At 49.9% G+C, this 115,343-nt stretch carries 84 protein-coding genes, 3 tRNA genes and 1 pseudogene (2 of these 88 cut by a window edge); 33 read left to right on the top strand and 55 right to left on the bottom strand.

Features of this window, described 5'->3' with window-relative positions; genetic code table 11:
• Together RDO88_RS06165 and RDO88_RS06170 are read left to right on the top strand one after the other, a co-directional pair.
• Positions 1 to 816: the 3' portion of an SDR family oxidoreductase gene (locus RDO88_RS06165; RefSeq protein ID WP_307758545.1), read on the top strand. Its footprint begins 42 nt before the window's first position; 816 of the gene's 858 nt are visible here — the last part of the coding sequence; its start codon lies off the left edge, out of view; its stop codon occupies positions 814 to 816.
• 107 nt (positions 817 to 923) lie between these two features.
• Entirely contained in the window at positions 924 to 1,628 is a 705-nt protein-coding gene (locus RDO88_RS06170; protein WP_307758546.1) for an SAM-dependent methyltransferase, read from the top strand.
• Here the strand turns inward: RDO88_RS06170 and RDO88_RS06175 are convergent.
• The 3 genes from RDO88_RS06175 to RDO88_RS06185 form a co-directional block, all read right to left on the bottom strand.
• The gene (locus RDO88_RS06175; protein WP_307758547.1) at positions 1,622 to 2,734 is read right to left on the bottom strand and encodes a hypothetical protein; all 1,113 of its coding nucleotides are present in this window, start codon (positions 2,732 to 2,734) and stop codon (positions 1,622 to 1,624) included. The genes RDO88_RS06170 and RDO88_RS06175 overlap by 7 nt on opposite strands.
• A gap of 60 nt (positions 2,735 to 2,794) precedes the next feature.
• Positions 2,795 to 3,652: a lipoyl synthase gene (lipA, locus tag RDO88_RS06180; RefSeq protein WP_307758548.1), complete on the bottom strand. Its 858-nt coding sequence runs from the start codon at positions 3,650 to 3,652 to the stop codon at positions 2,795 to 2,797.
• Between the two features lie 129 nt (positions 3,653 to 3,781).
• On the bottom strand, positions 3,782 to 5,992 hold the full coding sequence (locus RDO88_RS06185; RefSeq protein WP_307758549.1) for a DPP IV N-terminal domain-containing protein: 2,211 nt from the start codon (positions 5,990 to 5,992) through the stop codon (positions 3,782 to 3,784).
• A 339-nt stretch (positions 5,993 to 6,331) separates the two neighbouring features.
• Here RDO88_RS06185 and hisS point away from each other — a divergent pair, with 339 nt between their 5' ends.
• From hisS to RDO88_RS06210, 5 genes are all read left to right on the top strand, one after another.
• Positions 6,332 to 7,696, top strand: a complete 1,365-nt coding sequence (hisS, locus tag RDO88_RS06190; RefSeq protein WP_307758550.1) for a histidine--tRNA ligase — start codon at positions 6,332 to 6,334, stop codon at positions 7,694 to 7,696.
• Between the two features lie 466 nt (positions 7,697 to 8,162).
• Positions 8,163 to 8,435: a co-chaperone GroES gene (locus tag RDO88_RS06195; protein ID WP_021847043.1), complete on the top strand. Its 273-nt coding sequence runs from the start codon at positions 8,163 to 8,165 to the stop codon at positions 8,433 to 8,435.
• A gap of 44 nt (positions 8,436 to 8,479) precedes the next feature.
• Entirely contained in the window at positions 8,480 to 10,114 is a 1,635-nt protein-coding gene (groL, locus tag RDO88_RS06200) for a chaperonin GroEL (protein ID WP_307758551.1), read from the top strand.
• Positions 10,115 to 10,229: 115 nt separating this feature from the next.
• Positions 10,230 to 11,171, top strand: coding sequence for a DnaJ C-terminal domain-containing protein (locus RDO88_RS06205; RefSeq protein WP_307758552.1), 942 nt, complete (start codon positions 10,230 to 10,232; stop codon positions 11,169 to 11,171).
• 18 nt (positions 11,172 to 11,189) lie between these two features.
• Entirely contained in the window at positions 11,190 to 11,477 is a 288-nt protein-coding gene (locus tag RDO88_RS06210) for a chaperone modulator CbpM (RefSeq protein ID WP_072546014.1), read from the top strand.
• 22 nt (positions 11,478 to 11,499) lie between these two features.
• On the opposite strand, the gene RDO88_RS06215 is transcribed toward RDO88_RS06210, so the two are convergent.
• The gene (locus tag RDO88_RS06215; RefSeq protein WP_072546013.1) at positions 11,500 to 11,802 is read right to left on the bottom strand and encodes a GNAT family N-acetyltransferase; all 303 of its coding nucleotides are present in this window, start codon (positions 11,800 to 11,802) and stop codon (positions 11,500 to 11,502) included.
• 327 nt (positions 11,803 to 12,129) lie between these two features.
• On the opposite strand from RDO88_RS06215, the gene RDO88_RS06220 reads away from it, so the two are divergent.
• Entirely contained in the window at positions 12,130 to 14,283 is a 2,154-nt protein-coding gene (locus RDO88_RS06220; RefSeq protein WP_307758553.1) for an amylo-alpha-1,6-glucosidase, read from the top strand.
• Between the two features lie 842 nt (positions 14,284 to 15,125).
• Here RDO88_RS06220 and RDO88_RS06225 read toward each other — a convergent pair.
• The 7 genes from RDO88_RS06225 to RDO88_RS06255 form a co-directional block, all read right to left on the bottom strand.
• Positions 15,126 to 17,561, bottom strand: a complete 2,436-nt coding sequence (locus tag RDO88_RS06225) for a hypothetical protein (protein WP_307758554.1) — start codon at positions 17,559 to 17,561, stop codon at positions 15,126 to 15,128.
• A gap of 647 nt (positions 17,562 to 18,208) precedes the next feature.
• On the bottom strand, positions 18,209 to 19,222 hold the full coding sequence (locus tag RDO88_RS06230; RefSeq protein ID WP_307758555.1) for a nucleotidyl transferase AbiEii/AbiGii toxin family protein: 1,014 nt from the start codon (positions 19,220 to 19,222) through the stop codon (positions 18,209 to 18,211).
• Positions 19,219 to 19,803 (bottom strand): DUF6088 family protein, encoded by a 585-nt coding sequence (locus RDO88_RS06235; RefSeq protein WP_022019864.1) that lies wholly within the window; start codon positions 19,801 to 19,803, stop codon positions 19,219 to 19,221. The genes RDO88_RS06230 and RDO88_RS06235 overlap by 4 nt, the downstream gene beginning before the upstream one ends.
• A 243-nt stretch (positions 19,804 to 20,046) precedes the next feature.
• Positions 20,047 to 21,753 (bottom strand): Acyl-CoA dehydrogenase C-terminal domain-containing protein, encoded by a 1,707-nt coding sequence (locus RDO88_RS06240; protein ID WP_307758556.1) that lies wholly within the window; start codon positions 21,751 to 21,753, stop codon positions 20,047 to 20,049.
• An 85-nt stretch (positions 21,754 to 21,838) separates the two neighbouring features.
• Complete coding sequence (locus RDO88_RS06245; RefSeq protein WP_307758557.1) at positions 21,839 to 22,225, bottom strand: four helix bundle protein; 387 nt, start codon at positions 22,223 to 22,225, stop codon at positions 21,839 to 21,841.
• 61 nt (positions 22,226 to 22,286) lie between these two features.
• A complete protein-coding gene (locus RDO88_RS06250) occupies positions 22,287 to 23,306 on the bottom strand; it encodes an FAD-binding protein (protein ID WP_307758558.1) in 1,020 nt (339 codons plus the stop codon).
• A gap of 183 nt (positions 23,307 to 23,489) precedes the next feature.
• Positions 23,490 to 24,392, bottom strand: coding sequence for an electron transfer flavoprotein subunit beta/FixA family protein (locus RDO88_RS06255; protein WP_289593370.1), 903 nt, complete (start codon positions 24,390 to 24,392; stop codon positions 23,490 to 23,492).
• 45 nt (positions 24,393 to 24,437) lie between these two features.
• On the opposite strand from RDO88_RS06255, the gene RDO88_RS06260 reads away from it, so the two are divergent.
• Positions 24,438 to 24,857 (top strand): hypothetical protein, encoded by a 420-nt coding sequence (locus tag RDO88_RS06260; protein ID WP_307758559.1) that lies wholly within the window; start codon positions 24,438 to 24,440, stop codon positions 24,855 to 24,857.
• Positions 24,858 to 24,882: 25 nt separating this feature from the next.
• On the opposite strand, the gene RDO88_RS06265 is transcribed toward RDO88_RS06260, so the two are convergent.
• The 3 genes from RDO88_RS06265 to RDO88_RS06275 are packed head-to-tail and all read right to left on the bottom strand — an operon-like array spanning position 24,883 to position 26,767.
• Entirely contained in the window at positions 24,883 to 25,527 is a 645-nt protein-coding gene (locus tag RDO88_RS06265) for an outer membrane beta-barrel protein (protein ID WP_307758560.1), read from the bottom strand.
• 16 nt (positions 25,528 to 25,543) lie between these two features.
• Positions 25,544 to 26,164, bottom strand: coding sequence for a DUF4136 domain-containing protein (locus RDO88_RS06270; protein ID WP_307758561.1), 621 nt, complete (start codon positions 26,162 to 26,164; stop codon positions 25,544 to 25,546).
• A 48-nt stretch (positions 26,165 to 26,212) separates the two neighbouring features.
• The gene (locus tag RDO88_RS06275; protein ID WP_307758562.1) at positions 26,213 to 26,767 is read right to left on the bottom strand and encodes a DUF4251 domain-containing protein; all 555 of its coding nucleotides are present in this window, start codon (positions 26,765 to 26,767) and stop codon (positions 26,213 to 26,215) included.
• Between the two features lie 401 nt (positions 26,768 to 27,168).
• On the opposite strand from RDO88_RS06275, the gene RDO88_RS06280 reads away from it, so the two are divergent.
• Complete coding sequence (locus RDO88_RS06280; protein WP_307758563.1) at positions 27,169 to 28,683, top strand: alpha-L-fucosidase; 1,515 nt, start codon at positions 27,169 to 27,171, stop codon at positions 28,681 to 28,683.
• 147 nt (positions 28,684 to 28,830) lie between these two features.
• On the opposite strand, the gene RDO88_RS06285 is transcribed toward RDO88_RS06280, so the two are convergent.
• From RDO88_RS06285 to RDO88_RS06340, 12 genes are all read right to left on the bottom strand, one after another.
• A complete protein-coding gene (locus tag RDO88_RS06285) occupies positions 28,831 to 31,293 on the bottom strand; it encodes a glycoside hydrolase family 3 N-terminal domain-containing protein (protein ID WP_307758564.1) in 2,463 nt (820 codons plus the stop codon).
• A 29-nt stretch (positions 31,294 to 31,322) separates the two neighbouring features.
• On the bottom strand, positions 31,323 to 33,914 hold the full coding sequence (locus RDO88_RS06290; RefSeq protein ID WP_307758621.1) for a glycoside hydrolase family 3 C-terminal domain-containing protein: 2,592 nt from the start codon (positions 33,912 to 33,914) through the stop codon (positions 31,323 to 31,325).
• 57 nt (positions 33,915 to 33,971) lie between these two features.
• Positions 33,972 to 35,924 (bottom strand): family 20 glycosylhydrolase, encoded by a 1,953-nt coding sequence (locus RDO88_RS06295; RefSeq protein WP_307758565.1) that lies wholly within the window; start codon positions 35,922 to 35,924, stop codon positions 33,972 to 33,974.
• 44 nt (positions 35,925 to 35,968) lie between these two features.
• Positions 35,969 to 37,153, bottom strand: a complete 1,185-nt coding sequence (locus RDO88_RS06300; protein ID WP_307758566.1) for a lipocalin family protein — start codon at positions 37,151 to 37,153, stop codon at positions 35,969 to 35,971.
• 84 nt (positions 37,154 to 37,237) lie between these two features.
• Entirely contained in the window at positions 37,238 to 39,049 is a 1,812-nt protein-coding gene (locus tag RDO88_RS06305; RefSeq protein ID WP_307758567.1) for a beta-N-acetylglucosaminidase domain-containing protein, read from the bottom strand.
• A 285-nt stretch (positions 39,050 to 39,334) separates the two neighbouring features.
• Positions 39,335 to 40,129: a DUF4469 domain-containing protein gene (locus RDO88_RS06310; protein WP_307758568.1), complete on the bottom strand. Its 795-nt coding sequence runs from the start codon at positions 40,127 to 40,129 to the stop codon at positions 39,335 to 39,337.
• Between the two features lie 213 nt (positions 40,130 to 40,342).
• Positions 40,343 to 40,705 (bottom strand): hypothetical protein, encoded by a 363-nt coding sequence (locus tag RDO88_RS06315; protein WP_307758569.1) that lies wholly within the window; start codon positions 40,703 to 40,705, stop codon positions 40,343 to 40,345.
• 36 nt (positions 40,706 to 40,741) lie between these two features.
• Positions 40,742 to 42,367 carry a RagB/SusD family nutrient uptake outer membrane protein gene (locus RDO88_RS06320; protein ID WP_307758570.1) on the bottom strand — a complete coding sequence of 542 codons (1,626 nt, stop codon included), beginning with the start codon at positions 42,365 to 42,367 and terminating at the stop codon, positions 40,742 to 40,744.
• A 23-nt stretch (positions 42,368 to 42,390) separates the two neighbouring features.
• Positions 42,391 to 45,675 carry a SusC/RagA family TonB-linked outer membrane protein gene (locus tag RDO88_RS06325; RefSeq protein WP_307758571.1) on the bottom strand — a complete coding sequence of 1,095 codons (3,285 nt, stop codon included), beginning with the start codon at positions 45,673 to 45,675 and terminating at the stop codon, positions 42,391 to 42,393.
• A gap of 236 nt (positions 45,676 to 45,911) precedes the next feature.
• On the bottom strand, positions 45,912 to 46,925 hold the full coding sequence (locus RDO88_RS06330) for a FecR domain-containing protein (RefSeq protein WP_307758572.1): 1,014 nt from the start codon (positions 46,923 to 46,925) through the stop codon (positions 45,912 to 45,914).
• Positions 46,926 to 46,997: 72 nt separating this feature from the next.
• The gene (locus RDO88_RS06335) at positions 46,998 to 47,594 is read right to left on the bottom strand and encodes an RNA polymerase sigma-70 factor (protein ID WP_307758573.1); all 597 of its coding nucleotides are present in this window, start codon (positions 47,592 to 47,594) and stop codon (positions 46,998 to 47,000) included.
• Positions 47,595 to 47,699: 105 nt separating this feature from the next.
• Positions 47,700 to 48,890, bottom strand: coding sequence for an aminopeptidase C (locus RDO88_RS06340; RefSeq protein WP_276825830.1), 1,191 nt, complete (start codon positions 48,888 to 48,890; stop codon positions 47,700 to 47,702).
• Positions 48,891 to 49,028: 138 nt separating this feature from the next.
• Between RDO88_RS06340 and RDO88_RS06345 the strand changes: the two genes are divergently transcribed.
• A complete protein-coding gene (locus tag RDO88_RS06345) occupies positions 49,029 to 49,877 on the top strand; it encodes a patatin-like phospholipase family protein (RefSeq protein WP_307758574.1) in 849 nt (282 codons plus the stop codon).
• Between the two features lie 519 nt (positions 49,878 to 50,396).
• Here the strand turns inward: RDO88_RS06345 and RDO88_RS06350 are convergent.
• From RDO88_RS06350 to RDO88_RS06370, 5 genes are all read right to left on the bottom strand, one after another.
• Complete coding sequence (locus RDO88_RS06350) at positions 50,397 to 53,366, bottom strand: AsmA family protein (RefSeq protein ID WP_307758575.1); 2,970 nt, start codon at positions 53,364 to 53,366, stop codon at positions 50,397 to 50,399.
• 82 nt (positions 53,367 to 53,448) lie between these two features.
• Positions 53,449 to 55,053, bottom strand: coding sequence for an MFS transporter (locus RDO88_RS06355; RefSeq protein ID WP_307758576.1), 1,605 nt, complete (start codon positions 55,051 to 55,053; stop codon positions 53,449 to 53,451).
• A complete protein-coding gene (locus tag RDO88_RS06360; protein WP_307758577.1) occupies positions 55,050 to 56,120 on the bottom strand; it encodes an efflux RND transporter periplasmic adaptor subunit in 1,071 nt (356 codons plus the stop codon). Before RDO88_RS06360 ends, RDO88_RS06355 begins: the two co-directional genes overlap by 4 nt.
• 39 nt (positions 56,121 to 56,159) lie before the next feature.
• Positions 56,160 to 57,485 (bottom strand): TolC family protein, encoded by a 1,326-nt coding sequence (locus RDO88_RS06365; protein WP_307758578.1) that lies wholly within the window; start codon positions 57,483 to 57,485, stop codon positions 56,160 to 56,162.
• The gene (locus RDO88_RS06370) at positions 57,466 to 57,894 is read right to left on the bottom strand and encodes a MarR family transcriptional regulator (protein ID WP_307758579.1); all 429 of its coding nucleotides are present in this window, start codon (positions 57,892 to 57,894) and stop codon (positions 57,466 to 57,468) included. The genes RDO88_RS06365 and RDO88_RS06370 overlap by 20 nt, the downstream gene beginning before the upstream one ends.
• A gap of 188 nt (positions 57,895 to 58,082) precedes the next feature.
• On the opposite strand from RDO88_RS06370, the gene RDO88_RS06375 reads away from it, so the two are divergent.
• Positions 58,083 to 58,457, top strand: a complete 375-nt coding sequence (locus RDO88_RS06375; RefSeq protein ID WP_307758580.1) for a YccF domain-containing protein — start codon at positions 58,083 to 58,085, stop codon at positions 58,455 to 58,457.
• A 95-nt stretch (positions 58,458 to 58,552) separates the two neighbouring features.
• Here RDO88_RS06375 and RDO88_RS06380 read toward each other — a convergent pair whose 3' ends face one another.
• The gene (locus tag RDO88_RS06380; RefSeq protein ID WP_307758581.1) at positions 58,553 to 58,681 is read right to left on the bottom strand and encodes a hypothetical protein; all 129 of its coding nucleotides are present in this window, start codon (positions 58,679 to 58,681) and stop codon (positions 58,553 to 58,555) included.
• A gap of 226 nt (positions 58,682 to 58,907) precedes the next feature.
• Between RDO88_RS06380 and RDO88_RS06385 the strand changes: the two genes are divergently transcribed.
• From RDO88_RS06385 to RDO88_RS06400, 4 genes are all read left to right on the top strand, one after another.
• A complete protein-coding gene (locus RDO88_RS06385) occupies positions 58,908 to 59,810 on the top strand; it encodes a LytTR family transcriptional regulator DNA-binding domain-containing protein (RefSeq protein ID WP_307758582.1) in 903 nt (300 codons plus the stop codon).
• Between the two features lie 144 nt (positions 59,811 to 59,954).
• A complete protein-coding gene (locus RDO88_RS06390; RefSeq protein WP_307758583.1) occupies positions 59,955 to 61,892 on the top strand; it encodes a TonB-dependent receptor plug domain-containing protein in 1,938 nt (645 codons plus the stop codon).
• Between the two features lie 187 nt (positions 61,893 to 62,079).
• Positions 62,080 to 62,487, top strand: coding sequence for a DUF2141 domain-containing protein (locus tag RDO88_RS06395; protein ID WP_374043908.1), 408 nt, complete (start codon positions 62,080 to 62,082; stop codon positions 62,485 to 62,487).
• 121 nt (positions 62,488 to 62,608) lie between these two features.
• On the top strand, positions 62,609 to 65,305 hold the full coding sequence (locus tag RDO88_RS06400) for a transglutaminase domain-containing protein (RefSeq protein WP_307758585.1): 2,697 nt from the start codon (positions 62,609 to 62,611) through the stop codon (positions 65,303 to 65,305).
• A 255-nt stretch (positions 65,306 to 65,560) separates the two neighbouring features.
• Here RDO88_RS06400 and RDO88_RS06405 read toward each other — a convergent pair whose 3' ends face one another.
• Entirely contained in the window at positions 65,561 to 65,764 is a 204-nt protein-coding gene (locus RDO88_RS06405) for a hypothetical protein (protein WP_021847091.1), read from the bottom strand.
• Between the two features lie 211 nt (positions 65,765 to 65,975).
• On the opposite strand from RDO88_RS06405, the gene mtaB reads away from it, so the two are divergent.
• Genes mtaB through RDO88_RS06420 form a run of 3 tightly spaced genes read left to right on the top strand, consistent with a single transcriptional unit; the run spans position 65,976 to position 69,200 of the window.
• Entirely contained in the window at positions 65,976 to 67,292 is a 1,317-nt protein-coding gene (gene mtaB, locus RDO88_RS06410) for a tRNA (N(6)-L-threonylcarbamoyladenosine(37)-C(2))-methylthiotransferase MtaB (protein ID WP_307758586.1), read from the top strand.
• A complete protein-coding gene (locus tag RDO88_RS06415; RefSeq protein ID WP_307758587.1) occupies positions 67,289 to 68,191 on the top strand; it encodes a lysophospholipid acyltransferase family protein in 903 nt (300 codons plus the stop codon). Before mtaB ends, RDO88_RS06415 begins: the two co-directional genes overlap by 4 nt.
• Positions 68,184 to 69,200 carry a glycosyltransferase gene (locus tag RDO88_RS06420; RefSeq protein WP_307758588.1) on the top strand — a complete coding sequence of 339 codons (1,017 nt, stop codon included), beginning with the start codon at positions 68,184 to 68,186 and terminating at the stop codon, positions 69,198 to 69,200. Before RDO88_RS06415 ends, RDO88_RS06420 begins: the two co-directional genes overlap by 8 nt.
• Positions 69,201 to 69,207: 7 nt before the next feature.
• Here RDO88_RS06420 and folB read toward each other — a convergent pair whose 3' ends face one another.
• From folB to RDO88_RS06440, 4 genes are all read right to left on the bottom strand, one after another.
• Positions 69,208 to 69,567 carry a dihydroneopterin aldolase gene (gene folB / locus RDO88_RS06425; RefSeq protein WP_307758589.1) on the bottom strand — a complete coding sequence of 120 codons (360 nt, stop codon included), beginning with the start codon at positions 69,565 to 69,567 and terminating at the stop codon, positions 69,208 to 69,210.
• A 21-nt stretch (positions 69,568 to 69,588) separates the two neighbouring features.
• Positions 69,589 to 70,251: a uracil-DNA glycosylase gene (ung, locus tag RDO88_RS06430; protein WP_307758590.1), complete on the bottom strand. Its 663-nt coding sequence runs from the start codon at positions 70,249 to 70,251 to the stop codon at positions 69,589 to 69,591.
• 114 nt (positions 70,252 to 70,365) lie between these two features.
• The gene (gene asnA, locus RDO88_RS06435) at positions 70,366 to 71,403 is read right to left on the bottom strand and encodes an aspartate--ammonia ligase (protein ID WP_307758591.1); all 1,038 of its coding nucleotides are present in this window, start codon (positions 71,401 to 71,403) and stop codon (positions 70,366 to 70,368) included.
• Positions 71,372 to 71,524: a hypothetical protein gene (locus RDO88_RS06440; RefSeq protein ID WP_307758592.1), complete on the bottom strand. Its 153-nt coding sequence runs from the start codon at positions 71,522 to 71,524 to the stop codon at positions 71,372 to 71,374. The genes asnA and RDO88_RS06440 overlap by 32 nt, the downstream gene beginning before the upstream one ends.
• A gap of 105 nt (positions 71,525 to 71,629) precedes the next feature.
• Between RDO88_RS06440 and RDO88_RS06445 the strand changes: the two genes are divergently transcribed.
• Positions 71,630 to 71,702, top strand: a tRNA-Arg gene (locus RDO88_RS06445).
• 56 nt (positions 71,703 to 71,758) lie between these two features.
• Here the strand turns inward: RDO88_RS06445 and RDO88_RS06450 are convergent.
• Positions 71,759 to 74,158, bottom strand: coding sequence for a glycoside hydrolase N-terminal domain-containing protein (locus RDO88_RS06450; protein ID WP_307758593.1), 2,400 nt, complete (start codon positions 74,156 to 74,158; stop codon positions 71,759 to 71,761).
• A 510-nt stretch (positions 74,159 to 74,668) separates the two neighbouring features.
• On the opposite strand from RDO88_RS06450, the gene RDO88_RS06455 reads away from it, so the two are divergent.
• The 10 genes and pseudogenes from RDO88_RS06455 to RDO88_RS13540 all read left to right on the top strand — a co-directional run bounded on the left by RDO88_RS06455 (position 74,669) and on the right by RDO88_RS13540 (position 99,077).
• The gene (locus RDO88_RS06455; RefSeq protein WP_307758594.1) at positions 74,669 to 78,679 is read left to right on the top strand and encodes a two-component regulator propeller domain-containing protein; all 4,011 of its coding nucleotides are present in this window, start codon (positions 74,669 to 74,671) and stop codon (positions 78,677 to 78,679) included.
• Positions 78,680 to 78,985: 306 nt separating this feature from the next.
• Positions 78,986 to 82,378 carry a SusC/RagA family TonB-linked outer membrane protein gene (locus RDO88_RS06460; RefSeq protein ID WP_307758595.1) on the top strand — a complete coding sequence of 1,131 codons (3,393 nt, stop codon included), beginning with the start codon at positions 78,986 to 78,988 and terminating at the stop codon, positions 82,376 to 82,378.
• A gap of 21 nt (positions 82,379 to 82,399) precedes the next feature.
• Positions 82,400 to 84,310 carry a RagB/SusD family nutrient uptake outer membrane protein gene (locus tag RDO88_RS06465; protein WP_307758596.1) on the top strand — a complete coding sequence of 637 codons (1,911 nt, stop codon included), beginning with the start codon at positions 82,400 to 82,402 and terminating at the stop codon, positions 84,308 to 84,310.
• A gap of 261 nt (positions 84,311 to 84,571) precedes the next feature.
• Positions 84,572 to 85,753, top strand: coding sequence for a glycoside hydrolase family 88 protein (locus RDO88_RS06470; RefSeq protein ID WP_374043909.1), 1,182 nt, complete (start codon positions 84,572 to 84,574; stop codon positions 85,751 to 85,753).
• 261 nt (positions 85,754 to 86,014) lie between these two features.
• Positions 86,015 to 88,285 (top strand): alpha-N-acetylglucosaminidase TIM-barrel domain-containing protein, encoded by a 2,271-nt coding sequence (locus tag RDO88_RS06475; RefSeq protein WP_307758598.1) that lies wholly within the window; start codon positions 86,015 to 86,017, stop codon positions 88,283 to 88,285.
• A 55-nt stretch (positions 88,286 to 88,340) separates the two neighbouring features.
• Entirely contained in the window at positions 88,341 to 89,825 is a 1,485-nt protein-coding gene (locus RDO88_RS06480; protein ID WP_307758622.1) for a sulfatase-like hydrolase/transferase, read from the top strand.
• Between the two features lie 22 nt (positions 89,826 to 89,847).
• Entirely contained in the window at positions 89,848 to 92,502 is a 2,655-nt protein-coding gene (locus tag RDO88_RS06485) for a sugar-binding domain-containing protein (RefSeq protein ID WP_307758599.1), read from the top strand.
• A 38-nt stretch (positions 92,503 to 92,540) separates the two neighbouring features.
• Positions 92,541 to 95,909, top strand: coding sequence for a glycoside hydrolase family 2 TIM barrel-domain containing protein (locus RDO88_RS06490; protein ID WP_307758600.1), 3,369 nt, complete (start codon positions 92,541 to 92,543; stop codon positions 95,907 to 95,909).
• A 135-nt stretch (positions 95,910 to 96,044) separates the two neighbouring features.
• Positions 96,045 to 96,662 (top strand): annotated as a pseudogene (locus RDO88_RS06495) (DUF6250 domain-containing protein); the annotation flags it as partial.
• A 174-nt stretch (positions 96,663 to 96,836) separates the two neighbouring features.
• Positions 96,837 to 99,077: a polysaccharide lyase family 8 super-sandwich domain-containing protein gene (locus RDO88_RS13540; RefSeq protein WP_374043910.1), complete on the top strand. Its 2,241-nt coding sequence runs from the start codon at positions 96,837 to 96,839 to the stop codon at positions 99,075 to 99,077.
• A gap of 213 nt (positions 99,078 to 99,290) precedes the next feature.
• On the opposite strand, the gene RDO88_RS06505 is transcribed toward RDO88_RS13540, so the two are convergent.
• From RDO88_RS06505 to RDO88_RS06530, 6 genes are all read right to left on the bottom strand, one after another.
• Positions 99,291 to 99,722, bottom strand: coding sequence for a DUF6078 family protein (locus RDO88_RS06505; protein WP_307758601.1), 432 nt, complete (start codon positions 99,720 to 99,722; stop codon positions 99,291 to 99,293).
• A gap of 128 nt (positions 99,723 to 99,850) precedes the next feature.
• Positions 99,851 to 100,438, bottom strand: coding sequence for a metallophosphoesterase (locus tag RDO88_RS06510; RefSeq protein ID WP_307758602.1), 588 nt, complete (start codon positions 100,436 to 100,438; stop codon positions 99,851 to 99,853).
• A 30-nt stretch (positions 100,439 to 100,468) separates the two neighbouring features.
• Positions 100,469 to 101,728 (bottom strand): MBL fold metallo-hydrolase RNA specificity domain-containing protein, encoded by a 1,260-nt coding sequence (locus tag RDO88_RS06515; RefSeq protein ID WP_307758603.1) that lies wholly within the window; start codon positions 101,726 to 101,728, stop codon positions 100,469 to 100,471.
• Positions 101,729 to 101,730: 2 nt separating this feature from the next.
• Positions 101,731 to 102,678 carry a hypothetical protein gene (locus tag RDO88_RS06520; RefSeq protein WP_307758604.1) on the bottom strand — a complete coding sequence of 316 codons (948 nt, stop codon included), beginning with the start codon at positions 102,676 to 102,678 and terminating at the stop codon, positions 101,731 to 101,733.
• Between the two features lie 59 nt (positions 102,679 to 102,737).
• Positions 102,738 to 103,421 carry a hypothetical protein gene (locus RDO88_RS06525; protein ID WP_307758605.1) on the bottom strand — a complete coding sequence of 228 codons (684 nt, stop codon included), beginning with the start codon at positions 103,419 to 103,421 and terminating at the stop codon, positions 102,738 to 102,740.
• A complete protein-coding gene (locus RDO88_RS06530) occupies positions 103,414 to 104,319 on the bottom strand; it encodes a WYL domain-containing protein (protein ID WP_307758606.1) in 906 nt (301 codons plus the stop codon). Before RDO88_RS06530 ends, RDO88_RS06525 begins: the two co-directional genes overlap by 8 nt.
• Positions 104,320 to 104,537: 218 nt before the next feature.
• On the opposite strand from RDO88_RS06530, the gene RDO88_RS06535 reads away from it, so the two are divergent.
• Positions 104,538 to 105,053: a hypothetical protein gene (locus RDO88_RS06535; RefSeq protein ID WP_307758607.1), complete on the top strand. Its 516-nt coding sequence runs from the start codon at positions 104,538 to 104,540 to the stop codon at positions 105,051 to 105,053.
• 230 nt (positions 105,054 to 105,283) lie between these two features.
• On the opposite strand, the gene RDO88_RS06540 is transcribed toward RDO88_RS06535, so the two are convergent.
• From RDO88_RS06540 to RDO88_RS06555, 4 genes are all read right to left on the bottom strand, one after another.
• A tRNA-Gly gene (locus tag RDO88_RS06540) sits at positions 105,284 to 105,356 on the bottom strand.
• A gap of 8 nt (positions 105,357 to 105,364) precedes the next feature.
• Positions 105,365 to 105,447: transfer RNA gene (locus RDO88_RS06545), tRNA-Tyr, on the bottom strand.
• 61 nt (positions 105,448 to 105,508) lie between these two features.
• A complete protein-coding gene (gene ribH / locus RDO88_RS06550; protein WP_307758608.1) occupies positions 105,509 to 106,003 on the bottom strand; it encodes a 6,7-dimethyl-8-ribityllumazine synthase in 495 nt (164 codons plus the stop codon).
• Positions 106,004 to 106,147: 144 nt separating this feature from the next.
• On the bottom strand, positions 106,148 to 106,831 hold the full coding sequence (locus RDO88_RS06555) for a tetratricopeptide repeat protein (protein ID WP_307758609.1): 684 nt from the start codon (positions 106,829 to 106,831) through the stop codon (positions 106,148 to 106,150).
• A 161-nt stretch (positions 106,832 to 106,992) separates the two neighbouring features.
• Between RDO88_RS06555 and recF the strand changes: the two genes are divergently transcribed.
• The gene (gene recF, locus RDO88_RS06560; RefSeq protein ID WP_307758610.1) at positions 106,993 to 108,105 is read left to right on the top strand and encodes a DNA replication/repair protein RecF; all 1,113 of its coding nucleotides are present in this window, start codon (positions 106,993 to 106,995) and stop codon (positions 108,103 to 108,105) included.
• Positions 108,102 to 108,392: a DciA family protein gene (locus RDO88_RS06565; protein WP_307758611.1), complete on the top strand. Its 291-nt coding sequence runs from the start codon at positions 108,102 to 108,104 to the stop codon at positions 108,390 to 108,392. Before recF ends, RDO88_RS06565 begins: the two co-directional genes overlap by 4 nt.
• Before the next feature lie 32 nt (positions 108,393 to 108,424).
• Here the strand turns inward: RDO88_RS06565 and RDO88_RS06570 are convergent, their stop codons facing one another.
• From RDO88_RS06570 to RDO88_RS06600, 7 genes are all read right to left on the bottom strand, one after another.
• Positions 108,425 to 108,955, bottom strand: coding sequence for a 5-formyltetrahydrofolate cyclo-ligase (locus tag RDO88_RS06570; protein ID WP_307758612.1), 531 nt, complete (start codon positions 108,953 to 108,955; stop codon positions 108,425 to 108,427).
• A complete protein-coding gene (locus RDO88_RS06575; RefSeq protein WP_307758613.1) occupies positions 108,870 to 110,606 on the bottom strand; it encodes a S41 family peptidase in 1,737 nt (578 codons plus the stop codon). The genes RDO88_RS06570 and RDO88_RS06575 overlap by 86 nt, the downstream gene beginning before the upstream one ends.
• A gap of 9 nt (positions 110,607 to 110,615) precedes the next feature.
• Positions 110,616 to 111,071 (bottom strand): deaminase, encoded by a 456-nt coding sequence (locus RDO88_RS06580; RefSeq protein WP_307758614.1) that lies wholly within the window; start codon positions 111,069 to 111,071, stop codon positions 110,616 to 110,618.
• A 15-nt stretch (positions 111,072 to 111,086) separates the two neighbouring features.
• The gene (locus RDO88_RS06585) at positions 111,087 to 111,581 is read right to left on the bottom strand and encodes a DUF4847 family protein (RefSeq protein ID WP_307758615.1); all 495 of its coding nucleotides are present in this window, start codon (positions 111,579 to 111,581) and stop codon (positions 111,087 to 111,089) included.
• On the bottom strand, positions 111,578 to 113,629 hold the full coding sequence (locus tag RDO88_RS06590) for a M3 family metallopeptidase (RefSeq protein ID WP_307758616.1): 2,052 nt from the start codon (positions 113,627 to 113,629) through the stop codon (positions 111,578 to 111,580). Before RDO88_RS06590 ends, RDO88_RS06585 begins: the two co-directional genes overlap by 4 nt.
• A 289-nt stretch (positions 113,630 to 113,918) precedes the next feature.
• Positions 113,919 to 115,121, bottom strand: coding sequence for a 6-bladed beta-propeller (locus RDO88_RS06595; protein WP_307758617.1), 1,203 nt, complete (start codon positions 115,119 to 115,121; stop codon positions 113,919 to 113,921).
• A gap of 7 nt (positions 115,122 to 115,128) precedes the next feature.
• On the bottom strand, positions 115,129 to 115,343 hold the 3' portion of the coding sequence (locus tag RDO88_RS06600) for a 6-bladed beta-propeller (protein WP_307758618.1). Its footprint extends 1,039 nt past the window's final position; the window shows 215 of its 1,254 coding nt (coding positions 1,040–1,254); its start codon lies beyond the right edge, outside the window — the gene reads right to left on this strand; the stop codon is at positions 115,129 to 115,131.

Here is a 115,343-nt window from a genome sequence, read left to right on the forward strand (position 1 = left end):
GGCGCTCTGAACGAGCAGTCCATTGCCTGGAAGGTTGCAGAGAAAGCTGTTGAAGAGGGTGCAACCATTACACTGTCTAACACTCCTGTAGCTGTCCGCATGGGCGAAGTGTCTGCCCTGGCCGAGAAGTTGCATTGCGAAGTAATCCCCGCCGACGCCACCAGCGTAGAAGATCTGGAGAACGTGTTCAAGCGCTCCATGGAAGTGCTGGGCGGACCGGTAGACTTTGTGCTCCACTCCATCGGAATGTCTCCCAACGTGCGCAAGAAACGTACATACGACGACTTGGATTATGATATGCTGAGCAAGACACTGGACATCTCCGCCGTGTCTTTCCACAAGATGATACAGGCTGCCAAGAAGCTGAACGCCATTGCCGACTACGGCTCTATCCTGGCGCTGAGCTACGTAGCTGCCCAACGTACATTCTACGGCTACAACGACATGGCTGATGCCAAGGCTCTGCTCGAGTCCATCGCACGCAGCTTCGGATACATTTACGGACGCGAACACCACGTGCGTGTCAACACCATCTCCCAGTCGCCCACAATGACTACGGCCGGCTCGGGCGTGAAGGGCATGGACAAGCTGTTCGACTTTGCCAACCGCATGTCGCCGCTGGGTAACGCCTCGGCCGACGAGTGTGCCGACTATTGTATCGTGATGTTCTCCGACCTCACCCGCAAGGTCACCATGCAAAACCTCTACCACGACGGAGGTTTCTCCAGCGTGGGTATGAGCCTCCGTGCCATGGCTACTTACGAGAAGGGTCTCGACGAATACAAGGATGCCAACGGAAACATCATCTACGGATAAACTTTTTTAATTGAGAATTGATAATTGAAAATGGAGAATGGAGCTTCACTCCTATAACTTTCCATGCTCAATTATCAATTTTCATTTTTTAATTCTCTATTCAACCGATGGAAACTGCACTCTATCTGCTGCCCGTTACCTTGGGTGACACTCCTTGGGAGAAAGTCTTGCCTGGATATAACAAGGAAATCATTGTCGGTATCCGCCACTTCATTGTGGAGGATGTCCGTTCGGCCCGTCGCTTTCTGAAGAAGGTGGACAAGGATATTGACATCGATGCCCAGACCTTCTATCCGCTCAACAAGCATACGTCGCCCGAAGCCATCTCAGGTTACTTGAAGCCGCTCGAGGCAGGCCTTTCGATGGGAGTCATTTCCGAAGCGGGTTGTCCTGCCGTGGCCGATCCGGGTGCCGATGTGGTGGCCATTGCCCAACGCAAGGGCTTGAAGGTGGTACCGCTTGTAGGACCTTCGTCCATCATCCTTTCGGTCATGGGTTCGGGCTTCAACGGACAGAGCTTTGCCTTCAACGGCTACCTGCCCATCGAGCCGGCCGAACGCGCCAAAAAGCTGAAGCAGCTCGAACAACGCGTCTATGCCGAACACCAGACGCAGCTCTTCATCGAAACACCCTACCGCAACAACAAGATGCTGGAAGACATTCTCCAGAACTGCCGTCCACAAACGAAACTTTGCATTGCGGCTAACATCACGTGCGAAGGAGAATTCATCCGCACACGCACGGTCAAGGAATGGAAGGGTCACACACCCGACCTGACCAAAATACCCTGCATCTTCCTGCTCTATCAGTGAGCCTCGGAGAGAGAAGCTTTCCTACCCCTGCACGCGTCTATCATCGAAAACACCCGATTGTATTCGTCCTCGAAGCAATGGCAGAAGTAATTCTGACCGATGTTCTGCTCAATCTGCTGGATGGTCCACAGCTTGCCGTGCTTCCCTTTGTGGCGGCCCAACTGGCTTTCGTGGTCAAGGGTCAGCGTAAATACATACACCAGGCGGTTGGTCGCTTCGTTGTTCAGAACATATTTGAAGTTGAACTTGAGATCGTGCATGGATATGTCGGGCAGTACCTGCCTCACCAGCCGTTGGATGCCTTGTTTCAGCGTTTCGCCATAGAGCAGGAAGCCTTCGACGGGCAAGTCTGTTCTGCCCTGCTCGAAACCAGCACTGTGGGGGCGCGGACAGAGGTAGAGCATGCCGTTCAGCGTAACGGCCACACGTACAAAGGGTATCATGTATTTCTGCTTCTTGCTCAAGGCATCGGAAGCCAGCGCCTTGCCTGTCACATGGCCTTCGGCATTGACGACTGGGACAAAGACCGTCCGCTTCATCAGGCGGTTGAAGTAGCTGATACCCATCTGGTTGAACAGTATGCTGAGGATGAACACTGCCGGCGGCGCCACGTGATGAAGCATGAAACTCGCCTCGCCCTGAAAGAAGGAAGCGCGGGCCAGCAGCAGGGCCAGCAGATGGACAGCACCGAAAAGCAACACGACACGGGCCGAAACGATGGTGGCCTCGATACTTTTAGCCGACGACCGGCGTTTCGAGTTGTAACAGGCCGTCAGCGGTTTGCGATACAGATAGAAGAGCAGAATCAGCAGGAGGGTACCCACCTCGAGCGTGAAGGGATACCATTGCGGCTGGCAGCTTGCGGCGTAGAAGTAATAGGTGACGGCCAGTATCACCAGCATAACGGTAATGCCATAGAGCAGAATCTGCGGCAGGTGGTTTTCTTTCCGCAGAAAAGTATAGACAGAGAGGACAATGCCCAGCAGAGCGCCCGCATAGATGGCCGTGCCCAGCGGAGCAAACTCGGACAGTATCATGGACAGCAGAACAGGGATGAAACCCCATGCCATGTTGTGTTTGAAGGATAATATACTTTGTCGGCTCATGGTTCTATCGCTTTTTCCCTTTTAAACAAAAAAGAGGCTGAGTTGTTCAGCCTCTTTTTTCTATTTCTTCAGGTAGCGGAGCGACTTTTCCGCATGGTAGGACGAACGCACCAGCGGCCCGCTTTCCACCTGCGTGAAGCCTTTCGCCAGGCCCGTTTCTTCGTAGCGCTTGAACTGCTCGGGAGTAACGTATTCGGCCACAGGGTAATGACGGTGTGAGGGTTGCAGATACTGACCGATGGTCATGATCTGGCAGCCGGCGGCACGAAGGTCGTCCATCAGTTCTTCTACCTCGGCAGGCGTTTCGCCCAGCCCCACCATGATACCCGACTTGGCCGTGATGCCACTGGCAGCAATCTGACGTATCACCTCGAGGCTCGTGTCGTAGCGGGCTGCGCTGCGCACCAAGGGACTGAGGCGACGTACGGTCTCCATGTTGTGGCTGATGATGTCGGGCCTCGCTTCGATGACCTGCTCCACCAGCTCCCTGCGCCCCTGGAAGTCGGGTATCAGCACCTCAAGCGTGGTTTCGGGGTTCAGGCGACGTATCTCAGCAATGGTCTGTGCCCAGTGGGCGGCGCCCAGGTCGGGCAGGTCGTCGCGGTCGACGGAGGTCACCACGGCGTGCGAGAGCTTCATCAGCCGCACCGACTCGGCCACGTGCGTGGGTTCCTGCGGGTCGAGGGGTAGGGGGCGTCCTGTCTGCGTGTTGCAGAACTTACAGCTGCGGGTACAGATGTTGCCGCCTATCATGAAGGTAGCCGTGCCCCGCCCCCAGCATTCGCCCATGTTGGGACATCGGCCGCTGCTGCAGATGGTGTGCAGACAATGTGACTCGACGATGCGTTTCGTCTCAGTATAGCGTTCGTTGGCGCCGATGCTTATCTTGAGCCATTCAGGCTTACGTACTCGTTCCATAAACGTGTGGATAGTGTGTGAGGATGGCACGCAGATGACACAGATGAAGCAGATGACCGCAGATTTTTAATTAATTATCTGCGTAAATCCGTTTTAATCTGTGTCATCTGCGTGCCATTTATCCGGTTGTTACAAATTGTTTTTGAAGAACTCTGTCAGCCGCGTGTACAGGTGCATGCGCGTGTTGCCGCCGAAGATGCTGTGGTTGCGGTTGGTATAGACCTGCATGTCGAACTGCTTGCCCAGCTGAACCAGGTGTTCGGCATACTCGGCGCAGTTCTGGTAGTGCACGTTGTCGTCGGCCATGCCGTGTACCAGCAGGAGGCGTCCGTGCAGTTTGTCGGCGCGGGTGAAGGCCGACGATGCCTTGTAGCCCTCGGCATTCTCCTGCGGCGTGCGCATGAAGCGTTCGCCATAGACGGTGTCGTAGTAGTTCCAGTCGGTCACGGCTGCCACGGCTACACCTGCCTTAAACACGGGGGTACCCTCGCTCATACTCATGATAGTCATGTAGCCGCCGAAGCTCCAGCCCCAGATACCGATGCGGCTCTTGTCCACGTAGGGCAGGCTACCCAGGTAGAGGGCTGTCTCCACCTGGTCGCGGGCTTCCTTGACGCCCAGGTTCAGGTACGTGCACTTCTCGAAGTCGGCGCCGCGTCCGCCCGTGCCTCGTCCGTCCACGCAAACCACGATGTAGCCCTGAGAGGCCATGAACGTCTCCCAGCTGATACCGAAGGCGTCGAGCACCTGTTGCGAGCCGGGGCCGCTATACTGATATTGTAGAGCGGGATATTTCTTGGAAGCCGAGAAGTCGGTGGGTTTCATCATCCAGCCGTTCAGCTGAGTACCGTCGGTAGTGGTGAAGCTGAAGAATTCCTTCTTCGGCAGGTTATATTCGGCCAGCTGGGCACGGAGCTTCTGGTTGTCCACCAGGGTGGTGAGCACCTGTCCGCGGTTGTTGTTCAGCGTGATGACCATCGGTGTGTCGAGGCTGGTGTAGCGGTTCAAGTAGTACTTCATGTCCGTGCTGAACTGGGCCGAGTTGGTGCCCTGTTGCGTGGACAGCTTCAGTTTCTTGCCCTTGCGGTCGGTCTTATAGACGGCGGTACGCATGGGGCTCTCCTCGTTGCTGGTGTAGTAGAAGGAGCCTTCCTGCGGGTCGTAACCCAAGAAATCTTTTACTTCGAAGTTGCCCGAAGTGACCTGCTTCACCAGGCTTCCCGACAGGCTGTACCAGTAGAGGTGATTGTAGCCGCTGCGCTCGCTGACGAAGCTGAAGTGGTCGTCGTAGAAGCGTATCTGGTCGAAGACGTTCTCCTTGATGTACTTGTCGCTCTCGTCGCGGAGCACCAGCTTGCAGACGGTGCTGCGCGGATTGGCCATGTACAGGTCGAGGCGGTTCTGATGGCGGTTCAGCGTCATGATGGCCAGCTTCTCGGGGTCGCGGGTGAAGCGGATGCGGGGGATGTATCCGTCTTCATCCAAGGGTACGTCAATCTGGCGGATAACGCGGCTCTTGATGTCGAACGTATGGACGCTGACCTTCGAGTTGGCTTCGCCCGTCTTGGGGTACTTGTATTCATAGGCGCCGGGGTACTTTTCGTAGGCCTTGATGTGGGGCTTGTCGCCGGCAAAGACGGGGAAGGAGTAAGATTTTACTTCGCTCTCGTCCCAGCGCACGAAAGCCAGCATCTTGCTGTCGGCGCTGAACTCCAGGGCACGGTTGTAGGAGAACTCCTCTTCGTACACCCAGTCGGGCGTGCCGTAGATAATCTTGTTGCGTTCGCCGTCCTTGGTCACCTGGCTCTCGCTGTTGCCGAAGTAGCGCTTCACGAGGAAGATGTTGTTGTCGCGTACGAAGGCCACCATCGAGCCGTCCGGCGAAAATACAGGCACCTGCTGCGGTCCGCCGTCGGAAAGTTTCTCCACCACGTTGTTGATTTTCCCCTCAAGGTTGCGCTTCAGGCTGTACAGGTAGTGTACGGCCGTGTACGAGCGGCGATAAATGGGTGTCGTCTCGGTGGCGATGAGCAGCATCGTACCGTCCGGCGAGAAGCTGTAGCTGTCGAAGCGCTTGAAGGGGCACTCGCGGGCAGTGGCGGCGTCGAACAGCACTTCCACCTGCTTGCCGGTCTTGAAGGAATATTTGATGATCTGCGTACCCTCGGCGTTCATCTGCGAGTAGTGCTCGCCGTCGCCGGGGATGGGGATGACTCCGTAGATGTTCTCCACGCGGAACGTGCCCGTCACGACGTCCTTGAGCGTGAGCGGTTTTCCGCCTTGAGCATAGGCTGCCAGCGTCAGGAGGCAGCAGAACAGGGTAATAAGGATTTGCTTCATGTTTTCTTTTTGTTTTTTTTGCAAAGATAAGCCACATTCGGTCGAATGCCAAAAAAGTGTCTCTGTTAAGACTTAAAATTCTGTTAACAAAACACGGATTTCGTGTTAATAAAACTAATGCACTGGTTTGCGGGTGGTAAAACGGTACTTTCGTACAGGCAAAGCGGTGCTTTCTGATTGGTGATGCGGTGCTTGTTTTCTGTAGATTGAGAAGATAAATCGATTTAAAGACAGATGGAAAATGACGTTTCCGATACGATTTTGCTTCCGATTTGCTGGAAACTTCTGATAAAATACCGTAACTTTGTGGCTCGATTTTGAAATGTAACTGATACGAATATGGCAGCAAAACCTTGTATTCCGAAAGGAACCCGCGACTTTTCGCCCGTAGAAATGGCGAAGCGCAACTATATATTCAACACCATCCGCGATGTGTACCACCTCTACGGCTTCCAACAGATAGAGACGCCCGCCATGGAAATGCTTTCTACCCTGATGGGCAAGTATGGCGAAGAGGGCGACAAGCTCCTGTTCAAGATACAGAACTCGGGCGACTACTTCTCCGGCCTGACCGACGAAGAGCTGCTGAGCCGCAACGCTTCCAAGCTGGCCTGCAAGTTCTGCGAAAAGGGCTTGCGTTACGACTTGACCGTGCCCTTTGCGCGCTACGTGGTGATGCATCGCGACGAGCTGACGTTCCCCTTCAAGCGCTACCAGATACAGCCCGTGTGGCGGGCCGACCGTCCGCAGAAGGGACGCTATCGCGAGTTCTACCAGTGCGACGCCGACGTGGTGGGCAGTGATTCGTTGCTCAACGAGGTGGAGCTGATGCAGATTGTGGACACTGTCTTCAGTCGTTTCGGCATCCGCGTGTGTATCAAGATCAATAACCGCAAGATATTGACGGGTATTGCCGAGATTATCGGGGAGGCCGACAAGATAGTGGACATCACCGTAGCCATCGACAAGTTGGACAAGATAGGCCTGGACAACGTGAATGCCGAACTGCGCGAAAAGGGCATCGGCGATGAGGCCATCGCCAAGTTGCAACCCATCATCCTGCTCAGCGGTACAAACGAAGAGAAGCTGGCTACGTTGAAAGAAGTGCTGGCCGCCAGCGAAACGGGTTTGAAGGGTGTAGCCGAGAGCGAATTCATCCTATCCACTCTGAAGGCATTGGGCCTGAAAAACGAAATCGAACTGGACCTGACGTTGGCGCGAGGACTGAACTACTACACGGGCGCCATCTTCGAAGTGAAGGCGCTTGACGTACAGATAGGAAGCATCACCGGCGGTGGGCGTTATGACAACTTGACAGGCGTCTTTGGTATGGCAGGCGTGAGTGGTGTGGGTATCTCGTTCGGTGCCGATCGCATCTTCGATGTGCTGAACCAGCTCGACCTTTATCCGAAGGAAGCCGTGAACGGCACGCAGCTGCTCTTCATCAATTTTGGTGAAAGAGAGGCCGCCTTCTCCATGCAAGTACTGGCACAAGTCCGCGCAGCAGGCATACGGGCCGAAATCTTCCCCGATGCCAGCAAGATGAAGAAACAGATGGGCTATGCCAATGCCAAGGGTATTCCTTTCGTGGCACTGGTGGGTGAGAATGAAATGAACGAGGGCAAGGTGACGCTGAAGAATATGGAAAGCGGCGAACAATGCCTGCTCACGCCAGCCGAACTGGTGGCGGCTGTACGCAAATGAGCGGTAAAAAATCAAAATACAATTAAAAAGGAGCGGATTCCGCTCCTTTTTTCGTATATTTGTATCGGGCGTGAAACAAAAATGTAACGTCGTGACGCTACCTTTGTACCGTTACATTACAAAAAGAAGAAGGAGGTAAATATGGTTTCCATCCAGTTGAACGAAAACAGACACAATTTGCTGATAGGCGTAGTAATGGTCATTCTGGCAGTTCTGTTCCTTTTATATATGGGCAGTTCGATGGTCAGGTCCACCAAAGCCTTTTGGCAAGAAAGTAGCATAGAACGTCTGCTCGAGTGAGGGCAGGCGTTTTTTGTTTTCGGACAATATGGATTGGCCTTGCGACATTTTGGCAGTCCTCTTCTGCCAAAACAGGTTTGGCACACTTTTCGTATATTCTTTTTCGCTTGCGTCAAGCAGGCAGAAACAAGAAAAATAAAGTATAACATATAAAACGAAAGTGACTATGAACATCAAACCATTGGCAGACAGAGTTCTGATACTCCCTGCACCCGCAGAAGAAAAGACAATCGGCGGTATCATCATTCCTGATACAGCGAAGGAAAAACCTCTGAAAGGTGAAGTGATTGCAGCCGGAAACGGTACGAAGGACGAGGAAATGGTGCTGAAAGCAGGCGACCACGTACTTTATGGCAAGTATGCCGGCACGGAAATCGAACTCGACGGTACCAAATATCTGATTATGCGTCAGAGTGACGTACTCGCCGTACTGGGATAAATTTTCAATATTCAATTCTCAACTATCAATTAAATTAAAGAATCATGGCTAAAGAAATTTTGTTCAATATAGATGCCCGCGACCAACTGAAGAAGGGTATCGACACACTGGCTAACGCCGTAAAAGTAACTCTGGGCCCGAAAGGCCGTAACGTTATCATTGAGAAGAAGTTCGGTGCTCCCCACATCACCAAGGACGGTGTGACTGTTGCCAAGGAAGTGGAGCTGGCCGACGCTTATCAGAATACTGGTGCACAGCTGGTTAAGGAAGTCGCTTCGAAGACTGGCGACGATGCAGGTGACGGTACGACAACTGCTACCGTACTGGCTCAGGCCATCGTAGCCGAAGGCTTGAAGAACGTAACGGCTGGTGCCAGCCCTATGGACATCAAGCGCGGTATCGACAAGGCTGTTGCCAAGGTGGTTGAATCCATCAAGTCTCAGTCAGAAATGGTAGGCGACAACTACGACAAGATCGAGCAGGTAGGTACTGTATCGGCCAACAACGACCCGGTTATCGGTAAGCTCATTGCCGACGCTATGCGTAAGGTTTCCAAGGACGGTGTCATCACCATCGAGGAAGCCAAGGGTACAGATACTACCATTGGTGTAGTAGAAGGTATGCAGTTCGACCGCGGTTATCTGTCAGCTTACTTCGTAACCAATACCGAGAAGATGGAATGTGAGATGGAGAAACCTTATATCCTGATCTACGACAAGAAGATTTCTAACCTGAAAGATTTCCTGCCTATCCTCGAACCCGCCGTACAGACAGGCCGTCCTCTGCTGGTCATTGCAGAAGATGTGGATAGCGAAGCGTTGACTACCTTGGTAGTGAACCGTCTGCGCAGCCAGCTGAAGATCTGTGCTGTGAAGGCTCCGGGCTTTGGCGACCGTCGTAAGGAAATGCTGGAAGATATCGCCGTACTGACCGGTGGTGTAGTCATCAGCGAAGAGAAGGGCTTGAAACTGGAACAGGCTACCATCGAAATGCTGGGTAGCGCCGAGAAGGTAACCATCACGAAGGACAACACGACCATCGTGAACGGTGCCGGTGCCAAGGAGAACATCAAGGAGCGTTGCGAGCAGATCAAGGCTCAGATTGCCGCCACGAAGAGCGACTACGACCGCGAGAAGCTCCAGGAACGTCTGGCCAAGTTGTCGGGCGGTGTGGCAGTGCTCTATGTAGGTGCCGCATCCGAGGTTGAAATGAAGGAAAAGAAAGACCGTGTAGACGATGCCCTGCGTGCCACACGTGCCGCCATCGAAGAAGGTATCGTGCCGGGCGGTGGTGTAGCCTACATCCGTGCCCTCGACTCCCTCGAAGGCCTGGAAGGCGACAACGCCGACGAGACGACCGGTATCCACATCATCAAGCGTGCCATCGAAGAGCCGCTCCGCCAGATCTGTGCCAACGCAGGCAAGGAAGGCGCCGTGGTTGTTCAGAAGGTTCGCGAAGGCAAGGGTGACTTTGGCTACAACGCACGTACCGACGTGTACGAGAACCTGCATGCCGCAGGCGTGGTAGACCCCGCCAAGGTGACTCGTGTAGCCCTGGAGAACGCCGCTTCTATTGCAGGTATGTTCCTCACAACGGAGTGTGTCATCGTCGAGAAGAAGGAAGACAAGCCCGAAATGCCGATGAACCCCGGTATGGGTGGCATGGGCGGCATGATGTAATCGGCCGATTTCCCCTGATACATTAAACATATAAGCAGCCGCGGTGTCTTGTCAGAGAGATGCCGCGGCTTTTATTATATGAACCATTAACCATTTTAACCATCAATCATTAACTATGGCTTTTATCGATTATTACCAAGTATTGGGCGTGGACAAAAGCGCCTCGCAGGATGACATCAAGAAGGCGTACCGCAAGCTGGCGCGCAAGTTTCATCCTGACCTGAACCCGAACGACCCCACGGCCAAGGAAAAGTTTCAGGCCATCAACGAGGCAAACGAGGTGCTGAGCGACCCCGAGAAGCGTAAGAAGTACGACGAGTACGGCGAGCACTGGAAGCATGCCGACGAGTTCGAGGCGCAGAAGCAGGCCCGCCAGCAGGCAGGCGGCTTCGGCGGCGGACAGGGCTTCCACACCGACGGCAACGGCACCTATTGGTATTCGTCCGACGGGCAGGAGTTCACGGGCAGCCATGCCGGCGGATTCTCCGACTTCTTCGAGGAGCTCTTCGGACATCGCGGAAGGAGCGGAAGGAGCGCGCAGGGAGGCTTCCGCGGTCAGGATTACCAGGCCGAACTCGACCTCTCGCTCCGCGACGCCGCGCAGACCCACAAGCAGGTGCTCACCGTAGGCGACAAGCAGGTGCGCATCACCATCCCCGCCGGCGTGGCCAACGGGCAGGTCATCAAGCTCAAGGGCTATGGTGCCCCCGGCATGAACGGAGGACCTGCGGGCGACCTCTACATCACCTTTGTCATCCCCGACGACCCCGTGTTCAAGCGGCTGGGCGACGACCTCTATGTCGACGTCAACACCGACCTCTATACGGCCCTGCTGGGCGGCGACCTGCTGGTCAATACCCTGGACGGGCAAGTCAAACTGAAGGTAAAGCCGGGTACGCAGAGCGGCACCAAGGTACGCCTCAAGGGCAAAGGATTCCCTGTCTACAAGAAGGAAGGCGAGTTCGGCGACTTGATAGTGACCTACCACGTCCAGCTGCCTACCAACCTGACAGAGGAGCAGAAGGAAATGTTCCGTAAAATTCAGCGTATGAACTAATTAAAAAACACTACCGTTATGCAGAATGAATTGATAGTTGTCAGCGATTATTGTGACAAGTGCCACATAGAGCCGTCGTTCATCGACCTCCTGCAGGAAAACGGGCTCATCGACCTCCTGTTCGACGAGGGCCGTCCCTGCCTCACTTTCTCCCAGCTGCCTGACGTAGAGCGCTACAGCCGCATGTACTACGACCTCTCCATCAACATGGAGGGTATCGATGCCATCCATCACTTGCTGGAGCGCATGGAGGACATGCAGCGCGAGATACGCGACCTGCGCACCCGTCTGCGGATGTTCGAGTAAGGCAGAGAGGCGGGGGCACGCGTCAGAGTGCGCATGCGTTGCCTCCGCAATACTCCTGGCTGGGCTTTCCGTTGTATTCGGGGTGGCGCTCTAGCCAGCGCACGGCATACGAGCATGTAGCTACGCAGGCATATCCCTGCTGGCGGGCATAGTCGTAGGCAGCCTTGACGAGCGCCGAGGCGATGCCCCGCCCTTCGAGCGGTTTGGGGACGATGGTGTGGCGGATGTCGAGCGCGCCGTTTTCGATGCGGTAGGCCACATGGGCCGTTTCGCCCTCCTGTGTCAGGGTGAAGCGATGCTGCTGGGGTTGGTGCTGGATGTCCATGATGCTTTGATTTTTATTGGATATATATAGATGCAGGCAAAGATAAGGTTTCTTCCCGGAAAAGCGAGGCGGAAGCCTGAAAAAAGAAAGTGCCTGGATGGTAAAGTGGAAGAGAACAGAAGTCACGCGAAGGTGGCTTGTGTTCTCTTTTTTTTGTTGTCCGGACACTTCTTTTCTTGCCCCATGTTGAAGCCATTTCTTTCCTTGTATGAATTCGAAAACGTTTGCTGATGTGCATCGGGACAGTTTGGCAGGGTGGATAATGGTTGTTTGGAAGATTTTGACTATCATTGCAAAAGGAAAAATAAGTACAAACTATCATAGGCTATGAAACATCGTTATCTTACCCTCTTGGCCGTTCCCGTGCTGATGTCGTGCGGGGCGGCAGACAAGACAACTTCCATCCCGGCACTGACGGTTGACGAGCTGGGTGTGGAGGTCGCTCCCGAAGCAAACCGTGAATATTCCTACACCGACAAGAAGGCGGGCTACTGGTACGGACGCACGCATCAGGACGAGCCCACGGACTGGTATGCCGGCTGGAACCAGGCCAAGCGTCGCATCCTGTCGGACTATGCGCTGACGGTGGACGGCACGCCCCTGTTGCGCCGCGATGCGCAGGTCTGCGTCTATCCCGACCGCTTGGAGCGCCGCTGGGCGAATGCCGTCGAGACGCTGGCGATGGTGGACGACCGCGCCATTCTGAGCATCGCCGTAGATTCTGTGCAGGGCGACAGCATCGGCATCGCCCTGAACGAAACGTTGCTGAAGGACGCCGAGCGTCGGGCCGATGCCCTCTGCTACACGCCGCAGGAAGCGGAGAACAACCGCCTGAAGGTCGTTCCTTTGAAGCCCGTGGCCATCCGTTTCAAGGACAATCGCATGCAGGCACCCGCTTCGGCCGGAGGTTTCCTCATCGCCTACGGTACGGAGGCACATTGCGACTCGCTCATCGCCGGCTATCGGAAGGAGGGGACGGACTGGCTGGCCCAGCGAAAGGCACGCATGAACCGCCTGGTGACCGAGAACAACCCGCTACACTCCAACCTGCCCGAGCTGGACAAGGCGTTGGCCTGGATTACCCTGACCATGGACGAGCTCATCACCGAGCAGCAGGGTAAGGGCATCTATGCCGGCCTGCCGTGGTTCAACGAATATTGGGGCCGCGACATGTTCATCGCCATGCCGGGCGCCACGCTCGTCACGGGTCAGTTTGAAGTGACCAAGGACATCCTGAAGGACTTCGCCAAGTTGCAGGACCGCGACACGACTTCCGTCACCTGTGGCCGCATCCCCAACCGTGCCAACCTGGAGGGCATCCTCTACAACACCGCCGACGGCACGCCGCGCTACGTCATCGAGGCCGAGGAGTTGCTTCGCTACTCGGGCGACCGAAGCTTCCTGCGCGACATCTATCCCTCCGTCGTCCTCAGCATCGACCAGAGCCTACGCCACCACACCGACGAGAAGGGTTACCTGCTGCACGCTGATGCCGACACGTGGATGGACGTGAAGCGCAATGGCATTCCCGGCTCGCCCCGCGGCAACCGTGCCAACGACATCCAGTATCTGTGGTACAAGCAGCTGGAAGCGGGCGCTCACCTGGCCCGTCTGATGGACGACGCGCCCCACGCCGAAGTCTGGCACGAGGCCGCCGTACGCCTGGCCCGCAACTTCGAGGCTGACTATTGCAACAAGGACAGTCTTCTCATCTACGACCACCTGAATGCCGACGGCACCCCCGACCTCCAGTACCGCCCCAACCAGTTCTATTGCTTCGAGCTGATAGCCGACGATGATTTCAAGCAGCGCGTCACCTGCCGCGTGTGGGAGGAGCTGGTCTATCCGTGGGGTGTCGCCTCATTGGCGCAATGGGACCTCCAGTTCCATCCGCAGCACGAGAACTGGCACTACTATCATAAGGACGACGCCTATCACAACGGTACCGTCTGGTTGTGGAACAACGGCATCGCCATGCAGCGCATGATTGAGTACGGCCAGCAGGAGACGGCGTGGAAGCTCTTCCAGAACATGAACCACCAGGCCCTGCACGAAGGCGCCGTGGGTAGCCTCAGCGAGAATGCCGATGCCCATCCGCGCGAAGGGAAAACGTGGGCAGGCCGTTCGGGCACGTTCCTGCAAGCGTGGAGCAACTCCGAGCAGCTGCGCGTGTGGTACCAGTATTTCCTCGGCATCCGCCCCGACCTGATGAGCGGCACGGTGACCGTCGAACCCAAGCTGCCCGCCGAGATTACCGAACTTCAGACTTCAGTCAAGATAGGTTGCGGCACACTCTACTATACGTATAAGGATGGTAAGTTCGACGTCCGCCTCGAAGGCGAGGATGCCAAGGTCAATCTCATCCTGCCTCAGGCCGCCGCGCCCAATCCGATATTCCAGGGCGTGGACTTCTGCCAGCCCCGCCCGTTGGAGCACTACCCGTGCTTCGACACGTACCACGAGGAGGCGTTGACGTACTGATGACATTGATCCCTTTCCCAGCTTAAACGTTTCTTTTGCCCAGCCTAAAGCAATCGTTTAAGCTGGGGAAAGGAGGAACTTCTCCAGACCTAACTACCTACTTGAGTGACGTAACTATGGACTTGACGGAGCTAACTATCTACTTTCTTTAATGATATATTTCAGTTTCGCCTGGTTGTAATTTGTAGTGGTTAATTATGTTTACATTCAAGGCGGTGCTTTTTATATCCTCTCAAAACTGCTTCGAATCTCGGTTTCAATCCTAACCCGCCTATGTTTCAAACATAAGGGTCGAATGTTTGAAACATAGACCCCTTAGGTTTGAAACATTCCATAGTTGAGTTATAGGAGCTTTTAGATTGAGGTTAGATAAAGTAAATTCGTTTTTGGTTAGATTATTTTACATTTTGAGGCGAAGTAGTGATTTTGTGCTCTTCTTCTGCTAACATCAGTAGGATAATTATCTGTTTCAACAGGCAATTGTCATTAAAGTGATGGGAAAGGAGCGGGGCACTTGGTTGTAGGCAAAGCTGGTGGAGGGGTTCTTCCTCTTTATACGAAAAGGTTTATCAATCTTCTTCTGAATCTTTTTCATGTTACAAATGTTCTCTTAAAAAATACGAAACTCTTGTGGAATTCCGTATTTTTTAAGAGTATTACGAGCTACGATGGAAGAATAATAGGCTAACTTTCAAAGTAGATACTTCAATTTTTAAATGACTGTAATTGTACAGCCTGTTTCTGCATAATTTCAGTTGCTTTGTTGCACTGGTAGGCTTGTTTTGCAGAACTTGGCAATAGTGTGTGCGCCATCGAAAAAAATGATGACGTTGGAGAGTTTATTATTTCAAAAGGAACCCATACTCGTAGACCTTTGGCTCTATTTTCCCAGCTAGTTCCTTGAGTCGTTGACGCAAAGTGATGATGAGGCTGTTGTAATACTTATCGGTACTGGTAACATTCATTTTGCCCTTGTCATTTGTTCCTTGAAAGTAGAGGCGGATATCGTAGAGCGCGGCATTGGGATTGGAACCGGACTGGGTGTGGTAGTAACACCATAGTTTCCGTCCGGCATTGAGTACAGCTTGTGCTTCGGGTGAAAAAAGAATTGGTTGAGGTTGCGTGTCTTTGTCCCATAGTCTACCTTGTACAGTTGTTTGTGTTGGCCATTTTCCGGCAATATAATTGCTCATAAAGTGGCTTTCAAACTTTTCTTTTGCATCCACTTCCTGTTCGGTGAAAGGAATCCAGTGATTAACTCCATATTGGCTTTGTATGTTGTTGTTGAATAGGGTATATGCTAGGCAATCAGACTGAAATTCTTCGTCTACCTGCCAGCCATCGTTAGGATAGAGAAATTGATCGCGGTCGTTGAGCCAAGTTGGTTCAATACAATGTCTTACAGCAAAGTATATAGAAATTTCTTTGATGTTTTTGTCTGTGATCCATGTACCACGGGGGTGTGGCAATTGTTTTTTTTCATTAATAATGAAGTTATAATTGGTATTTTGAAAGTCATTACCTTTAGCAGACATGTAACCTATTCTTTTTTCTCCATCTCTATTTCGGGTTTCTATAATCCAATCGTTGATGGATTTTGATGTGTTCTCTACTGAAATGGTTTTTGTACCTAAAAATACGCCATCATCTTCGTATACGTTTGATACTGTTTTTTGGAAATCTTCTTTTTGGTTAAGATGCCAGATGAAAAAACCGATGGGAAATTTTCCTTTCACATTGTCAAACGTATCGGCTGGAACACAAAAATTTCGACCGAGCTTCGCTCGGAATGTTGCTCGGAAATCGCGAAAGTTCGGTGCTTGCAGAATTTTCAACTTTGAAAATTCTGCAAGCACCGAAGAAGGGATTTCATAATAAATTCTAATAAAGAATTGTGCAAATAATTCGCGTCCTGCAATGCCAATTTTTGAAGAGTATTGTTCATACATCAGGTTTTTAACAGCTACGTTTGTTTTATTCTCTCCGTTTCCTGTAACAGTACGCTTATTGGCAGCTTCCGCATATGGTGGATTAATATATATTACTAACTTCTTACGTTTTTCCTCATTGTTGATGATATCTTGTAAGGGTTGCGGCAATTTATTGAATGGGTCATTCAGAAAATCGAATTGGAATACATGGCTGTCCAGTAGGTTAGCACCATTAACAATACGGTCGTGCATCACATCTACGTCGGCTTGGTCAAGTGTGGAAGCCCAGATATTATATTTGTTGGTTAATCCGTTCAGCAAATTGCCCGTTCCGGCAGCACAATCCCAAACGGTATATTCATCTTGCCAGTTCTCACCTAATTCAGCGGCAAGATATTGTTGGGAAAGTTCTACCCATTTTTGTGGTGTAAAGTATGACCCTTTCCGTTCTCGCACGTCTTGAGGTACCAACATGTCTCTACGTTCTATCATAAAGTTCCAATATTCACGCTTGGGTGGGCGGCTATATCGGTTCCAGAATTGTGCATGAGCTATTCCATTGTCTTGAAATTCTGCAATTTTGTTTTCTTTTAATCCCGTGTCATTTATCCTACGATCCAGTATATAGTGGTCGTTCTTCAATAACACGAACAACTTGTCTTTTAAAGTTAGATTATCTTTTGATAGTAAATCTGCAAAATAAAAATCTACATCAAGAATTCCCGCAGATTGGGCAACATCCCAATCTATATTGATTTTTGCTTTTACTTCTTTCACCCATTTCTGATAGACGTGGGTGAAGTTGTTCTTATTAATACGTATTTTTGACAAACGTGATTTACCAACGATAAAATTACTGCGGATGAATTTATGGAGTTCCTTGTCGTCTGTGTCAAAACGATAAAGTAGCACATCTCGTTCAATACTGCTTTTAACCTGCTCGTACAGTTGCTTGAACTCTTTGGTCTCGTGGTCGCTGGGTGTGACATTCCAGTTGAAATCGTTCTGATAAAACACGTCAATGATGTTTGTATACGATAAGAATGCTATTTTTTCGGCATCAAATGCTCCTAGAAAGGTAGGAGGTAGATGCTGGTCGAATGTACGCGCCTTTCCGATGGTCAGGATTAATTGTACGAACGACTCATAAATGTCTTTCTTTGTCCCAGCCTTGGCTTCTGCCCATAATAAAGATTCTGTCTCAAATAGTTCTGCCCCATCTTGTGGAACGGCGATACAGAAATCTATTTTTCCGATAATTGGGGTACTATCGTAGTTGGCGAAATAATCATGAGCCACTTTGTTTTTTAGTTCCTCTTCCTGTATATTTCCATATTTTGCGGGCATAGTTTTTCTATTTTATAAGTATTGCTTGCAAATATACGATTTTCATGCTAACCTATAGAAGAGAAAAATAAAAAAAGCATCTTGATTGTGGAACTGGGATACCTTAAGAAAAAGGAATTGGCTGTATGTTATTATTTGTGATAACTTTCCAGTTCTTTAGCTTTGAATTTGAATGTGAAGATGAAATCGAAATGCTTCTCCCATTTTGATTCTGGCGTAGATGGCGTACACTTGTGCCTACTGGGCAAAGAGTTTGGCAATTGTTATAACGCGTTGAATGATGAACTTTGGCATCACGCAGTCGATTACTATTTTTATTCCAATATACATTAGAAGTTGTTAGATAATTAGATAACCTTTCATCCATTCTTTATCTAAAAGATGTTCATCGTTGGTGTTGGGAATATAAAATATGTACTCTTCGTTACTTTTGCAGTGGTAAGTGAAGAACTCTATATGATTGGACAATATGTCTTGTTTTAGTATTTCAGGTATTTGTACATGATTCTTCATTAAACAAGAAGAGGCGGCTCAACTCTAATCAGTGAACCGCCTCTTTCATTCCTGTTGTATGGCCTTTGAGTACTTCAGGATAAAGATTGAATATCTCCGTTTCGTTTATATCAACATTTATGTCTACCATGTCGTCAACGATAATTTTTCCATACCAATGCCCTAAATCTGTTTTGCAACTCACTCAATCGCTCCATAATCTCATCGAAAGAAGGTGCATCGGTATAGATGAAGCCGATTTGCATCTGCTTATAGTCGTCACGCAAAACATCTTCGATGCTTTCAGGAGGTAGAAACGATATTGTGTGTGGAAGATGACTCGTATAGTCCAATCCACTCCATGCCGTGAACTTTTTACGATGAGTCACAATGTCCTCGTATAATTGTACATCCTGCATTGCTTCCATCGCAAACGATTTATCCATCATCTTTACAATGTCATACATGTGTCGTGTGATACGTTCGATATGCGTACAGCCATTGGGACGGTTAAACTCTTCATGCAAAAGAAAAACCTTTTCCAAGAATGTTCGTCCTGGCACTACGGTAGGAACAGTGAATATAGGTAATGAGAACTCTTCACCTGGATAAGCCTCTTCTACCATAGAACGCATTTTCACATCTTCTGACGGTTCCATGAGTGAACGACAACTTATCTCAACTTTGACTCGCTCGGGTATATATTGCATTTTCGTTTGCAGCACTGAATTATATTCGACAAACAGGACTACAGGGTCAAGGTCACTGACAGATGTCTCCAGAACTATGACCTTACAGCTCTCTGATAGCCCAAACTCTTTTAATCTGTTCTCAACATCGAGCGCAAAAATGCCATCTATGAATTTCTTGGAGTCTTTCCGTAACTTAGTCCGTTGACTTTTAGTCTCAATATTTGTGAAGCCGAGATATTGGGGATCTATTGCAAGGTCAATATCTTCTGAAAACCGTTCTATTAATCCCCAACCTTTGCTAAGGCTTGTTCCTCCCTTGAAAACAAAAGCTGCTGCATACGGCAAAGAAAATATGGCACGTAACACCATACTGACCCAATAGTCCTTTTCTACGGCATTGTCCACAATCCCTTTATCTTCGGCTACATTAGCCAAAATGGTAAGTTGTTCTTCTTTTGTAAGCTTAGTAAAATTCATAATGCAAGCCTTTGTTTAATCCATTGCGGGGCAATGCTGTAATCGTATTTGATCTCATCAGGACTACCATATTTTTCAATGGCTTGTTTTATGATGGCAACCTGTTCATCTGTTACGTTATCTTTCCCTAATTCTTTCATGGCAGCGACTATAAGTGGGAACAAGTCTGTCTTGTAGGCAAAATTGCGAGGTGCGCTGCGCTTGAATATGATTTTACGGTTTCCGATAGTAAGTTCCCTTGCTGTGGCATCTGTCAAATAGACTGCATTCATCGTGACCTGTGTGGAAAGTCCCAATTTGTTCAATGCTGTCAATCCACTAGGTATAATACGAGCCTTATCCTTTTCCGCTATGGCGTATGCGATATCTTCTATAGAGGGACGAAGTACACCGAACTTATTCCGTAATGGATATAAATATAGACCTTGAGAAAGACGAATGAGCACACTCTCTTTCTCTAATCGGGAAAGCGCACGAGTGACTAGCCCATCATTATTCAGATGGGCAAAATCACTCACCATATAAAGTCTGTTCGGTCCGTTTCGGTCTATGATGTTTCGTATTTCCTTTGTCAGTATCATCTTTATATCCACAATGATTCTAGTTGCAAAGATACGATATAGCTCTTGATGTAGCAATAAAATGTCCGAAATTCTTGAAGAATATCGGACATTGTAGAGCGCTTTGCGGCTTGATATCTCAATTTGTGCAGATGTTATCTGCACAAATTCTGCATCCAGATGTAGGTGTTTAAAATCAAACAAGAAGAGGCGGTTCAACTCTAATCAGTGAACCGCCTCTTTCCATTATTTACGTAAAGTCAATTATTTGCGATAGCTTTCCAGCTCTTCTGCCTTGAACTTGCGGATGAAGTTGAAGTGCTTCTCCACTTCGGCTTCAGCGTAGTTGACATAAACTTGTGCTGACTGGGCGAAGAGTTCGGGAGCCTTGGTAGCGTCCTGGATGATGAGCTGTGACATCACGCAGTCGGCAGCCATCTCGTAGAGGCGGCGTGCGGTGAAGTCGAGCAGTTCCTGGTTCTGGGCTTCCTTCACGGCGTTGGTGCAGGCTTCCAGCTTGTTGGTCATCTCCTTTACGCGGTCCATCAGCGGCTGCATGGCTTCGCTGCACGGGATTTGTTCGTACTCGCGCAGGATAGAAGCGTACGTGCCATTCGTCACGTAGCGGATGGCAGCCACCGTCTGCAACTGGGTAGTACCTTCGTAGATGCTCGTGATGCGGGCGTCGCGGTAGATGCGCTGGCAGGCATACTCCATCATGAAGCCCGAACCGCCGTGAATCTGGATACAGTCGTAGGCGTTCTGGTTGGCATATTCGGAGTTCATACCCTTGGCCAGCGGTGTGAAGGCATCGGCCATCTTGGCAAAGCGTTTCTGCTCCTGACGTTCTTCAGGCGTCAGCTTGCGTTCGCGGGCGATGTCGTCCAGTGCCTTGTAGATGTCGACGTAGCGCGAAGTCTGGTAGAGCAGCGAGCGGCCGGTGTCGAGCTTGGCCTTCATCGTAGCCAGCATGTCGTAAACGGCGGGGAACTCGATGATGGCCTTGCCGAACTGCTTGCGGTCCTTGGCATAGGCCAGACCTTCGTTGTAGGCTGCCTGGCTGAGGCCGACAGACTGGGCGGCGATGCCTAGACGTGCACCGTTCATCAGCGCCATCACATATTTGATCAGACCCAGCTTGCGGTCGCCGCAAAGTTCGGCCTTGGCATTCTTGTAAACCAGTTCGCAAGTGGGTGAACCATGGATACCGAGCTTATTCTCGATGCGGCGTACATCTACACCGCCGTCGCGCTTGTCATAGATGAACATGGAGAGGCCGCGGCCGTCGTGTGTACCTTCTTCGGAGCGGGCCAGTACGAGGTGCAGGTCGGCGTCGCCGTTGGTGATGAATCGCTTCACACCGTTCAGGCGCCAGCACTGGTTGGCTTCGTCGTAGGTAGCTTTCAGCATGACGCTCTGCAGGTCGGAACCGGCATCGGGCTCGGTCAGGTCCATAGACATGGTTTCGCCGGAGCAGATGCGGGGGATGAAACGGCTGTGCTGGTCTTCGTTGCCGAATTCATACAGCGTTTCGATACAGTCCTGCAATGACCAGATGTTGCCGAAGCCGGCATCGGCCTGGGCAACGATCTCCGCACACATGGTGTAGGGAGTGATGGGGAAGTTGAGGCCACCGTAGCGGCGCGGCATGGTCATGCCGTTCAGACCGGCCTTCACCATGGCGTCGAGGTTCTGTTTCGTGCCGCTGGCATATTCCACACGGCCGTTGGCGCAGTGGGGACCTTCCTGGTCCACACCTTCTGCGTTGGCAGCAATCACTTCGCCGGTAATCTCGCCGGTGATTTCCAATACTTTGTCGTATGAGTCCATCGCGTCGGCATAGTCCTGCGGCGCGTAGTCGTACTCATCCTTGTCTTTATATCCGCGTTCCTTGAGTTCGCAGATGCGTTCCATCAGCGGGTTGTTCAGATGGAAGCGCAATTCCGGGTGTTCAGTATAAAAATTGGGCATAACTTTTTATTTTTAGGAAGTTAGAGAAGTTAAAGAAGTTATCCATTCACTTCGTTCATGTAGAAGTTAAAGCCAAATGATTTGCTTATGAATCTTCTATTATATCGGCAAACTTACTGCCTTGAACAGCCTTACAATAGGCATTCAGTAAGCGGCTGACATTCTCTATTCTTTCTGTTAATATTGAACTAATTTCTTCAGTAATGTATTTCAGGTCTTTAGAAAGAAGTATATAGTATCTGCACTCTTCCAAACTGCCTTGTGCAACATTCATTAATCGAAGTTTGTCTGATTTTCCAGTCTTTTTATATCCTTCGGCAATGTTTGCGGCAATGGAAACCGCAGCACGTTGAAATTGTGACATCAATCCAAAGCGCTCATGGCTGGGGAAAGTATTGGTGAACTTGTATACTAATAGTACAAATTCATGTGCCTTCTGCCAAGCAATCAGATCTTTGAAACTCTGTGTCATAACATAACTATCGGCTTTAACTTCTATAACTTCATTAACTTCTATAACTTCTGAATAAAAACTACTTACTGTTCTTTTTGTAGTACTTAATCATTTTAGGAATTACCTCTTCCACCGTTCCATTGATGACATAGTCGGCAATGGCGTTGATGGGGGCATTCTCGTCGTTGTTGATGGAGATGATGATACCCGCATCCTGCATGCCGGCGATGTGCTGGATCTGGCCGGAGATACCGCAGGCGATGTACAGTTTGGGATGAACCGTAACACCTGTCTGGCCAATCTGACGGTCGTGGTCGGCAAAACCGGCATCGACGGCGGCACGGCTGGCACCTACCTCGGCGTGGAGTTCCTTGGCCAGTTCGAACAGCATGTCGAAGCCTTCCTTCGAGCCCATACCGTAACCTCCGGCCACTACGATGGGAGCACCCTTCAGGTTGTGTTTGGCCTTCTCCACGTGGCGGTCGATGACCTTCACTACATAGTCCGTTTCGGGCACATACTTGGCCACGTCGTGACGGATTACTTCGCCCTGATAGTCGGGGTCGAGGATTTCTTTCTTCATTACACCCTCGCGGACGGTAGCCATCTGCGGACGATGTTCGGGATTGACGATGGTGGCTACGATGTTACCGCCGAAAGCGGGACGGATCTGATAGAGAAGCTTGTCGTAAGTCTTGCCGAGCTTCTTGTCTTCGTGGCTGCCGATTTCCAGTTGGGTACAGTCGGCGGTCAGTCCGCTGGTCAGGGCCGAAGATACACGCGGGCCGAGGTCGCGGCCGATGACGGTGGCACCCATCAGGCAGATCTGAGGCTTCTCTTCCTTGAACAGGTTGACAAGGATGGAAGTGTGGGGCAGGGAAGTATAGGGGAAGAGGCCCGGGGCGTCGAACACGTGTACGCGGTCTACGCCGAAAGGCAACACTTGTTTTTCTACACCTTCGAGGCCGGTGCCGGCGCAGATGGCTTCCAGCTGGCAGCCCAGTTCATTGGCTAACTTACGGCCTTTGGTCAAAAGTTCGAGACTGACGTCGGCAACATGGCAGCCGTCCATCTCACAATATACAAATACGTTGTTCATAGTCTTTTATTCTGCTTTAAAGGTAATAAAGGAGGTAAAGTATTATCAGCCAGCAAGCTGGCTTAGTAGGTAAAGTTCAATAGCCTTTCTTGTCAAGTCTGCTTCATTTGAGCTTTACCTTCTAAAGTTCATCGTGGATGAACTGATACCTTCTCTATTACTTTATTACTTAAATATTGAAGATTACCCAATCGTATGATTTGCAATCAGTTCTACAATCAGGTTTTCTACATCCGCATCGCTGCCTGTCAATGTTTTGCTCTCCTTGGCCTGGAAGACGATGTTTTCAATCTTCTTCACTTTGGTAGGTGAACCGCTGAGACCGCATTGTTTGGTATCTCCGTTTACGTCGGCCACACTCCATTCCGTGATGTTCAGGTAGGGACGTTGTTCGTACAGATATGCATAAGGAATCTCAGCCAGTGCGTTGGGATTGCAATGAGCAGTAAGCGCAGCTTTTTCCTGTCCACCCATGGCACGTTTGTATTTCTGTACCAGTTTGGCGTTGCGCGGACGGCAGGGAGCAGCACTACCGTTGACGGTGAGCACAATGGGCAGCGGTCCTTCTACGGTTTCCACACCGCCGTCAATGTGACGTTTCACCCGGATATGTCCGTCTTTTACTTCTTCAATTTCCTCTACGTATGTCACCTGTGGCAAGCCCAGCTTTTCGGCAACTTGGGGGCCTACCTGTGCCGTATCACCGTCGATGGCCTGACGACCGCCAATGATGATGTCATACTCGCCAATCTTGCGGATGGCTGTTGCCAGGGCGTATGAGGTAGCCAAGGTGTCGGCACCGGCAAAGGCGCGGTCAGTCAGCAGATAGCCGTTATCGGCACCGCGATAAAGTCCTTCACGAATGATTTCGGCTGCACGTCCCGGTCCCATGGTGAGCATGGTAACGGTCGAACCCGGATGTGCGTCTTTCAGGCGGAGCGCTTGCTCCAGCGCATTGAGATCTTCCGGGTTGAAAATGGCCGGAAGAGCCGCACGGTTGATGGTACCGTCGGCGTTCATGGCATCCTTGCCCACACAGCGGGTGTCGGGCACTTGTTTTGCCAATACTACGATTTTCAAACTCATGATATTAAAAATTAGTATAAGTGTTTCTCTTGTCTTTATTTATTGATGCTTCCCGTTATTATTCGGTTGGCTATCAGGCTGCAAATTTACGGAAAGTGTCGGGTTTGGCAAGAAATAGGGGCAGAAAATGCACGGTCGGGATGGAAATGTGCAACGGAAGGCTTGTCTGCGTCCTGTTTTTCATGGGGGTATCTGCCGGAAAGGGCAGGCTTTTCTCTATGGAAAAGTTATATCTCGGCCGTTCAGATGTACATCTTGGCTGCTCAGATGTGCATCTTAGCCGCTCAGATGTATATCTTAGCGCGCAAGATGAAGTTTTCGGGCGGAGAAAGGGAAGCCTTTGTCGTGGAGGAGGCGGTTCTTGCGCCGTATGAAGGCAAAGGTTCTGTAGGGATGATAGGAAAAATGCCCGCAAGGCTTGCCGGTTGTGGCGGCCTGCGGGCATTCCAGTTTGTCGTATATTGAGGAATGGACTGTCGGATGTCGAGGGTCAGAAGAGGATACCGAGGCGGAATCCGGCATTGCTTTGTCCGTCGATGTTGCCGGTCAGGGTTTCCGTGCGGTTGGTGGCATAGCTGTAGAAGCCGGCAATGTGGAAGCCCCAGTTCTTCTGCGTATTGGGATAAATCTTGAGACCGATTTCGGGTGAGGCATAGAAGCCCCAGCCAGTATCATAGAGTCCGCCTGTGCCGAAGTAGGTGGTGTTGCGGGCAAACATGGCTCCCAACTTGGCTCCTACGTAGGGACGTACGTGCGAGTCCGTGCAGAAGGTGTAGGCCGCCGTGGCTCCGAAAGGCAGCTGGAAGGCCGAACGCTGCTGGTCGGTGGTCAGGCTTTCGGTGGGCGAGAGGCTGATGGTCTGGCGGTCTATGTAGCGGTGGTTGGTGTGGAACGACAGGAAGGCGCCGGCCGAGAAGTGGGATGTCACGTCGTAGGCTCCTTCAAAGTTCATGCCCCAGCCGCTGATTTTGTCGGCAAAGCCGGTGGACAGAGGGGCGTTCATCTGCCAGTCTACGGCAAAGTGTACTTTCCGTTGCGAGGCCTGTTGTGCCTGTACTTGCGGAAGGGCGGCCACCAGCATGCAGGCGGCCAGTGTCAGGGTCTTCAGTATGGTTGGAATCTGTATTGTTTTCATTGTGAACCTCCGTTTCTTATTTGTTGGACTGAATGTAGGGTGACTGTTCGAATGCCTGTCCGATGGCTTCGGTCATCAGCTTGATGTTGTAGCTGGAGTTGTATTGGTAGCCCGATGCGTCGGCATACCAGACGACGGGCAGTTGTTTCTTTTCTTCTCCGTTGTCCGAGAGGTCTACCATTTCCATGACCAGCGTGTTGGTGTCGTAGCTGTAGTTGACCGTGTAGGGGTAGTACCATCCTCCCCACCAGGGGCCCCAGTAGCCGTAGTCCCACCATCCTCCCCACCATCCGCTGCTGATGTTGACGCGCTGGGCGATGTAGGAGAGCTGTACGCCGAGGTCGGCTTCCGTCTTCTGTTCAGGGTCGGTGATGCGCTGGTAGCCGCGGCTGTCCATCTCGGCTGCTACGGCGTCGATGAGTTTCTGGGAGTTTTCGTCCTTCCAGTATGTGGCGTGGTGGCTTCCTGCCTCCAGAATGCTGTCGGGCAGGAAGTAGGTCTGGAATTTGCCGAAGTCTGTACTGCTGTCATGATCGGTGTAGACCACCAGGTCCGAGTCCAGCTGCCCCAGGTCGGGGTCTTTTTCGCATGCCGCAATGGCCAGTGCCATGCAGGCCAATAATAAAACCTTTCTCATAATCTTCTATGCTTGGATTTGTTGTACATGAAATTTCTTTGAACCGTTTCAGAGGGAACGCCCCTTGAACACACTGCTCTTCTCGATCGGCACGATGACTCCGTTGAGCGTCATGCGGTTGGAGTTGAAGTTGGGAGTGATGCTTACGGTGGCTTTGTTGCTTCCCTTATAGAGTGTGATGTCGACTCGGGCCGAGATGCCGGTACCCATCACGTTGAGGGCAAGCGAGATGTTCCCCTTCTTGTCCTTTTTCAGTTCATAGTCCGAGAAAGTACCTTCCACGGTTACACCTCCCAGACCGTTGGGGCCGCTGACGGGAATATTGAAGGCTGTCTGTACGACGGCTCTGTCGTCTTTCACCGAAACGAAGTTGGTGTTCGACGTCACGTGTGCCGTCTGTCCATACTTGAATATCACCTGGTCGGCTTCCAGTGTGAAGGCACGTTTGTTGAGGGCTTCTTCTGCTTCGTCGTGCAGAAAATTGTCGATACGTTCCTGCAAGGCTTTCTTTTCGTCCTTTGTCAGTTCTCTTTCTTCTTGTGCTGCGGCGTTTCCTGCCAGCATGAGCAGGAACATCGCCATCATAAATGTAAATTTTTTCATTGTTCAGGTCTTTATTCAGCCGGGCTCCATTGCCCGAGCTTCACTATTAAAACAAAAATAGTGCTGTTTTACGGCTTCTGTTTTGATTAATAATGCTTAAGGACTTCAAACATTATTCTTTTTTAATCATCGGCAAGACTGTTTGCATTGCCCGAAGACAAAAGTAAGGAAAGCCTGTATTGTGTGAACGAAAAGGATACTGAAGTGTGGAAAACGGATACTGAGACCCCACGTTTGGGGAGTTAAGATATTTGCTGGATAAGATTCTGCAACGATAAGTGTGTTTTGTATAATTGCTGAACGTTTTTTCGTGTTATCTTTGCATACGAATGCTTCTGCTATGATGAGGCGGATTTTCTGTTTGTTATAAAGATAGGTAATAAAATTAAAACGATTGGGTCATGAAGTTTTGGACATCTTTTCTTTGGAGTGTATTGTCGGCAGGCTGTGCTTTTGCGCAGACGGGCAGCTATGTGGGTTCTGTCGTATTCCCTGCGGATGCTTCGCTGGCGGAGAAGGTCCGTCTGGCGGCACACGTGGTGCCTTCCGAGCGGCAGATAGCCTGGCAGCAGATGGAGACTACTTGTTTTATCTGTTTTGGTATCAATACGTTCACGGATAGAGAGTGGGGAACAGGTAAGGAAGACCTCTCCCTGTTCAACCCGTCGCAACTGGATGCCAGACAATGGGTACGTACAGCCAAGGAGGCTGGGATGAAATTGGTACTTTTGACCTGCAAGCATCACGACGGTTTCTGTCTGTGGCCCTCTAAATATACCGACTTCTCGGTGGCATCTACCCCCTGGAAGAATGGAAAGGGAGATGTTGTGAGGGAGGTGGCGGATGCCTGTAGGGCAGAAGGACTTAAATTGGGAGTCTATCTGTCTCCGTGGGATATGAACCATCCCGACTATGGGACGGAAAAGTATAACGATTACTTCGTCAACCAATTGACGGAGCTGCTGACGGAATATGGGACAATCCATGAAGTCTGGTTTGACGGGGCCTGTGGTGAGGGAGCGAATGGCAGAAAACAGGAATACGATTTCCAACGTTATTATTCGACGGTCAGGACCTTACAGCCTCAGGCCGTCATTGCGGTTATGGGACCCGATGTGCGCTGGGTAGGAACCGAAAGCGGTTATGGAAGAGACACGGAATGGAGTGTCATTCCAGCTTCAGACAATATGCTGGCCAGTATTGCCGCTTCTTCACAGCAGGAGGCCGGCAATGGTACCTATATTCCCGAAGGAGATGGAGTGAAAAAGGATTTGGGAAGCCGTCTGATGCTGGAAAAGGCCGGTGGTGCGGTGTGGTATCCTTCCGAGGTGGATGTGTCCATCCGTCCGGGATGGTATTATCATGCAGCCCAGGATTCGCTGGTCAAGTCTCCACAGAAGCTGATTGATATTTATTATAGTTCCGTAGGAAAGAACTCATTGCTGTTGTTGAATCTGCCTCCAGACAAGCGGGGGCTGATACATGAAAACGACAGACAGAGCCTTATGGCGATGAAGCGTATATTGGACGACACATTTTCAGACAATCTGCTTGAAAAGGCGGTTTCTCCTGAAGACAGGCTGGAGGCATTGACGGATAAAAGACTGGATACCGGCTGGCGAGGATTGGAAGAAAGCCTGCAGATCCGTTTTCAGACTCCTGTTACTTTTGACCGTATCCTGTTGCAGGAGAACATTCGGGAAGGGCAGCGTATAGAGGAGTTTTGCATTGAGTATAAAGAAAATGACGCCTGGCACGTGCTGGCAACAGGTACCACTGTGGGGTATAAACGTCTGTTACGGACGGATAAGGTTACTTGTCGGGAATTGAAGATTTCTGTTCGGAAATGCAGGGATGTTCCGATGCTTTCCGAGTTGGGGCTCTTTTTGGCATCGCCCGAAGAAGTTGTTCCTTAGAAAAGAGAGAGGGTACATAATTCACCACAGATTACTCGGATTGATTTAGATTGAAAATCTGAAGTATTAAGAAATAATCTGTGTCAATCCGAGTAATCTGTGGTGAAAAAATATTCAGGATAGTGTTTCTGAAGCAGTCTGTGTCTTTTATTCTTTTTCCTCCTTGAAATTCGATTCGTCAATCATCTTGCCTTTTTCGGCAGATTGAACATTGCTGTCGGTTGCGTCAGACTGATAGAAGAAACTGTCTGTCAGTCGGATATCCTCGTATGAGCTGCCTACCATCACTTTGAATTCACCGGGTTCCACAACCCGTTCTTTCTTTTCGTTGATGAGAATCAGGTCGTCGGGGACGATGCTGAAGCAGACTTCCTTACTTTCGCCCGGTTGCAGGTGGATGCGCTCGAACCCCCTGAGATTCTTTTCGTAAGTGGTGGTAGAACTTACTACATCATTAACATATAATTGTACGACTTCGTCTCCGGCCACACGTCCCGTATTGGTTACCCGGCACGTTACCTTGACATGAGCGGTCTGGGTGTGAACGCTGTCGATCTTCAGATTGTCATAACGGAAAGTGGTGTAGGACAATCCGTGTCCGAAGCAATACAGTAGTCCTTTGTTGGCAACCGAATGATATTTCATAGGTTCCCAGTTGGCATTGGGTTTGGTCGGTATATTCATCGGAAGTTGGCCGACCGTTTTAGGCCAGGTACCGGTGAGTTTACCTCCAGGATTATAGTCGCCTTTCAATGCTTCTGCAATGGCCAGGCCGCCTTGTGCACCCGGATATCCGGCTGCCAAAATGCCTTTGCAATAACGGTCTGCAAAATTGATAGTTGCGGGACGTCCCCAGATGAGTACCAGTACGACAGGTTTGCCGGTCTTGACCACTGCCTCCAATAACTGTTCCTGATGGCCGGGCAGATCAAGACTGCTACGTGTACGGCTCTCACCGGAGGTGCGTTGGTCATCTCCCAATACCAGCACGGCCACATCGCTACGGCGTGCCAGTTCTACGGCTTCCTGTATGGATTGTTGTTCGCCAGCAGTCAGCGTGTCGCACATCAGTTCGTTTTCGGGCCATCCGGGATTAACAATGTCGATACCTTTGACGTAATTGATTTCTACATCATCGTGCTGATAAACGCTTTTGAGCCCGTCGACTACACTATAGAAGCGTTGGAAGCCCATCGGACCATAGTGTGCTGGAATGTAGTTTTTCGAATTGGCGTTGGGACCGATGACGGCGATTTTGCGGTACTTGGTCTGGAGGGGAAGCATGTTGTCGGCATTCTTTAGCAGTACGAGACATTCACGTGAAGCCCGCAAGGCTGTGTTCAAATGCTCTTCGCATGAAACAATGTCGGAAGCCTCCTTGGTAGAACCGGTATAGGGATTGTCGAACAAGCCCAACCAGAACTTGACATACAGCACGTCTCTTACCAATTCATCGACTCTCTTCATGGACAGTCTGCCTTCCTTTACCAATTCCCGGATATTTGTAATGTATTCAGTAGGATCATTGAACTCTGTACGTACGTTTAGACCAGCTTCTATGGCTCTGCGTCCGGATTCCTTGAAATTGGGAGTTACTTTGTGCACGGCATTCAGACGGCCGATGGCATAACTGTCTGATACGACATACCCTTTGAAGCCCATTTCCTTTCGCAGTACCTCTGTCAGATAATGGTAATTGCCGGCCATGGGCACACCGTCGTAGTCATTGTAGGCACACATCACACCCAAAGCGCCTGCTTCCTGAAAGACTTTCCGGAAGGGATATTCGTGGATATAGTACATTTCCGAAGGAGTGATATGCGGGTCGGTACGTGCGTCCCACTGACGGGCAGCCTTACAGTCACCGTAACCGACATAGTGTTTGGGAGTGGAGACAACCCGCTGGCTCTGTATACCTTTGCTCATGGCCACTCCGATACGTGCCACTAGATAGGGGTCTTCGCCGATAGAACCTTCCCACCGACCCCAGCGTTGGTCTCTTGCCACGTCCAGGATGGGGGCATAGATATTGGTGTAGCCCATGGCACGGGCTTCCCGACCTTCGATGACACCTTGCAGGTAGGCCAGTTCCTTGTCCCAAGTACATCCCAGTCCGTTCATCGACGGGAAGCTGGTGGCGCTTCGTGCATTCAGTCCTCTGATGCCTTCGTTGGTGAAATCGGCAGGAATACCCAGTCGGGTGTATTCTACAAAGAAGCGTTGGGTTTCGGCCAGTGCCGTGGCCAATGTGTTCGGATCTCCGATTTCCTTGTTCAGGTGTTCGTCTACGTTGGCTATTCCGTCCTTCAGGATGTTCGTTTTCCAGGCGGCGGTAGGCACACTGTCTTCCAAAGCTTTCTTGTAACCGTAGTAGGTAGCCAGTTGGCATGTCTTTTCATCCAGGTTCATTTGTGAAAGCAGGTCGTCGATTCGTTTCTCGATATCCTGTGTCGGGTCTTCATAGATGTCTTTCTTTCCGTTTTTGTTGAAGTCGATCCAGCCCTTTTTATAGATTTCCTTTTTGTGGGGAAACGGATGTTGAGGGCGTGCATAGCTTGCCGATGCCGATAGCAGCAGGGCGCAAGCCGAGGTTAGAAACATTTTTTTCATGGGTAACAATATAAATTTATTATGTTAGGTTATAATCTGATTTTCTGTTCAGCCTTGATGTCTTGTGAAGAAGCACCGGCTTTGATGATAAATTCTCCTTTTTCGAAAATCCAGCGTTGCTGCTTTTCACTGTAATATTGGAAGTCGTCTTTCTTGAATCTTACGGTGACAGTCCGGCTTTCTCCCGGATTCAACCATATCTTCTCGAAACCTTTCAGTTCTTTGACCGGCCTTTCCACTTTGGCTTTTACATCTGTGATGTAGAATTGTACAATTTCACCTCCGGCTCTGTTGCCTGTATTGGTGATATGGATGCTTGCTTCGACGATACCTTCTTTTTTGTTGATGATGTCTACGGACAGACTGTCATAAGCATAGGTGGTGTACGACAGACCATAACCGAAGGGGAAAAGAGGAGTGATATTCCGTTTTTCATATCCTCTGTATCCGGTAAAGATTCCTTCGCGATAGTATATTTTCTGTTCCTTTCGCGTTTCGTCATAATTGCCGCATGCCGGTGAGTCTTCCCATCTTTTTTCGATGGTGAAAGGCAGTTTGGCCGAAGGATTGACTTTGCCTGACAAGATGTGTGCCAAGGCGTTTCCGCCTTCCTGTCCCGGATAGAAGGCATGTAGCACAGCCGGCACTTTGTCAATCCATGGGCTCATATTGACTCCTCCTCCGGCATGAAGTACTACGATGGTATGGGGATTGATGCTGCTGATTTCCCGGATGAGCAGATCTTGTCCATAAGGAAGTTCAAAAGGACGGTCGCGACCTTCCAGTTCGATACTTCCGTCGAGTCCGGCACACAGGATAACGACATCCGCTTGGGCTGCAATTCTTTTAGCTTCCGCAAAGTCTATATCCCGGTCGTAGCAGTACCCCATACGTATTTCTGCCGGAGTACTTCCCTGGCTTTTGAATTTCAGCCGGATGTGTTTGGATGTTCCTTTGGTTGCGAAAACGGCTTTATTGCTTACATGGAAGGATTGTGAATGGGAGGCATCTACAGCTATCTCTCCGTCTATCCACAACTGATAGGCTCCCTGGGCATCGACAAAGAAGCGCAGGCTGTCGGTATGTTCTACGTCAACGTATCCTTCCCATTCAGCTTCATAGTCAGTTCCGAGGGCCGTGTTTCCATGTGGATTTCTCCACCATTCAAAGTTGACATTGTTGTCTGTTCTTTCTATCGTTGTTTGAGAATTGTTGTCTGCAACCATGCCTTGTTTCCATTCTTTTCCGGCTGCTTTAGCCTGTTCCTGCAGCAATTGTTCCGATTCTGTGGACGAACCTTGTTCTGGACGGCAGGCTGTATAGCGTGCATGCAGTCCGGGTTGTCCTTCTTTTGTCCGGAAACGGCTTTTCTTGAACAGCTGACGTTTGAATTGGTTGGAGATTCCTTCCGCATACAATATGCGGGCATCCGGGAATTCGTTCTTGATTCCTTGCAGGTCGTTGACAACGTACCAGGGGTGTACACGTGAACTGCCTCCGCCGCCATATACGATGCCGTTGGTAGAGAAGACACGGTCATTGATAAGTGGCGGATTGGCTGTCGGTCCGATGACGGCAATGGTTTTCGGGGCATTCAGCGGCAGGCAGTTTTCTTTGTTCTTCAGGAGAATGATACCTTCTTCCGCCGATTTCAGTGCCATGCTGTTGGCTTGCGGATTGTAGGTAGGGATGCTGTCTGTCTGTTGGGGTCTGTCGAAAAAGCCCATCTCGATGCATGTGCCGTAAATGCGCCGCACTTTGTCGTCGATGGTCGCTTCACTGACAATGCCCTGGCGGATGAGCGGGATGAGCTTTTCTCTGTTGAACCAGCTTTTACTGCCCATTTCCAGGTCGAGTCCATGGTTGGCTGCCTTGTCGGCCGAATAGGTGCAGGCCCAGTCGGACATGAGCATGCCTCTGAAGCCCCAGTCCTTTTTCAGTATGTCGATGATGGTCTTGTTTTCGGTGCAATAGACTCCTCTGAGCGGATTGTATCCGGTCATGACGGCCTTTACGCCTGCCTCCTGCACGGCAGCCTTGAAGGGGGGAAGGTAGATTTCATGCAGGGCGCGGTCGGAAAGTTCGGTGCTGACGTGATATCTGTCAAACTCCTGGTCATTGCCTACAAAATGTTTGACGGTAGCTATGACACCGCCTTTCTGTACGGCCTGTATGAAGGGGACAATCATACGGGAAGTCAGGTAAGGGTCTTCGCCGTAATATTCGAAGTTGCGTGCTCCCTTCGAAGCCCTGTAGATGTTGACACCCGGTGCCAGCATGAAGTGGATGCCTCTGGCTCTCCATTCCTGGGCATAGATTTCTCCCGTCTGCCGGGCCAGTTCCTTGTTCCAGGAAGAAGCGACAGACAGGGCGGAGGGGAATGCCGTGGCTCTTCCCCATAGTCCCCACGACGATAGGCCGAGAGGGCCGTCGGCCATCTTGAAGGCCGGTATTCCCAGTCTTTCGCACGGATGCAGGTAGAAGTCGTTGTAACCGGCCAGCAGGTCTATTTTTTCTTCCAGCGTCATTCTGCCGACGAGGTCGTCGATGCGCTCTTCCACCGTCAGGCTTTTGTCGTTGAACGGATAGTCTTTACCTTTTTCCTGTCCGTAGGAAACCATACAGGACAACAGGGCAAGGCTTGTGCAGAGGATGGTTCTTTTCATGATAGGTAACAGTTATTGTTGAAAGATTCGTAAATTGGTAATCCGGCTTTTAAAGTTTCCCGATTTTTCCAATGGAAACACCAGTGTACGTACATATTTCATGGAGTCTTTTCCTCCATTGAAGTATTGGCGTCCTATTTGCATGTCTTCTATCAGCTTGTCGTTGATATAGAGACGTGTTGAACGGTTGTCGCCTTCCACGCGGACTTTTACCTGTTCGTCTTTTACCCGATAGGGGAAGGTGTTCAGATAACCGTCGCGGGCAAATCCCATCATACCTTTGATGGGGTCGGACAGATAGAACACGGCTGTAGGCGAGCGGAACAGTTCTGTACCGTAGGTTTCCGGTTGTCCTTGCAGGTCGAATTCGATTCGATAGCCATATCCGGCTTCCCGATGAGGCAGCGTCGAATTGGGTTGTATCTGGGATTGTTCATAAACCAGTCCCTGGCCTTTTCCAATCTTTCCGCTCTGATTAACTCCAGGCGCTTCGCTCAGCAGTCTGCGCTCCTGGTCGAAGGTTTCAAAGGAGAGGGTAGGGTGTGCTCCGGTCCACATCTTTACAGCCAATGTCTGTACGGCAGGGAATACACGGTCGTGAATGTCTTTGGTTGAAATGCCATTGCCGGCATGATCGTTCCAGACGGCAAACATGCCTCCCAGAATGGAGGGATGTTTTTCTTCGAAAACAGCCTTCCCGATACGGGCAGGTGTCCATTCTTTGTAAAGCCGTTCGGTGTTCAGATAGTCATAATAATATCCGGCTGCGGGTACGATGTATAACCATCCGTCGGGGATACTTATCAGCTTGTAGCCTTGTCTGATCATTTCTGCCGGGTCGGCATATCCGTTGTACCAGGCGTTCATAATAACATTTTCCGACTTGACCGGTGTTTTTCCGGCGGCATGCGTCAGTGCGCCCCAAATACATGCCTGTTTGCCGAACTTCTCAACATATTTGATGTAGTGGTCGGTGAAGTACCTGAACTTTTCGACTACAGCCGTGTCCTTGTTGGAGTATTCGTCCGTACCGATGTGTACCTGTTTCCCTCTGAAAACTGGATTCTCCCCTTCCAGATATTCCTTGAAGAGATTGTCTACAAACTTATAGGTCTCCGGATTGAACAGGTCCAGATGGTCCATACCGTATTTCTGACTGCCGATTTCTGGTTTGTATTGGGTAAAGGCCAGTGAATGGGCGGGAACATCGATTTCGGGGATGATGTTGACGAACTTACTTTCGGCCAATATCTGCAGGTCGATGAACTCTTGTTTCGTATAGGAGCCGTCTTGTGCCGTCAATCCCGGATAGGTGTCACACTCCAGTCGGAAGGCAGAGTAAGTCTTCATCAGATCCCAGTGATAAAACCGTGGAAAGGCATTGTCATTCAGGTGTATCTGGAAAGTGTTCATCTTGTAGTAGGACATGATCCGGACGTAATCCTGAAGAAATTCCAGGGGGATGAACTTTCGACCGCAGTCCAGCATGAAGCCGCGCACAGCATAGTCGGGCCAGTCGGTAATGGTACCGCAGGGCAGTGCGTGTGCATCATTCTGTTCCATGATTTGCAGCAGTGAACGTGTGCCCCAATAGATGCCGACGGTTTGCGGAGCGGTTATGCGGACTTTCTTGCCGATACTGATTTCGTATTCTTCCGGTGAGTGCTTGGGGCGTTTGGTGTGGAGTGTCAGTTCGATGTCACCCGGACGGGCTTTGTCGGTACTGACGGTCCACGTACTGCCGAACATGAGACGGAGGTCTTCGGCGAAGGTGGTTGCAGTTGCTTTCAGTTCCGGCTGGCGGGCATTGTAGACGATACGTCCTCCGTCGGTAGGCGTGAATATACCTTTGTCACCTTTCCATTCTTTCAGTTCGGGGATGACGAAAGGTTTTGGAGTTTGTGCATAGGTATTGGAGAGTATGCACATGAATAGTATTGCGATGCACAAGTTTACTGTTTTCATTGGAGTACTTTTTGATAAATCTGTTTCTGGATAGCTTGAGTTTTTTATTTGGACAGATTGATTATTTCACGTATAATGAATGTTCCCGGATATTCACTTGCAAAACCATCTGTCCATTTGCCATTGTATTCAATTTTTAGTGTGGCATGAACAGGTTTCCCGTTTTTCTGTCCGTTGGTTATTCTGTCATATTGTTGGTACAGCGTTCCGGTTTTGTCTATTATCCAGTAAGTGTCTTTGCTGTCATTCGGTTGGAATGTTCTGATTTCGTGTCCTATTGTCAGCGTTCCGTTCAGCGTATATAAAATATCCTGCGACCATTTAGCTTCCTTGGAGTTGGTGAAACAGATACTTTGTTCGTCAAACAAGGGAGCATCCTGACCTATTTCGATGAATAGAGCTTTGTCGGGCTGACTGTCGTATATCTCAAAATATCTCATGCCGCTGTTGCCTACTCCCCAACCGTTACATGTAGCGGGTACCGGCTCTTTTTTCATTTGTTCATTAACTTTTCGGGCATAATCTCCTTCGGGTTTTAGGACGTAACGCCGTACACCGTTGCGTTTGTTTTTCACTTCTTGAAATTGACAGGTCTGTTTTTCATTCCATCCTTTTTGCTGACGTAATATCTCTAAGACATCGTTGATATCATTGTTCTTTAAATTGAACACTTGAATGACCGGATGTGTCTGGGGATCATTGTTCCGGACTATAGAGAAGCCCGGAACAGACGGGTCGGCCATGATTCTGATATCCTCGTTTTGCTGGGCTAGTAAAGTGATTCCCATGCCTGTCACTTTTTTCCATTCAAATCCTTCATAGGCTGCTCTGGATGGATTGATTGCCTGGCTGGAGTCTGTCGTGACCGCTTGGGCGGACTTGCGCACATAGGTCGTCAGCCGTTGGCCTTTTTGCAGGACGAGTGTGTCTTTTTCATGTTTGATGATGTGCAGGGTATCGGCAAATAATACAGTCTGCCCGTTTCCTATGCTTTTTCCTTTCAGAATCAGTTCGCCGGCTGCCTTCTCCCAAGATTCGTATTGCAGTGTCTGCATGCCGATGGATTCTGCTTTCCCCTCCTTTTTTAAGTTGAATCCCTGTACAAAAGATTGTTTGGGCGATAGCTCTTCAATCCACTGTCCCGTCAGTTCATCCGGATTTTGGGTTGTGGATGAACAGGCGCTGATGATGGTGAAAGGAACGATGAGTGCAAGATAAGTTGTTTTCATGATGACAAGTGTTTAGTTCGGACAAACACAAAGTTAGGAAGAAACTCCTAACTTTGTGCAATGGATGTTGGAATATGTCTGGATTTAAAATACTGAATTCAGGTTTGTCTGGTTCTGCCCGTTGAACCGCTGGACGGCATTTTCGGAAATGGTGCGGACAAAGGGCTGGATGATGGCGGTGCCGATACTGGCCGGTCGTGTCTCTTGATTGTTCTTTTCGAGGAGCCGTTTCAGCAGACCGATGCGCTTCAGTGCATAGTCAAAGGCTTTTGGGTCGTTCTCTGTTGCCGCTTCTGCCAGCGCCAGCGCTTCCTGTCCCATCTGTGCCCAGAGTCCGAAGGCGGTAATCCAGGGAGCTATTTCGCGGGTAAGGGGCAGGTTGCTTTCTGCCAGCTTCAGTTCGTCGGCAGCCAATGCCATCCGGTCGAATTCGTCTTTCAGTGCCTGCATGTCTTCAGTCTGCCAGTTGCCTGACTGGGTATATTGTTTCACAAAGCGGTCGGCTGCCGGGCGGATACATTCGGATTCGGCTTTGGGGTAATGCGCCTCACCGGTGGCCGAGGAGTGGCGGCAGAAGCAGGCGAAGGCCTCGGCCGCGTCGGGCAGCAGGCTGCGGATGCCTTCGTACCAGGATGCTTCTGCATCATAGGCGCCGGTGTTCCACGTATAGTCGGCCACGCTGTAGAGGGCCAGCTTGGAGGCTTCGGCATATTCCATCGGGTTGGAGACAAAGGCTGATACGTCGGTACGGATGGCGGGGGTGATGCCGCTGACTTCGCCCATCAGGATGCGGTCGTTTGAGAAGTCGGTTACGGGGAAGTTCCACCAGATGTAGGGACGGCGCTTGAGTATGGTCTGTACCCACGTCAGGTTGTCGGCTGTGATGTCCGACAGGGCCCGGTCTCCGGTCCACATGATGTGGACGTCGGCGTCGAGCTTCTCTCCCAAGGTTTCGAGGTAGGCGGTTTCGGGGTGCCAGCGGCTGCGGTTGTAGTCCGAGGGACACATGATGAGCGGCTCTACGTCGCCTTTGGCTTGGATGAAGTTCCGGTTGATGTAGTTCAGCAGGTCGGCCTGCTCTGCGGCGTTTTTCCCCTTGCCGATGTCGTCGAAGAAGACGGCAAAGGCACGGACGCCCAGCCGGTACATGCTTTCGAGCTTGTCCATCAGCTTTCCGCGGTCTTCTTCGTTCCACTTGATGTCCAGTCCCGGATGGACGGCCCATACGAAGTCCACTTCCCGTTCGCGGGCATGGGCCACGAGGCTCTGCAGCTGGCGTGCTTCGGCTTCGGGGTAGGGCTGGCGCCAGCGTGCGCGGTGGTAGCGGTCGTTCTTGGGGCCGTAGATGTAGGTGTTCAGCTTGTGGTCGCTGCAGAAGTCGATGATGCTCATGCGTGCTTCGTGGCTCCAGGGTGTGCCGTAGAAGCCTTCGACGACGCCGCGCCGGGCTACGTCGGGCCAGTCGGTGATTTCCACTTCGGGCAGCGAGTCGCTTGCAGCGGCCTGGGCGATGAGCTGTTCCAGCGTGCGGATGCCGTAGTACAGTCCCCGCCGGTCGTTCCCGGCCACGACGATTTCGCGGCCGCTGACGCTGAGGTAGTATCCTTCGCGTCTCTGGGGTATCTGTTTCTTGTATTTACGGACACTCTCGTCGCCGCGGATGCCGACGCGCAGGGGGAGGCCTTCGCGTCCGAAGCGGTCGGCCGTGCAGCGCAGCAGGGCTCTCAGGGTGTGGGGGCTGAGCCCGTCGGTGCCGATGGGGCTGAAGGTGGCAGGCAGGTGAATCTTTTTTCCACTCTCCACCAGCTGTTGGGGCTGGGGGTGGAGGGTGGTTGCAGCGGCTGCATTCAGCATGCCGAGGCAGATGGTGAGGATGAGGAATGTCAGTCTGTTCATGGAGGATGTCCGTTTTTTTGTCCTTTTTATAGTTAACTTTTAATGTTGTCCTGAAAAACAATCTTTACCTTATGTGGGCTAAACCTTCTTGAAGTTACGTTCTGTTGTCTTATTGTACGTTTCTTTCTTGAGAGATTGGGATTGTCGGGCTGTGCCTTGTCAGATAAAGCGGCTGTCTGCCGCTGGATAGAGTGCTTCTCCACCGTTGGATAAGAAGCTTCTCCACCTCTGGATAAGGAGCCTCTCCACCGGTGGATAAGGGGCTTATCCAGAGCTGGAGAAGGTTTACAGCGGGCTCTCGTCTTGTCCGCCGTCTCCTCCTTCGCCACCCGGCTCGGTACCTCCGGAGGGGGCTTCGCCGATGTAGAGGGTCTTGCTGACGCTGCGGGGTGTCTTCAACAGTTCACGGCTGCTGTACTGTGTGGTGACGGTCAGCGTGTAGGCACCGTCGGCCAGTCCGGCAGGGATGAGGAAGATGAGACGCGAAGGTTCGTTCAGGGCTATCATGTCGTCGGTGATGCGGGTCACTTTTCCCTCGGCGTCGGTCAGCGTGATGCCTACGGCGGGGTCTGTTCCGGCAATCTTGATGCGCTGTCCCGTCAGGGTGTAGTTGCGTCCGGCCGTGGCGGTGAAGCCCGGCGCGCGGGTGGCGGTATCGGTGCCTCCGGCCACGTACATGGTGCTGCCCTTTTCGCCCACGATGTTCACCGTGGTGGCCTGTATGGCCTCGCGCAGCTCCTTGCCCTGCGTCAGCGAGATGTAGACCGAGTTCCGTTCGGGGTCGAAGACGTTGTTCTCCACCGTTCCGGTGAACTGGGCCACGGCGCTGAAGAGTCCGGTGTTCACGCGATAGCCCGTCAGGAGCAGCTTCTTCAGGACGCGCTGTTCCAGGTTGATGACGGCCTCGACGGTCTCGCGTTCCAGTCCGGGATTGATTTCCATGATTTCGCTGATGAGGCGCTGCTTGTCCGCCGTACCGGCGCTGACGAGGGTCAGTATCTTGTCGTCCTTGTTGTCTGCGGTCACGGTGTTGTCAGCCAACTGGGCGTTCAGTGTGTATTTGATGTCGGTTGTTGCCATGATACAATATTTTTAATGGTCGTTAATAGATAAATTGGGTTGTTTTAATAAAAATCAACATCACTATCCTTCAAAATACGCGTCCGCTCTTTCGAAGGGATAGAAGAGAAAACATTTTGAATATACACCAGTCAGGATAGAGAGATTTAATATCCTGACTGGTATCATATGTTTTATTTTAATACTTTATAAATATTTTTACTTTAAAACTATTTAATTCTTTGCTATATTCTCAATAGTGGTTTGATTATTTATCAAAATTAGTGTACGTCCATCTTCTTTCAAGAAGAATTTTTCTTGCACCCTCAACGTATCGTCAATTATAATTTCCAACTGCGTGGACTGAGGACGAGGTGCCAATGATTTGACGTTCCCTGTGCGAAACATAAGTATATGCTCCGTAATAGAATCGTTCGCATTGTTGTATTCAATCATTTTCAGCGAACTAACAGAATTCAAATCAAATACTCCTCGCTCATAATCAACGGTATATAATCTTTCTTCATCATCTTGACAAGCTGTATTTACGAACAGGCAGGCTACAAAAAGCAGCACAAAGTTGAATATCTTTTTCATTGTTACAAAACTTTTTAGTAATGAAAATACGTTTACTTATTGTTCCCAGCCCGGATTCTGCGGAAATTCGGCTCCTGTATTGGAGTCAATCACACTCTGCGGAATGGGCCACAGGAGGAACTTGTCGTCCCAACGAGGAGTAACCCGGTCATTGTACTTCACGGAACGTTCTTTCAGTATACCCAGACGGCAGAGGGTGAAGCGGCGCAGTTCCTCGCCGGCCAGTTCACGGATACGCTCGTCTGCCAGGAAGTCCTTTGTTACGTCGTCAGCCGAAATTTCGGAAGCATGGGCACGGCGGCGTACTTCGTTGATGGCTTCGGCAGCTCCCTTTGCGTTTCCTTGGTTCATCCGGGCTTCGGCCAACAGCAGATAGGTCTCGGCCAGGCGGAACTTCATGCGGTCTTTGGTATTGCCACCGTAACCTTCGTCGCCACCACGTCCGATGACGCCATAGAAGAATTTCGTAATGGCCGGACAAAGCTTGCCGGCTTGCCAAAGGTCATCGGTCATTTCACAAGGCTTGCCATAAGTTTCCGGTACATCAGGGTTATTGTAATACCAATGGCGTTTGATGTTATATTCAGAGTTACGGATATCTGTATCCTCAAAGAAGTGGCTGTCGTTGCCAATCCACCAAGGCAGCCCCATGAGCTGGGCCAATCCGCGTCCGCCTAAAGAATCGGCAATCTGGAAACCGGGAATATCCCAGTATTTGGGTACCCAGGCGCGTTTCGTCCAGTCTTCCGACTCATCGCCACCGCCGATGACGTTATATTCCAACTGCATCACCCAGATAGACTCTTTGTTGTCCGATGTACGATTCTGATTATTTTCCTTAAAAAGATCAGAGAACACATCGCCTGGTTCTTTGGTTTGTGTACCGAAACGCTCCTTCATCAGGTGGAAGTAGCCGGAATTGATGACCTGTTCGGCTGCATCTTCAGCTTCGGCGTTCATGCCGGCCATCAGATAGACTTCGCTCAACAGATGCAGGGCAGCCCATTTGGTCAGACGGCCCGGTAGTACGGCATCCGGATCTTTAGGAAGGTTTTCTGCGGCAAATTTCAAGTCATCAATCATGTGACCCAATACCTCATCCTTTGGTGTACGAGTGAAGTCGATACGGAAATCACGTTCCACCTTGTCCACATACGGCACGTCGCCATACAGATAAACCAAGTAACGGTAGGCGTATGCGCGGAAGAAACGGGCTTCGGCCTGGAAACCTATTTTGTCTGTTGGTTTGTCCCATGCCACATCAGGATGTTCTGAATATTCCAATATAAGGTTGGCATTGGAGGCCAATCCGTAGCCAAACTCCCACCATGACTTGATAAAAGAAGTCTGTGGTGTATACGACAGATTATCGAACACTTGCAACGTACCGTCATTGTGCCCGGTGTTGGCCAGGTCGGTACCTATCTGGAGTACTTCGTAAGGCGTGGCACCTCCGTGGCTGTAAGAATTACCTTCACCGCCCCAGCAATTCCATTCCGAACGGCAATATTCATACAGGCCGGTGATACCCACTTCAAAACCATGAGTACTAGTATACGTGTTGCTTGGAGCGAGCGAACCTTTCAGGTTTTCGTCTAGAAAATCTGAACAACTACTCAATGCGAGTAGGGAAGCAATGGCTATATATCCTATCTTTTTCATTTTCATATCTTGTTAAGTTTTATTTAGAATGTTACGTTAAGTCCGAACATGTAGGAGCGATTGGTGGGGTAGCCGTAGTACATGTTGTCGGCATCAAGGTTGGTCGTATTATCCATATTGCTGAACGAACAAAGGTTGTTGACACTCACGTTGATGTTCACTCCTTGGATACCCATGGCCTTCACCCATTTCTTCTCCAGATCATAACCGAAGGTGATGTTCTTCACCGTCACATAGCTCACTTTGGAGTAGAATGAATGTTTATCATACGGAGTATAGATCAGCGAAGTCACCTTGTTGCTGTGGTTTTCCGGTGTCCAGTATTCCATGCCGCTGATATAGTTGAAACGCATATCCCAACGTTCCAGATTCAAGTCATGACGTTCTTTCCATTGACCGAATACACCGTTCAACAAGAACGACAGGGAAAAATTTTTGTACTTGAATTGGTTACTCATAGACATCAAGAAACTCGGTGTCTTGGAACCGATGATTTTCTTGTCAGCAGCTGTAATACGGCCGTCTCCGTTCACATCCTCCAGCTTGGCCGAACCTGGCTTCGCACCGGCTTGTATCTCTTTACCTTCCTCATTGTAGAAACCTTCTTTAATGGTCACCTTACCATCACTTCCTACAATTTTCTCCGCTTTATATCCGGAATCATCATATTGCCAAACTCCCACTACATTATAGTCATAGAAAACTCTTAGCGGTTTACCGATGAACCATTTGTTGTCGATGTCATCCTTACCGTCTCCACGTAAATCAACAATTTTATCTCGATTCAAGAAAAAGTTCAAGTTAGTATTCCAAGTAAAATCTGGAGTCTGGATATTTACGGAGTTCAAGTTGATTTCTACACCTTTGTTACGGGTTTGGCCGATGTTGTCCATGATACTGCTGAAACCATTCATCACCGGTACCTTACGGCTCATCAATAGATCTTTGGTATTGGCTACGTAAGTTTCGATGCTACCACTCAGGCGTTCACCAAAGAAACTGAAATCGATACCGAGATTAAAACTATGGGTAGTTTCCCATTTCAAATTGGGGTTACCCACGCTTCCAAATCCCATATAACTGCCATTTACACCGGTAGTCCCGTCACCCCAAATATATTTGGAAGTACTCAAGCGGTCCAGCGTTTGGTAAGCACTGATGGCTTGGTTACCATTACTACCGTATGATAAACGTAACTTCAACATGTCTACTCCTTTATCGCGTGCTTTTTCCATAAAGTCTTCTGAACTGATGTTCCAAGCTACGGCAGCCGAGGGGAAGAAGGCATACTTGTTATTGGCACCGAAAGCCGAGTAACCGTCTGCACGTCCCGTCAAGGTTAACATGTAGCGGTTGTCGAAGTTATAGTTGGCACGAAGCATGTAAGACAAAGTGGAGGTTTCCGTCAGGCCTGAAGTTATTTTGATATTTTTCTCACCGGCATTCATGTTGTGATATTCAGAATCATCGTTCACGAAACAGTCGGCACTCTGCTTGGCGTTCTGATCTGAGGTTTGTTGCATACTGAATAGTCCTGTTAAATCTATTTTATGCTTACCAAACTGGTTGTTATAATTCACCAAGTTTTCCCAAGTATAGTCGGAATATTGTCTGTTGTAGATAGAAGCACTACCTTCGGAATTCTTTCCACTCAATGTGTTGCGGCCGTAATAAGAACCTTCGAAGGAATTACGATAGTTATAACCGAAATTTGTACGATAACTTAGTCCTTTAACCGGCAACTTGATTTCTGCAAACGCTGACAGAAACAGATTACGATAGCGATTATCAGTTGTTGCATTAATGTTAGCCATCGGATTAGAAAATAATGTTTCTTGCATCGGATAGTCAACATAGTTGCCAGACTCATCCAAGAACTTTCCATAAGGACTCATTTTCAGAGCTGCTTCCAGACTGGGTTGGTTCTTGTCTACGTCTTTGTCGACAAATTGCGTACCGATACCTATTTTTAACCAAGCATTGAAATCCTGTACCACATTCAACGACAGATTGGTACGACGAATACCTGTGTTTTTCATTACACCCTCTTGCTTCAGATTGGAAATGGTGGCTGAATATTGAGTAGCCTCCGTTCCACCAGTGACACTTACTGTGTGACGATTGGTCAAAGCGTTGCGGAACACTAAGTCCTGCCAGTCTGTGCTAATACCTGCGTTGTAAGCTTCGAGTTCTATAGGGTGCAAAATGTTTTCAGGAGCCAGTTGATCACCTTCCCATCCCAATTTCTCGCGATTGTATTCTTGTCGCATTTGAAGATATTCGGGTCCATCCATTAAGTTCAATCGACTTTGAGTCTGCTCCAGACCTATCTGTCCTTTATACGTTACTTGCGGCTTGCCTTGTTTTCCTTTTTTCGTCTGAATCAGGATGACACCGTTCGAACCGCGAGAACCATAGATGGCGGCTGAAGAAGCGTCCTTCAGTACAGAAAGGCTTTCAATGGTTTCAGGGTCTATATCACCCAGCGAACCGTTGTAAGGAATACCGTCCAATACGATAAGAGGCGTATTGCTGGCAGTCAATGAGTTTATACCGCGTACACGAAGCGATTGTTCTTCACCCGGACGGGCATTGGAAGTCGTGATGCTTAATCCCGGTACTTGTCCGGCCAGTTTGTCCAACAGGTTATTGCTGGTCACCATCTCCAACTGCTCAGCATTGACAGAGGTGATACCACCTGTCAGGTCGGATTTACGTTGGGAACCATAGCCAACTACTACCACTTCGTCCAGCATTTCTGCATCTTCCACCATCGTGATGTTCATCGGTTTTTGAGAGGCCTTTACTTCGAGCGTCTTGTAACCAATGTAAGAGATTTCAAGAGTAGCATTGTCGCCTACTTCCAAAGCAAAATTACCATCTATGTCCGATACAACTCCATTGCTGGTTCCTTTTTCTTTGACAGCAGCACCTATGACAGGCATGCCGGTAGCATCAACAATTGTACCTTTTACTTTACCTGCTTGGGCTGGAGCTGCATTTTGCACCGCTTTGCGTACAATGATTTTCTTGTCGCGTATTTCATACGTCAGATTGTCCTGTCCTTGCAGAATCTGGTTGACAACTTCTTCGATGGAAGCCTTTTCGGCAGACAGGGAAATTTTCTTTCCTGTGTTCACATCTTTTGATGAGAATACGAAGGAATAACCAGAGGCTTTTTTCAGTTCTTCCATTGCCTCCTTAACGGTTATATTTCTGTTTTTCAATGTGATGTCTTGGGCGTATGCCGTCAGGTTGAGGCAAAATGCCGCCCCGGCTATTAAAATAGCCTTTTGGATGCAATTCATAAAATTCTCTTTGATTTAATGATTATTACTAGATTCAGGTCACCCGATTTGGGGAGTTTTGTGTATTTTTGCATGCTTCTCCAAATGCAAGTGAGGTTTCGCTGTGGCTTGGGGAATTTTCAAGGGGGGATGTGGCCGCATCCTCCTTTTTTATGCAAGCCTTTCTGTTGCTCGGATTCTATCCGGAAAGGGATTGTGTCATGGCGTTTTCTTTTTTTCTAAGGTTTTACATCGGGTTAGTATAGAATATATATTCCTTTTTCTTTTTTATATCTCATCCGGTCGGTAGAGGCGATGGTTTCCAAAACCTCTTCAATGGTATTTCCTGTTATTTTGAAGCTGCCATAGAATCGGCGGTTACGTAGTGAATCGGCTACCTGTATCTTTACGTCGAAGTTACGCATCAGTTTTTTGGCAATGTCTGCCAGTAACTCTTCGTCGAAGAAGAGTTCGTCCTGAGTCCATATCTTGGAGTTCTGCACTTGCGTATGTGTAGTCGTCATTTCGCCGGTCAGTTTGTTCAATGTCATTTTCTCATTGGGCTGTAGGTATAACGTTTCTTCCTGCCTGAGGTGATTGCTCAGTTTTACCTTGCCTTCGAGGAGTGATACACTGGCTTCGGAGTCGTCCGTGTAGTTCTTGAAGTTGAACTGGGTACCCAGTACTGTCACATCGACTTCCTGTGTGTGGATGGTGAAAGGTAACTCTTCGTTGTGTGATACTTCAAAGTAGCCTTCTCCTTCCAATTTCAGATGGCGGTTGTTGATGCCGAAACCTTGGGAATAGGTCAGGCGGGAGCAGGCATTGAGCCACACCTGCGTACCGTCGGGTAAATACATGCAGGTACGTGCGCCAACGGGAGCTTCGATGACAATGTCGGCGAATGCGTTTTGCATGTTCTGTTTTCCGCCCCAATAGCCGGCCAGCGGCAGAACCAGAATCAGGATGGCGGCTGCAATGCGCCAGAAGTATGGAATGAGCGGTTTCTGTTTTTGCGGGTGGTTTTCTGACGTCTGTTCCTTGATTCGTTTTTTGAATCGGAGGAATGCCAGTTCGGCATCGGGTTGTTTGGGGCCGTATAAGGTACCTGAGGCGTACCACAATTCAATCCGGTTGCGTATATAGATGCGGTATGTGTCCGATTCGAGGCTCCATCGCTTCAATTGTTCGATGCAGTCTTTGTCGGCTTGGCCTGAAATGTATTGGTCTATCAGGCGGTCTATCTCTATATGTGATTCTTTGTTTGGCATCCGTTTTTCAAGTGTTTCTATAGTGAAGACAAATATTTGAGTGTCGAGGGTAGTGACATCTGCGTTTTTTTTTCAGATTTTGGTGAAAAAATAGAGCAGGAGAACTTCCAGATAGGGAGCCATTCGCTTTTGCAAATAGTCTAAAGCGTTCTTAATGTGATACTTGACGGTGTTTACCGAAATGTTGAGTTCAGAAGCTATTTCTTCGTACTTTTTTTCTTCGAACCTGCTTTTCTTGAAAACCGTCCGGCAGGCATCCGGCAATTCTTCGATGCTTTGCCGCAATTGAGCTTCCAGTTCTTGGGTAAGCAGATGTTCCAGAGGGTACTCGTCGGAAGGGAACAGGTTTTCGATGAGTTGCATGTTTTCGGGGAGCAGATAGGACGAACAGTTTTGTTCCATCCGATGGGCCAGCGAGTTCAGTTCATTCAGGCAACGGTTGCGGACAGCACGCAACAGATAATTGCGCAATGGCCCTGTTATTTCGATCTCGGCGTGGTGTTCCCACAAGTAGAAGATGACATCGTCCACCATTTCTTCGGCAAGGGAAGCATCGTTGGTCAGTTGGGTGGCGAAGCGGCATAGCAGTGCATAATGCTGCTCGTAAAGGTGTCTGAAAGCCTTTTCGTCCCCCTTCTTCAGCTGTCTTTTGATGAATGTCTCTTCCATAGATGCATTTTTACGAAAGGCAAATGTAGTGAAAAAACGTTGTAATAAAAGTAAAGGGCATCAAATCTTTTTTGATGCCCTTTATCCTGCGGATGGTGTTTGTCCTTATTTGATGCCCAGCTTGGCCTTGATTTCAGCAGGCACGGCATCCTTGTGTACCAGGATGTTCATCGTCTTGTAAGCAACGAAAGCTTTCGATGCATACCAGATGCCTTTGTACTTGCCGCTCAGGCCCCAGGAGTTCTTCACCATGAAGTATTCCTTGCCCGTCTGGTCTTTGGCGATACCGTAGATCACCATGCCGTGGTCGTCGGTCGTCTCCCAGTTGTCGAAAGCCGTCTGGCGCATTTCCTGCGTCACTTCCACTTCGGGCAAGGGGCGTGAAGTCAGTTCCTTGCGTTTGTCCGTAGCGGTCATGCCTGTCCAGCGGGCCATGTCGCTGCCTGTCAGTTCGGCACCGCGGGCTGCGTCGGGCATCACGGCAATACCGTCGCGTGTAAAGCCCTGCTCGCTCACGTCACTGCCCCATGCGAAGGTGTAGCCGGTGCGGATGGCGTTGTCCATCACGGCCATCAGCTCGTCGATGGGCAGGTTGTAGGACAGACCGTTACGCCAGTTGTCCTGAATCTCGATGGAGAACTGGGTGTAGAACGGATGGTGCGTGTACGAAGTCAGTGAAACATAGTCGTCGGGGTTGATGCCCAGACTGGCTGCAAAGCTCTTCGGAGTGTACTCTGTACCCTCGTAAGTGAACTTCTCGGGACATTTGCCCAGATAGGTGTCATAGATGGCGCTGATGCCGTTCTTCCATACGGGAGTCAGCTTGCTGAATCCGCCCTTGCCGATGGCTCTTACATAGGCGCCGGCCACGGCATCCAGTTCGTTGTGTACAGGCAGCGTGTCGCCGTACATGATGCCCGGCATGGCTTCCTGCGGTACGAGACCGTAGTGCTTCATGCAGTACATGATGTCGTAGAAGCTTCCGCCCGGCGAGAAGGAAGCGTCGCCATGGTAGCGCACGTAGTTGACGGCACGGTCTACCATCGTGTGGTGTACGACGAACATCTCGGACAGGTCGTAAGTGCCTTTGCCCAGACGCAGCAGTTCGCTTTCGAGGAAGCCGAGGCTGGAGAAGCTCCAGCACGTGCTCGAGCGGTTCTGGTTCTTGATACTGGTGATGGGGTTCTCCTTAACGGTAGTAAACACGAAACCCTCTTCCTTGGGTTCGGTCTTCTTCTTGGCCGACATGTCGAAGGCCAGCAGGGCCAATGCGGCGATGAGGATAGTTTTTTTCATCATGATTAAATTATTAAGAATATTCTATTGCTGGTGGCAAAGATAGTGTTTTTCTTCCGAACCGCATCCTGTCTGCTGAAAAGATAGTGGGAATATGGGGAAGAAAAGCTATCTTTGGGCATCAAATCGAGGTGGAATATGGAGAAAAAGATACAGATAGATCCTCAGACGTCCCTCGTGCTCGAGGGAGGTGGCATGCGGGGCGTGTTCACCTGCGGCGTGCTGGACTGCTTTATGGACCGCGGCATCCGCTTCCCTTACGTCATCGGGGTGAGTGCCGGAGCCTGCAACGGCCTGTCCTACATGTCGGGACAGCGCGGGAGGGCCAAGTTCAGCAACATCGACCTGCTGCAGAAATATCATTATATAGGCCTGAAGTATTTGTGGAAGAAGCGCAACATCATGGATTTCGACCTGCTCTTCCATGATTTCCCCGAACAGATTCTGCCTTACGACTACGAGGCCTATTTCAACAACCCGGCCCGCTACGTCATGGTGACGACCAACTGCCTGACGGGCGAGGCCAACTACCTGGAGGAGAAGCGGCGGAAGGAGCGGGTGATAGACATCGTCCGTGCATCAAGCAGCCTGCCTTTTGTGTGCCCCATTGTGCGGGTGGACGGTATACCGATGCTCGACGGCGGCATAGTGGACAGCATTCCGCTGGCCCATGCGCTGGCCGACGGCTGCACGAAGGCCGTCGTGGTGCTGACCCGCAACGCGGGATATCGCAAGAAGATTCAGGGTACGCGCGTCCCTTCCTTTATATATAAGAAATACCCGCTCCTCCAGCAGGCCATCAACCGCCGTAGTGTGGTCTACAACGAGCAGTTGGACCTGGTGGAGCGGCTCGAAACGGCGGGGCAGGCGGTCGTCATCCGTCCCCAACAGCCCGTGCAGGTGGACCGCATCGAGCGCGATGTGCGCAAGCTGACGGCGCTCTACGACGAAGGTTACCGTTGCGGCATGGAGTTGGAGTGTATCTGAGCACTCCATGGCGCGTTTGTCATTTTGACACTTTGTATTTTCTGTTGCCCGAGAATCGCTTCTTTCGGGCCGGAGGCAGGTATGGTTGGAAAGAACGGAACGATTTTCTGCAATCCGCTCATAGATAGATTGATAGCGAAATCCTTACATTTGAAACAGAAGAAAACGGGGAGGAAAAACACACTCTTCGGATGCTTTTCGGGTAAAATACGGAGGCGAATCGGCAGAAAATGCACTTTCTGTCGGTAGAATTCCCAGTTTTTGGCGGTAAGATGCCTACTTTTTGTCCGTCACATTCCTACTTTTTGATGCAAGAAAGCAATGTTTTGGGGTGGAAAAAGCAATGTTTTCTTCCACAAGATGGGATGTTGCGGCGGGTAATCGGCGCTGTTTGGCGGTTTTTGATGGAGGGAGGTGTAAGTGGAAACGGTTGCTTTCAGTGCGTTTGGTAAGCGGAACAGGGAGAATACTGTCATTCTGTCCGTACAGAAACAGCCTTCTCCCTGCCCAGCCGGAGGATTACTTTCGTTGCATCACCCGCCGGAAGTCCTTGACTATCTGCTCGCCCATGTTGACGATGGTGCTGTCTACCTTGCGTATCTCGACCGGCGTGACGGCGTCCTTGTACTTTGCTTTGCCCATGCCGAACTTCATCTTGTCCAGATTACCCCGTATGTTCAGCCCCAGTTTGAAGGGGATGGGCGACTTCAGGATGGAGATGTGGTAGTCGAAGTTCATGTCGAGGTCCTGTGTGCCGCCCACAGCCGCACGATAACGATCCATCTCGATGACGAAAGGATAGACGGTGACGTTGCCGTCCTTCACGCTGATGTTCACCGAGATGCTGTCTATCATGTTCTTCTCCTTGTTCTTGAAGAGGAATTTCTTGGAGATTTCGGCAAAAGTTTCGCCGTCCATCAGTACGAGGCTGTCGCCTTTGATGTGGATGGCCGACCGTAACGACGGTATTTTGATGTTGAGGCAGGAGTCGAGACGCGTTTCTGCCGCCACGTCGAAGTCTACCGTCCCCTGGAAAGAGCGGAGCATGGGCACGATGCTGTCCAGCGAGGGGGCAAAGTCTACCAGCTTGGAGATGTCGATGTTGTGCAGGCGGAAGTCGAAGCCGGCATATCCGCGCTTGCGCTGGCGAGCCTGATAGATGAGGGTGGTGCGCATTTCAGCATCCATTCCCCGCATGGACAGCTCCTTGAGGTGCACGGCCTGGTTGCGTACGTCTATGTCGCCGCGCACGTCCTCGAATACCATCTTGCCGTAGCGCACGCGGCGCAGGCGGGTGGTCAGCTCGAAGTCCACGTTCTTGGGCACGACGAACAGCTCGAGGTTGGTGGCGGTTGTGTCTGCCTCGGCCTGCAAGGTGTCGGTGGGGAAGGAAAGCGAACGGATCAGCTGGTTGCAGTTCAGATTGTTCGACGTCAGCTCCAACTTGGCTCGCAGGGGCTTGTGGTGGTGCATGGCGCCGTAGAGGTCGTAGACGGCTCCCGTAGCTGTCAGGTCCGAACGGCCGATGCGCATGGTGGCGTTGCGCAGGCTGATGGTGCGGTTACCCACAGTGAGCGAAGTTTTCAGCAGGCGGATGGGCAGGGCACACATTGGTGTGGATACTTTCATGCGGTTGAAGCCTACGATACCTTTGGGTACCCAGAAGGAGTCGCGCACCTGTTCGGCCGTAACGCCGATACCTGCCTTGTCCATTCCCAGCTTGGTGTCGCCCATGCGGCAGAACAGGGTGTCGGCCTGCAGGGCCAGTCCTACCTTGGGACGGGCCGGATTACGTTCGCCCGGCTGTAGCTTGACCGTACCGGTAGAGCGTCCGCAGAAGACGCCCAGCGAGTCGGCCAACCGTGCTTTCAGCCGGTTCATCTCCAGCTTGCACTCCACGTTGGCTATGCGGGTGGTGTCCTGTGGGTTGGTACTGGTCACGGTAGCGGTCAGGTTGTCGAGGGCCGACTCCAGGCCGGGGGCGCGCAGGTTCATGTCTTTTATCTGGATACGTGCTCCCAGCTTGTCGTTTCCCATAAAGGCCAGCGAGGCGTTGCTGGTAAACTCGAAGTTGCGGAGGCTGTCTTTCAGTATCAGTCCGTCGGTCGATAGCTTTCCGCCTATCTTGATGCGTCCCAAATCTTTGTTCTTCAGCGATGACAGGCGGCAGCGCAAGCGTACGTCGGCATCCATCTTGCCCTGTATGCTGATGCCTTTCTGCAAGGGGAAGGCTTGTGCCAGTGCAGTCAGGTCGACGGTAGAGCGGGTATGGAAGCTGATGTCGGGGTCGCCCAGGAGGTCGTCCACGCGGGCATCAGCCAAGATATCTGTATGGGCACCCTTGAAGTGGAAAATCTTCAGGTCGGCATACGAGGATTGCCGTTTCGTCAGATCCACTTGTCCGAAGAAGTCGGCGGTTATCTCGTCGATACCGTAGGGCATTCCTTCGTAGTGGGCCGAAGCCTGGTTGATATTCACCGTCAGTGTGGCCAGCGGCATGTGTCCCTTTCCGTAAAGTCCCTTCAGCGTGCCGTTAACGATGACTTCTCCTTTGGCGTCGAGGGTCTCTTTCTTGAGTATACTTTGAGGAATAAGGCCGATGACCGTTTCCAGTGAAGGGGCATGCAGGCTGTACTGCATGTCTACGTCGGCAGCCCGCTCCACCGTGTCGCGGCGCAGGGTCCCTTTCAGGTCAAGTTCCAGCCCGTTGACGTCCAGCAGGGCGTTGTTCAGGCTTAGGGTGCGTTGTTGGCGGTTCAGCTCCAGGTCGGCCTGCAGGCGGGTTGATACGCGGTTCACGAGCAGTTCTCCTTCCTGCCAGAAGAGGACGTTGCGGTTGCTGAAGTCCACTTTCAGCATGGAGTGTCCCCGTTGCAGGCGGGCTTGCAGGGCGAGGTTGGCATCCCAAAGGTTGGCGAATACACGTGCCTGACGGTCGTCAAAGGTCACGGTGGCATGGCGTAAGGCCACACGCCTGATGTCTATTCCGCCGGGGGCCAGCCGTGTAGTGTCGGTTGTAGCCGTGTCGGCCGTTTCGGTCGTGGTGCTGTCGGGCATAATGTCCCAGTTGGCACGGCCTTCCTTGTCGATGTGGGCGTATACCCGTGCGCTGTCCACCGTCAGGCGATAGACGGTTATTTTCTTTTGTGTCAGATAGTCGATGGGGTTGACTACCAATACAGCCTTTTTGAAAGACATCAGCGTGTCGCGGCGTTGCCACAAGGTGTCGCGCAACGCTTTCGAAACCAGTGTCCCGTCTTCCATCCTCAGTCCGAAACGCGGGAAGGTGGAGAAGAATGTCAGGTCTACACTACCCAGATTTACGCGGGCATTCAGACTGCTGTTGGCCGTCTGCACGACGACGGGTGTCAGCTTTTCGGGTGTAAATACGAAATGGATGGCCAGCGTGATGGCAACCGTCACTATGAGGAGAAGGCTGCCGAGGCTGATGCCTGTTATCTTCAATACTTTCTTGGCTTTCTTGTTCATATTATTGTCAGCTTTGTAATGGAATGTAAAGGTAACAATAATATTTTACCTGTGGTTTGGAGCAGGCCCTTTTTTTGTCTGGTTATACCATGTCCTCACCCATACGGATGACAGGTACACGTACGGTCTTATGGAACGGAATGAAGCGCGAAACGATGGCAATGACCAGTGTCACCAGGAAAAGCCACCCCAGGATGTGCTTCAGGGCCAGTAGCGTGCTTTGTTGTTGCAGTACGTTGTAGAGCGTGTTGGTGGCCAGTTGCGTGGCTTCGTCCATACCGTGCCCTTGGGCCAGACTGCTGCTCAGGGTCGACTGCCAGCGTGCGGCGGCCAGCGGGTCGGTGGCTGTCAGGGTTTCGGATAGTTCCACCATATATTTCTGCTGCAGGCGGTAGAGTGCGTTGCTGTAGAAGGCCGAGGCAATGACAGGTGTCAGCACCGAACGGAAGGTAATGAGGAAGAAAGCATTGGAAAGCAGGTACTTGGGTGGCAGGTCTTCGACGGCAAAGAGGGCGAAGGCGATAATCAGCGTCAGCATACCCAGCCCGCGGAGGAACATGGGCAAGTAGAGCATTTCGTACGTGCTGTCCGGCGAAATGCCGAAGTAGAGCATGCCGAAGAACAGGACGAAACACATCATCCCTCCGGCTATAAGGAAACGGAAGCGCCACCGTTGCCAGCGGAACCACCAGAAGCAGATGAAGGCTCCCAGCAGATAGCCCGGCAGCAGCCAGACGTAGAGTGTGTAGGTGTGCATGTTGTCCACGCGCAGGATGGTAGTAAGGTAGCTGGTGAGCAGGCTGGTGGATGTGCTGAAAAACATCACCATCATCATATAGAAGTAGCCCACGATGGCTTTCCATTGGAAAAGCGGCTTCAGGCTGACGTAGGGGCGCGGGGAATGGAACTGCTCCCACAGGAAGATGGCTACCAGCAGCGGGGCAACGACGATATAGAGGCGGATGCGTGTGGAGGCCATCCAGTCGAGGGTCTTGCCGTAAGTGATGACATAGATGAGCATCAGCACGCCGGTAGCGATGATGAGCATTTCGCGTGCGTGCAGCTCTTTCCAGGGAATGGGCCGTGAGGGGCGGTCGTGACGGAAAAAGACGATGACGCCCAGTATGGCAGCCAGCAGGAGCAGCATCATGAAGTAGTACATATACTTCCAGTCGTAATGGTCGGCCAGCAGGGCGGTGATGACCATCGAGAGCTGTCCGCCTCCGAATACCAGCGGATAGAAGTAGGCATAAAACTCGCTGCGGATGTCCTTGGGACTGAAAATGAACTTGATGCGGCGGATGATCCACAGCATGAGGAAACCTTTCAGGAAACCGATGATGAAACTGGCAGCGATGACCAGCTCGATATCCGACTGGCGGGCACAGAACCAGCTGAGGAAGAATTGCAGTGTAAGGTCAGTGAGCAGCAGCGATTTGCCCGAAAGAGCTCCCAGTATCTTGGGTACGATGGGATAGGATACGGCCATACCTGCTGCGGCGGCATAGTAGCCGATGGTGATGTCCTCGGTATAGACGCCCAGTGTGTTCGATACTTCCACCATGCTGCCCGTATACGTACCGTTCAGCATGGCAATGGGCAGCATGATGAGGAAGACGGTAGCAATGGCCACGCGGTCGGGAACCCACGGCCGGGCTGGAATTTCGAGTTCGCGGGCTGTTTTCATTTCTTCTTCAGCGCTTCGGTTTCTACCATCATGCCTGCACGCAGCAGCCCCATACTTGCCTCGTCCACGTCGTCCAGGTCGATACGGACGGGGATGCGTTGCTGTACCTTCACGAAATTGCCGGCAGAGTTGTCGGTAGGCACGAGCGAATACTTGGAACCGGTTGCTTCGGAAATGGCTGTTACATGTCCGTGGAGCACACGCCCCGGCAGGCCGTCAACTTTGATCCGTACGGGCTGGCCGATGTAGATGTTGGCAATCTGTGTCTCGCGGTAGTTGGCTGTAATCCATTTGCCCGACTGGCGTACTATGTACGACAGAGTCTGCCCGGCACCGACGTATTGTCCTGCTTCCAGGGTACGCCGGCCCATGTATCCGCTGTAGGGAGCGGTTACTACGGTGTACGACAGGTTCAGGTCGGCCAGGTCGAGGGCAGCCTCGGCGCGCAGGATACTTGCTTCTGCGTTCACTTGCTTCTTGTTGGCTTCGTCGTATTGCGAGTGGGCGGCTTCCTTCTGGCGGAGCAAGGCCTCATAGCGGGCGCGGGCTGCTTCATAGTTGGCCTTGGCCTGGTCGAACTGCTGTTCGGGGACGGATTCTTCCTTCAGCAACCGTTCGTAGCGATGGAAATCTTGTTCCGCTTGCCACAGTTTGACTTTAGCTTCGGCCAGGTTGGCATCTTGTTCGGCGATGCGGGTGTGCGAAGTACGTATGCCCGAAGTCAGTACGTCGCGTGAGCCCCGGGCATCGAGCAGTGCGGCTTGGGCTTCCTTTTGTCGGATGAGGTATTCGCGGTTGTCAAGTACAACGAGTGTGTCGCCGGCATTGACATACTGATGTTCCTTGAAACGTACTTCCTGAATGTAGCCGGCTACCCGAACGTTGACCGGAGCGATATATTGGTCGACGAAGGCATCGTTGGTGATTTCGTAGCTGATGTATCGCCAGAAGTAATGCGCAGTCCAGGTGAGTCCCGATCCGGCAATCAGGATGCACACGATGTTGAGGAATATGTTGCGGCGTTTCTGACGTTTCAGCCGACGGTATTTCAAGTGTAATGCGGACATTGAAGGTAAGGTTTTAATGGTTAATGGTCAATATGTGGGTTACAATGCGCCCGAAGCCCGTTGTAGTTCATAATAGGTATATATTACTTGGGTACGGGCTGTGGTCAGTTGCAGTTCGGCATTGAGGCGCAGGTTGTCGGCGTCGAGCAGGTCGGTGAGAATGGCCAGCTGGTTCATGTATCGGTTTCGCATGATGCGGTAATTTTCTTCAGCTTGTTTCACCGACAGCTTCAGGGCTTCCACCCGATCGCAGGCTTCCTGATGTTTGAGCAGGGCGCTCTGTATGTTCATACGGATATGCTGTTGCTTCTGTTCCTCGGCATTGCGGGTCAGTAGTACGTTCTGTCGGGCCTCTTTCAGCCGGTGTCGGTTGGAGTAGAGCGACGACAGCGAATAGGTGAAGGACAGTCCGATATTCCAGCTGTTGTTGTACATGTCGGCCAGCGTGCGTGATACGGGGCGTGCCAGTGTGTTCGATGCAGTGAGTGACAACTGGGGCAGTTGTCCAGCACGGGTAAGGCGTACATTGTTTTCAGCCAGTTCCGTCTGTTTACGTAACAGAAGTACTGAAGGGTCGGAAATCAGGGCACGGTCTACATAGTCGGTGTAGGATGCCGTTACATAGTCTTGTGTGAGCATCGTAGTGTCGGGCATCAGTAACAAGTGCTCGTCTAATCCCAGCAGGATGTCCAGCTGTTGCGACACAATGCGGATATTGTTTTCGGTTTCTGTTACGGCCAGCCTGTCCTCGGTCAGTTGCATTTCGCTGCGCAGTACGTCGTTGTTGGTGATGATGCCTTCCGACTTCATGCGTCGGATGTCCTTCAGCCGGCGTTCCGATTCTTCGATATTGCGGTTCAATACCAGTCGCTGTTTGTAAAGACTGAACAGGTTGAGATATTGTGTCAGCAGGGTCATTTTGATGTCGGCCTCGTCTGCGGAGGTTTGCAGACGTGCCAGTTCCTGTTGCAAATCGGCCTGACGGATGGCATATCGGATTCTGCCCCCCTGATAAAGCGGTTGGCTGAAGTCGATGGCATAGTTCTGTTGCCAGTCGGGCGACTCAGGATGGGTAGGATTGCTCAGTCCCGTTTGCCAGACAATGGGTTGTCCCAGAAAGCCTCCACGTAGCCCTACGTTAATGTCAGGCAAGCGCGAGGTACGTGCGGTTCGGGTACGTTCGTCGGCCATCTGTTCTTTCAGGCGGTCGGCTGCCAGTTGTAGATGCTGTTGCGAGGCCTGGCTGAACAGTTGTTCTACGCTTAGGTACAGCGTATCGGTTTCCGCAGGTGTGGCATACAGGCCTGAAGAGTGGATGAGGCAGATAAAAAATATGATAATCAGGTTAATATGTCTCGATAGCATGTTGCAGATCTTTTAGCAATTTTTCGGTTTGCAGGAGTTGTTCTTTCCCCAGTATATTTTCCAACCGCTCGTAATAAGCGGCCAGTGTGGGTGCAATCCATTGGTGGAAGGCTTCTCCTTCTTCGGTCAGATACACCAGTTTGTTACGTCGGTCATTCGGATCTTCGCGTCGGCATACATATCCTTTCCGTTCCAGATTTCCCATCAGGCTTGTCAGACAGGCCTTGTCTTTGGAAGTCCGTTCAGCCAGGGTTTGCTGGCTGATGCCCTGTTCGCTCCAAAGGCAGCTCATCACTTGGAGCATTTCGAAGGTTATACCGGCTCCGCTGTTTTTCAGCAGGCGTTGCATGGCTTGTCGTGAAGCCATTCGGGTACGTATCAGTTGCAGGATGCAGTCTCTTGATGTCATAAACTCGCTTGTTTTTTCGGGCTGCAAAGGTAATGTTTTTTTCTTAATTAGTCAAATGTTTGACTAATTATCAGAATTTTGAGATGGAATTAATTCGGCTGTTCCTTTTTCTTTTTAGGTTGTAAGTCTTATCTTTGTACCATCTGCGTGCGAATGAAAATACAGTTATAACAATAATAATGAAGAATATGGGTTGTCTGATGAATCTTTTGTGGTTGCTGTTTGGAGGAATTCTGACGGCAGTGGAATATGTGTTGGCCAGCTTGTTACTGATGCTGACTGTGGTTGGTATCCCTTTTGGTATGCAGACACTGAAACTGGCTTCATTGGCTTTATGGCCTTTCGGTAAGGAAGTTCGCAGCGGTAGCCGTTCGGATGGTTGCTTGTATGTACTGATGAATGTCTTGTGGATTTTGCTTGGAGGAATTTGGATTTGTCTCTCTCATTTGCTTTTCGGAGCGTTTCTCTGTATTACCATTATCGGTATTCCCTTCGGTTTGCAGCACTTCAAGCTGGCTTCGGTAGCGTTGATGCCCTTTGGCAAGAATATAGTGGCTGCCTGAAGGTTTATAAGGTGTTTGAAAAACAAAAGAGAGTGCCTCTCTTGCGAGCATGCACTCTCTTTTTCTCATATTGTTTAAAGGGGTTGTTTACTAAGTTAAGCTTGCTTTGCAAGCAGTTTCTGAAGTTTGCCGTTCAAGGTTTGGCACATTGTACCGTTTCCCATTGTCTGATAACGTTTGATACGGTACTGCAACATCATAATTTCATTTACGTTTTTTTTCATAATCGTCTTGGTTTTGTGCTTCCCGCGTTTCGGAAAGCGGTTGTACATCTTTTCTTGTTTTCTCTCTTAATAACGCTGCAAAGATACGAATTGTTCTCGAAAAATATGTTCTATAACATAAAAATATTGTATTTCTTGCCTACTTTTACCTCGAAACACCTCTTTTTGTCACTTGCATGTTACAAAAAGATGACTACCTTTGTACGGTAATCCTAGGGGGAATGATATGAAAGCTCTATTCAATAAACTGGTAGTGTTGCTACGTAGTCCTTATCCCGAACTGAGGGCGCGATGGAAAACGGTAGTGATACCTTCACTGCTGGTATTCTTTATTCTTTATTTCCTTCAGCCTTTCGGTATTTCACGGATGGAAGGGAATAAATTTGTTGTGTTGGCGGGATATGCGGTGGTGTCATCGGTTATGCTGGCGGTATCGGTTTATGTGCTTCCGGCCTTGTTTCCTGCATGGTATCGGGAGGAACGGTGGACAGTGGGTAAGGAAATGCTCTCTACACTTTTGTTGTGCATGCTCATAACGTTGGGAAACTGGTGTTATACGGCAGGGGTATTCGGGATGGAGCTGAACTTGCGTTTGCTGGCCGTCTGTCTGTTCTGGATGGTGGTTATCGGGCCTTTCCCCATCGTGTTGTTCGTCATGTGGAACCGTAATCTGCAATTGCGGCATAACTTGCAGGAGGCTATCGGGATGAATGCCCGTCTGGCAGAAAGAATCTCTGCAGAAGTTCTGTCCGCATGTGAGGCGATGCGGGCAGGAGAAGAAATCCGTTTGGAGGGTGGAACGCGGGAATGCCTGACGATTGATGCCGGGCGCTTGCTCTATGCCGAGTCAGAGGGTAACTATGTACGGTTACACTACCTGACTTCGGAAGGAGGTCGGCCGGAGTCGAAGCTGCTTCGCCTCACACTGAAACAGACCGAAGAATCGTTTTCCAATTATGCCTATATAATAAGGTGTCACCGTGCCTATCTCGTCAATCTGCGACACGTGGCGAAAGTCACCGGCAATGCGCAGGGCTATCGGCTTCATCTGGAAGGATGCGGGAAGGAAGTGCCCGTTTCGCGAAGCTATGCCGCAACGGTAAAAAGGCTTTTAGGGAAGAACAGTTAGGCTTTGCTGTTCGTCCCAATTTCTTGCCGTTCATCCCACGGGGATGCGGTTGGTCACATATCCGGGTCGTCTGTCCCGGATATTTTTTTGCCTGTTCGTCTGTTCGTATTTTCGCTTCCGTCAAACGAAAGAAAAGCAGAAGTGATGAAACGAATTTACCTTATTCTGATGACCTGTTGTATCTTCATGCCGGTAGTGGCTGGCGCGCAGACAACGGTAACCGATACCATCTGCCTGACATTGGGCGAAAGATTGGTGACAGACAGTGTGCGGCTGGATGAAGTGCTGGTGAAACGCCGGCGTACACCGATGGCCAACAGCCGGTGGAGTGACCTGTCGCCTGTGGAGCTGGTCACGGTGGGTGGGGCGAACGGTGATCTTTATCGTGCGCTCCAGACCTTACCCGGCACCCAGATACAGGGTGAAACGGGCCGGTTGCTGGTGCGTGGAGGAGACGACAGCGAGACACAGACCTATATCGACGGTATGCATGTGCTGATGCCTTATACTTCGGTGGGTATCGGCGCCTCGGCCCGCAGCCGTTATTCCACCTTTATGTTCAGTGGCATCAATTTGGCTTCGGGCGGAGCTCCGCTGGAGTATGGCGGCGCGCTCTCGGCTGTCCTGCCGTTGGAAACGAAGGATTACAGCACCATCGACAAATTGGGGCTGAATGCATCCGTCGTAGGTATGGGCGGAGGAGGTACGCGTACGTTCGGCAAAGGATCGGTTTCGGTGGACCTGAATTATCAGAACATGGCTTTGCACAACCTGATTTATCCCGGTCGGAAGGATTTCGGCAGTCCTTATCAGCTGATGTCGGGAGCCACACAGCTGCGTTTTACGCCCGACTCTTCGACCGTAGCGAAGTTTTATGCCCAATACGACCGTACTGACTTCTCGACGTACGAGGGTGGCGAACGGCGTCTTTTCGGTTTGGATGAAAACAATGTCTACCTGAACGCTACGTTGCGCCGTACTGCAGCCAACGGATGGGAGTGGTTCGTCGGAGGAGCCTGGTCGTACAACTACCGTACGGTAAAGAATGCTGCCGTGGACGGCGACACTTGGTTGCAGCGTCAGCAGGAATGGCATCTGAAGGCCAAACTGGGCAAACGCCTGTCTCCGCTTTTTCGTGTGGATGGAGGAGCAGAGGCCTTTATCCGCAACTATACCGTCCGCTATTGTATGGAAACCATTGGAAAGGCGGAGGGGCAGGTGTCTCCATCGCTGGGTGCCGCATTTCTGTCTGCTGCCAGTTTCCCGTTGGAACGACTCAAGGCCGAAGCATCCATGCGGGCCGAGTACCGGTGGCAGAGTGAGGATGCGGAAGTGTCGCCCCGCTTGGCGTTGAGCTGGTATCAGGGTGACGTAGTACTGACGGCGGTCGTAGGGCGGTACACCCAACTTGCGGCAGACAGCTTGTTGATGAAACAGGACGAGCTGAAGCCGGCCGTGTGCTGGCAGTACAACGTTGGTGCTCAGTACAACCGTGACGGCCGTCTTGCCAAGGCAGAAGTTTATTACAAGAAATACAGCCGCCTGCCTTTGTGGGAAGCGACAAGTGCAGCCGGGATGAGGCTGACCTCCGGTGGTTATGGTTATAGTAAAGGTATAGACCTGTTCTGGTCGGACCGAACAACGCTGAAGAACTTTGAATATCAGTTGGCTTATACCTATAATATACCCCGGCGCAAGATGGAATACGATTCCGAACTTACCGTTCCCCAATACGCCACGCGTCACAACGCGTCTGTCGTTGTCAAGTGGGCATTTCCCCGCCTGCGTACCGTCTTGAGCCTGACCGACCGTTTCAGCAGCGGCCGTCCGTGGCACAACCCCGAGAGGCTCGGCCTGATGAACGATGAGGTGAAGCCCTACAACAGTCTTGACGTGGGGCTGACTTTCTTGCCTTCGAAGAAAGTTATCATCCACACCTCGGCCACTAACCTGTTGGGCCGCCGCAATGAATTCGGACGAGTGGCCGGCCGGCCTGTACTGGCTGCCTCGGACCGCTTCTTCTACATCGGTATTTTTGTTACGCTGGGGCGGCATGCCGCTTACGATGTGTCCAACTTCTGATGGCTCGCATCGGTTGTCATCGGGAGTTTCATCGGTTGAAACTCATGGTTTCATTGCTTGAAACTTGTGGTTTCATTGCCTGAAACCGACCATTACATTCCCGAATAATATCGAAATAAGGAAGGACTCCTCCTGTGAGATAGTTACTTATATGTTTAATCCGTAAAAGGAAAGAATGATGAAAACTCTGAAGACTCTTGTATGCCTGTTTGTCTTCCAAGGCTGGGCACATGCGCTCGATGCGCAGACACTGACCATCCGCGTTTGCGGTATCCCAAAGCCGGAAGGAACTCTCTATGTAGCGTTCTATAATTCCGAATCCGGCTTCCTGAAGAAACCTCTGACCGGCTTCCGTGTGGCTGTATCCGATACAGCAATAACCGTTCCTTGCCGTGGCCTTCCGGCAGGTGAATATGCTTTCTCGCTCTTTCAGGACATAAACGGTAACGGGCGGCTGGACACGGCTTCCTTCGGTATCCCGACAGAGAAGTATGCTTTCAGCAACGATGCCGAGGGAGTGATGGGGCCTCCTGCTTATGAGAAGTGTCGTTTTTGTTTTCGGAATGATACAACGATGGTCGTCCACATGCGTTGACGGCGGTGTCAGATGCCGGATGTATAAGCCTGCTTGTATCGAAAAGTGCCCATTGTCTGCTTTTCGGACTTGGTAGAATGGAAAACTTATTGTACATTTGTCCGTCAACAACTAATTGAATATGAAACATACCATCTGTCATTTCCTTTGTTTGGGCTGTCTGATGGCTTTGCTTGCGTCGTGCAGCAGCCGCAATGCCCACTTCATCAGTGATTCAACGTATCGTGCCCGTGTGGAGCAGGACTTCCAGCAGAAGCAGGCTATCATGCACAAGGGCAATCTGTTTGCCATCTTCGACACCGACCTGACGCTTTACGAGCGTGAGGCTCTGGAGTTTCTTTATGCTTACATGCCTTTGGCCGACATTACAGATTATGCCGGTGGGTTTCACCTGATGAATGTACAGGCTGCCTGCCGCGCTGCCGAAGAAATGCCTTGGGGACGGATGGTGCCCGAAGACCTGTTCCGTCATTTCGTTCTCCCTGTTCGGGTGAACAACGAACCGCTGGACAGTGCCCGTGTGGTGTTCTACGAAGAACTGAAGCCGCGTGTACAGAACCTCTCCATGCGTAACGCGGTTTTGGAGGTGAACCATTGGTGTCATGAAAAGGCTGTCTATCAGCCCAGCGATGCCCGTACCAGTTCGCCGCTGGCTACGGTCCGTACGGCATACGGACGTTGCGGCGAGGAATCGACCTTCCTGGTAGCGGCGCTGCGTTCAGTGGGTATTCCTGCACGTCAGGTCTATACGCCCCGTTGGGCGCATACCGACGACAACCATGCTTGGGTTGAGGCCTGGGCCGACGGCAAGTGGTACTTCCTCGGTGCCTGCGAACCCGAGCCGGTGCTCAACCTGGGATGGTTCAACGCGCCCGCCAGCCGTGGCATGCTGATGCACACCAAGGTGTTCGGCCGTTACGAAGGACCGGAAGAAGTGATGTCCGTTACCCCCAACTATACCGAAATCAACGTCATCGACAATTATGCTCCTACGGCTCAGGCTACCGTGACTGTGACCGATGAGGCCGGGAAGCCCGTCAGCGGAGCGCTGGTAGAGTTCAAGCTCTATAACTACGCCGAATTCTATACCGTGGCCCGCAAGCAGACCGATGCTTCGGGACAGACTTCGCTCACGGCCGGTAAGGGCGATATGCTGGTGTGGGCATCGAAAGACGGACGTTTCGGTTTCCAGAAACTCTCGTTTGGCAAGCAGGATACCCTGAGCGTAAAGCTCGACTGTCGTGATGGCGATCCTTTCGAGCTGGATTTGGATATCGTTCCGCCTGCTGAGTCGGCCAATCTGCCGGCCGTTACGCCTGAACAGCGTGCCGAGAACAACCGCCGTATGGCTGTAGAGGATTCTATCCGCAACGCCTATGTGGCTACGATGATGACGCCCGATGAAGCACAGGCCTGGGCAGCGTCGCAGAAAGGCCTGAGCGAAGCGGAACAACAGCGTGTGGCTGGCTATCTGGTTGCTTCGCGCGGCAATCATGCTGTCATCAAGGCACTTGTCACTTTTGCCTTGGAGCAAGGACAGGGTAGCCGGGCTGTAGAGTTGCTGGGAGCGGTGTCTGCCAAAGACTTGCGTGATGCCCGTTTCCCTATTCTGAAAGATCATTTGCTGAATACGGCTGCGGTTCTTTGTGAACGGAGCGTGGTATCGCTGTTGAATCCGCGTATTGCGACAGAAGAACTGACAGCCTATAAGTCATTCTTCCAGCAAGTCATTGACGGGCAGACAGCAGAAGACTATCTGCATCATCCGCAGAAGCTGGTGGACTGGTGTCGTGAGAATATCGTCCTGAACGATACGTTGAATTCGCAGCGTATCCCCATGTCGCCCGAAGGTGTGTGGAATGCCCGTATGGCCGACACGTATTCGCGTGATATCTTCTTTGTGGCTGTAGCCCGCAGTCTGGGTATTCCTGCCTGGATTGACGAAGTGACTGGTGCGGTATGCTATCTGGACTTGGCCAATCACCCTGAACTGAAGAACGGGAAACTTTATCATGTGGACTTCAATGAAGGTGGTGCACAGACAGTGTCGCCTTCGGGTAGTCTGGTGGCAACGTTCCAACCTACAAAGTTTATCGAAAATCCCAAATACTACAGCCATTTCACCCTGTCGCGTTGCGAGAACGGTGTACTTCGCCTGCAGAGCTACGACGAGAACGGTGCTTCATGGAACACCTTGCTGCGTACTCCCTTGCAGATGCCGGCCGGCTATTATGTCATGGTAAGCGGTACGCGTCTGGCCAGTGGCGGCGTGCTGGTGCACATGAGCGGCCTCAATGTCGAGGCTGGCAAGACGCTGACTACTGCCTTGAACATGCGCGAAAGCCAGAGCCAGATACAGGTGATAGGCAACTTCAATTCCGAATCCCTTTTTACACCCATCACTGACGGTGCAGTAGCCAATGATCCCATCAGCGTACTGACGGCTTGTGGTCGCGGTTATTTTGTAGTCGGTGTACTGGGAGTAGGGCAGGAACCCACCAATCATGCTCTGAAGGATATCGCCAAGCTGAACAAGGATTTGGAAAAGTGGGGCCGCAAGATGGTACTGCTCTTCCCCGATGAAGAAAAGTATGCCAAGTTCCGTCCGCAGGATTTCCCCGGTCTGCCCTCTACGGTTGTTTATGGCATCGACAGCCATGGCATTGCCTCTCAGATTATAAAGAACATGAAACTGAAGCATAAGGATATGCTGCCGGTGTTTGTAATAGCCGATACATTTAACCGGGTAGTGTTTGTTTCTCAGGGTTATACCATCGGTTTGGGTGAACAATTGATGCAGACTGTGAAAGGTCTGTAATCGCTCCCCCTGACACGGTGCTTTGTCAGGGTCCGACACAGTGCTTCCTCATCCCCTCATGCAGTGCTTCGTGAGGAGGTGAGGAAGCACTTCTTTATACCCTCATGAAGCACTTCGTGGTGGAGCGATGTTGTAGAGTATGGAGATGGAGGGGATATAAGGCGTAAGAATACGAACCGTATGGGCATAAAAAAAGTCTGGTGTGCTTTTGCACGTCAGACTTTCAATTCTCTCTGTGAGTTGTTGTCCTGAATATTATTCAGCTACAACAGCGCTGTCAGCTACTACAGTATCAGCTGCCTGAGCTGCTGCCTCGGCTGCGGCTGCTTCTACAGCTGCGATAGAGTCAGCGATACGGATAGAATCAGCTGCTGCTTGTTCAGCGTTAGCTGCTTTGTTACCACAAGATGCGAAAGATACTGCTACGATAGCTGCTGCCATCAAAACTAATTTTTTCATTTTCTTTTTACTTTAAAAAACGTAATACAATCAATTGCTTTATTAAAACGGCGCAAAGGTAGGGACTTTTTGGATATGTTGTTCTCGAAACCCCAACTTTTTTTATATTTTTTTTCGTAACGGGCCGTTTCTGTAGAGGGATGATGGGTAGGTTATGGAATATAGAATAATAATGTGTAACTTTGTACCCGATTCAAGTATTGTGTGACTTATGATTGATACCAGTATATTCCAGAATAAGACAGCGGTTTATTATACCCTGGGCTGTAAGTTGAACTTTTCGGAGACGTCTACCATCGGGAAGATGCTGCGTGAAGCGGGAGTACGTACAGCCCGTAAGGGAGAGAAGGCTGATATTTGTGTAGTGAACACTTGCTCGGTGACCGAAGTGGCCGACAAAAAATGCCGTCAGGCCATCCACCGGCTGGTGAAACAGCATCCGGGAGCTTTTGTGGTAGTGACGGGATGCTATGCGCAGCTGAAGCCTGATACGGTGGCCCACATCGAAGGTGTGGATGTGGTTTTGGGAGCCGAACAGAAGAAAGACCTTCTGCAATATTTGGGTAACTTGCAGAAACATGAGTCAGGCGAGGCCTTTACATCTGCCCTGAAAGATATCCGTTCGTTTGCCCCTTCGTGTTCGCGTGGTGACCGCACGCGTTTCTTCCTGAAGGTACAGGACGGTTGCGATTATTACTGTTCTTATTGTACCATCCCCTTTGCCCGCGGGCGCAGCCGTAACGGCAGCATCGCTTCACTGGTGGAACAGGCCCGGCAGGCGGCGGCCGAAGGTGGAAAGGAGATTGTGTTGACGGGAGTCAACATCGGAGACTTTGGCAAGACAACAGGTGAAACCTTCTTCGATCTGGTCAAGGCGTTGGACGAGGTGGAAGGCATCGAGCGCTATCGCATTTCTTCCATTGAACCCAATCTGCTGACTGATGAAATCATCGACTTCGTCTCTCGTTCCAAACGGTTTATGCCTCACTTCCACATACCTTTACAGTCGGGTTCCGATGCAGTGCTGAAGCTGATGCGCCGCCGGTACGACACGGCTTTGTTTGCTTCCAAGGTGCATAAAATCAAGGATGTGATGCCCGATGCCTTTATCGGTGTCGATGTCATTGTGGGTACGCGCGGCGAGACGGAGGAATATTTTGAAGAAGCCTGTCGTTTCATAGAGAGTCTGGACGTTACCCAGCTGCATGTATTCAGCTATTCGGAACGGCCGGGTACGCAGGCGTTGAAGATTGACCATGTGGTGGCGCCCGAAGAAAAGCATCGTCGCAGCCAGCGCTTGCTGGAACTTTCGGATGTGAAAACCAAAGCTTTTTATGAAAAGCACATCGGCCAATGTCTGCCGGTGCTGCTGGAGAAGTCGAAAGCCGGTATGCCCATGCATGGCTTTACGCCCAACTACATTCGGGTGGAAGTACCGCACGACGATTCTTTGGACAATTGTGTGGTCAAACTCCGCCTGAAAGAGTGGAATGAGGATGGTACGGCTTTGAAAGGAGAGTGGGTATGAAGCATCGGATTATCTACGGACTGACCTATGTGGGCATGTGGTTGCTGGCGTCGTTGCCTTTCAGGTTGCTCTATGTCCTTTCGGACGGACTCTATCTGCTGATGCGTCATGTATTCCATTACCGTCGGAAGGTGGTTCGTCAGAATTTGCGGAACGCTTTTCCCGAGAAACCGGCCGGGGAGTTGAGGGAGATTGAACGTAAATTCTACCATTACATTTGCGACTATATGCTCGAGGAGGTCAAGATGATGCGCATGTCGTTTCAGGAACTGACCCGGAGGATGGAGTATGTCAACAAGGAACTTTATCTGGAGATGATGGAGAAACGGGGAGGCATCGTGTTGCTCATTCCCCATTATGCCAACTTCGAGTGGATTACGGGCATGAGTTCCATCATGCGTGCGGAAGATGTACCGGTACAGGTGTACAAACCTTTGCGCAATCCCTATCTGGATGAATTGTTCCAGCGTATCCGTTCGAGGTTCGGCGGTTACAATGTGGCCAAGCATGCCACGGCGCGCGAGCTGGTGAAACTCCGCCGGGCCGGCAAGCGGATGGCCGTAGGGCTGATTACCGACCAGTCGCCCAATGTTGTCGAGGCCCATTATTGGACAACTTTCCTCAACCAGCAGACGGTTTTCATGGACGGGGCAGAACGGATAGCCAAGCTGATGGATTTTCCCGTCTTCTATTGTGACCTGCACCGTGTGGCTCGCGGATATTGTCGGGTGAATTTTGACCTGTTGGTAGAACATCCCAAGCAGACTGCCGACGGGGAGATTACTGAAATGTTTGCCCGCAGGCTGGAAAAGACCATCTGTGAGAATCCTCCTTACTGGTTCTGGTCACACAAACGCTGGAAACTGAAACCTGAAAACATTGTTTCCCATCATGGATAAGATAGCAGTAGTCATTCTGAACTGGAACGGATGTGATATGCTCCGTACTTTCCTGCCCTCGGTCGTAGCCTGTTCCGAGACCGACAGGACGGTGGTGTATGTGGCCGACAACGGCTCGACGGATGATTCGGTGAAGATGCTTCGGCAGGAGTTCCCTTCCGTGCGCCTTATACTTTTGGACAGGAATTATGGTTTTGCCGACGGTTACAATCAGGCTTTGCGTCGGGTGCAGGCCGAATATGCCGTTTTGCTCAATTCGGATGTCGAGGTGACCGACTGTTGGCTGCAACCCCTGGCCGACTACATGGATGCACATCCGGAAGTGGCTGCCTGCCAGCCCAAACTGCTAGGTTGGAGAGACAAACACTCTTTTGAATATGCCGGAGCTGCGGGAGGTTTCATCGACCGTTATGGCTATCCTTTCTGCCGGGGGCGCATTATGGGGGTAGTGGAGCAGGACCATGGACAATACGATACGGTAACACCAATCTTTTGGGCCACAGGCGCAGCCCTGTTCATCCGGCTGGAGGATTATTGGAAAGCCGGCGGGCTGGACGGGCGCTTTTTTGCCCACATGGAGGAGATTGATTTGTGCTGGCGCCTTCGTGCCCGTGGCCGGATGCTGGTTTGCGTGCCCCAGAGTGTAGTCTATCACGTGGGTGGCGCCACGCTGAAGAAAGAAAATCCCCGGAAGACGTTCCTCAACTTCCGCAACAATCTTCTGATGCTATATAAGAATCTGCCAGATAGCGAACTGGGCAGCGTGATGCGTGTTCGTTGGCTGCTCGACCAGGTGGCGGCACTGGTATTCCTGTTGAAGGGGCAGTGGCCCAATGCCTGTGCCGTCTGGCGTGCCCGTCGGGAGTTCTTTCGGCTTCGTCCGTCCTTCCGCTCTTCGCGTGAGGAAAACATGGAAAAAGCCTGCACTCCGGTTATTCCCGAACGTACAGGCTATAGTCTGCTGTTCCGCTATTATCTGAAGGGGAAAAAACGTTTTTCCGATTTGTAGGGATACCTCATCTTCCGGTATGCACTTCCACTCCTGCCGTTTCGATATCGGCTCCCATGGGCGGATTGCGTTTGGACAGAGTCAGGTCAATGTGTTCGATGCTGGGGAATTCACTGAACAGGCGACGGATGATGCGGCCTGCCACGTGTTCCAGCAGTTTGGACGGGATGTCCATCTCAGCCTTTACGGCTTGATGGATTTCCGCGTAGTCTACGGTATCCAATACATCGTCGCTGCCTATGGCACGGGTGATGTCGGTCTTCAGCCGTAGCGAAACGGTGTATTCATTGCCTACCTTTGTTTCCTGAGGGGCTACTCCGTGATAGGCATAGAAACGGAGGCCTTCGAGCAGGATATAACTTTCCATATACTTTTATATATAATAGGTTTACCAGACAATGGGAGTTTCACCGTGGGCTGTCAGATAGTCATTGGTACGGCTGAAGTGCTTGTTGCCGAAGAAACCGTTGTAGGCCGACAGGGGAGACGGATGAGCCGAAGTTAGCACCAGGTGGCGGTTGCGGTCGATGAAGGCACCTTTCCGTTGGGCGTATGCTCCCCAAAGGATGAATACCAGATGCTCTTTTTCTTCGGCCAGCAGGCGGATGGCCGCGTCGGTGAAGGTTTCCCAGCCATGATTCTGGTGCGAACCGGCCTGGTGGGCACGTACCGTAAGTGTAGCGTTCAGCAGGAGGACGCCTTGTTGTGCCCAGCGGGTCAGATTGCCGCTGGTAGGCATGTCGGTACCGATGTCACTTTTGATTTCCTTGAAGATGTTGACCAGCGAGGGCGGAAAAGCTACGCCGTCGTTCACCGAAAAACAGAGGCCGTGCGCCTGTCCCGGTCCGTGGTATGGGTCCTGGCCGATGATGACGACCTTAACCCGGTCGAAGGGACAGAGGTTGAAGGCATTGAATATCAGCTTTCCCGGCGGATATACAGGGCCCTTGGCATACTCTTCCCGCACGAAGTCGGTCAGTGTCTTGAAGTATTCTTTTTCAAATTCAGGTTGCAGGCGTTGTTTCCAGCTTTCTTCTATCTGAACATTCATGGTTTTCTATTTGCGCGTTATGGGTTAAACTTCAGCATACAAAATAACGCAGATTTCTGCACATAGGGAAACTTGTGTCCCTATATTTTGCAAAAATCTGCGTTTACTGAAGGTTTAAATGAGGTGTATGTCGTGTTTGCGGCATTCTTCGCGCATGCTTTCGGGCCAGATGCTGGCCTGTATTTCGCCGATGTGCGCCTTGCGGAGGTAGAACATACAGAGGCGCGACTGTCCGATACCGCCTCCGATGGACAAGGGCAGGGTGTCGTCCATCAGCCGTTTGTGGAAATAGAGCTCCAGACGCTTTTCTTCTCCGGTCAGTTTCAATTGTTTGAGCAGGGCCGTTTTGTCCACGCGGATACCCATGGACGAAAGTTCGATGCTGCGTTGCAGGGGCTCGTCCCACAGAAGCAGGTCGCCGTTCAGTCCCGGCAGGCCGTTCAGTCCTGGGGTGGTGTAGTCGTCATAGTCCGGAGCACGTCCGTCGTGCTTCTTTCCGTCGCCCAGTTCGCATCCGATACCTACGATAAATACGGCACCATACCGTTGGGTGATGGTATGTTCGCGTTCTTTGGGAGTGAGGTGGGGGTAAAGCTGGCGCAACTCCTCGGCGTGGATAAAGTGGAGCTTGTCCGGCAGGCAGGGCTTGATTTGGGGATACATTTCGTACACCATGTACTCCGTGCGTACCATGGCGGCATAGATACGGGTCACGATTTCCTTCAGAAAATCCACATTGCGGTCGGCGGCGGTGATGACACGTTCCCAGTCCCACTGGTCCACGTAGAGCGAATGCAGGTTGCCCAGTTCCTCGTCGGCGCGGATGGCGTTCATGTCCGTATAGATGCCGTAGCCCGGTTCGATGTTGTATTCGGCCAGCGTCAGGCGTTTCCACTTGGCCAGCGAGTGCACCACTTCGGCCTGTGCGTCGCCCAAGTCTTTGATGGGAAAAGAAACGGGACGTTCCACACCGTTCAGGTCGTCGTTGATACCCATGCCTTTCAGTACGAACAGCGGAGCCGTGACACGCCGTAGGCGGAGTTCCGACGACAGATTCATCTGGAAGAACTCTTTGATCTGTTTGATGCCCAGTTCGGTCTGCTTCAGGTCCAGCAGGGGTTTATAGTCTTTCGGGGTTATCAGGTAACTCATAGGATTTAGTTTTTAGCATGTTGTTAATTTGATTGGCAAATATAGATAAAATATTGATAGTTGTATTTGTTTTGCTGAATAAAATATCATTGTGCTTTGATATTCTTTCTTTTGTTTTCATTTTAATAGCTGTTTGAGTGTTTCCTGAAGCTGAAATATTCTTGAAAAAAAGCAGGCATATATTAGGAGAATGCTGATATTTTTTATACTTTTGCCTCGCAATTGAGGCCTGGTAGCTTAGTGAATAGAGCGTCAGATTCCGGTTCTGAAGGTCGTGGGTTTGAGTCCCACCCGGGTCACAAACAAAAAAATCCGCTGATTGTCAGCGGATTTTTTTTGTTTGTAGGGGGCTACGTTACTCGAATGTGGCCGTGTATTGACATCCTTTCTTCGTTTTGAAGGAAAAGACGTTGGGAGCAGTTTGGCGGAACTTGACCCCTTTCCCTTGTCCGTCGTTTATCTGTATCTTTTTTCCATTGGGGCATTTGATGCTGCATGCTTCTCCTGCATTCGACAAGATGGTCATTTGCTCTAGCTGTCCGTTGCTCCAGCTGGCAGAAACTTCAAAATTGCCGCGTGCCTTCAGGCCCTTGAACTGGCCTTTTTGCCATGCTTCGGGTATGGCAGGCAGGGCCTCGATGTATCCTTCGTGGCTTTGCAACAGCATTTCGGCCACTCCTGCCGTGCCTCCAAAGTTGGCGTCTATCTGGAAGGGAGGACATACGCCCCACAAATTTTCCATAATGCCTTTGGTCAGGATGTTGCGGTAGAGCTGATAGGCCTTTTCGCCGTTCTTGGCCCGTGCCCAAAGGGTCAGTCTGTGTGCCATGGCCCAGCCGGTAGACTGGTCACCGCGTTCCTTCAGTGTAACCTTGGCGGCCTCCATCCATTCGGGGGTGGTGGCGTTGATGCTTGTGCCGGGATACAAGGCACAGAGGTGGGAAATGTGGCGGTGGCGGTATTCTCCGATATCACCGTACTTTTTCTCTTCCCTAAACTCCTTGATCTGGCCGGACTCGCCGATGGGGAATGCGTCCAGTTTCCCGATCTGTTCTCTGACAGTCTCGAGGAAGGGATCCTTGGCTTTCAGAATGGACGCGGCCTTCAGCAGGTCCTGATAGGTTTCACGTATCATACTCTGGTCGAAGGTACATCCCAATGCCTTGAAGTAGGTCCCCTTGTGTCTTTGTTCGGGAGAGAACGACGGATAGACCAGCAGTTTGCCGTCGGGTTGGGCAACAAGGGTTCTGGACAGGAACTTGGCCATGCCGAGCAGGGCGGGATAGACGTGCTCCTTCAGTATCTGCCTGTCGCGGGTGTAGTCGTAATAGTCCCAGAAAAGTTTGGCCGTAAATCCGCCGGTACCGGGTCCCGAATGTCCTCCGGGGCCTTCGATGCCGAATGCCGTCGCTCCTGTTCCGATGGTCCATCCGTTTTCCTCGGCTATGGGCGACAGGGCTTGCGGATTGTTCTTGCGGAGATACTCGGCCGCCTTGCCTGTAGCTGCCTTGCGGAAGGCTTCGTTGTACTTCAGGTAGGCTTCGAAAGTTTCGGCCAGGTTGGTGACGAAAGCCGGCCAGTAGTTCATCTGTACATTGACGTTGTGCCAGTATCCGCCCGACCAGGGAGCGAATTCGTATTGGTTCCACACGCCTTGCAGGTTGGCGGGCAACGTCTGGGGGCGCGACGAGGCTATCAGCAGGTAACGGCCGTATTGGAAAAACAGCTCCTCCAGATAGGGCGAAGGTTTGCCTTTCCGATAGTTATCCAGCAATGTGTTTGTGGGTACAGACAAGGCGGCCTGTTCGGTCAGCTTCAAGTCCACCCGTCCGAACAGACGGCGGTAGTCGGCCATGTGCTCCTGTAGCAGACGTTCATATCCTTTTTGCGAGGCCGTTGCGATGCGGGCCGATACCGCTTCGTGGGGATGCGGATTGCCTTTGAACTTTTCGGCATTGGGGCGCAGGAAAACGTCCTCTTTCAGCTGGTAGGCGGTCGATGCGGTCAGATAGAGCACTGCGCTGTCCGCACGTTCCACTTCGATGCATCCGTTTCCTTGTTCGTCCGTATGGCAAGTCTGCCTGCCGCCGAAGTTTATCACCTTGATTTGGCCTTCGTAGTCCAGGTCAAAATACTGTATGTTCCCCTTCAGGGTGATGAGGCTGTCCCGGGCTTCGATGTTGCCGCTCCGTCCGTTGCCTTCCTCGTCGTTGGGATGGAGGTAAGGTAGTTCAGGCCGCAGGCCGAATGTCAGTTGCCCCGGCTTGTCGGCCTTCAGCTTGATGGCGATGACGTTGTCCGGATAGTTGGCAAAGTATTCGCGGGTATAGTTCGTCCCGTTGTACTCGTAGCGGACGGAAGCCACACCGCGGTCGATGTCGAGTTCGCGTCGGTAGTTCTTGGCATAGTGGTGGCGGAAGTCCAGATAGATTTCGGCAAAGTTGGTAAATCCTCCCATGTTATAGGCTCCTCTGTTGCCCAGTGTCTTTTCCGAAAGTTGCAGGCGTTCGGTGTCCGTCCGTCCGAAGATGCAGAGTCCCATGTATCCGTTTCCGATGGGGAGCGACCATCGTTCCCAGTCTTCATCGTAGGGATATCCGCGGGAGACAATCCGACTGAAGTCGCCTCCTCGGTTATAGGCCGGCCGGTTGTACCACAACACGTAAGGTTTGTTCGTTTCCATGCTTTGCGCAGGAAGGCTGCTGAGTAGGAGAAGCAGATACAGTGTCAGGCTTCTCGGGCTGAATCGTTTCATGGTTGTTTGTATCAGTTAAGTTGTTGAATTGCATACAAAGGTATATAAGTTTGGAACAGGATGTGCCTTGCGGAGGCGTTTGTTTCGCTTCGTGTACGATAAGTGCACCAAATCGTACGGAGCAGTCCCTTCGTCCGTATAAGGAATGTTGCATGAAAGTGCTTGCCGGATTGTTGTTCCCTCCGCTTTAAGGACAGGTTTTCTCTTACTGTATTTTATATCTTGGCTGCTCAGATGTATATCTTAGCTGCCAAGATGTGTATCTGAGCACGCAAGATGTACATCTTAGCGGCTAAGATATAGTTTTTCTTTAGGGATAGGCTGTTTTTCAGGTAGAGAAAGGGAAAAAAACAATATGAGAAAGGTTGGATTATTGTCTGACTCTAATTTTGTAAAGAGGTATGGGAAGAAAGAAATTTGGTTGAAAACATGCGGTTTCCTTTCAGTTTTGTTTGTGAAATGAAAGCAGTTTTATATTTTTGCTCAACCAAACTAAAATGACTGTTGCTGATGCTGAAGCTGAAAAGCTGTTTTTTGTTTTTGTTACTGCTCATCGGGACCTGTGCTTATGGCCAGTATTTCAAGAAGATAGGCATGAACGACGGATTGTCCAATCTGTCTGTGATGTCTATTTGTCAGGATACGCTGGGACGTATGTGGTTCGGAACAATGGAAGGTATTAATATTTATGACGGGACGAAAATTGATAAGATAAAGTTTTGCGAGGTTCCTTCAGCACAAGGCAGAGAACGCAAATTTATAAATGGAAACATCGATCAGATATTGAAGGATAAGCATGGAAAAATGTTTGTGCGAAATAATTTTTCTCTGTTTGAATATGATGTTTTTAAGGAAGAATTTCAGGAAGTACGAGCTAATGATGTGAGGACTATTACATTGGTGGACGACCAACTTTGTGGAGTAGTAAAGGATTCATTGGGTTTCTATGATGTACAAAACAAACATTGGAATTTCAAGCAAAGATTGGAAATACCTAGCGTGACCTGTATGCAACAATTGGCCGAAAAATTGTATATCGGTACGATGAAAGGGTTGTATCTTTGGTCACAGGAACAACTGGTTTGCGTATTGCCCGATGTGGAAATTTTCCGATTGTTTGCCAGTAGCAAAGGGGAATTATGGATTGCCTCACGAATGGATGGGCTGTTTCGGATAAACAGTGATGGAAAACTATATCGGGAGGAGATATCCTCATCAAGGGTTGTCAGCGGGCAAATACGTGAATTTGTTGAAGATAGCCAGCAGAATATTTGGTTCGGTACATTTGATGGTTTGCAGGTATACAATCCTTTTGAAGATTCCTATAAGGTATATAGGCCGGGCATTTATCTGGGACAGTTGGAGCATGAGTCGGTCTTCTCTCTCTATTGCGACAAGCAGGGAACCATTTGGGTGGGTACTTATTATGGCGGTGTCAATTATTTCAATCTGGAATCTGATCTGTTCACCTATTATCACCCTCATCACATACAGAATGGTAAATGTTTGAATTTTCCTATTGTGGGGCAGATTGTGGAGGATGATGAGCGGAATCTGTGGATTGCTACAGATGGAGGAGGTGTTAACAAGTTCGATCGCCAAAAAAAGTTGTTTTCATATTTTGAGGCAACAGGAGGTAACTCAATTTTGCATGATAATATCAAGGCTTTAGCATATGCCCCTGATTTTGATAATCTGTTTATAGGTACTTATACAGGAGGATTGAGCCGCTATGATAAACGTACTGGGCGTTTTTATAATTATCTTCCTCAATATAGAGAAAAAGGAACAGGGCCGGATGGAAGCATTTATTGTTGTTTATATAGGAATGGTTATTTGTATGTATCAGCACATAATGGCTTTTGGCAGTTGGATGTGAAAACAGAACAGTTTACGTTGATTAGCAATCGATATTTATTTCAAAATTTTGCGATAGACAAAGAAGGCAATGTATGGTTGGCTGCTGGTAGTACTCTGTTCTTGTGGGAACCCGAGCGCAAAACGCTTAAGGAACAGAAATATGCAGAGAAAGGAATTTCTAAGAATGTAAAGATTACCAAAATTTTGTCAACTAAAGACGGAACCATCTATTTTTCGACTTTGGGTGCCGGAGTCTTTTCCTACGACAGTACGACAGACAGTATCCGTCATTATACTTCAGCCAAGGACGGTCTGCTGAGTGATTATTGTTATAATCTGGCAGAAACTCCGATGAATAACATTCTGATAACCAATGATAGGGGAATATCCATTTATTCTCCGTTCAACGGTACGGTTCGTTCCGTTGAGTTGAGGAGTGAGAAGGGAATGATTTCTGCGGTTTCCGAGGGAGGGGGAATCTGTGTCGCGTCGGACGACCGTATATATATAGGTGGGGTGGACGGAATGATTTCGTTCAGCGAGCGCGAACTGTATGAAGTCTACAACGCTGACGCCAATTTCTATTTTTCGTCCTTGCAGGTGAACAATAAACTTGTACGCCCGCATGATTCTCATCATATATTGGATGTAGCCTTGCCTTTTACGCGTAAACTCGATTTGGCCTACAATCAGAACAATCTGGCCTTGACCTTTGCCAATTCCAACTACATTGCATTGGATCGCACCACGGCCTACCAGTATATGCTGGAGGGATTTGATGACGATTGGATTTCTACCGACCAATATAGTTTGAGCTATACCAATCTTTCTCCAGGCAATTATGTTCTAAAGGTTCGTGAAACAGGAAACAAGCTGAGTGACGCTTATAATAAAGAGATAGCGTTGGAGATTTGTATACACCGTCCCTGGTTTGCCACGTTTTGGGCCTATCTCTGCTATCTGTTGATTGTGTCGGGGATACTCTATGGATTCTGGCGTATCCGTCGCGCACGCCATCTGCTGGCCGTTTCGCTGGAGAATGAAAAGATTGAAAAAGAACGGATTGAAGAAGTCAACAAGATGAAACTCCGTTTCTTTACCAATATATCGCATGAATTCCGTACTCCGCTTACGCTGATTATCGGACAGATTGAATTGCTCATGCAGAGTGACAAATTCTCGTCGGCCGTGCTTCGGAAATTGGAGAGTGTCCATCGGAATGCTGTTCATTTGCGCTTCCTGATTACAGAACTGCTGGATTTCAGGAAACAGGAACAGGGATTCTTGAAACTGAAGGTGGAATGTCGGGATGTGGTGGCTTTGGCCAGGGAAGTTTATGCTTCCTTTGAGGAGTTGGCTGGCAACCGGCGTATCAGTTATTCATTCGAAAGTGTTGACGAAGAGTTGCTTTTGTGGTTCGATCCTGTTCAGATGCAGAAGGTGTTCTATAACTTGCTTTCCAATGCATTCAAGTATACGGAAGATGGTGGAACTATCAAAATGTACATCCGCCGCTTGCGTCAGTTTGTTGAAATCGGTGTGGCCGATACAGGGTGTGGCATTCCTCAGGAGGCTCTTTCATTAATCTTTGAGCGTTTCTATCAGGTGGATGGAGGTCAGAGAAGCGGCATGCAGGGTAGTGGAATCGGCCTGGCCTTTACCAAAAGTATCGTGGAAGCTCATAAGGGAGAAATTGATGTGGATAGTACGGTAGGAAAAGGAAGCTGTTTCAAGATACATTTATTGATGGGTAATGGGCATTTTTCGGCTGAAGAGTTGGAACATGCTCCGGCTGTCTTGTCGGGTATGGACTGGCAGAAACCTGCTGCCCTCTCCGATAAGGCTGAAGCAGACGAACCCGTGAACGATGTTCTGGCAGATGAGGATGCTTCTTCCCGTCCTGTGGTACTCTTGGTGGAAGATGACGAGGAAGTATTGGATATGTTGGTCGGAATCTTCTCGCCTGCCTATCAGGTGCATCAGGCTACCGACGGGCAGAAAGGATTGGAAATGGCTGGCGAGCTGCATCCGGATCTTATTGTGAGTGATGTGATGATGCCGGTTATGTCGGGAAAAGAAATGTGTTATAAGATAAAGAACAATTTGGAGTTGGCCTATATTCCGGTTGTGTTGTTGACGGCCCAGGCATCCGAAGACCATACCATTGAGGGGTATATGTTTGGTGCGGACGACTATATTGTGAAGCCTTTTAATGTAAAGTTGTTGTTGACGCGTTGCCGGAACTTGTTGAACAGTCGGAAAATGCTGTTGAAGCGTGAAAGTTCTGCCGTTAATGTAGCGGTACAGGATGCGCCGGGACTTTCGTCTGCTGATCAGGCTCTGCTTGATCAGGTCACTGAGGCCATTCGGCGTCATTTCGACAATCCGGATTTTGACATGAGCCTTTTGGCTTCCGAATTGAATATGGGGCGTAGCAAGATGTTTGCCCGTATCAAGGAAATCACCGGCCTGACTCCCAATGAATATACGTTGAAAATCAAACTGACTGAAGCTTTGCGAATGTTGCAGGAGGAACCTCAGTTCAACATTTCCGAGATTTCCTACAGTCTGGGCTTTACTTCTCCCCGTTACTTCAGCCGATGCTTCAAGGCATTCTACGGCGTTTCTCCTCAAAGTTATCGGAAGAAGAACGAAGAATAAGACGTCCCTTGTTTGTTTTTGGGAAGAATATTCGATAAGGCATCCATTGGCAGGATGCCTTTTTTGTTCATATACCTTTGTATCTGATAACACTCGGTAGACAAACAGTATCGCAACTGGTGTGCAGTATGGGTACAAATCATCCGAAAAGGTGCACAAATCGTATTCTGCACGATTTGTGCCTATTCTTGCGACTTCTTGTTCAGGTGGGCTTTACTTAAAAAAGCTTATTTTGCGACATGTTATTTTGATTGTTGCAAACGAATCAAATACTTCAATTTTCAATTTACACTAAAATTTAAATTTATGAAAAATTCAACATTCAGGCAGTTGGCATGCAGATGTGTCGTATTGCTATTGGCGTCCTGGGTGTGCGGCGTGTCAGATGTAGGCATGTTGCGTGCACAGACTGAGTACATTACAGTGACAGGACAAGTTTTGGACAAAACCTTTGGTGACCCGTTGATTGGTGCTTCTGTAGTAGAGAAGGGTACAACGAATGGTATGGCTACCGATTTGAATGGTAACTTTAACTTAAAAGTAAAATCGGATGCTACAATTGAAATTTCCTTGATTGGTTATAAGACAGTAACTTTCAAGGCTTCTGCGGAAAAAAAGACGATCGTGATGGAAGAAGACAATGAAATGTTGGATGAAGTCGTTGTCGTAGGTTATGGTGTTCAAAAGAAAGTGAACTTGACAGGTTCTGTTTCAGCCGTAGGATCTGAAAAAATAGCCAATCGTCCTGTGATGAACGTAACGCAGGCTTTGACCGGCGTGGCTCCGGGTGTTCGTGTAACGCAAGGTAGCGGTGCGCCTGGTGACGAAAAAATGTCTATCCAAGTGCGTGGTCAGGGTTCGTTCAACAATAGTAGCCCGTTGATTCTGGTAGACGGTGTGGTAGCTGATATGGCCCCTTTGAACTCTGATGATATTGAAAGTATCTCTATTTTGAAGGATGCCAGTGCAGCGGCTATCTACGGTTCCCGTGCAGCAAACGGTGTCATTTTGGTTACAACTAAGAAAGGAAAACGTGAAGAAAAGCCTCAAGTAACATTGACAGCTATGTTTGCTTCGGAAAAACCTGTGACAGACTTTAGCTTGATGTCAAGTTCTGCAGATTTTATGGAACTACATAACATTGCCAAATTTAATGCTAATCCCAATGTCTCAGACCCAGACTATAGTTATGCAAGTATTGAAGAATGGCGTGCGGCTGATGCCAATCCGAATGGCATCTATACGGATCCTGTAACAGGAAACCAGATCCCCAACTGGTTGGCTTATCCGAACACCGACTGGGCACAGTACCTGTTCCAACCTTCATTCTATCAAAGATACGGTGTAAGTGTAAGTGGTGGTAGTAAGAATACCACTTATCTGCTTTCATTGGGCTATCAGGACAATCCAGGTACTTTGGACAATACGGCTATGCAGCGTTTTAACATACGTGCCAATGTGGAAACCAAAGTGGCCGATATCATCACTTTTGGTACTCAGACGTATGCAACGAAGGAATTTAAAGATCCAGGTGATACTTCTATGACTTTTTTGCTTCAGGCTTGGCCCGGAGTGACCCCTATGTATGACGGGAAATATGGAGCTAGTGAACATCATGAAGCCAATTCAAGTAATATATTACGTTCTGTCGCAGCGCAGGGTGGACAAAATACATACACTCGTTTGAACACAACTTGGTATACCAATGTGGAACTTCCGTTGAAAGGACTGGTCGCTGAAGCCAAGTTCAATTATAGTCAGTATATGCGTCACGATGAGCATTATTCAAAAAATTTGCCGATGTATAGTTTCCGTGAAAGCTTTGATACACCCAAAGAAGGTGAAGGAGTGCTTGATCAGGCTACGACGTATCGTTACTATTATGAATCGACGAGCTATACAGCCGATTTGTTGCTTCGCTATAACAATACATTTGGTAAACACGATGTAGGTGGTTTGTTCGGTTATGAACAATATCGTGCAGAAACGACCGGTTTCAGTGCAACCAAGAAGGGGCTGATGGATTGGGGAGTAACGGATATTACTTCGGGGGCTGAGATGGAAAGTATTGGTGGTGATGCCAAGTCGGTCAATGCCATGTTGTCTTATTTCGGTCGTGTGAACTATGCATACGATGGCAAATACTTGCTAGAAGCCAATTTCCGTTCGGATGCCTCTTCTAAGTTTGCACCGGGGCATCGTGGAAGTTTCTTCCCCTCTTTCTCAGCTGCATGGCGTATGAGTGAGGAATCTTTCTTTGAGCCGATTAAAGATAAAGTGAATTATTTGAAGATTAGAGCTTCTTACGGTTCTTTGGGCAATACTGTAGGTGGAAATTATGACTGGCAGGCTCTTTATAAGAAAGTGAACAATGTGTTTAATGAACAAGTGATGAATGGTTTGGTGCAGTCTTCCATTCAAAATTTGGCTCTCTCTTGGGAAAAGGTGACTACTTACAATGTGGGATTGGAAGCTTCTTTCCTGAACCAGCGTTTGACGGCTGAAGCTGATTACTACATGCGTCGTACTTCTGATATTTTGACAAATTCCATTATATATAAGACAATGGGTAGCATTTCAGCACCGATGTCTAATACGGCTAGTCTGAACAACCAGGGTTTTGAACTGACATTGGGTTGGAATGACAAAGTGGGGGACTTCCGTTATGGGGTAAGTCTTAATATGTCTTACAACAAAAATAAAGTAACCGATTTTAAGGGCGCATTGCAATATGAGTTGGATGAGACTACGTTAGATATCTGGGGTAATCCCACCTGGCGTTATACGAACTTGGCCGACGTATCGACCGGTGGTGATACTCGTCGTGTAGAAGGCCATATGATTGATGAATACTTCCTGCGTCGTCCTTACAGCGGTGACGGAACATACAAGTTTGCCGATGGTAAGGTAAATCCGAACGGCGGTCCGAAGGATGGTATGATCCGTACAAAGGCCGACCTCGATTGGGTAGCTGCTATGATGGCTGAGGGTTATACTTTTAACAATAACCTGAAGCAGATTGGTCCCGACGGTTCAAATTTGTGGTATGGTGATTTGATCATGGCTGACCTCAACGGTGACGGTAAATATGGTAACGATGACGACCGTGAATTTACTGGTAAGAGTGCTACACCGAAAGTTATTTTAGGTTTGAATATCAATGCCGAATGGAAGGGATTTGACCTGAACATGATTTGGTCCGGCCGTTTCGGTAGCTATCATTATATCAATAGTAAAGGTGCTAACGGCTCTTTGATTACTCATACAGGTGACCAATTGCCCGGTGATGCTTGGAGCCGTTATTATTTCTATGACTCGGAAGCAGCTTATCAGGGAATTATCCGGAATGAGGAGGGTGTTATCATCGGTTCCAGTTACGACCCGGCTGCCGATCCCAATGCTAAAATTTATAACAAATATCCTCGTCTGCTGAGTTCGGGTGGTACCACTCCTTCAAATACGTTCTACTTGTACAATACGTCGTTTATGAAGTTGAAGTCTCTGCAGATTGGTTATACATTGCCTAAGAAATGGTTGGCTCCTGCCAAAATCAGTAACATGCGTGTATTTGTGTCAGGTGAGAATCTGTTGACCATTTGCTCGAAAGATTTCCCCGGTGTGGATCCTGAATTAGGTGGCTCTTTAGCTATATATCCGTTGGCCAGAATGTTTTCGGGTGGTATTTCTGTTACTTTCTAATACTTTTTAATAATAATGAAGATGAAAAAGATATTGAATATATTGTCAGTTGCTACTTTGTTGAGTACAGTAACTGCTTGTACAAGTATTTTGGATACGGCACCTTATGATAAATTATCCAGTGAAACGATGTGGACCACTGAATCGAGTGTCGATCAGGGTGTGATTGGTGTATATTATTCTTTGCAACGTCCTTTTCATGGGCAGAATATTATTGGAGCAGATGCAATGATTGGGTATTACGGTTGGGATGCTTTTGGTATGACCGGTCAGGGAGAGTATGGCATGCAGAATTTGTTTACCAAATCTGTGAACCCTAGTAATGGTTTCTTTTTAAAGACCTGGCAATGGCTGTATGATGGTGTTCATCGTGCCAATGCTGCTATAGCTGGTATTCCGAATGCTCCTATCAATGAAGAGAAAAAAGCCCGTTTGATAGCTGAGTGTAAAGTTTTGCGCGCCTTTTTCTATGACCGTTTGAATATTCTTTTTGGAAATAGTGGGGTAGGTGTACCTTTGTATACAGAACCAGTTGATCCAGATCAGTGTAATAAGTCTCAGAGTTCTGAGGCTGAAGTTTGGAATCAAGTGATTCGTGATTTAACTGATGCTATTAATGAACCGGCTCTTCCTAATAATCAGATTGGCGGGGAAGGCCGTGTGAGTAAAGGGGCTGCTTATGCTTTGCGTGGAAAGGCCTATCTGCTGACCAAACAATATGATTTGGCCTCCAAGGATTTTGAGCAGGTTGGAAAATGTGGATACAAACTTTTCCAGGGTGGATATAAAGAATTGTTTAAAGAAGCCAATGAACGCTGTGAGGAGATGATTTTGAGTGTACAGTATATAGAGGAACCTAAGGGTTATGGTACGGCTATTCAAAAGTATTGTGGTGCTTTTACACAAGGTTCGCAAGATTCCCGTGGCTGTTGGACGGATTTGCAAGTAACTCCTGCTTTGGTAAATCTTTATGAGTCGATAGAGACTGATGGTTCTGTGAAAGATTTTGCATGGGAGGACTATTTGGCAGACTGGAAGAAAGTGACCGATATGGAAGCTGCAGAAGGACACACGAAGTATCGTAAGGTCTTCTTTATCCGTGACAAACAATTGAATGGAAAGGAAATACATCATACCGTTACGAAGGCTGTAGACGATGTCTTAGCAATATTGCCTGAGGAAATTCAGGCTATCTATTTGCCGGAAGGAAATGAAGCCCGTTTGAAAGCTGCCTATGCTCATCGTGATCCCCGTTTGGCCTATAATGTTGTGACACCTTATGCCAATTACTTGGGAGTTAATAGTAATTCGACAGCTGAGGGATGGTATACTTATCGTTGGCCGATATATAAAAAGGCTTATTTTGACCAATCAGATGCAGAACCGATTGCGAATCCTGACCTTCCTGAAGATTATTATACATCCGGCAGTTGTAATGCACAGGCTGAATTTAAATATATTCATCGGAAATTTATCGGTGAAGGTTTGGAATATCTGCGTCGTGAAAACAATCCAGTGGACGAACCGATTATCCGTTATGCCGATGTTCTGTTGATGTGGGCCGAGGCTTTGGTTGAATTGAATGACCTACCTGGTGCAATGGCTAAGGTAAAGGAGGTACGTGACCGTGCCGGTATTTCTACACCCTCTTCTAAATTTACAGATCAGGTAACTGCCCGTAACTATGTACGTGACGAACGTCGTCGTGAATTTGTAAACGAGGGGGTTAACTTCTTTGATGAAATGCGTTGGCGTACATTGAAAGAAACCAAATTTGATCAGAAAGTCGCACAGCATGCTTGGGGCGGAACAGAAAGTACGGGTGGTACAACCTATGACTGGATTGGTGACCAATGGTACACTTGGCCTGTTCCAAAGAGTGAAATCGAGTTGAATCCTGACATGAAACCGACTCCGGGTTGGGAATATTAATGTAGCGATTCCTTTAGAAACATTATAATAAATCAGCTGTTGAACTTCTAATTCTAATCTAAAAAGTTAAAAACACCACTTTGCTGATAGGCTTTTTGATTTGTTTTTAGCTTTTATTGGGATTGGGAAAGTCAACAGCTGATTTTGTTTTATAGACTTTTGTTAGAGTTTTGAAGTATGACGTTTTTGTGTGCTAATGTTTTAGAAAAATACGTGAATAAGGCGTATTGGTTATGTGTGGTGTCTTTGCTTGGTTTTTCTTTGAACAGCTGTGGTAATAAGGCTGATGCGGAATGGGTCACCACTGCTTTCAATCGTGCCGAGCAGCAATTGTCGGCTCAGTTGAAGGTTGTGCCTGAACCTACAGCTTATCCCCGTACTATCGGGAAGAATGGAAAACTGAAGGCGACTCCTATGAACGATTGGACCGAGGGTTTCTATCCCGGATGTCTGTGGTATCTTTATGAGTATACGCAGAAAGAAGAATGGAAAAATGCGGCTATCAAATGGACGGAACCATTGGAGCCTTTGAAGAAATTGACAAATCATCACGATATTGGATTCCTGATGTACTGTAGTTTTGGCAATGCTTACCGACTGACCGGGAATGAGGCTTATAAGGATATTCTGGTAGAGTCGGCCCGTTCGCTGTGTACGCGCTTCAACGAGAAAATCGGTTGCATCGAATCATGGAACTACAGAAAGGCCTGGAATGGTAAGGATGAATGGTTCTTTCCGGTTATCATCGACAACATGATGAACCTGGAGTTGTTGTATTTTGCTTCGAAGGTAACGGGTGATACAATCTTTGCACATGTAGCCAACACGCATGCGGAAACAACGGCCCGTAACCAGTTCCGAGAGGATTATAGTAATTATCATGTGGTGGATTATGATGAAGCGACCGGACAGGTACTTCATAAGGCTACTTGCCAAGGATTCTCGGACAATTCGGCTTGGGCACGTGGTCAGGCATGGGCCATTTATGGTTATACGATGGCCTATCGTGAGACGAAACGTCAGGATTTCCTGGATATGGCTGTCCACACTGCTGAATTTTGGTTGAACCATCCCAATCTGCCGGAAGACGGTGTTCCTTATTGGGATTTCAATGCCGGACAAGAAGGATATGTGCCCGATTGGAATTATGATCCCCAGCAGTTCAAAGTTGTTCCTCGGGATGCGTCGGCTGCGGCCATTGCTGCTTCCGCTTTCCTGGAACTGGCAGATTATGTCTCCGATGGAGAAAAATATGCCAAGGCTGCGGAACATATCCTGAAGTCATTGTCGTCTCCTGAATATCTGGCTGAAGCGGGTACCAACTGTAATTTCATCTTAAAGCATTGTGTGGGAAGTATTCCTCATGGCAGTGAGATAGATGTTCCTTTGGTATATGCCGATTACTATTATCTGGAGGCTTTATTGAGATACATGAGAAAATAAACTCTAAATTTATACGAGGTTGCTTCAAAATGAAAAAATAAGAAAGTTTTGTCATTCTGAGTAAAGCGAAGAATCTGGAAAGCTGTTATTGTGTATCGAGATCCTTCTCTTCGTTCAGGATGACATTACATTCAGATAAGACTTTTTCATTCAGGGGCGGCCTCGTTTTATATTCTTGTCCAATAAGTTTTTTCGAATAGATACTTCGGATGAAAAAAAGAAGTATATTTGCTTTCAAATTACATTATTTCTAATATCATTATGATGCGTTATGTCGTTTTTTGGCTGTTTCTGCTGCCATTTTTATTGTTTTCTTCCTGTAAACAGGAACCTGAAATAGAAGCTGCCTATGCTTTGATCGAGCGTGTAACTCCCGGTTATGGTGACCAGTACCAGCTGGAACTGATTCCTGCGGCCGGTGAAGAGGATGTGTACGAAATAGAGGCTGTAGAGGGAAAAGTCGTGCTACGCGGCAACAATACCGTATCCCTGGCCACGGCTTTCAACCAATACCTGAAATATTGTTGCAATGCCCACGTATCCTGGTTCGGCAACCAGCTGGACCTACCCGCTCAGCTCCCCCTGCCGGAGAAAAAGATACGCAACACCATCAATGGCAAGTACCGTGTGTACATGAACTACTGTACGCTGAGCTATTCGGCCGCCTACTGGGATTGGGAACGTTGGGAGAAGGAACTGGACTATATGGCCATGAACTCCATCAACACGCCTCTCTCGACGGTGGGGCTGGAAGCCGTCTGGTACAATACGCTGCTGCAGTTCAAGTTCACCGATGAGGAAGCCCGCCGTTTCCTGGCCGGCCCCGGGCATGCGGCCTGGCAGTGGATGCAGAACCTGCAGAGCTACGGCGGTCCGTTGCCCAAGTCATGGATTGAAAAGCATGTCGTGCTGGGCAAGAAAATTATCGATCGCCAGCGTGAACTGGGCATGACGCCTATCCAGCAGGGTTTCTCGGGATATGTGCCCCGCGAGATGAAGGATAAGTTTCCCGAAGCGCAGATCCGTCTGCAGCCTTCGTGGTGCGGTTTCACCGGTGCCGCCCAGCTGGACCCCACAGATTCGCTGTTCACGAAATTCGGACGGGTGTTTCTCGAAGAGGAAAAGAAACTGTTCGGTACGTATGGCCTGTATGCGGCCGATCCCTTCCATGAGAGCCGTCCGCCTGTCGATACGCCCGAATACCTGCATGCGGTGGGTGAGAATATCTACAACCTGTTCAACGACTTTGATCCCCAGTCCAAATGGATGATGCAGGCCTGGAGTCTCCGCGAACCGATTGTGAAGGCTGTTCCGCAGGAGCGGCTGGTCATTCTGGACCTGAACGGAAGCAAGCATAAGGCCAACGGTTTCTGGGGTTATCCTTTCGTGGCAGGCAATCTGCACAATTTCGGCGGCCGCATCAACCTGCACGGTGACTTGCGTCTGCTGGCCTCCAACCAGTATGAGACAGCGAAGCAGAAATATCCGAACGCCTGCGGTTCGGGCCTGTTTATGGAAGCCATCGAGCAGAACCCCGTCTATTACGACCTGGCTTTCGAAATGCCTCTCCATCACGACAGCGTCGACATTGAACAATGGTTGTCGGCATATGCGGAACGCTGCTATGGCGCGAAGTCCGAATCTGCTGAAAAGGCCTGGCGATATCTGCTGGAAGGTCCGTACCGGAAAGGTACCAACGGGACGGAACGCAGTTCCATCATCGCGGCCCGTCCTGCCCTGAATGTGAAGAAGTCCGGTCCGAATGCCGGATTGGGTATCCCTTATTCCCCGCTGCTGCTGTTCAAGGCCGAGGGACTGCTTTTGAAGGATGCCGACCGCCTACAGGGTTCCGTGCCCTATCGGTTCGACATTGTGGATGTACAGCGCCAGCTGATGTCCAACCTGGGACAGGCCATCCACAAACAGGCTGCCGAGTCCTTCAGGAAGAAGGATCTGGAAGCCTTCCGTCTGCATTCCGGCCGTTTCCTGGAGATGCTGCGCGATGTGGATGCGCTGCTCCGTACGCGCCGTGAGTTCAATTTCGATCGCTGGCTTTCCGAAGCCCGTTCTTGGGGCGATACGGAGGCCGAGAAGAATCTGCTGGAGAAGGATGCCACTTCGCTGGTCACCATCTGGGGTGGCGAGAACGACCGTCCGCTGATTTTCGACTATTCGTGGCGCGAATGGACGGGCCTGATTGAAGGCTATTACCTGAAACGCTGGGAGATGTTCTATTCCATGCTGGAAGATTGTCTGGAGAAAGGCGAGGAGTACAGTGAAGAGGGGCTGCGTCTGACACACGGCCGCGAAGCCTTCGATGCCAATGACTTCTACCGCAAGTTGGGTGAATGGGAAGTGAAGTTTGTGAACACTCCCGGCAAGGAACGTACACCGATGGTCTGCGGCGATGAAGTGGAGATGGCCAAGGCCATGTACCAAAAGTATTCCGCACTGGCCGCCGAATATTATGCGGACGAAGTAGGAGCGGACAAGATTGTGGAAGGCAATATTTTTGAGAATTTGGGAGAGTAGTTTCCTTTATTAATCAAATCTGATTATGAACCATAAAAGTATTTCATTGACAGGAATGACTTGTTTCTTCGGGCCTTTCTTGGCAACTGCACAGCAGACGGCCAAGCCGAATGTAGTAGTTATCATGGCCGACGACATCGGTTACGGTGACTTGAGTTGTTACGGAGAAAAGACCATCCATACCCCCAATGTGGAGAAGTTGGCCGACGGAGGCGTGATGTTTACCGATGCCCATTCAGTGGCTGCCACCAGTACGCCCTCGCGTTATTCTTTCCTGACCGGGCATTATGCCTGGCGGCGTTCGGATACGGGTGTCGCCCCGGGTGATGCGGGTATGATTATCCGTCCGGAGCAATATACCGTGGCCGACCTGTTCAAGGAGGCCGGTTATGCGACGGCAGCCGTAGGCAAGTGGCATTTGGGTATGGGCGACAAGACCGGAGAACAGGACTGGAACCGGCTGATAGAACCGGGCTTGAAGGATATCGGTTTCGACTATTCGTATATAATGGCCGCTACGGGCGACCGTGTTCCCTGCGTATGGGTGGAGAATGGCAGGGTGGTCAATGCCGACCCCAATGATCCCATTTATGTCAGCTACAAGAAACCTTTCCCCGGCGAGCCTTTGGGCAAGACCCATCCGGAACTGCTGACGGTGATGAAGCCGAGCCCCAATCATGGGCACGACCAGGCCATTGTCAACGGAATTTCCCGTATCGGTTACATGAAAGGGGGCAAGAAGGCGCTGTGGAAGGATCAGGACATTAACGACAGCATTGTGGCCCATGGCATTGCTTTCATGGAGCAGCACAAGGATGAGCCTTTCTTCCTGTATCTGGCCACTAATGATGCCCATGTACCTCGCGTGCCGCATCCGCGTTTTGCAGGTAAGAGTGGCATGGGGCCGCGTGGGGACGCCTTGATCGAGTTCGACTGGACGGTAGGCCAGGTGGTGGCTACACTGGAACGCTTGGGCATACGCGAAAATACCCTGATTATCCTGACGAGCGACAATGGTCCGGTGGTGGACGACGGCTACCAGGACCGTGCGGTGGAATTGCTGGGCGAACATCGGCCTTGGGGACCTTTCAGAGGGGGAAAGTACAGTAACTTTGAGGCCGGTACCCGTATACCTTTCATCGTGAACTATCCGGGCAAGGTAAAGAAGGGTGTGTCAAAGGCCCTGGTTTCGCAGATTGATTTTCTGGGGACGATGGCCGAATTCCTGCAGACCAGTCTGACGAAGGAACAGATGAAAGACAGCAATGGCCAACTGGATGCCTGGTATGGCAAGGACCGCAAGGGCCGTGACTATGTGATTGAATATGCCGGAGCCTTATCTGTTTCCGACGGCGAATGGAAATACATCTATCCCAACCGTAAGAGCGCCTACAATAAACTGACGAATACGGAGTTGGGTAATGCGGCGGCCGAGCAGTTGTACCATCTGAAGAAAGATAAGGGTGAACAGATTAACAGAGCCGAGCAGAATCCTGATAAGATAAAGGAACTGAAGGCTTACCTGGAGGCTATACGTTGAACAATAGGTTGAGTGTTTTATTATGAAAAAACTGATTCTTTTTATTATATGTGTGCTGATGGGAATCCACGGATATGCCGACATGGCCCGTTTCTCGACAGCCGGTTTTTATGAATTGCCGAATACCGGGCGTGAGGTCTATTCCTTGAATCAGGCCTGGCGGTTCTGGAAAGGTGAAGCGGAAGGAACGCCATACGCTGTGGACTATGACGATACGGACTGGGAGGTCGTTTCGGTGCCTCACGGTTTGGAATATCTGCCGGTGGAGGCCAGCGGTTGTGCCAATTATCAGGGTGTGGCCTGGTACCGGAAACATTTCACCCCAGCCGACAGCCTGAAAGGCAAGCAGCTGTTTGTGCACTTTGAAGGCATTATGGGCAAAAGCGAGGTGTATGTGAACGGCAGTCTGGTAAAAAAACATTATGGTGGCTATCTGCCTGTTATCGTGGATGTAAGCACGCTGTTGAAGTTCGGCGAAGAGAATGTGATAGCCGTGAAAGCCGACAACAGTGATGACCCTACCTATCCGGTCGGCAAGGAGCAGAGCATGCTCGACTTCACTTATTTCGGAGGTATATACAGGGACTGCTGGCTGGTAGCTCATAATGATGTGTTCATCACGAATGCCAATTATGAGAACGAGGTGGCCGGAGGCGGTCTGTTTGTGTCGTACGACAAGGTATCCGAAGCGCAGGCCACTGTCAACCTGAAGGCCCATGTACGCAATGCGTCGGGAAAGAACTGCCGCGTGACGGTCTGCTTCGCACTGAAAACTTCAGAGGGAAAGGTTGTGAAGGAGACCGAGAAGAAACTGTCGTTGAAGAACGGAAAGGCCGCTCATACGACCGCTTCTATGGTGGTAGATTCTCCATCGTTGTGGTCTCCGGAGTCGCCTTACCTGTATCACCTGGATATACTGGTCAAGGATGCTTCGGGACGTGTGATAGACGGATACCGCCAGCGTATCGGTATCCGCAGCATTGAATTCAAGAAAACGGAAGGCCTGTGGTTGAATGGAAAACCGTACAAGGGCAAGATTATGGGTACCAACCGCCATCAGGACTTTGCCGTGCTGGGCAATGCACTGCCCAACTCGCTGCAGTGGAGGGATGCCAAGAAACTGCGTGACGCGGGCCTGAAGGTTATCCGTACCCATTATGTTATCGATCCTGCTTTTATGGATGCCTGTGACGAACTGGGTCTGTTTGCTTTGGTCGAAGTACCGGGATGGCAGTTCTGGAACAAGGAACCGATTTTTGCCGAGCGTCTTTATTCAGATATACGCAACATGATACGCATCCATCGCAACCATGCTTCGCTGTTCTTCTGGGAACCGATTCTCAACGAAACCCATTATCCCGAAACGTTTGCCAAAAGGGCGTTGGAGATTTGTGGCGAAGAGTATCCTTATCCTTATAGCATAGCCGCCTGCGACCACGGAGCGGCCGGTGACCAGTATTACGACCTGCTGTTGCGTCCCATCGAGTCCAAGCTTCGCAGTGACAAGACTTATTTTATCCGTGAGTGGGGCGACAACGTGGACGACTGGAATGCCCAGAACTCCGACAGCCGTGTGGCCCGCGGATGGGGTGAAGTGCCGATGCTGCTCCAGGCCGAACATTATGCGAATCCGTCCTATCAGAAGGATTTCCCCATTTTGTGCTACGAGACCATCTGTCAGAAACCTACCCAGATTGTGGGAGCCTGTTTCTGGCATTCGTTCGACCATCAGCGCGGATACCATGCCGATCCCTTCTACGGGGGTATCATGGATGCCTTCCGCCAGCCCAAGACTTCTTATTACATGTTCATGTCGCAGCGTGAACCGGTGAAGAGTGACCTGCAGGCCGATAACGGACCGATGGTCTATATCGCCCACGAGCTGACACCTTTCTCGCCGGAGGACATTACGGTCTACTCCAACTGCGACGAGGTGCGGCTCACGGTGTTCAAGGGCGGAAAGACTTATACTTATAAGAAAGATCCCAACCATCAGGGCATGCCTTCACCGATTATCAAGTTTGCGGATGCTTTCCACTTCATGGAGTGGAAGGCGAAAGCCCGTGCCGGCAAGCAGAACGAGGCTTATCTGCTGGCCGAGGGACTGATGGACGGCAAGGTAGTGGCTACGCACAAACGTTATCCTGCGGGGCAGACCGACCATATCCGGCTGCGCCTGGACGACGAAGGAATGCGGATGGAAGCCGACGGATCGGATGTTGTGACCGTGATAGCCGAAGTGGTGGACAAGCGTGGAACGGTGAAGCGCCTGAACAACTCCATCATCCGCTTTACGGTAGAAGGCGAAGGTCGTCTGCTGGGCGGTGACGTGGCTTGTGTGAATCCGATGCCGGTGGTATGGGGTTCGGCTCCGGCCTTGATACAGGCTACTGGCCGTGCCGGAAAGATCAAGGTGACAGCTGCACTGGAAGTTCCGGGCGAAGCACGTCCGTTGGAAGGTACGCTGGAGTTTGAAAGTATACCCACCGACCTCCGTCAGATTGCGGATGAGACAGAAATGGCCGAGGTGGGCAAGTTGAAACAGACGGATGACCGGAAAACATCTGCCAGCGAACTGGAGAAAGAGAATGCGCGTCTGCGGAAGGAACTGAACCAGCTCAAGGTAAAGGAGGTGGAGAAACAACAGACCCAGTTCGGAGTAGGAATCAATGATTGATCATATTGATAATGTTGAATGAAATAAAGAATAGTAACATGAGAAACAAGATGTTTGCATGCGTTGTCGGCTGCGGCTTGGCTTTGGCTTCGGCAGAAAGCTTTGCGGCGCAGCAGGAACAACCGAAAGTGCCTTATTGGCAGGACCTTCAGACGGTATCTGTCAATCGGGAGGCGCCCCGAACGTCGTTCATGACCTATGACGACCGCGAGGCCGCCCTGAGTGGTAAATACGAGAACAGCCGTTTCTACCGGCTGCTGAACGGAACGTGGAAGTTCCTGTACTCCGATTCCCATCGCAGGCTGCCTGCCGATGTGACTTCGGCTTCAGCAGACCTGGCAGGGTGGTGTGACATTCAGGTGCCGGGCAATTGGGAAGTACAGGGACACGGCGTGGCCATCTATACCAACCAGTGGTTCGAGTTCAAGGCCAGTGACCCTCAGCCCCCGTTGTTGCCTGACGATATTCCGGTGGGTGTCTACCGACGCGAGATAGATATACCGGCCGAGTGGTTACAGACAAGGGATGTCTACCTACATCTGGCCGGAGCCAAGTCGGGTGTCTATGTCTATATCAACGGACAGGAAGTGGGGTATAACGAAGATTCCAAGAATCCGGCCGAATTCCTGATCAATTCTTATGTAAAGCCGGGCAAGAACAGCCTGGTGCTGAAAATCTTCCGTTGGAGCACGGGTTCGTATCTGGAGTGTCAGGACTTCTGGCGTCTGAGCGGTATCGAACGCGATGTCTTCCTCTATGCACAGCCTAAGGTGGCTGTCAAGGATTTCCGGGTTATATCGACCCTGGACGACACTTACAAGGACGGTATCTTCCGCCTGGCAGTGGACATGAGAAACCGGGCAGCCGGACAGAAATCTGTAAAGGTGGGTTACGAGCTGCTCGATGCCGAAGGCCGTTCGGTGGCAAATGCGGTTCAGGAGTGCAGCCTGCCTGCCGGTGGTGTACAGACTGTGGACTTCAGCACAACGCTGGCCGGTGTGAAGACATGGACTGCGGAGCACCCCAACCTATACAAACTGCTGATGACGGTCGAGGAAGACGGAAAGGTGACCGAAATCGTTCCCTTCCACGTTGGGTTCCGTCGCATCGAAATCAAGCAGATTGACCAGCTGGCCAAGAACGGAAAGCCCTATACCGTGCTGCTCATCAATGGACAGCCGTTGAAACTCAAGGGAGTGAACATCCACGAGCACAACGAGGCTACGGGACACTACGTACCCGAGGAGCTGATGCGGAAAGACTTCGAGCTGATGAAGCGTCACAACATCAACACGGTGCGCCTGAGCCACTATCCGCAGGACCGCCGTTTCTATGAACTGTGCGACGAATACGGCCTGTATGTATATGATGAGGCCAACATCGAGTCGCACGGCATGTTCTACGACTTGCGCAAGGGGGGAACGCTGGGCAACAACCCCGAATGGCTGAAGCCCCATTTCTACCGTACGGAGAACATGTATGAGCGCAACAAGAACTATCCTTCCGTAACCTTCTGGTCACTGGGTAATGAAGCCGGTAACGGATATAACTTCTACCAGACTTACCTGTGGGTGAAGGAACGGGAGAAAGACCTGATGAACCGTCCCGTGAACTACGAACGTGCCCAGTGGGAGTGGAACTCCGACATGTACGTGCCCCAGTATCCCAGTGCCGAATGGCTGGGCTATATCGGTGCGAATGGTTCGGACCGTCCGGTCGTTCCGTCGGAATATTCGCATGCGATGGGCAACTCCAACGGTAACCTGTGGGACCAGTGGAAGGAAATCTACAAGTATCCCAACTTGCAGGGCGGATATATCTGGGACTGGGTGGACCAGGGTATTCTGGAGACAGATGCGGCCGGCCGTCCCTATTGGGCCTACGGAGGTGACTATGGTGTGGATATGCCGAGCGACGGTAACTTCTGCTGTAACGGTCTGGTAGCTCCCGACCGCACACCGCATCCGGCCATGGCTGAAGTGAAATACGCCCATCAGAACGTGGCTTTCGAGGCAGTGGATGCCGCAGCAGGCAAATTCCGTGTGCTGAACCGTTTCTATTTCACGGATCTGAAAGACTACGACATTCTGTACGAAGTGCAGGTCAATGGAGAGACCCGCAAGAAAGGCCGTCTGAACATGGCCCTGGCACCGCAGCAGTCTGCCGAATTCACCGTTCCGGTATCGGGCTTCCGCCTCAAGGCAGGGACGGAATGCTTCGTGCGATTCGGTGTGGTGACACGCCTGGCCGAGCCGTTGGTTCCCAAAGGCTATGAAGTGGCCTGCGAGCAGTTCCGCTTGTCGGCCGCACAGCCCGAACTGGCCTACAAGGCATCGGGACCGAAGCTGACAGACAGCCGCGAGGGCGACCGCATTGTGATTTCTTCGTCCAAAGTGCGTTTTGTGTTCGATGCGGCAGCGGGCAAGGTGACCTCCTATTGCGTGGACGGCATGGAATATGTGTCCGACGGATTCGGTATCCAGCCCAACTTCTGGCGTGCGCCCAATGACAACGATTATGGAAACAGCAACCCCAAGCGTCTGCAGATATGGAAGCAGGCCAGTCATGACTTCCGCATCAGTTCGGCTGATGTGAAGAAAGACGGTGACACCCGCATCCTGAGCGTGGTCTATGACCTGCCTACCCGAAACGAATACTTTGTGAACTACCGCATCTATCCGGACGGCGTGGTCAACGTGTCGTTGAAGTTCACTCCTACCAACGCTGCTGCTGTGAAGACCGAAGTGCTGGAAGACACCAATCTGGCAACCTATACACCGGGCAAGAAAAAGGCAGACGGCAGTCAGCTCGAACTGCCCCGTCTGGGTGTACGTTTCCGGATGCCGGCCTCGCTGCATCAGGTAGAATACTTCGGCCGTGGTCCTGAAGAAAACTACATCGACCGCAATGCCGGTTCCATGATTGGCCGCTATACGACGACTGCCGAAGACATGTACGTCCGCTACGTACGTCCGCAGGAGAACGGCCACCGTACCGATACGCGTTGGGTGGCCTTCTCAGACGGCAAGCGGAAAGGCCTGCTGGTAGTGGCAGACAGCACCATCGGTTTCAATGCCTTGCGCAATACGGTGGAAGACTTCGACAGCGAAGAATCTTCGCATCCTTACCAGTGGCGCAACCGCTCTCCGCAGGAGATTGCCAATAAGAATGAAGCCGAAGCCCGCAACGTCATGCGCCGCCAGACCCACGTGAACGACATTGTTCCGCGCGATTTCGTGGAAGTCTGCCTGGACATGAAGCAGCAAGGTGTGGCCGGATACGACAGTTGGGGAGCCAAGGTACAGCCGGGCTACACCATTCCTGCCAACCGCCTTTACACCTGGGGCTTTACACTGGTTCCCGTCAAGGGCGGAAACTACGACAAGGCTTTGCAGTATAAGTATTGAGAAAGAATGTAGGTGATATTCGAAGCCGGCAGCCGGATACGGACGAAGGTACGTATCGCTGCCGGCTTTGGTTTATTTATGAAAAAACGAAATTCCATGAACAGATTGAGACTTTTAGGACTGTGGATGCTTCTGATGCCTTTGTTGGCCGTAGCATCGGAACTGGATGCCGGAAAATGGGTGGCCGAAGACGCCTCCGGGAAATTCCGGATGACAGCCATAGACGGTGTGACGGAAATTGTCGCCCCCGACGGCCTGACGCTTTGGTATGACGAGCGTCTGACGGGCAACTATGAAATAAGCTACCGCATACAGGTGGTAATGGATGGCGGACGGTACGACCGCCTGAGTGACATGAACTGTTTCTGGGGAGCCGCAGATCCGGAGCATCCCGACGATATCTATGCGCGTGGAAAGTGGCGTGCGGGTGTCTTCAAGAATTACAATACGCTGAACCTTTTCTACGTCGGTTATGGCGGCAATCACAACAGCACGACCCGCTTCCGCGTATACCACGGTGAATACTACGGACAGGGAGACGACCGGGTGAAGCCTTTGCTCAAGGAGTATACGGACGAGCCGCATCTGCTCAGCCCCAACCGCTGGTACGAGGTGGTGATTACGGTAGCAGATGGGCGCACCACCTATGCCGTTGACGGCGAAGTGCTTTTCAGCCATCCTCTGGAGAAAGGGCAGGCCGACGGCTATTTTGCCCTCCGTCTGCTGGAGAACCGTGTGCGTGTCAGTGACTTTACAGTCAGGAAAGCCGAGGCCCAGTTTGCCTTCACCAACTACCGCCGCTACTATCGGGAAGCCCGCGAGCGTGTGGCCGACGAGAAGACAGAAGCCGTAGGCAAGCTTCGCGACTACTTCTTCCGTCATCCCCATCGGGCCGTGAAGCCGGTGGATGAGGCCGAGGCAGCACGGATGTATGCTTTGCTGGGCGAGGACGGAGCCTTTTCCGACCTGAATCCGACGGAAGAGCAGTACAACCGTGAGAACGTCTGGAACCGCGGATATGCCAATACGCCCGACGACCGGGCAGGTATCTTCATCGCCGATGCGCTGAACCGTGTGTACCGCCTGGCCGAAGCCGCGCGGAGAGGCAGTCTGAAGAAAGATACCGAGTTCCTGAACCGCCTTTCACGGGCGGTGGTACATTACGGCAATCTGGAGATAGCCCGCTCCAACGACAAGCCCCGCTTCCACGCTTCCTGCTTTGCCATCCCTACGGCGGCGGTCAACATCTATTTTGCCTGCATGGAGGAGATGGACCGGGCCGAGCGCGGAGAAGCCGGTGCCGAAGTGCGGGCGGCCTGCGACATGCTGAAGGTACTCGGCCTTCAGGCCTATACGCAACCCTTGCGTCGGGACGCTACGGACCGTAATGTAGTGTCGGTGGAACGCTTCCGCAACCACGTCTGGTGGGTAGGCGGAAATGCTTTGGCCTACCGTTCGCTGCTTCCGGTGGCCGCCATGTACAGTTCGGTGCCGATGCTCGATGTGCTGGCCGAGGTATGCCAGCGCGGCATCAGCGTAACGTCGCAGACTACCTACAGCGATGCCTTCTGGACCGAAGGCTTTACGGCCGACGGAGCCGGATGGGGACACGGCATGCAGTGCCTCATCTGGGGATATCCCATTCACGGCACATCGGCGGCGCTGGATATGCTGAAGACTCTTCGCGGTACGCCCTGGGCCAAGAACCTGAGCCGCGAGAATGCCGAGGCCCTGATGACCTTCTTCCGCGGTGGCAGCTGGTATTACCGCGACGGTTACCGTCTGCCGTGCCTCGACCGCGGTTCGTATGTCTATTGCGACAAGGAGAGTGCCATACCCTACCGAAACATGCTGCGCGACGTGGTGGATAACTGGAAGGAATCATTCACTCCCGCCGAGCAGGCCGAACTGGAACAGCTTCTGGCCGAAGTGGAAGCCAGACGTATCCGCATGGAGGGATACGCCGGCGGCGTCTATCAGGGTACGCGCTGGTTCTTCAACAACGACGACCTGATGAAGCATACGGCAGACTACCACCTGATGGTCAACATGGCTTCCGTGCGCTGTGACGGCCTGGAGAGCGCTGACTTTGCCGACAACTACAACTTCTATCCCACCGACGGCATGACGCTCTTCCAGCGCCGTGGCGACGAATATTTCCGCATCATGGGCGGATGGGACGTGACGGCATCGCCGGGCGTGACGGCCCGTGAGGGCATGGACCGACTGGTACCCGTGACCAACTGGCGGGGCTATTGCAGCCGTCATAACTTTGCGGCTGGAGCGGCCGACGGCGGCGACTATGCGGCCGGCGGATATATCTTTGAGAAGATGTACGGGCCGGATAAGGAAAATCCTGACTATAAAGGTGGCCATCCGAAGAAAAACGCGCTGCTGTATGGCTTCAAGGCCTACAAGGGGTATTTTATTCTGGGCGACTACCTAGTGGCCCTTGGAGCCGGAGTCACCAACCTGGAACCGGAGCAGGAGGGAAACATCCGAACGACACTGGACCAGACGGCAAGAACGTCGTCCGTGTATCTGCTGGAGAAAGGCCGGAAGAAACCGCTGCCCATGGGCGTGACGACGCTCGACGCCCGCCAGCTGAAGAATGCCTGGATTGTTCAGGAAGGCCAGTTTGCCTACCGTGCCCTGCCGGATTACCAGTCGGACTTGCACGTAACCTGCGAGAACCGTCCTGCCGACTGGGCCAGGATGAACGAGCAGAACCGTCAGCGGAAAGACCTTCCCGCCGAAGTGGCCATCCTGCGTCTGTGGACCGACCACGGCCGTACGCCTGTGGCCGACACCTACGGCTATGCGGTCTATCTGGGTCAGGGCGAACCCGCCCGCAAGCTTCCCTTCGAAGTGCTGCGCAACGATACGCTGGTACAGGCAGTCCGTTCCGCCGACCGCAAAGTCATCGGTGCCGTGTTCTATCCCGAAGCGCCGGCTCTGGAGGCCAAGGGACTGAAGCTGGAAGTATCTGCCCCCTGTGCCCTTGTGCTCCGCGAGACGGAGGAGGGCTGTTTCGTCACCGTGGCCGATGCCTGCATGGACGCCTCCCTGAAGGAGTTAGCTCTGAAGTGGAACGGCCGTGACATACGGATAGCCCTGCCACAAGGAATGTATAGCGGCAAGCCGGTGACTGTGCGGATAGACAGATAATCATCCAACATCTGCTGGGAAACTGGGAATGCAACAGCCTTTCCCCGTTTCCCCTACGAGGAAACGCCCGTTCCCTTTAAAGGAAACAGGCGTTCCCTTTCAATGGTAACGGTCGTTCCCTTCAATGGTAACGACCGTTTCCTTATAGGGGAAACGGAGTTCCCCCTGCGGAAACACGCGGAAACATGCCGTGAGGGCAGGGAAGTCCGTCGTTTATTCCCAGACAAAGCAGTCGGTGTAGCCGTCGAAACAATTCTCGTCCGGCGCTCCCAGCGAGCGGAGTACGGAACGTACCTGCTTCTGTTCGGCGGGCGGGAGCAGCCGGTCTCCCTTGCGCGAGGCGTAATAGTTCTTTCTTCCCATCTTTCCTATCATCCGTTCTCGGAAAGCAGCCGCCTGCTTCACCGACAGCTCGTCGATGATTCGGGCAAATCCTTTGGCATAGCGCACCTTGGTGTTGGGACAATAGTATTTACATTTTCCCTGCGCCTGCCCGGCCATGTGCGGCACCAGCATCCAGACGAAAGCCTTGTCGGCAGGCATGTGTTCATAGGCGATGTGGCGCAGGCAGGTCGCAGCCTGCGGGCAGCTGGCCATACAATGGCCGAATCCGCGGGGTACTACAGAGTAATCGAAATTTTCCATGGTTCGTACGATTGGTTTCTAACTGTTCCAAAGATAAGGAAAAGTGGGCAGAAATACAACTGGTAACCGAGAGAATGCAGGAGAATAAAATTGTGTTATGTATTCATTCTGTCCTACAATATATCAATTTACAAAACAAATATCTTTGGTTTATATTTCAATCGATGGAAATTACCTTCCATTTGAAAAGATTCATAAAATAATGCGGCATTTGAGAAGACGATTCCATGGTGTTTTTCTGTACCGTAAGCTCCATGAATATGGCCAAAAAAGTGATAGCGAGGTTTGACCTCCAATATCTTTTTTTTCAAATCGGCATTTCCCCAATGGATATTATTATCCTTATCTAGAATCATAAATGGCGGTTCGTGACTGACCAATACATCTGCATCAGGAGGAATGACTTGTTCGGAATGATTGTATGCCAGTCCAAAGAATGTTATGCCTTCTATTTTACATTCACTATCCTGAAGGAAGTGAACGTTTTTCGGTAAGTCTTCAATGGCTTCTGCATCCCAAAGGCATGTATCATGATTCCCTGTAACGAATATCTTGTGTTTATAAGGAAGCATAATGAACCAATTAAGGAAATCAAGAACTTCCTTTTCTGTGCCATTATCGGTAAAATCGCCACAATGAACAATAACATCAGCTTCCGGAAGATTAACCAGTAAATGATGTTTATTGTGGGTATCTGATATTTGTAATATTTTCATTGACTGATTGTAAAATAAATTATTTGGAATTTATAATTCGGCATCGGCTTCCTTATGAATGCAGATAATCTTTTTGGGGTTAATTGTTCTGATAACTTTTTCTATTGTTTTACGGTCCGCATGCCCTGATGTGTGTATATCAACTACATTATAAAACATTTCACGAAACTCCTTATATACAGGGTTTTCCTTAATCTGTTCTAAGTTTTTGTAGTAACCGTCCCATAATGAGTAAATAAGCAGTGTTTCTTCTTGAGGTAATTCTTTGATAATTTCCTTGATATGGTTCTTTTGTGATGAACCTGTAATCATGACCATGCCATTTCGTTTTATACTTCTCAATAGACGTTGGCTGTAGAATTTAGGATGGAATGAAAACAGTCCACGGGAGAGTTCCTTTTCTTGTTCGGTAAAGAAAGCCATTGTTTGTTTCATAAACTTTGAACATACGTATATGGCTTTGTCTGACTTGTTTGCAGCTTCCTTAATAGCCGCAAGTCGCTCTATATCTGTTGCAGAAGCAAGTACAAATACATATTTGAAAGTACACATCATGTTCGTCATCTTCGCAGATACTTCACGCTCATGAATGCATTTGTCATCCCGGTTCAACATGGTTCCTTCTGTAATAAGAGTATCAATGTTTGTTGCATACTTCTTCAAAGTAGGAATAAGCCCTTTGCCCATATATCCATGCTCACGATAGTCACCGGTATGCCAAATCCGTTTGTCGTCAGCCTCAATGAGGAACATGTGTGAGTCATAAATGGAATGACAGTTAAAAAATGGTGTTACTTTTATGTCACCAATCATAATGCTTTCAGGCTTTTTTTGTGGAGCAGTCCTGTGCCAGGTTCTCATCTGTTTAATAAGTTTACATTTGTTTTCTGCTTGTGTGTAAAGATTGACAGCGGTACTATATTCCTCCGAAGAACAATTATTCTTCTGTAGTTCGTCCACGTTAAGTGATGCTCCTTCTGATAATAGACCATATTTAATGGAAAGAAGTTCTTTGGTTCCTGCGCTCATATATTGAGGAATTGTATTAGGAATATATTCAAATAGGCCCACATGGTCTTCATGACCGTGTGAATAGAATATAGCTTCGTGTTTTTTATTGTTATAAGATAATATGGTCTTAACCAAATTCTCGTCTTCTTCCGGTGTAGAAGGCTTCCCACATCCAGGAAGATTCTGTCCAAAGTCTATGAAAATTCTGGATGTATCAGTAAAAATCTCTGTGATACATCCACCAATCTGCTCAAGGCCTCTATGTATTTTAATGTTCATCTTTAATATTTGAAATCTGGGTTCAAATCTTTGTTTGTCTTTATCATATCCTTATATAATCCATATCCACAGTACGATGCATTGATAAATTTACATTCATCCGGCAGAGTTTTGCATTCAACTTCAAGATTTGTACTATAGTGATGATAGTTACAAAGCAAGAACAGAAAATCCGGTTCGGCTTCTATTTCCGGATCTATTTCTATATATTGTTTCACTTCATTGCCTAAGGCATCTTTTTTAATAATACCTTTCTCAAATAGCTTATCCAAACCTTCAATAAGACCTAACTCTTTCTTCTGCTTTAGAACAAGAAGCATATCCTTAGCTACACTGTTGACATGTACCTGATTTGATTTAAACGCGAGAAAGTCCTCGTAATGTTTCTTTAATCCTGGTGAGTTGTTTTTATCTGTTTTTATAGCCGTTGCGCCTTGTTTTACTTCTATCAAAGTTAGTTGTACGATATGGTTACGGTGCTCCATATGATTCCAACGGAAGGCAATGATGTCTGCACGACCATCCAAAACTTTGTTGTCTTCCCATTCTATATCAGCAATGAAATAGTCGGTATTACAGGCATTGACAGACAAATTATTTTCATATACAACCCTTTGTTGCATTTCTTTTTCACCAGAATTTCTGTGTCTTTTGGAGGCTTCATGAATATCCACTATATGTTTTGCATGAGCAAAATAGTCGTGAATATGCTCAACAGTAGGTAAAATTCTGTTTGTATGAGTTGGTAGATAGTATTGATCTGCCAGTCCTGTAAAAATTCCGTTTTGGTCTACTGTAAGAATCTTTCCACCTCTATAATAAACCATGATACAATTTCCTCTCAGTTCCAAATCAAGATAAGGGTCAATTCTTACATACTCTGTAACTGCTTTTAAATCACCGCTCTTTAATCGCTCAAGAAAACTATCAGAAATACTTCTTTTGTTCATATGCGTTACATCTAATATTTATTGGTTCTAATAGCTGATACTGTATGACATGATTCTTATTAGAAATTCGAGCCGTCAATATCAATAATCAGTACTCCTTCATTTTGCAATTGTCCCTTGGATATGCGTAATTCCTGTAAGATTTTTTTATATTTATTCTTCCATCCATCCTTGGGAACAGATTTGTTTTCTGTTTCCCAAGAACTATCATTCTCAAAATTCAGAAAGATTAATTTGGCATCTTTATATTTGGCAACAGAACTTAATTCTTTCATCTTTCGCAGGAAAGCCAAACGATTTGTAATCTGATAGTAGTGATGTAGCCATAGCTTATCGTCAGCATCAGGGGCGTAATATCTTTTAATATTTATAAGGGCATTCTTTTTAAGGTTGTAATTGGCATCCTTTTTTTCATTGGTGTTATTAGGCTTATAATTGCCTGATTTAATTTCTGAAAGATGAGATTTTGCTTCTATTAGATATAGCGTATGCTCATCATCCATTGCCAGTCCGTCCCATTGAGGCTGCCTTGAAGGCCAAAAATTGTCGAATGCATTTGAGGGGAGTCCTATTTTAGTAGATATAAAGTCTCCATTTAATTGATATTCTTTGAATTGATTTTCTTCAATAGGGGAAATCCAACTAAGATTCACACCAAGTTTTTCGTCCAATAGAGATTTGTGCTCTTTTACAAGGCACTGAATCATACCTTTGCTTCCTTTAGGATATTTATTTCTATTCATAATTATAATGGCTTAATGAGTTTAATAATCTGTTCTTGATTTCTTCTCTTAGTTCTACAGGCTCTAGAACCTCTATTTTTTCACCCATTGCAAGCAGTTGACTTGTAAGTTCTGGTGTAAGACATAAGTAGTATTGAAAGTCGCTGTATTTTTGATGTTTACAGCCTATTTCCTCTTGGGTATGGTGAAGAGGAAGGGAACGCATGTATTCCACGTGGATACCATATGCTCTGACTACAACTTTTTGAGGTTTTAGTTTGTCATTTACAAAGATTCCGATAGTATTGGAATAATATTCTTCTGCATTAAAATCATTAGGACATCGGAATGTTTCTGTAGTAAATTCCATATTCAATGTCCTATCCAAAGCTATGTTGCGAATTCCTTCCTGTTCCTTAAGATATCCAACAATATACCAACGTTGATGATAAACTTTCATTGCATAAGGTTGGATGTGTAACGTAGTTCTGTGCCCATAGAAGGGCTGGTATTCTATTTCGAGTTCCTTACTCTGCTGCATGGCTTCAATTACTGTTTGTATATATTCAGTTCCCTTGGGAATGTCTTCGAAAAGAATTCTGTCTTTCATATTATGCCCGGCCTCAATCATGTTTGAGAGTGTGAATGAGTTGAGTAACCACTGGCGAGTCCTGTCATTTTGCAAAATTTCAGGTGATGATACATAATATTCATAGGTAGAAGTATTACATGCCACTTCAACTCCGAATAATTCGGCTATAGCATCTCTATGAACATGAAAAGTTCTTAGAGCAAGTGGCTTGCCATCACTCAGGCAACTGTTTTGCCATCGTTCGCTAATTTCTTCAAAGGTTAGTCGTTTATGCTGGAGTAAAGTATTCAGCAACCAGATATATCGATTAAAAGTTTTACTGATCATGCTAATTATGTTACTATTTATTCTTCAGGTATTGTCTTCAACATCTGTAATTCGTACAATACTTTTTATTTATGATACAAAAGTACATATAATTTATGCAATAACGCTGCATACATGGTTGTAGTATAAAATTAATCGTACTTCTTTATCAGATATGCAGCGTTATTGCATATAAAGACTATTATTTTGCATTCGGAAACAAATAATTGTTGGATATTATGGTAACAAAGAAGAAAGGTCTTTATAGGCAAGAAACAATTGCAAGAAAAATGGCAATCCAGTCTCTTGAGTTTCTTATATCGTTTGGGCTAAAACAGATGGATGCAGAATATACATTCCATAAGTATGCTGCAGATGCAGAACTGAAAGAAATCATTGAACTTGACCTATGTAAGGACTTATTAGAGATTAAAAAGTTAGTTGATGGTATCAAACAGCATTTTGATATGAATATCATAGATGATAAGGGAGATCTCTGTGATAGTTCGGTATGCATAGCTTTAGGCATTAGTCGTGTTGGGGATATCCACAACGTTAACATTCATCAAAACGTGTGGAGGAATTTGTTAAACAAGAAAATCATTTCAATTTATTATCCGGATGAAATACGAAATAAAGCTGTAGGTTGGGCTAGAGAAAATGGCTATATAACATCTACTTATCTTGGGCAACCGATAATTAAGTTGAATAGGTTATTCTTGTCGATAAAAAGGAGCTTTCCCGGGGATGTCTGACATAAAAGTATTTGCCATCTTTTCATTAGGCCTGGACTTTATATTTAACTCCACTAAAAATCGGGTGAGCCAGGATAAGGCCTTCTTCTTGTTCAGACTGGCTAAAATTTATGCTTGATCAACGAATCCCTCAGGTTTTTACGTTGACCCCATAGTTCCGTGCAGAATTAGCACCCTTTAAAAACAAAAATCAGATAGAAATCTTTCGATAACTATCTGATTTTCTTAAGAGCGGAAGACGGGACTCAAACCCGCGACCCTCAGCTTGGAAGGCTAATGCTCTATCAACTGAGCTACTTCCGCAAATTTAGTGGGCAAAGATGGATTCGAACCACCGAAGGCGTAAGCCAGCAGATTTACAGTCTGCCCCATTTGGCCACTCTGGTATTTGCCCAATCGCTCTTGATTCACTCGGTGTAGCACCTTTGTTTCTCAATTGCGGTGCAAAGATACGACTATTTTTTTAAACTCCAAGCGAAATCGATCATTTTTATTGCACAAATTGCACATTCGTCACCTTTGTTGCCCAATCGGCCGCCTGCGCGTTCTTCGGCCTGCTCCATCGTATTGGTGGTTATCAGCCCGTAAATCACTGGTACATCGCCTTTTGCGTTCAGCTGGGCAATACCTTGGGTTGCTCCCATGCAAACATAGTCAAAGTGCGGGGTATCGCCGCGAACTACGCAGCCCAAGGCAATGACGGCGTCAACATCGGTATGGGATATGAATTGGTTGGAACCGAATGTCAGCTCGAAGCTGCCGGGAACGGTCTTGATCAGGATGTTTTCTTCCTTGACCCCGTGCTTCTTCAGGGTAGTTACGGCCCCTTGCAGGAGGGCGCCGGTGATGTTGTAGTTCCATTCGGATACGACGATGCCAAATTTCATGTTCGAGGCATCGGGCACGGAGTTGAAATCGTATTCGGACAGGTTGTGATAAGCTGTTGCCATATCTTGTCTTTTTTAGAGTGAGTATGTTGGAGATTGAAATAAAAAAGTCACGGATTACACGAACCTCACGGCGTCTTTGCAGTTTGACCGTGTTTTCCGTTTAATCCGTGACAGGTGTTTCTTATATATAATAAGAGTAGCGGTTTATTTCTTCATCAGTTTGGCTTGTTCGATGAACTTGTCAATCTGCATGGCTTGGTAAGAACGGAAATATTTGTCCTTGATGGTCGTATAAGCCTCGATAGCCTGGTCGTACTTGCCTTGCTTTACGAGGATTTCGCCTGCCTGCTGCAGATAGATGGGGCTCAAGGTATTGTTGTCGGCTTCTTTGGCTGCCTTGAGGAGCATGTCGGCTGCCTTGTCCAGCTGGCCGAGGGAAGCGTAGCAGTTACCCATAGCACCCTTCATGGCCGGAGATGCCATCTGGTCGTTACCGTCGAAACGTTCGAAAGCTTTGATGGCTTCTTCGTATTTGCCCAGATGTGCATAGCAGATACCTGCGTAGGCATGGGCCAGGTTGGCAGCATCTGTTCCGCTGAATTCGTCGGCAACTTTCAGGAAACCTGCATAGCCGATGCTGTCGCCGTTCAGGGCCTGCTCGTAGGCGTCGGCTCCCAGATATTCCTCACCTTTGAACAAGGCGGCCTGTGCCTTCTCTTCGCGGGGCTCCGCATAGAGGTGTTTGTACATGACTACACCGGCAACGATGACGATAATTGCCACTACGGCACCGATAATTGCTTTCTTGTTTTTGATGAGGAAGTCCTCCGACTGTGTCAGAGCCTCTTCCATGTTGAGGGCTTCGTTTGTTTTCTTTTGTTCTGCCATTTTTATAGATTCTTTTTTTGTTATTATTCGTTCTTTGAGATTTCGAATGGCAAAAGTAAGTCTTTTATAGCTTTCAGCGAAATTTCGCGGCATCTTTTTTTACTTTGTACCCGAAAAGCCCGAAAATCTTCCTATTTTTGCAGGTGAATGGAGTGACAATTATGATACTGAAACGCATTTCTATACTCAATTATAAGAACTTAGAGCAGGCTGAGCTGGCCTTTTCGCCGAAGTTGAACTGCTTTTTCGGGCAGAACGGTATGGGTAAGACCAATCTGCTGGACGCGGTGTATTTTCTGTCTTTCTGCAAGAGTGCAGGCAATCCCATCGACTCGCAGAACATCCGTCACGAGGCCGACTTCTTCGTCATTCAGGGATTTTATGAGGCGGAAGATGGAACGCCGGAGGAGGTGTATTGTGGCATGAAGCGTCGGCAGAAGAAACAGTTCAAACGTAACAAGAAAGAGTATACCCGCCTGTCGGACCATATCGGTTTTCTGCCGTTGGTCATGGTGTCGCCTGCTGACACGGAACTGATCGCGGGAGGAAGCGACGAACGCCGCCGCTTCATGGATGTGGTTATCTCGCAATATGACAAGGAGTATCTGGATGCCTTGATCCGCTACAACAAGGCTTTGGCCCAGCGCAACACGCTGCTGAAAAGTGAGCATCCGGTTGAAGAGGAACTTTTTCTGGTGTGGGAGGAGATGATGGCGCAGGCCGGTGAGGTGGTGTTCCGCAAGCGGGAGGCTTTTGTCAACGAGTTCATTCCCATCTTCCAGTCCTTCCATTCGTTCATTTCGCAGGAGAAAGAACAGGTGGGTTTGAGCTACCGTTCGCATGCACGGGGGGCGTCCTTGCTGGAGGTACTGAAGGAAAGCCGTGAACGCGACCGCATTATGGGTTTCTCGCTGCATGGCATTCACAAGGACGATTTGGAAATGCTTCTTGGTGACTTTCCCATCAAGCGTGAAGGGTCGCAGGGACAGAACAAAACCTATCTGGTGGCGTTGAAGCTTGCCCAGTTCGACTTCTTGCGGCGTACGGGTACCACTGTGCCGCTGTTACTGCTGGACGACATCTTCGACAAGCTGGATGCTTCGCGTGTGGAACAGATTGTCAAGTTGGTGGCTGGCGACCGTTTCGGACAGATTTTTATCACAGATACCAATCGGGGCCATCTGGACAACATTCTTCATAAGGTGGGAGGTGACTACCGGATGTTCAGGGTTGAGCAGGGAGTGGTGACGGAAATGCAGGAGGGTGAATCATGAAGCGGAACAAGGCGGAACAAATCGGTGTACTGATACAGCATTTCCTGCGGCAGGAGAGTCTGGAGTCTCCATTGAACGAGCGCAGGCTCATCAATGCCTGGCCCGAAGTGCTGGGGCCGGTCATTGCATCCTATACGACCGATCTTTTCATCAAGAACCAGGTGCTTTATGTCTCGCTCACGTCGGCCGCCTTGCGGCAGGAACTGATGATGGGACGCGAAATGCTGGTACGTAACCTGAACCGGCATGTCGGGGCTCAGGTCATTACCAATATTATTTTCAGATAAAACATGACGCTGGCGTTCGGTGGAGGCACTGATCAGTAGAGCACTTCGTCCATGCGGATGTCGAAGGGCTCGGTCGGTATGTTGCCCAGCAGCTGGTAGGGGAAGCAGATGCCCAGCTTGTAGGTGGCGGTCAGATAGGGAAGCAGGCGGTCGTAGTATCCTTTTCCACGCCCCAGACGGTTGCCTCGGTGGTCAAAGGCGACGCCGGGAATCACTGCCAGGTCTATCTTGCGCAGGTCGGTAAACCGTCCTTCGGTGGGTTCTTCGATTCCGAAGGCTCCTGTTTTCATGTGTTCCGGTCCGTTGTAGGTATACAGTTCGAGCTGGTCCTGCACCACAACCGGCAGCAGGATACGTTTGGAAGTGTACCACCGGCGGATGAAGTCGCGGGTGTCGACTTCATCCGGCAGGGAGTGGTACATCAGTACGGTCTGTGCCTGTTGGAACAGGGGATGTGTTTCGAGCCGTTCCAGTATTTCAGCAGATTGCTGCGTAGTGGAAGTGGCGTGCAGGGTCTTCAGTTCTGCTATATACTTGCGCAGTTCTTTTTTTCCGATTATCATTTGTCTCTTTTTCTTCTAAGGTTGTATCCGGAGCCTTGGGGAATGCTTCACCACGTTCCAGAATTTCAAGTGCCTTCTGTACGGTAGCATCGTCGCGGTTGATATAGCGGATGTATGCTTCCTTGCCCAGCATGTTGTAGATGATGTTGCCATACAGGTTTCTCTCCAGCAGCTTGCGTGATTTGTAGATGAGCAGGTTGCGTCTTTTCACCCCTTTCTTGTCGGCAAAGTTTACGAACTGTTCCGTGACATTCTGTTTTTTCAGATACTCCAGCAGGGCTTCGTCTGTTTCGTATTCGCTTAGTTTGGCACGGTTGCGGTCTGTATACTGGAAGCTGAACTGGATGAGCAGACCTTTGTTGCTGACATCTATCAGATAGGATGTCACGCCGGTTGTGTCGCGCGGAACGAAGACGTCGGGCATGATGCCGCCGCCGCCGTAGACAGGACGTCCGAGCGATGTATAGTAGCTTGTGCTCTTGTCCAGCTTCACGCTGTCTTTGGAGAAGAACTCGCCGTGCTCGTAGCGGTCTAGCCAGTCCATTTCGTACTTGCTGTCGTTGCCGCTTTCGTAGGGGCGCTGGATGCAGCGGCCCGACGGGGTGTAGTAGCGGGCGATGGTGAGGCGGATGGCCGAACCGTCACTGAAGTCGATGGGTTGCTGTACGAGTCCTTTGCCGAACGAGCGGAGGCCGACGATGGTACCGCGGTCGTTGTCCTGGATGGCGCCGGCAAAGATTTCGCTGGCCGAAGCAGAACCTTGGTCAATGAGTACAACCAGCGGTGTGTTCTGACAGCTGCCCGTACCGTTGGCATATTCTTCCATGCGGGGGTATTTGCGTCCCTGTGTGTAAACAATCAGTTTACCCTCGGGCAGGAATTCGTTGACCATGCGGATGGCGGCTTCCATATAGCCTCCCGTATTCTCGCGCAGGTCGATGATGATACCCTTGCAGTTCTGGTGGCTCAGCTGGGCAATGGCATTCAGCAGTTCGACGTGGGTCGTACGGCCGAATTTACTGATTTGGATATAGCCGTAGTCCTGACTGAGCATATAGGCTGCGTCGATGGTGTTCTGGGGAATGTCGCCGCGGGTTACCACGAAGTCAAGCAGTTCCTTCTCGGTCATACGTTTGATGCCCAGTTTCACCTGGCTGCCTTTGGGACCCTTCAGTGAACGCATGGCCTTTTCGTTGGTCAGTCCTTTGCCGACGAACAGGCTGTCGTCCACCATGACAATGCGGTCGCCGGCCATGATGCCGACCTTTTCGGCCGGTCCGCCCGACACAACGCTGTTCACGTGGATGGTGTCTTCCTGAATGGTAAACTGGATGCCGACACCGCTGAAACTGCCTTCCAGTTCAGAAGTGACTTCCTCCAGCTTCTGGGCGGGGATGTAGGTAGAGTGGGGGTCCAGCTCGGCCAGAATCTGCGGCATGGCCTTTTCCACCAGCTGTCCCATGTCTACGGTGTCTACATACTGGTCGTCGATGACGTGCAACAGGGCATTCAGCTTGTTGGACGAGCCGTTGATGATGCCCAGCTTGTTTCCTCCATAATGTTTGGCATAGAATGTGCCGATCAATATTCCCACTACCACGCTGATGGCAATGATGAGGGGCGTGAAGCGGGAAGAGCCTTTTGTACTCATACTGTTATGTTATTGTTTAATCGTTTCTGTCTGTTCTTCGGTAGCCGATAGGTATACCACTTCGATACCTGCGCGTTTGAGCAGGTTGATGCCGTCCTCCAGGCGGTATTTCTCGGAGTAGACCACCCGTTTGATGCCGGCCTGGATAATGAGTTTGGCACACTCGATGCAGGGTGAGGCGGTGACGTACATGGTGGCGCCGTCACTGCTGTTGTTGGAGCGTGCTATCTTGGTGATGGCATTGGCTTCGGCGTGGAGTACGTAGGGCTTGGTGATGTTGTTGTCGTCCTCGCACACGTTCTCAAATCCGGCTGGGGTACCGTTGTAGCCGTCCGAGATAATCATCTTGTCCTTGACGATGAGCGCACCTACCTGGCGGCGCTTGCAATAGGAATTCTCCGCCCAGATGCCCGCCATCCGTATGTAGCGTTTGTCCAATGCTTCTTGTTTGGCTTTGTGATCCATGGTTTTTTCCTTTATTTATTGTGCTTTGAAGTTCATTCGTTTGATGCTTCCGTCCTTATCTTCGTAGTAGATATAGAGGTTGCTGTTGTCGCCCTCGTAACGGGTGGCGTTCTGCAAGCCAGTGATGAAGGCTTGGGCCAGCTTGTCTTTTTCAGACGAGCTCACCTTCGTATTGCTGGTCTGCATTTCGTGGTTCTCGCCGTTGGCGTTCCATTGGCCGTTGACGGTGGCGGTGATGGCCTTGGCATTGAACGTTCCGCCGATGGCGCCGTTCAGGTCTGTCCCTTCGAAGGAAACGGTAAAGGTGCCGGATGCCTTCAGTGCTTTGAAGCTTTCTTCCGACTCTTGGTCGTTGCTCCAGAAGTTGTATTGCTTGTGTGAGTTCTCAGTGGAAATGTAGGTCAGTTTCCAGGCCTTGCCTGTGAATATCTCCAGCACATCGTCTTCGTTGTTGCATCCGGCCAGCAGCAGGATGACAGCCAATAAGGCAAACAATTTTTCTTTCATCATCTCTTTATTCCATTTCTGATTAATAATGCATCGATTGTCGGTTCTTGTCCGCGGAAGCGTTTGTAGAGCGTCATGGGGTGTTCGGTTCCTCCCCGCGAAAGTATGTTTTCGCGGAAGGAAAAGGCTGTTTTTTGGTTGAAAATCCCCTGTTTTTTAAAAAGTGAGAAGGCGTCGGCATCCAACACTTCGGCCCACTTGTAGCTGTAGTAACCGGCCGAATAGCCTCCGGCAAAGATGTGCGAGAACTGGGTGCTCATGCAGGTGCCTTCGACCGATGGCAACACTTGGGCACGTGCCCAGGCCTGCTTCTCGTAGGCCATCACGTCGCCTTCGAAGGGCGTGGTGCGGGTGTACCATGCCATGTCCAGCAGGCCGAAGCTGACCTGGCGCAGGCAGGCGTAGGCGGCGTCGAAGTTGCGCGAATCCACAATGCGCTGTACCAGCTCGTCGGGAATCAGTTCGCCTGTCTGATAGTGGCGGGCAAAGGTGTGCAGGAATTCCTTTTCAACGGCAAAGTTCTCCATGAATTGTGAGGGCAATTCCACAAAGTCCCAGTAGACGTTGGTACCGCTCAGACTGGCGTAGGTCGTGTTGGCAAACATGCCGTGCAGACTATGGCCGAACTCGTGGAGGAAGGTTTCCACTTCTCCGAAGGTGAGGAGGGCAGGCTTGTCCTGTGTGGGTTTGGTGAAGTTCATTACCAGCGAAACGTGCGGACGACTGTTCTCGTCTGTCTTTTCGTCAATCCATTGTTCTTTGTAGCTGGTCATCCAGGCACCCGAACGCTTTCCTTCGCGCGGGTGGAAGTCGGTATAGAGTACGGCGAGGAAGCTGCCGTCCTTGTCGAATACATCAAAGGCTTCCACATCCTTGTGATAGACGGGAATGTCGGGATTCTTTTGAAACGTAATGCCATAGAGGCGGGTGGCCAGGCCGAACACGCCTTTCTTGACGTTCTCCAGCTCGAAGTAAGGGCGGAGCATCTCGTCGTTGAGGTTGAACTTGCGGTCCTTGAGTTTCTGCGAGTAGTATCCCCAGTCCCAGGGCATCAGGGTGAAATCGGCTCCCTGTTCTTCGCGGGCCAGTGCTTGTACTTCGGCATATTCCTTTTGTGCCGTCGGTTTGTAGGCTTCGAGCAGCTGGTCGAGCAGGTGGTAGACGTTGGCGCTGTTCTGTGCCATGCGGCGCTCCAGCTTGTAGGTAGCATAATCTTTATATCCCAACAGCTGGGCGAGGGCCAGGCGGGTGTTGACCAGCTGCTTCACGATGTCGAGGTTGTTGCAGGCGTTGGCGTGCGTGCACTTGGTGTTATAGGCCATGTAGATTTCCTTGCGCAGGTCGCGGTCGGCGGCATAGGTCAGGAAAGGCACATAGCTTGGGGCGTGCAGGGTGAAGACCCAGCCCTCCTGCTGTTTTTCGCGAGCCGTTTCGGCGGCAGCGTCGATGGCACTTTGCGGCAGGCCTTTCAGTTGGGATTCGTCGGTCAGCACCAGCTGGTAGTCGTTGGTTTCCTTCAGATTGTTTTCGCTGAATTGCAGGGTCAGCAGGCTCAGTTGGCGCGACAGTTCACGATATTTCTCCTTGTCGGCCCCCTGCAGGTTGGCTCCGCTGCGCACAAATCCTTCATAAGTATCTTCCGTCAGTTTCCGTTGTTCGGCAGTCAGAGGTTCGTCGTTGCGGTGCTCGTAGGCCGTTTTGACCCGTTCGAAGAGTCGTTCGTTCAGCGTGATGTTGTTGGCATGTTCGCTCAGCAGCGGCATCAACTCCTTGGCCAGTTCCTGCATGGCGTCGTTGGTTTCGGCGCTGAGCAGGTTGTCGAACACCACTTCCACGCGATGCAACAATTGACCCGACTTTTCCAAAGCCAGAATGGTGTTGTGGAAGGTGGCAGGTTCGGGATTGTTGACGATGGTGTCTATTTCCTCGTTCTGGCATTCGATACCCCGGCGGATGGCGGGGGCATAGTGCTCCACGGCGATGCGGTCGAAGGGGACGGTGCCGTGGGGTGTATGGATATTTTCAAAAAAAGGATTCTGAACTTGCATCATTAATTAGGTATCAAAATGAAACAATCGCAGGTGTCTTTTTACTTGATAGCATAAAACTCCTTCATTATAACATGCAAAAGTGCAAAAAAAATAGGCGACTGCTACAGATGTCGCCTTTACTTTAATAATTTCTAACTGTTTATGCAAATGGCTTGAGCTGGTTCTGTTATTATAGCCATTTTTACTCTATGGCGCATTGTTACATATCCGTCAGGCTTGTTTTAAGCCTAGGATGATATTTTCGTCCTGTTATGTTGAACGGAGCTGAAACATTTTATTATATAGGTGCTTAATCGATTTTCACACTCGAAACCATTAAAATCGGATTTTCCTCCCCTGTTAAATTTTCTATGATATTTCTTAATTGGGGATTCTCACTTTTCATTTCCTGCAGATAGAAAGGTGGGACAATCGTATAAAATTTACTTCCTTCCAAGGCAAGGGGAAGTAAAGGGTATCCCTTGTCGATATCATTCTTGATCACCCAGCCATTTGAAGAATAGCCACTTAATTGTTTGTTACTTCTTTTGTCCCGCAGATATACTCCTGTTTTATGTTCTGCGTAATTGTTATATCCGATAAACAACACACTGTCACTTTCCAGGCATCCTTGTATTTCCCAGAAGTCAGGATAACCCTTTCCGCCTTCCAAACCATCTTCCGTGCTTAATCTTTCTTCTTTTAACATAGACAGGTGCGCTTTCTTCTTTTCTAAGTTTGCTTTTCCGAAATCAATGGAGTATTTGGGTGAAACGCCATCTGAAGTGAGTTGGTACACTTCGTCTGAAAGTGGAAAAGTCAGTATACCTTCTTCTCGACCGGAGTAATTTCGGAGCATATGATAGTCGATTATCTCTACCAGGTCGATGGACGAGTCCTGATAGAGGAAATAATGAGTATCTGATGTTTGTAAATCATATATGGCCAATAAGGGAGTTTGATTGTCTTTGGAGATATGGTTGTTCCGCCCATAGTCGCAATAGAAGACAAGGGAATGATCTGCACAGATAAAGTCATTTGCAAGAAAGCCCAATTGGATTGTTTTATCAAAATTTCCTTCCATAGTATATACATGGACTTTTTTTCTATCCAAAACATACACCTCTTTCTTTTTGTGATTTATAGCGGCTCCGTTTATTTGGGTATACTGGCCGGGTCCTATGCCTTGTTCGGCAATTTTATACAGATATTTTCCTTTATGGTCAAAGAAGAATATGGAAGCAGTTTTCTGATCCACTACAATCATTTTATCATCTGTAAGCAGGAGCTGGTTTATGTTACCTATCAGATTCTCATCTGTGGTTTCCAAGGGGACATATTGTATGTCACTTATGAATGTTGACATATTCAAGTCCTGTTGGACGGGAGCGCTTAGATTGATATTTGCCCGGTTATTCTGATTGTTGGTTGAAGACGGACGGCATGAGATTAGTATAATCAGAAATGATAATGTGAAGAGTTCTATTGCTTTGCAATGTGAATATGACATCATAATTGGATTATTTTTTAATGTGCATTGTTACAATAATCGGGTTGTCTTCATCTTCAATGTCTTTTGCCCATGATACTTTGTCTTTATCAATGGCATAAGGTTGTACAAGACTATATAACATATCACCATGTGAAGTGTATAGGATGAACTGGGCTAAGCCGTCTATATCGTTGATGACAGGCAATTTCCCTGAATCACTTTGCCCTTTGATAACCTCTCCAC

This window comes from uncultured Mediterranea sp., from assembly GCF_902493215.1.
In the GTDB taxonomy this organism is placed as follows: domain Bacteria; phylum Bacteroidota; class Bacteroidia; order Bacteroidales; family Bacteroidaceae; genus Bacteroides.

Coding starts and splice junctions, on each gene's coding strand:
- RDO88_RS06170 (WP_307758546.1), top strand. CDS start 924: ATGGAAACTGCACTCTATCTGCTGCCCGTTACCTTGGGTGACACTCCT.
- RDO88_RS06175 (WP_307758547.1), bottom strand. CDS start 2,734: ATGAGCCGACAAAGTATATTATCCTTCAAACACAACATGGCATGGGGT.
- lipA (WP_307758548.1), bottom strand. CDS start 3,652: ATGGAACGAGTACGTAAGCCTGAATGGCTCAAGATAAGCATCGGCGCC.
- RDO88_RS06185 (WP_307758549.1), bottom strand. CDS start 5,992: ATGAAGCAAATCCTTATTACCCTGTTCTGCTGCCTCCTGACGCTGGCA.
- hisS (WP_307758550.1), top strand. CDS start 6,332: ATGGCAGCAAAACCTTGTATTCCGAAAGGAACCCGCGACTTTTCGCCC.
- RDO88_RS06195 (WP_021847043.1), top strand. CDS start 8,163: ATGAACATCAAACCATTGGCAGACAGAGTTCTGATACTCCCTGCACCC.
- groL (WP_307758551.1), top strand. CDS start 8,480: ATGGCTAAAGAAATTTTGTTCAATATAGATGCCCGCGACCAACTGAAG.
- RDO88_RS06205 (WP_307758552.1), top strand. CDS start 10,230: ATGGCTTTTATCGATTATTACCAAGTATTGGGCGTGGACAAAAGCGCC.
- RDO88_RS06210 (WP_072546014.1), top strand. CDS start 11,190: ATGCAGAATGAATTGATAGTTGTCAGCGATTATTGTGACAAGTGCCAC.
- RDO88_RS06215 (WP_072546013.1), bottom strand. CDS start 11,802: ATGGACATCCAGCACCAACCCCAGCAGCATCGCTTCACCCTGACACAG.
- RDO88_RS06220 (WP_307758553.1), top strand. CDS start 12,130: ATGAAACATCGTTATCTTACCCTCTTGGCCGTTCCCGTGCTGATGTCG.
- RDO88_RS06225 (WP_307758554.1), bottom strand. CDS start 17,561: ATGCCCGCAAAATATGGAAATATACAGGAAGAGGAACTAAAAAACAAA.
- RDO88_RS06230 (WP_307758555.1), bottom strand. CDS start 19,222: ATGAATTTTACTAAGCTTACAAAAGAAGAACAACTTACCATTTTGGCT.
- RDO88_RS06235 (WP_022019864.1), bottom strand. CDS start 19,803: ATGATACTGACAAAGGAAATACGAAACATCATAGACCGAAACGGACCG.
- RDO88_RS06240 (WP_307758556.1), bottom strand. CDS start 21,753: ATGCCCAATTTTTATACTGAACACCCGGAATTGCGCTTCCATCTGAAC.
- RDO88_RS06245 (WP_307758557.1), bottom strand. CDS start 22,225: ATGACACAGAGTTTCAAAGATCTGATTGCTTGGCAGAAGGCACATGAA.
- RDO88_RS06250 (WP_307758558.1), bottom strand. CDS start 23,306: ATGAACAACGTATTTGTATATTGTGAGATGGACGGCTGCCATGTTGCC.
- RDO88_RS06255 (WP_289593370.1), bottom strand. CDS start 24,392: ATGAGTTTGAAAATCGTAGTATTGGCAAAACAAGTGCCCGACACCCGC.
- RDO88_RS06260 (WP_307758559.1), top strand. CDS start 24,438: ATGCTTCCCGTTATTATTCGGTTGGCTATCAGGCTGCAAATTTACGGA.
- RDO88_RS06265 (WP_307758560.1), bottom strand. CDS start 25,527: ATGAAAACAATACAGATTCCAACCATACTGAAGACCCTGACACTGGCC.
- RDO88_RS06270 (WP_307758561.1), bottom strand. CDS start 26,164: ATGAGAAAGGTTTTATTATTGGCCTGCATGGCACTGGCCATTGCGGCA.
- RDO88_RS06275 (WP_307758562.1), bottom strand. CDS start 26,767: ATGAAAAAATTTACATTTATGATGGCGATGTTCCTGCTCATGCTGGCA.
- RDO88_RS06280 (WP_307758563.1), top strand. CDS start 27,169: ATGAAGTTTTGGACATCTTTTCTTTGGAGTGTATTGTCGGCAGGCTGT.
- RDO88_RS06285 (WP_307758564.1), bottom strand. CDS start 31,293: ATGAAAAAAATGTTTCTAACCTCGGCTTGCGCCCTGCTGCTATCGGCA.
- RDO88_RS06290 (WP_307758621.1), bottom strand. CDS start 33,914: ATGGTTTCCTACGGACAGGAAAAAGGTAAAGACTATCCGTTCAACGAC.
- RDO88_RS06295 (WP_307758565.1), bottom strand. CDS start 35,924: ATGAAAACAGTAAACTTGTGCATCGCAATACTATTCATGTGCATACTC.
- RDO88_RS06300 (WP_307758566.1), bottom strand. CDS start 37,153: ATGAAAACAACTTATCTTGCACTCATCGTTCCTTTCACCATCATCAGC.
- RDO88_RS06305 (WP_307758567.1), bottom strand. CDS start 39,049: ATGAACAGACTGACATTCCTCATCCTCACCATCTGCCTCGGCATGCTG.
- RDO88_RS06310 (WP_307758568.1), bottom strand. CDS start 40,129: ATGGCAACAACCGACATCAAATACACACTGAACGCCCAGTTGGCTGAC.
- RDO88_RS06315 (WP_307758569.1), bottom strand. CDS start 40,705: ATGAAAAAGATATTCAACTTTGTGCTGCTTTTTGTAGCCTGCCTGTTC.
- RDO88_RS06320 (WP_307758570.1), bottom strand. CDS start 42,367: ATGAAAAAGATAGGATATATAGCCATTGCTTCCCTACTCGCATTGAGT.
- RDO88_RS06325 (WP_307758571.1), bottom strand. CDS start 45,675: ATGAATTGCATCCAAAAGGCTATTTTAATAGCCGGGGCGGCATTTTGC.
- RDO88_RS06330 (WP_307758572.1), bottom strand. CDS start 46,925: ATGCCAAACAAAGAATCACATATAGAGATAGACCGCCTGATAGACCAA.
- RDO88_RS06335 (WP_307758573.1), bottom strand. CDS start 47,594: ATGGAAGAGACATTCATCAAAAGACAGCTGAAGAAGGGGGACGAAAAG.
- RDO88_RS06340 (WP_276825830.1), bottom strand. CDS start 48,890: ATGAAAAAAACTATCCTCATCGCCGCATTGGCCCTGCTGGCCTTCGAC.
- RDO88_RS06345 (WP_307758574.1), top strand. CDS start 49,029: ATGGAGAAAAAGATACAGATAGATCCTCAGACGTCCCTCGTGCTCGAG.
- RDO88_RS06350 (WP_307758575.1), bottom strand. CDS start 53,366: ATGAACAAGAAAGCCAAGAAAGTATTGAAGATAACAGGCATCAGCCTC.
- RDO88_RS06355 (WP_307758576.1), bottom strand. CDS start 55,053: ATGAAAACAGCCCGCGAACTCGAAATTCCAGCCCGGCCGTGGGTTCCC.
- RDO88_RS06360 (WP_307758577.1), bottom strand. CDS start 56,120: ATGTCCGCATTACACTTGAAATACCGTCGGCTGAAACGTCAGAAACGC.
- RDO88_RS06365 (WP_307758578.1), bottom strand. CDS start 57,485: ATGCTATCGAGACATATTAACCTGATTATCATATTTTTTATCTGCCTC.
- RDO88_RS06370 (WP_307758579.1), bottom strand. CDS start 57,894: ATGACATCAAGAGACTGCATCCTGCAACTGATACGTACCCGAATGGCT.
- RDO88_RS06375 (WP_307758580.1), top strand. CDS start 58,083: ATGGGTTGTCTGATGAATCTTTTGTGGTTGCTGTTTGGAGGAATTCTG.
- RDO88_RS06380 (WP_307758581.1), bottom strand. CDS start 58,681: ATGAAAAAAAACGTAAATGAAATTATGATGTTGCAGTACCGTATCAAA.
- RDO88_RS06385 (WP_307758582.1), top strand. CDS start 58,908: ATGAAAGCTCTATTCAATAAACTGGTAGTGTTGCTACGTAGTCCTTAT.
- RDO88_RS06390 (WP_307758583.1), top strand. CDS start 59,955: ATGAAACGAATTTACCTTATTCTGATGACCTGTTGTATCTTCATGCCG.
- RDO88_RS06400 (WP_307758585.1), top strand. CDS start 62,609: ATGAAACATACCATCTGTCATTTCCTTTGTTTGGGCTGTCTGATGGCT.
- RDO88_RS06405 (WP_021847091.1), bottom strand. CDS start 65,764: ATGAAAAAATTAGTTTTGATGGCAGCAGCTATCGTAGCAGTATCTTTC.
- mtaB (WP_307758586.1), top strand. CDS start 65,976: ATGATTGATACCAGTATATTCCAGAATAAGACAGCGGTTTATTATACC.
- RDO88_RS06415 (WP_307758587.1), top strand. CDS start 67,289: ATGAAGCATCGGATTATCTACGGACTGACCTATGTGGGCATGTGGTTG.
- RDO88_RS06420 (WP_307758588.1), top strand. CDS start 68,184: ATGGATAAGATAGCAGTAGTCATTCTGAACTGGAACGGATGTGATATG.
- folB (WP_307758589.1), bottom strand. CDS start 69,567: ATGGAAAGTTATATCCTGCTCGAAGGCCTCCGTTTCTATGCCTATCAC.
- ung (WP_307758590.1), bottom strand. CDS start 70,251: ATGAATGTTCAGATAGAAGAAAGCTGGAAACAACGCCTGCAACCTGAA.
- asnA (WP_307758591.1), bottom strand. CDS start 71,403: ATGAGTTACCTGATAACCCCGAAAGACTATAAACCCCTGCTGGACCTG.
- RDO88_RS06440 (WP_307758592.1), bottom strand. CDS start 71,524: ATGAAAACAAAAGAAAGAATATCAAAGCACAATGATATTTTATTCAGC.
- RDO88_RS06450 (WP_307758593.1), bottom strand. CDS start 74,158: ATGAAACGATTCAGCCCGAGAAGCCTGACACTGTATCTGCTTCTCCTA.
- RDO88_RS06455 (WP_307758594.1), top strand. CDS start 74,669: ATGCTGAAGCTGAAAAGCTGTTTTTTGTTTTTGTTACTGCTCATCGGG.
- RDO88_RS06460 (WP_307758595.1), top strand. CDS start 78,986: ATGAAAAATTCAACATTCAGGCAGTTGGCATGCAGATGTGTCGTATTG.
- RDO88_RS06465 (WP_307758596.1), top strand. CDS start 82,400: ATGAAAAAGATATTGAATATATTGTCAGTTGCTACTTTGTTGAGTACA.
- RDO88_RS06475 (WP_307758598.1), top strand. CDS start 86,015: ATGATGCGTTATGTCGTTTTTTGGCTGTTTCTGCTGCCATTTTTATTG.
- RDO88_RS06480 (WP_307758622.1), top strand. CDS start 88,341: ATGACTTGTTTCTTCGGGCCTTTCTTGGCAACTGCACAGCAGACGGCC.
- RDO88_RS06485 (WP_307758599.1), top strand. CDS start 89,848: ATGAAAAAACTGATTCTTTTTATTATATGTGTGCTGATGGGAATCCAC.
- RDO88_RS06490 (WP_307758600.1), top strand. CDS start 92,541: ATGAGAAACAAGATGTTTGCATGCGTTGTCGGCTGCGGCTTGGCTTTG.
- RDO88_RS13540 (WP_374043910.1), top strand. CDS start 96,837: ATGTATGCTTTGCTGGGCGAGGACGGAGCCTTTTCCGACCTGAATCCG.
- RDO88_RS06505 (WP_307758601.1), bottom strand. CDS start 99,722: ATGGAAAATTTCGATTACTCTGTAGTACCCCGCGGATTCGGCCATTGT.
- RDO88_RS06510 (WP_307758602.1), bottom strand. CDS start 100,438: ATGAAAATATTACAAATATCAGATACCCACAATAAACATCATTTACTG.
- RDO88_RS06515 (WP_307758603.1), bottom strand. CDS start 101,728: ATGAACATTAAAATACATAGAGGCCTTGAGCAGATTGGTGGATGTATC.
- RDO88_RS06520 (WP_307758604.1), bottom strand. CDS start 102,678: ATGAACAAAAGAAGTATTTCTGATAGTTTTCTTGAGCGATTAAAGAGC.
- RDO88_RS06525 (WP_307758605.1), bottom strand. CDS start 103,421: ATGAATAGAAATAAATATCCTAAAGGAAGCAAAGGTATGATTCAGTGC.
- RDO88_RS06530 (WP_307758606.1), bottom strand. CDS start 104,319: ATGATCAGTAAAACTTTTAATCGATATATCTGGTTGCTGAATACTTTA.
- RDO88_RS06535 (WP_307758607.1), top strand. CDS start 104,538: ATGGTAACAAAGAAGAAAGGTCTTTATAGGCAAGAAACAATTGCAAGA.
- ribH (WP_307758608.1), bottom strand. CDS start 106,003: ATGGCAACAGCTTATCACAACCTGTCCGAATACGATTTCAACTCCGTG.
- RDO88_RS06555 (WP_307758609.1), bottom strand. CDS start 106,831: ATGGCAGAACAAAAGAAAACAAACGAAGCCCTCAACATGGAAGAGGCT.
- recF (WP_307758610.1), top strand. CDS start 106,993: ATGATACTGAAACGCATTTCTATACTCAATTATAAGAACTTAGAGCAG.
- RDO88_RS06565 (WP_307758611.1), top strand. CDS start 108,102: ATGAAGCGGAACAAGGCGGAACAAATCGGTGTACTGATACAGCATTTC.
- RDO88_RS06570 (WP_307758612.1), bottom strand. CDS start 108,955: ATGATAATCGGAAAAAAAGAACTGCGCAAGTATATAGCAGAACTGAAG.
- RDO88_RS06575 (WP_307758613.1), bottom strand. CDS start 110,606: ATGAGTACAAAAGGCTCTTCCCGCTTCACGCCCCTCATCATTGCCATC.
- RDO88_RS06580 (WP_307758614.1), bottom strand. CDS start 111,071: ATGGATCACAAAGCCAAACAAGAAGCATTGGACAAACGCTACATACGG.
- RDO88_RS06585 (WP_307758615.1), bottom strand. CDS start 111,581: ATGATGAAAGAAAAATTGTTTGCCTTATTGGCTGTCATCCTGCTGCTG.
- RDO88_RS06590 (WP_307758616.1), bottom strand. CDS start 113,629: ATGATGCAAGTTCAGAATCCTTTTTTTGAAAATATCCATACACCCCAC.
- RDO88_RS06595 (WP_307758617.1), bottom strand. CDS start 115,121: ATGATGTCATATTCACATTGCAAAGCAATAGAACTCTTCACATTATCA.